113 protein-coding genes and 2 pseudogenes (1 of these 115 cut by a window edge) are annotated in these 115,343 nt (G+C 46.1%); 89 read left to right on the top strand and 26 right to left on the bottom strand.

Annotated elements, in window-relative coordinates:
* From J2Z28_RS02075 to J2Z28_RS01915, 34 genes and pseudogenes are all read left to right on the top strand, one after another.
* Positions 1-24 carry the 3' end of a hypothetical protein gene (locus tag J2Z28_RS02075; RefSeq protein WP_211080990.1) on the top strand. Its footprint begins 237 nt before the window's first position, so 24 of the gene's 261 nt are visible here — the last part of the coding sequence; its start codon lies off the left edge, out of view; its stop codon occupies positions 22-24.
* Positions 21-194, top strand: a complete 174-nt coding sequence (locus J2Z28_RS02070) for a hypothetical protein (RefSeq protein ID WP_211080989.1) — start codon at positions 21-23, stop codon at positions 192-194. The genes J2Z28_RS02075 and J2Z28_RS02070 overlap by 4 nt, the downstream gene beginning before the upstream one ends.
* Before the next feature lie 144 nt (positions 195-338).
* Positions 339-746 (top strand): YopX family protein, encoded by a 408-nt coding sequence (locus J2Z28_RS02065; RefSeq protein WP_211080988.1) that lies wholly within the window; start codon positions 339-341, stop codon positions 744-746.
* On the top strand, positions 743-1,051 hold the full coding sequence (locus tag J2Z28_RS02060) for a hypothetical protein (protein WP_211080987.1): 309 nt from the start codon (positions 743-745) through the stop codon (positions 1,049-1,051). Before J2Z28_RS02065 ends, J2Z28_RS02060 begins: the two co-directional genes overlap by 4 nt.
* Positions 1,041-1,238, top strand: coding sequence for a hypothetical protein (locus tag J2Z28_RS02055; protein ID WP_211080986.1), 198 nt, complete (start codon positions 1,041-1,043; stop codon positions 1,236-1,238). Before J2Z28_RS02060 ends, J2Z28_RS02055 begins: the two co-directional genes overlap by 11 nt.
* Before the next feature lie 4 nt (positions 1,239-1,242).
* Positions 1,243-2,073 carry a hypothetical protein gene (locus J2Z28_RS02050; protein WP_211080985.1) on the top strand — a complete coding sequence of 277 codons (831 nt, stop codon included), beginning with the start codon at positions 1,243-1,245 and terminating at the stop codon, positions 2,071-2,073.
* The gene (locus J2Z28_RS02045) at positions 1,988-2,797 is read left to right on the top strand and encodes an ATP-binding protein (protein ID WP_211080984.1); all 810 of its coding nucleotides are present in this window, start codon (positions 1,988-1,990) and stop codon (positions 2,795-2,797) included. Before J2Z28_RS02050 ends, J2Z28_RS02045 begins: the two co-directional genes overlap by 86 nt.
* A 14-nt stretch (positions 2,798-2,811) precedes the next feature.
* On the top strand, positions 2,812-3,117 hold the full coding sequence (locus J2Z28_RS02040; protein ID WP_211080983.1) for a hypothetical protein: 306 nt from the start codon (positions 2,812-2,814) through the stop codon (positions 3,115-3,117).
* Positions 3,118-3,217: 100 nt separating this feature from the next.
* Positions 3,218-3,505 carry a hypothetical protein gene (locus tag J2Z28_RS02035; protein ID WP_211080982.1) on the top strand — a complete coding sequence of 96 codons (288 nt, stop codon included), beginning with the start codon at positions 3,218-3,220 and terminating at the stop codon, positions 3,503-3,505.
* On the top strand, positions 3,502-3,864 hold the full coding sequence (locus tag J2Z28_RS02030; protein WP_211080981.1) for a DUF1064 domain-containing protein: 363 nt from the start codon (positions 3,502-3,504) through the stop codon (positions 3,862-3,864). Before J2Z28_RS02035 ends, J2Z28_RS02030 begins: the two co-directional genes overlap by 4 nt.
* Complete coding sequence (locus J2Z28_RS02025) at positions 3,861-4,061, top strand: hypothetical protein (RefSeq protein WP_211080980.1); 201 nt, start codon at positions 3,861-3,863, stop codon at positions 4,059-4,061. Before J2Z28_RS02030 ends, J2Z28_RS02025 begins: the two co-directional genes overlap by 4 nt.
* A 137-nt stretch (positions 4,062-4,198) precedes the next feature.
* The gene (locus tag J2Z28_RS02020; RefSeq protein ID WP_211080979.1) at positions 4,199-5,230 is read left to right on the top strand and encodes a hypothetical protein; all 1,032 of its coding nucleotides are present in this window, start codon (positions 4,199-4,201) and stop codon (positions 5,228-5,230) included.
* The gene (locus J2Z28_RS02015) at positions 5,230-5,469 is read left to right on the top strand and encodes a hypothetical protein (protein WP_211080978.1); all 240 of its coding nucleotides are present in this window, start codon (positions 5,230-5,232) and stop codon (positions 5,467-5,469) included. The genes J2Z28_RS02020 and J2Z28_RS02015 overlap by 1 nt, the downstream gene beginning before the upstream one ends.
* A gap of 264 nt (positions 5,470-5,733) precedes the next feature.
* Positions 5,734-6,144 carry a sigma-70 family RNA polymerase sigma factor gene (locus J2Z28_RS02010; protein WP_211080977.1) on the top strand — a complete coding sequence of 137 codons (411 nt, stop codon included), beginning with the start codon at positions 5,734-5,736 and terminating at the stop codon, positions 6,142-6,144.
* 412 nt (positions 6,145-6,556) lie between these two features.
* A complete protein-coding gene (locus J2Z28_RS02005) occupies positions 6,557-7,009 on the top strand; it encodes a hypothetical protein (protein WP_211080976.1) in 453 nt (150 codons plus the stop codon).
* Between the two features lie 16 nt (positions 7,010-7,025).
* The gene (locus J2Z28_RS02000; RefSeq protein ID WP_211080975.1) at positions 7,026-7,490 is read left to right on the top strand and encodes a terminase small subunit; all 465 of its coding nucleotides are present in this window, start codon (positions 7,026-7,028) and stop codon (positions 7,488-7,490) included.
* Positions 7,396-8,328 (top strand): annotated as a pseudogene (locus tag J2Z28_RS31015) (terminase large subunit domain-containing protein); the annotation flags it as partial. The gene J2Z28_RS02000 and the pseudogene J2Z28_RS31015, both read left to right, overlap by 95 nt.
* A 90-nt stretch (positions 8,329-8,418) precedes the next feature.
* Positions 8,419-8,994, top strand: coding sequence for a phage terminase large subunit (gene terL, locus J2Z28_RS31010; protein WP_342357461.1), 576 nt, complete (start codon positions 8,419-8,421; stop codon positions 8,992-8,994).
* Positions 8,995-9,008: 14 nt separating this feature from the next.
* A complete protein-coding gene (locus J2Z28_RS01990; RefSeq protein WP_211080974.1) occupies positions 9,009-9,236 on the top strand; it encodes a hypothetical protein in 228 nt (75 codons plus the stop codon).
* On the top strand, positions 9,233-11,398 hold the full coding sequence (locus tag J2Z28_RS01985) for a portal protein (protein WP_211080973.1): 2,166 nt from the start codon (positions 9,233-9,235) through the stop codon (positions 11,396-11,398). Before J2Z28_RS01990 ends, J2Z28_RS01985 begins: the two co-directional genes overlap by 4 nt.
* 13 nt (positions 11,399-11,411) lie before the next feature.
* The gene (locus J2Z28_RS01980; protein WP_211080972.1) at positions 11,412-11,888 is read left to right on the top strand and encodes an HNH endonuclease; all 477 of its coding nucleotides are present in this window, start codon (positions 11,412-11,414) and stop codon (positions 11,886-11,888) included.
* 73 nt (positions 11,889-11,961) lie between these two features.
* On the top strand, positions 11,962-12,930 hold the full coding sequence (locus J2Z28_RS01975) for a hypothetical protein (RefSeq protein WP_211080971.1): 969 nt from the start codon (positions 11,962-11,964) through the stop codon (positions 12,928-12,930).
* A 17-nt stretch (positions 12,931-12,947) separates the two neighbouring features.
* The gene (locus J2Z28_RS01970) at positions 12,948-13,367 is read left to right on the top strand and encodes a hypothetical protein (RefSeq protein WP_211080970.1); all 420 of its coding nucleotides are present in this window, start codon (positions 12,948-12,950) and stop codon (positions 13,365-13,367) included.
* A gap of 20 nt (positions 13,368-13,387) precedes the next feature.
* A complete protein-coding gene (locus J2Z28_RS01965) occupies positions 13,388-14,350 on the top strand; it encodes a Mu-like prophage major head subunit gpT family protein (RefSeq protein ID WP_211080969.1) in 963 nt (320 codons plus the stop codon).
* 42 nt (positions 14,351-14,392) lie between these two features.
* The gene (locus tag J2Z28_RS01960; RefSeq protein ID WP_211080968.1) at positions 14,393-14,575 is read left to right on the top strand and encodes a hypothetical protein; all 183 of its coding nucleotides are present in this window, start codon (positions 14,393-14,395) and stop codon (positions 14,573-14,575) included.
* The gene (locus J2Z28_RS01955) at positions 14,487-14,903 is read left to right on the top strand and encodes a hypothetical protein (RefSeq protein ID WP_211080967.1); all 417 of its coding nucleotides are present in this window, start codon (positions 14,487-14,489) and stop codon (positions 14,901-14,903) included. The genes J2Z28_RS01960 and J2Z28_RS01955 overlap by 89 nt, the downstream gene beginning before the upstream one ends.
* 25 nt (positions 14,904-14,928) lie before the next feature.
* Positions 14,929-15,531 carry a phage adaptor protein gene (locus tag J2Z28_RS01950; RefSeq protein ID WP_211080966.1) on the top strand — a complete coding sequence of 201 codons (603 nt, stop codon included), beginning with the start codon at positions 14,929-14,931 and terminating at the stop codon, positions 15,529-15,531.
* Between the two features lie 3 nt (positions 15,532-15,534).
* Positions 15,535-17,811 carry a WD40 repeat domain-containing protein gene (locus J2Z28_RS01945; RefSeq protein WP_211080965.1) on the top strand — a complete coding sequence of 759 codons (2,277 nt, stop codon included), beginning with the start codon at positions 15,535-15,537 and terminating at the stop codon, positions 17,809-17,811.
* Between the two features lie 5 nt (positions 17,812-17,816).
* Complete coding sequence (locus J2Z28_RS01940; RefSeq protein ID WP_211080964.1) at positions 17,817-18,092, top strand: hypothetical protein; 276 nt, start codon at positions 17,817-17,819, stop codon at positions 18,090-18,092.
* Positions 18,092-18,235, top strand: a complete 144-nt coding sequence (locus J2Z28_RS01935; RefSeq protein ID WP_211080963.1) for a hypothetical protein — start codon at positions 18,092-18,094, stop codon at positions 18,233-18,235. The genes J2Z28_RS01940 and J2Z28_RS01935 overlap by 1 nt, the downstream gene beginning before the upstream one ends.
* Before the next feature lie 4 nt (positions 18,236-18,239).
* Positions 18,240-18,797 (top strand): phage adaptor protein, encoded by a 558-nt coding sequence (locus J2Z28_RS01930; RefSeq protein WP_211080962.1) that lies wholly within the window; start codon positions 18,240-18,242, stop codon positions 18,795-18,797.
* On the top strand, positions 18,794-20,191 hold the full coding sequence (locus J2Z28_RS01925; protein ID WP_211080961.1) for a hypothetical protein: 1,398 nt from the start codon (positions 18,794-18,796) through the stop codon (positions 20,189-20,191). Before J2Z28_RS01930 ends, J2Z28_RS01925 begins: the two co-directional genes overlap by 4 nt.
* Before the next feature lie 9 nt (positions 20,192-20,200).
* Positions 20,201-20,932: a hypothetical protein gene (locus J2Z28_RS01920; RefSeq protein WP_211080960.1), complete on the top strand. Its 732-nt coding sequence runs from the start codon at positions 20,201-20,203 to the stop codon at positions 20,930-20,932.
* A gap of 90 nt (positions 20,933-21,022) precedes the next feature.
* Positions 21,023-21,529: a hypothetical protein gene (locus tag J2Z28_RS01915; RefSeq protein WP_211080959.1), complete on the top strand. Its 507-nt coding sequence runs from the start codon at positions 21,023-21,025 to the stop codon at positions 21,527-21,529.
* A gap of 537 nt (positions 21,530-22,066) precedes the next feature.
* Here J2Z28_RS01915 and J2Z28_RS01910 read toward each other — a convergent pair.
* Entirely contained in the window at positions 22,067-22,501 is a 435-nt protein-coding gene (locus tag J2Z28_RS01910) for a helix-turn-helix domain-containing protein (RefSeq protein ID WP_211080958.1), read from the bottom strand.
* Positions 22,502-22,597: 96 nt separating this feature from the next.
* Here J2Z28_RS01910 and J2Z28_RS01905 point away from each other — a divergent pair, with 96 nt between their 5' ends.
* The 9 genes from J2Z28_RS01905 (at position 22,598) to J2Z28_RS01865 (ending at position 34,902) form a co-directional block, all read left to right on the top strand.
* Positions 22,598-22,810, top strand: coding sequence for a helix-turn-helix domain-containing protein (locus tag J2Z28_RS01905; protein ID WP_211080957.1), 213 nt, complete (start codon positions 22,598-22,600; stop codon positions 22,808-22,810).
* 63 nt (positions 22,811-22,873) lie between these two features.
* The gene (locus tag J2Z28_RS01900; protein WP_211080956.1) at positions 22,874-23,521 is read left to right on the top strand and encodes a BRO-N domain-containing protein; all 648 of its coding nucleotides are present in this window, start codon (positions 22,874-22,876) and stop codon (positions 23,519-23,521) included.
* A gap of 457 nt (positions 23,522-23,978) precedes the next feature.
* Entirely contained in the window at positions 23,979-24,137 is a 159-nt protein-coding gene (locus tag J2Z28_RS01895) for a hypothetical protein (RefSeq protein WP_211080955.1), read from the top strand.
* Between the two features lie 722 nt (positions 24,138-24,859).
* Entirely contained in the window at positions 24,860-26,650 is a 1,791-nt protein-coding gene (locus J2Z28_RS01890) for a hypothetical protein (protein WP_211080954.1), read from the top strand.
* Complete coding sequence (locus J2Z28_RS31725) at positions 26,602-27,045, top strand: aggregation-promoting factor C-terminal-like domain-containing protein (protein WP_211081039.1); 444 nt, start codon at positions 26,602-26,604, stop codon at positions 27,043-27,045. Before J2Z28_RS01890 ends, J2Z28_RS31725 begins: the two co-directional genes overlap by 49 nt.
* A 12-nt stretch (positions 27,046-27,057) precedes the next feature.
* Positions 27,058-31,131 (top strand): LPD38 domain-containing protein, encoded by a 4,074-nt coding sequence (locus J2Z28_RS01880; protein ID WP_211080953.1) that lies wholly within the window; start codon positions 27,058-27,060, stop codon positions 31,129-31,131.
* Between the two features lie 230 nt (positions 31,132-31,361).
* Positions 31,362-32,606 carry an N-acetylmuramoyl-L-alanine amidase gene (locus J2Z28_RS01875; protein WP_211080952.1) on the top strand — a complete coding sequence of 415 codons (1,245 nt, stop codon included), beginning with the start codon at positions 31,362-31,364 and terminating at the stop codon, positions 32,604-32,606.
* Between the two features lie 12 nt (positions 32,607-32,618).
* The gene (locus J2Z28_RS01870; RefSeq protein ID WP_211080951.1) at positions 32,619-32,990 is read left to right on the top strand and encodes a phage holin, LLH family; all 372 of its coding nucleotides are present in this window, start codon (positions 32,619-32,621) and stop codon (positions 32,988-32,990) included.
* Positions 32,991-33,231: 241 nt separating this feature from the next.
* On the top strand, positions 33,232-34,902 hold the full coding sequence (locus J2Z28_RS01865; protein WP_211080950.1) for an RICIN domain-containing protein: 1,671 nt from the start codon (positions 33,232-33,234) through the stop codon (positions 34,900-34,902).
* Positions 34,903-35,031: 129 nt separating this feature from the next.
* Here J2Z28_RS01865 and solA read toward each other — a convergent pair whose 3' ends face one another.
* A complete protein-coding gene (solA, locus tag J2Z28_RS01860) occupies positions 35,032-36,165 on the bottom strand; it encodes an N-methyl-L-tryptophan oxidase (protein WP_211081038.1) in 1,134 nt (377 codons plus the stop codon).
* A 131-nt stretch (positions 36,166-36,296) separates the two neighbouring features.
* Here solA and J2Z28_RS01855 point away from each other — a divergent pair, with 131 nt between their 5' ends.
* The 6 genes from J2Z28_RS01855 (at position 36,297) to J2Z28_RS01830 (ending at position 40,935) form a co-directional block, all read left to right on the top strand.
* Positions 36,297-36,854: a GNAT family N-acetyltransferase gene (locus J2Z28_RS01855; RefSeq protein ID WP_211080949.1), complete on the top strand. Its 558-nt coding sequence runs from the start codon at positions 36,297-36,299 to the stop codon at positions 36,852-36,854.
* Between the two features lie 110 nt (positions 36,855-36,964).
* Positions 36,965-37,720 (top strand): exodeoxyribonuclease III, encoded by a 756-nt coding sequence (locus tag J2Z28_RS01850; protein WP_211080948.1) that lies wholly within the window; start codon positions 36,965-36,967, stop codon positions 37,718-37,720.
* Positions 37,721-37,953: 233 nt separating this feature from the next.
* A complete protein-coding gene (locus tag J2Z28_RS01845) occupies positions 37,954-38,937 on the top strand; it encodes an alpha/beta hydrolase (RefSeq protein ID WP_211080947.1) in 984 nt (327 codons plus the stop codon).
* 50 nt (positions 38,938-38,987) lie between these two features.
* A complete protein-coding gene (locus tag J2Z28_RS01840) occupies positions 38,988-39,134 on the top strand; it encodes a hypothetical protein (protein ID WP_211080946.1) in 147 nt (48 codons plus the stop codon).
* A gap of 32 nt (positions 39,135-39,166) precedes the next feature.
* Positions 39,167-39,745, top strand: coding sequence for a hypothetical protein (locus J2Z28_RS01835; protein ID WP_211080945.1), 579 nt, complete (start codon positions 39,167-39,169; stop codon positions 39,743-39,745).
* A gap of 212 nt (positions 39,746-39,957) precedes the next feature.
* Positions 39,958-40,935, top strand: a complete 978-nt coding sequence (locus J2Z28_RS01830) for a diaminopimelate dehydrogenase (protein ID WP_017687032.1) — start codon at positions 39,958-39,960, stop codon at positions 40,933-40,935.
* Between the two features lie 158 nt (positions 40,936-41,093).
* Here the strand turns inward: J2Z28_RS01830 and J2Z28_RS01825 are convergent, their stop codons facing one another.
* Positions 41,094-41,948, bottom strand: coding sequence for a pentapeptide repeat-containing protein (locus tag J2Z28_RS01825; RefSeq protein ID WP_211080944.1), 855 nt, complete (start codon positions 41,946-41,948; stop codon positions 41,094-41,096).
* 155 nt (positions 41,949-42,103) lie between these two features.
* Entirely contained in the window at positions 42,104-43,489 is a 1,386-nt protein-coding gene (gdhA, locus tag J2Z28_RS01820) for an NADP-specific glutamate dehydrogenase (protein ID WP_211080943.1), read from the bottom strand.
* Between the two features lie 388 nt (positions 43,490-43,877).
* On the opposite strand from gdhA, the gene J2Z28_RS01815 reads away from it, so the two are divergent.
* From J2Z28_RS01815 to J2Z28_RS01795, 5 genes are all read left to right on the top strand, one after another.
* Positions 43,878-44,351, top strand: a complete 474-nt coding sequence (locus J2Z28_RS01815; RefSeq protein WP_051449595.1) for a GreA/GreB family elongation factor — start codon at positions 43,878-43,880, stop codon at positions 44,349-44,351.
* Positions 44,341-44,847 carry a cation:proton antiporter regulatory subunit gene (locus tag J2Z28_RS01810; RefSeq protein ID WP_244988039.1) on the top strand — a complete coding sequence of 169 codons (507 nt, stop codon included), beginning with the start codon at positions 44,341-44,343 and terminating at the stop codon, positions 44,845-44,847. The genes J2Z28_RS01815 and J2Z28_RS01810 overlap by 11 nt, the downstream gene beginning before the upstream one ends.
* Positions 44,848-44,850: 3 nt before the next feature.
* Complete coding sequence (locus J2Z28_RS01805; protein ID WP_017687037.1) at positions 44,851-46,056, top strand: cation:proton antiporter; 1,206 nt, start codon at positions 44,851-44,853, stop codon at positions 46,054-46,056.
* 339 nt (positions 46,057-46,395) lie between these two features.
* On the top strand, positions 46,396-47,112 hold the full coding sequence (exlX, locus tag J2Z28_RS01800; RefSeq protein ID WP_036668609.1) for an expansin ExlX: 717 nt from the start codon (positions 46,396-46,398) through the stop codon (positions 47,110-47,112).
* A 109-nt stretch (positions 47,113-47,221) separates the two neighbouring features.
* Positions 47,222-48,169: an alpha/beta hydrolase gene (locus J2Z28_RS01795; RefSeq protein ID WP_211080942.1), complete on the top strand. Its 948-nt coding sequence runs from the start codon at positions 47,222-47,224 to the stop codon at positions 48,167-48,169.
* Between the two features lie 65 nt (positions 48,170-48,234).
* Here J2Z28_RS01795 and J2Z28_RS01790 read toward each other — a convergent pair whose 3' ends face one another.
* Positions 48,235-49,113, bottom strand: coding sequence for a PhzF family phenazine biosynthesis protein (locus J2Z28_RS01790; protein ID WP_211080941.1), 879 nt, complete (start codon positions 49,111-49,113; stop codon positions 48,235-48,237).
* Between the two features lie 194 nt (positions 49,114-49,307).
* On the opposite strand from J2Z28_RS01790, the gene J2Z28_RS01785 reads away from it, so the two are divergent.
* Positions 49,308-50,234 (top strand): NADP-dependent oxidoreductase, encoded by a 927-nt coding sequence (locus J2Z28_RS01785; RefSeq protein ID WP_211080940.1) that lies wholly within the window; start codon positions 49,308-49,310, stop codon positions 50,232-50,234.
* On the opposite strand, the gene J2Z28_RS01780 is transcribed toward J2Z28_RS01785, so the two are convergent.
* Positions 50,218-50,853, bottom strand: coding sequence for a type 1 glutamine amidotransferase family protein (locus tag J2Z28_RS01780; RefSeq protein ID WP_211081036.1), 636 nt, complete (start codon positions 50,851-50,853; stop codon positions 50,218-50,220). The two genes, J2Z28_RS01785 and J2Z28_RS01780, sit on opposite strands and share 17 nt — an antisense overlap.
* A gap of 200 nt (positions 50,854-51,053) precedes the next feature.
* Between J2Z28_RS01780 and J2Z28_RS01775 the strand changes: the two genes are divergently transcribed.
* On the top strand, positions 51,054-51,791 hold the full coding sequence (locus J2Z28_RS01775; RefSeq protein ID WP_211080939.1) for a cyclase family protein: 738 nt from the start codon (positions 51,054-51,056) through the stop codon (positions 51,789-51,791).
* 388 nt (positions 51,792-52,179) lie between these two features.
* Complete coding sequence (gene pyrH, locus J2Z28_RS01770; protein ID WP_036617332.1) at positions 52,180-52,917, top strand: UMP kinase; 738 nt, start codon at positions 52,180-52,182, stop codon at positions 52,915-52,917.
* 444 nt (positions 52,918-53,361) lie between these two features.
* Here pyrH and J2Z28_RS01765 read toward each other — a convergent pair whose 3' ends face one another.
* Complete coding sequence (locus tag J2Z28_RS01765; RefSeq protein ID WP_026080945.1) at positions 53,362-53,562, bottom strand: hypothetical protein; 201 nt, start codon at positions 53,560-53,562, stop codon at positions 53,362-53,364.
* Positions 53,563-54,208: 646 nt separating this feature from the next.
* Here J2Z28_RS01765 and J2Z28_RS01760 point away from each other — a divergent pair.
* Together J2Z28_RS01760 and J2Z28_RS01755 are read left to right on the top strand one after the other, a co-directional pair.
* A complete protein-coding gene (locus J2Z28_RS01760; RefSeq protein ID WP_211080938.1) occupies positions 54,209-55,216 on the top strand; it encodes an ROK family protein in 1,008 nt (335 codons plus the stop codon).
* Between the two features lie 58 nt (positions 55,217-55,274).
* Positions 55,275-55,919: a sugar O-acetyltransferase gene (locus tag J2Z28_RS01755; protein ID WP_244988038.1), complete on the top strand. Its 645-nt coding sequence runs from the start codon at positions 55,275-55,277 to the stop codon at positions 55,917-55,919.
* A gap of 60 nt (positions 55,920-55,979) precedes the next feature.
* On the opposite strand, the gene J2Z28_RS01750 is transcribed toward J2Z28_RS01755, so the two are convergent.
* From J2Z28_RS01750 to J2Z28_RS01740, 3 genes are all read right to left on the bottom strand, one after another.
* A complete protein-coding gene (locus tag J2Z28_RS01750) occupies positions 55,980-57,800 on the bottom strand; it encodes an ABC transporter substrate-binding protein (protein WP_211080937.1) in 1,821 nt (606 codons plus the stop codon).
* Between the two features lie 73 nt (positions 57,801-57,873).
* Positions 57,874-59,385, bottom strand: a complete 1,512-nt coding sequence (locus tag J2Z28_RS01745; protein ID WP_211080936.1) for an ABC transporter permease — start codon at positions 59,383-59,385, stop codon at positions 57,874-57,876.
* Between the two features lie 34 nt (positions 59,386-59,419).
* A complete protein-coding gene (locus tag J2Z28_RS01740; RefSeq protein ID WP_244988037.1) occupies positions 59,420-60,862 on the bottom strand; it encodes an ABC transporter permease in 1,443 nt (480 codons plus the stop codon).
* 150 nt (positions 60,863-61,012) lie between these two features.
* On the opposite strand from J2Z28_RS01740, the gene J2Z28_RS01735 reads away from it, so the two are divergent.
* Positions 61,013-62,764, top strand: a complete 1,752-nt coding sequence (locus J2Z28_RS01735; protein ID WP_244988058.1) for an ABC transporter ATP-binding protein — start codon at positions 61,013-61,015, stop codon at positions 62,762-62,764.
* 116 nt (positions 62,765-62,880) lie between these two features.
* Here the strand turns inward: J2Z28_RS01735 and J2Z28_RS01730 are convergent, their stop codons facing one another.
* The 3 genes and pseudogenes from J2Z28_RS01730 to J2Z28_RS01720 all read right to left on the bottom strand — a co-directional run bounded on the left by J2Z28_RS01730 (position 62,881) and on the right by J2Z28_RS01720 (position 65,620).
* On the bottom strand, positions 62,881-63,660 hold the full coding sequence (locus J2Z28_RS01730; RefSeq protein WP_211080934.1) for a hypothetical protein: 780 nt from the start codon (positions 63,658-63,660) through the stop codon (positions 62,881-62,883).
* Between the two features lie 107 nt (positions 63,661-63,767).
* Positions 63,768-64,529: a LuxR C-terminal-related transcriptional regulator gene (locus tag J2Z28_RS01725; protein ID WP_211080933.1), complete on the bottom strand. Its 762-nt coding sequence runs from the start codon at positions 64,527-64,529 to the stop codon at positions 63,768-63,770.
* Between the two features lie 26 nt (positions 64,530-64,555).
* A pseudogene (locus J2Z28_RS01720) lies at positions 64,556-65,620 on the bottom strand (suppressor of fused domain protein).
* 596 nt (positions 65,621-66,216) lie between these two features.
* On the opposite strand from J2Z28_RS01720, the gene J2Z28_RS01715 reads away from it, so the two are divergent.
* From J2Z28_RS01715 to J2Z28_RS01700, 4 genes are all read left to right on the top strand, one after another.
* The gene (locus tag J2Z28_RS01715) at positions 66,217-67,674 is read left to right on the top strand and encodes a glycoside hydrolase family 1 protein (protein ID WP_211080932.1); all 1,458 of its coding nucleotides are present in this window, start codon (positions 66,217-66,219) and stop codon (positions 67,672-67,674) included.
* Positions 67,675-67,868: 194 nt separating this feature from the next.
* On the top strand, positions 67,869-69,293 hold the full coding sequence (locus tag J2Z28_RS01710; RefSeq protein WP_415841476.1) for a glycoside hydrolase family 1 protein: 1,425 nt from the start codon (positions 67,869-67,871) through the stop codon (positions 69,291-69,293).
* A 233-nt stretch (positions 69,294-69,526) separates the two neighbouring features.
* Entirely contained in the window at positions 69,527-70,378 is an 852-nt protein-coding gene (gene licT / locus J2Z28_RS01705) for a BglG family transcription antiterminator LicT (RefSeq protein WP_211080931.1), read from the top strand.
* Between the two features lie 128 nt (positions 70,379-70,506).
* Entirely contained in the window at positions 70,507-72,417 is a 1,911-nt protein-coding gene (locus J2Z28_RS01700) for a beta-glucoside-specific PTS transporter subunit IIABC (protein WP_211080930.1), read from the top strand.
* 71 nt (positions 72,418-72,488) lie between these two features.
* Here J2Z28_RS01700 and J2Z28_RS01695 read toward each other — a convergent pair whose 3' ends face one another.
* A complete protein-coding gene (locus tag J2Z28_RS01695; protein ID WP_211080929.1) occupies positions 72,489-73,391 on the bottom strand; it encodes a LysR family transcriptional regulator in 903 nt (300 codons plus the stop codon).
* A 184-nt stretch (positions 73,392-73,575) separates the two neighbouring features.
* Between J2Z28_RS01695 and J2Z28_RS01690 the strand changes: the two genes are divergently transcribed.
* On the top strand, positions 73,576-74,163 hold the full coding sequence (locus J2Z28_RS01690) for an ankyrin repeat domain-containing protein (protein WP_211080928.1): 588 nt from the start codon (positions 73,576-73,578) through the stop codon (positions 74,161-74,163).
* 50 nt (positions 74,164-74,213) lie between these two features.
* A complete protein-coding gene (locus J2Z28_RS01685; RefSeq protein WP_244988035.1) occupies positions 74,214-75,557 on the top strand; it encodes a uracil/xanthine transporter in 1,344 nt (447 codons plus the stop codon).
* 82 nt (positions 75,558-75,639) lie between these two features.
* Here J2Z28_RS01685 and J2Z28_RS01680 read toward each other — a convergent pair whose 3' ends face one another.
* Entirely contained in the window at positions 75,640-76,017 is a 378-nt protein-coding gene (locus J2Z28_RS01680; protein ID WP_211080927.1) for a PilZ domain-containing protein, read from the bottom strand.
* A 188-nt stretch (positions 76,018-76,205) separates the two neighbouring features.
* Between J2Z28_RS01680 and J2Z28_RS01675 the strand changes: the two genes are divergently transcribed.
* The 7 genes from J2Z28_RS01675 (at position 76,206) to J2Z28_RS01645 (ending at position 80,622) form a co-directional block, all read left to right on the top strand.
* Positions 76,206-76,673: a DUF6386 family protein gene (locus tag J2Z28_RS01675; protein WP_211080926.1), complete on the top strand. Its 468-nt coding sequence runs from the start codon at positions 76,206-76,208 to the stop codon at positions 76,671-76,673.
* A 28-nt stretch (positions 76,674-76,701) separates the two neighbouring features.
* Positions 76,702-77,382 (top strand): hypothetical protein, encoded by a 681-nt coding sequence (locus tag J2Z28_RS01670; RefSeq protein WP_211080925.1) that lies wholly within the window; start codon positions 76,702-76,704, stop codon positions 77,380-77,382.
* A 28-nt stretch (positions 77,383-77,410) separates the two neighbouring features.
* Entirely contained in the window at positions 77,411-78,058 is a 648-nt protein-coding gene (locus J2Z28_RS01665) for an SMI1/KNR4 family protein (RefSeq protein WP_211080924.1), read from the top strand.
* Positions 78,059-78,072: 14 nt separating this feature from the next.
* A complete protein-coding gene (locus J2Z28_RS01660) occupies positions 78,073-78,399 on the top strand; it encodes a hypothetical protein (RefSeq protein ID WP_211080923.1) in 327 nt (108 codons plus the stop codon).
* A 36-nt stretch (positions 78,400-78,435) separates the two neighbouring features.
* Positions 78,436-78,768, top strand: coding sequence for a hypothetical protein (locus J2Z28_RS01655; protein WP_211080922.1), 333 nt, complete (start codon positions 78,436-78,438; stop codon positions 78,766-78,768).
* A 191-nt stretch (positions 78,769-78,959) separates the two neighbouring features.
* Positions 78,960-79,490 carry a sigma-70 family RNA polymerase sigma factor gene (locus tag J2Z28_RS01650; protein ID WP_211081031.1) on the top strand — a complete coding sequence of 177 codons (531 nt, stop codon included), beginning with the start codon at positions 78,960-78,962 and terminating at the stop codon, positions 79,488-79,490.
* On the top strand, positions 79,480-80,622 hold the full coding sequence (locus tag J2Z28_RS01645; RefSeq protein WP_211080921.1) for a DUF4179 domain-containing protein: 1,143 nt from the start codon (positions 79,480-79,482) through the stop codon (positions 80,620-80,622). The genes J2Z28_RS01650 and J2Z28_RS01645 overlap by 11 nt, the downstream gene beginning before the upstream one ends.
* 123 nt (positions 80,623-80,745) lie before the next feature.
* Here the strand turns inward: J2Z28_RS01645 and J2Z28_RS01640 are convergent, their stop codons facing one another.
* Positions 80,746-82,731: a beta-galactosidase gene (locus J2Z28_RS01640; RefSeq protein ID WP_211080920.1), complete on the bottom strand. Its 1,986-nt coding sequence runs from the start codon at positions 82,729-82,731 to the stop codon at positions 80,746-80,748.
* 114 nt (positions 82,732-82,845) lie between these two features.
* Between J2Z28_RS01640 and J2Z28_RS01635 the strand changes: the two genes are divergently transcribed.
* The 4 genes from J2Z28_RS01635 (at position 82,846) to J2Z28_RS01620 (ending at position 88,208) form a co-directional block, all read left to right on the top strand.
* Positions 82,846-83,688: an AraC family transcriptional regulator gene (locus J2Z28_RS01635; RefSeq protein WP_211080919.1), complete on the top strand. Its 843-nt coding sequence runs from the start codon at positions 82,846-82,848 to the stop codon at positions 83,686-83,688.
* Between the two features lie 289 nt (positions 83,689-83,977).
* Positions 83,978-85,021 (top strand): pectate lyase family protein, encoded by a 1,044-nt coding sequence (locus J2Z28_RS01630; protein WP_091013596.1) that lies wholly within the window; start codon positions 83,978-83,980, stop codon positions 85,019-85,021.
* A 302-nt stretch (positions 85,022-85,323) separates the two neighbouring features.
* A complete protein-coding gene (locus tag J2Z28_RS01625; protein ID WP_211080918.1) occupies positions 85,324-86,802 on the top strand; it encodes a methyl-accepting chemotaxis protein in 1,479 nt (492 codons plus the stop codon).
* A gap of 182 nt (positions 86,803-86,984) precedes the next feature.
* On the top strand, positions 86,985-88,208 hold the full coding sequence (locus J2Z28_RS01620; protein WP_211080917.1) for a GNAT family N-acetyltransferase: 1,224 nt from the start codon (positions 86,985-86,987) through the stop codon (positions 88,206-88,208).
* A 120-nt stretch (positions 88,209-88,328) separates the two neighbouring features.
* On the opposite strand, the gene J2Z28_RS01615 is transcribed toward J2Z28_RS01620, so the two are convergent.
* Together J2Z28_RS01615 and J2Z28_RS01610 are read right to left on the bottom strand one after the other, a co-directional pair.
* Positions 88,329-88,694 carry a VOC family protein gene (locus J2Z28_RS01615; RefSeq protein WP_211080916.1) on the bottom strand — a complete coding sequence of 122 codons (366 nt, stop codon included), beginning with the start codon at positions 88,692-88,694 and terminating at the stop codon, positions 88,329-88,331.
* A gap of 164 nt (positions 88,695-88,858) precedes the next feature.
* Positions 88,859-90,511: an alkaline phosphatase gene (locus J2Z28_RS01610; RefSeq protein ID WP_244988034.1), complete on the bottom strand. Its 1,653-nt coding sequence runs from the start codon at positions 90,509-90,511 to the stop codon at positions 88,859-88,861.
* 655 nt (positions 90,512-91,166) lie between these two features.
* On the opposite strand from J2Z28_RS01610, the gene J2Z28_RS01605 reads away from it, so the two are divergent.
* Positions 91,167-93,410: a carboxylesterase/lipase family protein gene (locus tag J2Z28_RS01605; RefSeq protein ID WP_211080915.1), complete on the top strand. Its 2,244-nt coding sequence runs from the start codon at positions 91,167-91,169 to the stop codon at positions 93,408-93,410.
* 146 nt (positions 93,411-93,556) lie between these two features.
* Positions 93,557-93,769 carry a hypothetical protein gene (locus tag J2Z28_RS01600; protein ID WP_036617403.1) on the top strand — a complete coding sequence of 71 codons (213 nt, stop codon included), beginning with the start codon at positions 93,557-93,559 and terminating at the stop codon, positions 93,767-93,769.
* A gap of 133 nt (positions 93,770-93,902) precedes the next feature.
* Here the strand turns inward: J2Z28_RS01600 and J2Z28_RS01595 are convergent, their stop codons facing one another.
* Positions 93,903-95,489 carry a choice-of-anchor I domain-containing protein gene (locus J2Z28_RS01595; protein ID WP_211080914.1) on the bottom strand — a complete coding sequence of 529 codons (1,587 nt, stop codon included), beginning with the start codon at positions 95,487-95,489 and terminating at the stop codon, positions 93,903-93,905.
* Between the two features lie 321 nt (positions 95,490-95,810).
* On the opposite strand from J2Z28_RS01595, the gene J2Z28_RS01590 reads away from it, so the two are divergent.
* The 4 genes from J2Z28_RS01590 (at position 95,811) to J2Z28_RS31620 (ending at position 98,670) form a co-directional block, all read left to right on the top strand.
* On the top strand, positions 95,811-96,770 hold the full coding sequence (locus J2Z28_RS01590) for a helix-turn-helix transcriptional regulator (protein ID WP_211080913.1): 960 nt from the start codon (positions 95,811-95,813) through the stop codon (positions 96,768-96,770).
* Positions 96,771-97,085: 315 nt separating this feature from the next.
* The gene (locus J2Z28_RS01585; protein WP_211080912.1) at positions 97,086-98,288 is read left to right on the top strand and encodes an MFS transporter; all 1,203 of its coding nucleotides are present in this window, start codon (positions 97,086-97,088) and stop codon (positions 98,286-98,288) included.
* Between the two features lie 123 nt (positions 98,289-98,411).
* Positions 98,412-98,582 (top strand): hypothetical protein, encoded by a 171-nt coding sequence (locus J2Z28_RS01580; RefSeq protein ID WP_017687080.1) that lies wholly within the window; start codon positions 98,412-98,414, stop codon positions 98,580-98,582.
* A 19-nt stretch (positions 98,583-98,601) separates the two neighbouring features.
* A complete protein-coding gene (locus tag J2Z28_RS31620) occupies positions 98,602-98,670 on the top strand; it encodes a hypothetical protein (RefSeq protein ID WP_342357460.1) in 69 nt (22 codons plus the stop codon).
* 80 nt (positions 98,671-98,750) lie between these two features.
* Here the strand turns inward: J2Z28_RS31620 and J2Z28_RS01575 are convergent, their stop codons facing one another.
* Genes J2Z28_RS01575 through J2Z28_RS01565 form a run of 3 tightly spaced genes read right to left on the bottom strand, consistent with a single transcriptional unit; the run spans position 98,751 to position 100,694 of the window.
* A complete protein-coding gene (locus J2Z28_RS01575) occupies positions 98,751-99,398 on the bottom strand; it encodes an Imm50 family immunity protein (protein WP_211080911.1) in 648 nt (215 codons plus the stop codon).
* 53 nt (positions 99,399-99,451) lie between these two features.
* Entirely contained in the window at positions 99,452-100,009 is a 558-nt protein-coding gene (locus tag J2Z28_RS01570; RefSeq protein WP_127550095.1) for a DUF1697 domain-containing protein, read from the bottom strand.
* A gap of 34 nt (positions 100,010-100,043) precedes the next feature.
* Positions 100,044-100,694 (bottom strand): hypothetical protein, encoded by a 651-nt coding sequence (locus J2Z28_RS01565; protein WP_211080910.1) that lies wholly within the window; start codon positions 100,692-100,694, stop codon positions 100,044-100,046.
* Between the two features lie 336 nt (positions 100,695-101,030).
* Here J2Z28_RS01565 and J2Z28_RS01560 point away from each other — a divergent pair, with 336 nt between their 5' ends.
* The 3 genes from J2Z28_RS01560 to J2Z28_RS01550 all read left to right on the top strand — a co-directional run bounded on the left by J2Z28_RS01560 (position 101,031) and on the right by J2Z28_RS01550 (position 104,657).
* Positions 101,031-102,665, top strand: a complete 1,635-nt coding sequence (locus J2Z28_RS01560) for a DUF1593 domain-containing protein (RefSeq protein ID WP_211080909.1) — start codon at positions 101,031-101,033, stop codon at positions 102,663-102,665.
* 176 nt (positions 102,666-102,841) lie between these two features.
* Entirely contained in the window at positions 102,842-103,648 is an 807-nt protein-coding gene (locus J2Z28_RS01555; RefSeq protein WP_211080908.1) for an alpha/beta fold hydrolase, read from the top strand.
* Positions 103,649-103,673: 25 nt separating this feature from the next.
* A complete protein-coding gene (locus tag J2Z28_RS01550; RefSeq protein ID WP_211080907.1) occupies positions 103,674-104,657 on the top strand; it encodes a sensor domain-containing diguanylate cyclase in 984 nt (327 codons plus the stop codon).
* Between the two features lie 128 nt (positions 104,658-104,785).
* On the opposite strand, the gene J2Z28_RS01545 is transcribed toward J2Z28_RS01550, so the two are convergent.
* A complete protein-coding gene (locus tag J2Z28_RS01545; RefSeq protein ID WP_211080906.1) occupies positions 104,786-106,273 on the bottom strand; it encodes a right-handed parallel beta-helix repeat-containing protein in 1,488 nt (495 codons plus the stop codon).
* Between the two features lie 102 nt (positions 106,274-106,375).
* On the opposite strand from J2Z28_RS01545, the gene J2Z28_RS01540 reads away from it, so the two are divergent.
* Positions 106,376-107,032, top strand: a complete 657-nt coding sequence (locus J2Z28_RS01540; RefSeq protein WP_211080905.1) for a DUF2625 domain-containing protein — start codon at positions 106,376-106,378, stop codon at positions 107,030-107,032.
* 156 nt (positions 107,033-107,188) lie between these two features.
* Here the strand turns inward: J2Z28_RS01540 and J2Z28_RS01535 are convergent, their stop codons facing one another.
* The gene (locus tag J2Z28_RS01535; RefSeq protein ID WP_211080904.1) at positions 107,189-108,529 is read right to left on the bottom strand and encodes an MFS transporter; all 1,341 of its coding nucleotides are present in this window, start codon (positions 108,527-108,529) and stop codon (positions 107,189-107,191) included.
* 261 nt (positions 108,530-108,790) lie between these two features.
* On the opposite strand from J2Z28_RS01535, the gene J2Z28_RS31615 reads away from it, so the two are divergent.
* Entirely contained in the window at positions 108,791-109,006 is a 216-nt protein-coding gene (locus tag J2Z28_RS31615; protein ID WP_342357453.1) for a VOC family protein, read from the top strand.
* 604 nt (positions 109,007-109,610) lie between these two features.
* On the opposite strand, the gene J2Z28_RS01530 is transcribed toward J2Z28_RS31615, so the two are convergent.
* Complete coding sequence (locus tag J2Z28_RS01530) at positions 109,611-110,441, bottom strand: hypothetical protein (protein WP_211080903.1); 831 nt, start codon at positions 110,439-110,441, stop codon at positions 109,611-109,613.
* A gap of 373 nt (positions 110,442-110,814) precedes the next feature.
* The gene (locus J2Z28_RS01525; protein WP_211080902.1) at positions 110,815-113,466 is read right to left on the bottom strand and encodes a cation-translocating P-type ATPase; all 2,652 of its coding nucleotides are present in this window, start codon (positions 113,464-113,466) and stop codon (positions 110,815-110,817) included.
* A 309-nt stretch (positions 113,467-113,775) separates the two neighbouring features.
* On the opposite strand from J2Z28_RS01525, the gene hcp reads away from it, so the two are divergent.
* Complete coding sequence (hcp, locus tag J2Z28_RS01520) at positions 113,776-115,068, top strand: hydroxylamine reductase (RefSeq protein WP_062835656.1); 1,293 nt, start codon at positions 113,776-113,778, stop codon at positions 115,066-115,068.
* Positions 115,069-115,343 lie beyond the last annotated feature (275 nt).

Below are 115,343 nucleotides of genomic sequence, written 5' to 3'. Positions count from 1 at the left end.
CAAGAGGAAGGAGCGGAACAATGAACAGACAACAAATCGAGGACAAGACAAGCGAATGGTTATCAGCGCTTAGCGATATGAAAGCACATGGCGTCATCTCATCAGTACAATATGATGCACAGCAACGGAACGTTAAGGCATGGTGGTATGACCGTAAAACTGAGCTTGAGGAAGGAGCGGATAAGCATGGGTAAAATGTGCCACGGAATTTGCACATCACAATTGGACGATCATTGCGGAATGTACATGGACGGCGAAGAATGCCCAGCATGCAAATTGGTATGGGAAGCAGCACATAAAGAAAACGAGCGTATCAACCTACCTGGGGAGGAAGAAGCATGAGAGAGATCAAATATCGCGGCAGGGGCATAAACGGTGAGTGGCATTACGGACTTCTTACGGAGCTCAAGAGAAATTACATGAGGATCGAAAAAGGACACTACATTTCCAACAGCTCAGGCTTGCCGTTTGCTTACCACGTACGTCCAGAGACGGTTGGGCAGTACACCGGACTAAAGGACAAGAACAGAAAAGAAGCCTATCACAAAGACATTGTTGAATTCGAGGGATTTCTATACAGCATCGAATGGGATGAAAAGCGAACAGGATTCTACTTGGCAGACTTGGTGTACTTGGACGATCCAGACAGTGAAGAACATAAGATAGGTTCCTGCATAAGCGAGTCGTTGATTCGTGGCAATCCGTTTGAACACCCACACTTACTAGAGGGTAGGGATGAAACATGAACATCAAAAACTTTAACAAATTACGGGTCGAATCAGCGGATTATTGCTTTATGGATATATCAATGATTGGGGCGGACAGCCGAGAAGGAAGCATGGCAACTGCCTACATGATGAAGTCCAACATAAACTGGATAAAACATAAGGTAGAAGTACGGAAGAAGGATAATATGATTACACTAATCACCTATCATTATGGAGATTCAGAAATCCCTGAATACTGGCGCGATGCAGAAGTTCTATTCTCGTGGGAACAGGGAGAGGGTAGGGAGTCTATACCCAAGGAGGATACAAAGGATGGCATCTAACAACGTATACCTGCGATCACAGTTGTTGTTCTGGGACGACGAATTAGCCCGAGCGGTAGCGGATCTGCACCATGCAGAACAGTACGATGACCGCGGAGCAGTTGAGTGGCACGAGGAACGGGTACGGTGGGCGAAGATGAAGATAAATGATATACGGGACAACTTGGGAAGTAAAAAAGGAGCGTGAGCACATGGCAGTATACCGACAGATACAAGTCTCCTTCTGGCAGGACCCGTTTGTTATCAGCCTGACACCAGAGGAGAAATACTTCTACCTGTACCTCATGACCAACTCAAAAACGACCCAATGCGGCATATATGAGCTGCCAAAAAGGATCGTTGAGTTTGAGACAGGTTACCACCGAGAGACAGTGGACAAGCTTCTGGAGCGTTTCGTGCAGTACGGCAAGGTACTCTATAACGATCATACACAAGAAATCATGTTGGTCAACTGGTTGAAGTACAACTCTATCAAAAGTCCGAAGGTTCGGATGTGTGTCGAGAAAGAGTTGCAATCCATTAAAAACACCGAATATTTATACCGCTTCGGAAGACTATGCAAGGACTATGGATACCCTATCCCTACCCTATCCATAGACTTGGGGGAAGAAGAAGAAGAAGAAGAAGAAAAAGAAGAAGAAAAAGAAGAAGAAGAAACAGGGCGATTTTCGGCCGCCACGACTGATGAATCTATTATGGGAACTTATACAAAAGTATTTGGTGGATTAAACATGAACGGACTCATATCTGAATTTGTCATAAACCTGAAAAAGAAGAACTACGACGAGTCCTTTATAACGGAATTGATGTTGGAAACAGGCGAAAGCAGTTCGCAACCCAACTTGAAACTCATGCAAGCTATCGCTGATCGCTGGATCAAAGAAGGAATATATAGTCGCCGGCAGTCGAAAGAACAAAAAGAACGGAGGGTAAGCCATGCAGAGTCTCAAAGACGCTTTGAAAAAGGAATTCAACCTGGAGGAAATTCGGCAGAGAGCGAGTTCGCTTTCCTCGATCGCTAAAACAGAGCAGGAACCTGAGAAATATCGTTGTGACAAATGCAAAGATATGGGCGGCCGCATCCAGCGTGTTGCCCTGAGTGATAAACCATTTGATTACATGGACAAGTGGGAAGATTGCACCTGCATCAGAGAGCGGATGATTGAACGGCTGATGGGATCAAGCAAAATCACTGAAGAATTCCAGCAGAAGACATTCGATAACTTCGAAGAAGAAGGGCGGCCGGAGCTCATTAAGCTTGCGTATCAGAAAGCCGGAGCATACGCCAAGAATTTCTTCGACATTCGCAGCACGCGGAAGAACAGCCTAGCTCTATTGGGGCGGCCGGGCAGTGGGAAGACACATTTGTCCATGGCCGTGTGCAATTACCTGTTAAAAAAGGGAGTTGGCGTCCACTACTTTCCTTGGGTCGAAGGTTTCAACGAGATCAAGGACAATCTCGACACGCTGGACACACGCATCCGGCAACTACAGCAGGCCGAGGTGTTATTCATCGACGACATGTACAAGGGACGCCAGAAACCGACTGACTTCCAAGCAGAGCAGAGTTTCGCAATCGTCAATTATCGCTATCTGAACAATCTGCCCATGCTGATCAGCTCGGAACGGACCATATCGGGCATATGTGAGATCGACGAGGCGCTGGGTAGTCGGATTAACGAGATGTGCCGGGACTACAAAGTGGTGATAAAGGGTGGAATTGAGCTGAATTATAGATTGCAGTAGAGGGGATGGTTAAGGTGCTCTCAGTGGACGACGAATTTTTAAACAAGGAGACATGGTTGGATGTGGGATTTGGCGAGGTTGTGATGACAGTGCACTATCACAGAGGGTTACCACTGAAGCGAACGTACACCAACGGATTATCTGACCAGGATGATGAGTGTACGAAAGTTAAAGACCTTGAAGATGTGTTCAGCAATCAATTCAGAAAAGCAAAGAGAGTGACTTTATTCTTCAATGCTCCACTATGGGATGCGCTTTATGAATGGGAACACGAAAAGGGCGAATGGATTTTGAAAGCGAACGGGAGAGGGTTTGCGTGAAACAACCAATCGACGACTACGACCTGATGGATATGGACTTTGAAGAATTTATGCGCAGGGGCCGAGAGGCCTTTGCAGACGACACTGAGGAGGAAGCGGCATGAAAAAGAAGCATTGGGCATCCGGCGGACAGATCAAGGAGCAGAAGCCAAAGAAACCGAAGGCTGAAAAAGCATACAAAAATTACGTGAGCATACGGAGATCAGAATCAAGGACAGATCGGTTGATGGAAAGCCTGGACGTACCACTTACACCAGAGCAGTCCAACCGGATCATCGAACTGGCGGACTACGGCTGGCTACGGTCAGACATCGCCAAGGAAGTAGGCATACCCAAGACAAGGGTTAACCATGAGTTGTTCAAACGGAGAGGAGGTGGTGCAGCTTGAGGGGCAACAAGTACGGCGCCAAGAAGACAGTCAAGGACGGAATCACCTTCGACAGCATGATGGAGGCAGAGCGGTACCGGATGCTGATGCTTCTGGAGCGTGGCGGCGTGATCAGTGAGTTGACCCTGCAACCAGTATTTCAACTGGTAGAACCATTCACCAAGATGGGCAAGAAGAAACGCGGCATCAAGTACACAGCCGATTTCATGTACAAGCAGGACGGCCAGACGATCGTAGAAGACGTGAAGGGATTTGCAGCACGGGACTTTTCGTTGAGACGGACATTGTTCGATATGAGGAACCCGGAGCTGATCCTGAAACTCGTGACCAAGAAGAACGGAAGGTGGGAAGAGAAGTGAGTAAGATTGGTCGGTACGTACACGTAGGAGACGGATGGGTGCTCCTCGACGAATCTGGGGCGTGTAGAGGTCGATTACTAGAGTTGGACAGACAAATACTAGGATCAACTCAAAAACGTCTCTATGAGCCAACAGGGTGGTTTAAACTCGATGGCTGGAAAGTGACTAAACCGGAAGCGAGATCAGAAATTGCATGATCGAAAAAGTCAAATGTGACATGATGCAGATAAACCACAAAATATTGTGTAAAACGGCGTAAAAAGTACTTTATAACCACAAAATGTGCTATAATAAGATATATCATTATTACTATCGGAAAACGGGGTGTATGTAGGTGGAAAAGCAAGAACGTATTGAACAATTACGGTATGAGTTGAGCATTGAAAAACAACGTGGGGCTATGGCGGATGCGGGTAAGATCGTAGATATCGAGGAAGAAATTGCATACTTGGAACTGGAACGTGTGGAAGAGAGTCAACAACAGGTCGCCTACATCATGGACAATATGGATCTGGACGGCGTGACCATGCGTGACATGTTTAAAAACGACACACCGGAATCAGCGGAATCATCTTATCAAGTGGTACGTATCGTGGTGCAGAACACATTGTTGCAGCGGGACGAGCACTGGATGGTTCAGATTAAAGATTTACAGGAACGACTTGCAGCAGAAACAGCCGCGAAAGATGTGGCACAGGCAAAAGCGGATGAAGCAGGCGAAGCAAACGCCAAATTGGTGACAGAATTGCGTGATGTGAGATCTGAATTGCTGGACGTAGAAAGCAAACGCGATGCAGCTGTTGCACAACTGGAAGAAGTTAAGGCTGAGGTGAGACAGAAAGAAAGTCACATCGACGATCTGCGCCAACAAATTGCAGTGGGTGCGGTACAAGCGACTAAGGTCATTGACGTTGGTGACGCTATGGCAGCATGGAAAGAGCAGAAGAAACGTGAGGAAGAATCCAAACCAGCCATCTATGATGTTGAGTGGGCAGATGACAAGCGTTCCACATACACGGCGAAACTAGCCGCAACTGACGAAGTGATCACCTTCAACTACCTCGAAAAAGGGAAGTACCGGGAGGTGAGCGCCGAAGAGGCGCCGCAATTTCGAATCAGCGAAGAACCCCAACGTGTTGATGAGGATCTGGCACAATCTGCAAGTGTGGAAGAAAGCGGCGAACTAACGCCTCCCTGGGGCTATCCCGAAGATGACACGGCGGAAATCACAACCGACGGACTGGCTGAAGAGCAGCTGGCAGGAAGTAGTGCTGAGGAAACAGAGGGAACAGTTACGAGAGCAGAATTTGAGGAACTCAAAAGACGCGTAGAAGCTTTGGAAGTGCCGCAAGCGGAGGTGGCGTGATGCTAAGATTTCGGAAGAAGCCAGTGGTTATCGGGGCTGTGCAGTGGTCTGGAGATAACATCGGAGAAATATCGGATATGGAACTAAACTATGAATTGAGAGACGGGAAGATACTAATTCCTACGCTTGAAGGCACAATGGCAGCGGATTTAGGCGATTGGATCATACGTGGTGTTGATGGAGAGTTCTACCCGTGTAAGCCGCATATATTCAACCAAACGTATGAACGAGTGATATGATATACCACCGCAAAGCAGAAACCGTGAGGGCGATCCAGATAACGGATTGCTCTCCGGCAACTGTGGCAAGGGTGAAGGAGTTCACAGGCGGTAGAGTGAGGAACGGGCTGTTTGAGTTTAGAGAGGATATGCCGTACCTCAGTGTCGTTGTAGATAATCATTATTTCAGGGTATTGGAAGGCAAGTGGTTGGTACACTCGCCTGAAAAGGGATGGAGAGTATACCGGCACAGTGAGTTTGAAAAAGAGTATGAGGAGGGAGAACATGGACAACAATCAGTTGACGGAACTGTTGAAGGATTATAGATCTTACAAGTTTGCGGTACAGAATTTGATTGAGGTGGAAGCAAACCGATGGTCAAGTATATACGACGAACGAGCCTACGGCAATCTGGATGGGTGGGACAAGTCTAGATACAGCCGAATCGTTAATCTGATCGATGGAGCAGTCAATGAGGTATTGAGCGATGATCAACGGATGGTCATTATGCGCAAGTATCTAGACCGCAATACAATGGACTTGGTAGAAATCTCTAAAGCTGTCCATATTCACCGAACAACAGTAGGCCGTTGGCACACAGAAGCTATACGCCGATTGTCTGTTGCTCTAGCACCCTTGAGTTATAAAGATCGTGAGATCAGCAATATTGATTTTATGTTTAACCAACCAGCATAAATGCATCATCTGTGCATCATTCATGCAACATAATTCGCACACATATGCATCACGATATTTAGTATGATACTAGCATAAGGAACATCTGATAAGCGCCGATAGCTGTATGCGCAGTCGTCGTTTACAACGTTCCTTCCTTGCATGCCAAAACTAAGATGTGGTGGCGGAATAGGTAGACGCATGAGTCGATAAGGTTTGCGAATTGTGGGATAGCCAAAAGACCACGAGGATCGTAAGATAGCAAACCATGCAAGGTGCAAATCCTTGCCCACATCAACAACAAATACGAGAGAGTGACGGTCAAGCGCCGTTGCTCTTTTTGTTTTTGCCGCAGGCCATCGAGTCCGACCGAATCACCCAGCGACAGCGGGGGCCGTATAGGGTTGGGTCATTAAGAGGAGGGATAACACATATGAAACTCCATAAAGACGGAACAGTAGAGGGTACACCACAGGAGATAGCGGAGTACAACGGGTTAGCAGTAAGTGGTGATATAACCACAGAGGATCTTGATCGTTCACTTGCTGGCGCGTTGGATACACTGAACCGCCGTGCGATAGAAGCGCCAAGTAAACAACAGCGTGATGCGATTATACGAGAGGCAGATGAGTTGCGAAACAGGATGAAGTCTCTGGAAGAAAAATCTGCAATAGAAGGCGTGTATAAAGAGATTGGTGAGATCAAGCAAGGCCAACCAGTAGCAAACTTGAGAGCTTACCTCACCAAAGACTTAGTGAGCGAACTTAAGGGGCGTACTGGTGTAGAAGTGCATGGTATGGGCAAAGAAGTAGAGTTCTCGTTGATATCTGGATCACTCAGACACGACAGAAAAGGCAAGGCAACAGTTTTGATCATTCAGGAGTAGAGAGGAGGTTGACACCATGGCAGACTTGAGACCACAAATGATGCTGTTTGTGACGGAATATCTGCAGAACGGAAACAACGCAACACAGGCCGCCATTGCGGCAGGATACAGTGAGAAGACAGCGTCAAGTCAAGGCAGTAGGCTGTTAAAGTCTGTTGAGGTTCAACAATATCTTAACAAAACTGAACAGAATCTTAACAAGGACTTGCGGATGATGTTCGCTGAGGATGCTGTCAAGGCGTACAATGTGATGCTCGAGATCATGCAGAGTCCGAACGCAATGGACAAGGACAGGCTGGTTGCGGCAAGGGATTTGCTGGATCGTGCAGGGTATAAACCGATTGATCGAGTACAGGCAGATGTACAAGGCGAGGTGAACCATCAACATGAGTACATTGTCGAGCAAACCATCTCAACAGACCCAGAAAGCGCCGAGCTTCTTAAACAACTCTGGAAGCGACAAACCAGTACCGCTCAGTAGGCAGTTTGAAATCCTGGCCAAGCATGACTTTAGCTTTTTCATGGACTTCGACAGTGATGGACGTGATGCAGACGGTAAGCACCTGGACGTACTGGACAGAGCGTTGATGGATGTATCAGAGGGGAAGATCAAGCGTCTGATCGTCACGATGCCACCACGGCACGGTAAGTCAGAGCGGGTGAGCAAGAAGTTTCCTGCATGGCATATAGGTAAATATCCGAACGACGAGATCATATTGGCTTCATACGCGTTGTCGCTAAGCCGGGATAATAACCGGATTGCGCGAGACACGTTCATGGACCGATCGGGTCTATTTGGCGTTTCCATCTCTGGTGCAAGACAATCCGCAGAGTCATGGGGTATTGAAGGACATCGTGGCGGCGTGAATGCAGCTGGTGTGGGTGGTCCTATCACAGGGAAGGGTGCACGTATCGCAATCATTGATGACCCAATCAAGAACGCTGAGTAAGCCAACAGTGAGGTTGTACGCGACAGTCTATGGAGTTGGTACACATCAACACTGTACACGCGGTTAACGCCAGACGGACGTATTATCGTGGTTATGACACGCTGGCATGAAGACGACTTGGTAGGGCGGTTATTGAAGAAGGAAGCCGATGAGGTTAAGCAAGGAACACATAAGGGCGAGCGTTGGACGGTGATCAACTTCCCGGCAGTAGCTGAGGACGATGATTATCTGGGTCGTAAACCTGGGGAGGCGCTCTGGCCTGAGTTTGGCTTCAACGTGCAGCGTCTGGACCAGATCAAGTCCGACGTTGGCTCGTATGTATTCAGTGCCTTGTATCAGCAAAGGCCATCAGCAGCAGGAGGTACGATATTCCAGCGTAAACATTTCCGTTACTTCAAGTTTGAGCAGATCCACAACGTGCAGTATGTGGTGCTCTCAGACGGACGTAGGTTCACAGCAATGCAATGCTGGATGTTCCAAACCGTGGATACAGCGAACAGCGAAAAGACGATCAATGACTACTTTGCTGTTTCAACGTTCATGGTGACGCCTGACAATGACATCTTGATCCGTGACGTGTACCGCACGCATATTGAAGGTCCAGAGCAAAAGACGCTGATGAAGCAGATGGAGCATCGGTACAAGCCGAAGTTTCAGGCGATTGAGGATAAGACGTTCGGCACCAACTTGATACAGGAGTGCAAGCGTGATGGGATGACCATCCTGCCTGTGAAGGTAGACAAGGACAAGGTTACTCGGGCGTTGCCGATTGCTGCACGTTATGAGTTGGGCAAGGTGTACCACCGAGAGGATGGTGATTGGTTAGATGACTTCGAGGCGGAGCTAATGAGCTTCCCGAAAGGCAAGAATGACGACCAAGTCGATACGGTGTCCATGGCTGGTGAGATCGTACACACGGTCAGTGGACAACAAGAGGTAGCATGGGGCGCCAATCCCGAGTCTATTACAGGCAAGCGAGTGGACTTTGATACAGAGGAAGAATACGACGACGAGGTTAAGCCGTCATTCTGGTGAGGTGAGGTGAGGAAATGGAATACGTACTATTAGCGGTGGTTCTGGGGACCAACGTTTTTTTGTATTTGCAGCACCGTGACAAAGACAAGATCATCAAGGATCTGACCAATCGCCTGACAGCCCGTAACGCTGGTGAGTATGCGATGTACAACAACCAGCAGAAGCCAGCAGAACCGCTGGAGACGCGAAGCCCGATGAGTTGGCATGACGATCCGAACGTGCTGGAGGTTGATGACAAATGAGCACGCTGAACAAGATCAAAAAGGGATTTCAGGGATTGTTCACTGAAAATGGCGCTGAGAAGGACTCGATGAACCCGAATACACCGGAGGAACAAAAGATATACGACACGGTGTACCAGGACTATCAAGTGTTCAAGCAGGAACGACAACAGATGGACGACATCTGGCGTAAGGAGCAACGTTTCTACATGGGCGACCATTGGAAGGGATTACGCTCAGATGCGGTGTCTAAGCTTCGTCCGGATGCGGTGGAGAACATCACCTTCTCACAGATCGAGTCTATTGTCGGCAAGCTGACTGGATGGATGCCTTACCCGAACTTCACGGCTCAGGAAGAGGGAGACGAGGAAAAAGCCCGGGACTTGAACGACTTCATGCCGTTTGAGCTGCGACAGATCAAGTTTAAGCAGAAACACACCCGAGCTGTCCGACGCATGGTCATTCATGGCCCGTTAATATACAAAACTGTCTTTGACCCAACGGTCGAAGGTGGGCGTGGGATGAACCGGTACGAAGGGCGAAACGACATCATTCCAGTTGATTTCGGTACATTCTTCCCGGACCCACGCATTAAAGACTTCATTTACCTCCAGAAGATGGGCGGCATCATCATCAATGTGCCCAAGCCACTGGAGTACTTTAAAGAGCGCTGGCCTAAGCAAGGCAAGAAGGTTCAGCCTGATATTGGCACGCTTGAAACTGATGTGTTCAACATTGACTCAGACGATGGCAACCTGAGCACAGACGCCACACGGCAGCAGATGTCCGGACTCATTGAGTACTGGTATCGTGGACTGCCCAAACAGGTGAGTGCAGAGGATAAGAAGCTGTTCCGCGAAATGGCTGAAGAGAAACTGATGGAAGGTGTTGACCCATCCGAGTATCTGGCAAAGGCTGATGGAAAGATGGAGGGCGTACATTGCATCTACATCACCACATCAGGCGTATTCTTGGAGCACAAGGCGTATGTGTTCGATCACGGTCAATATCCATTCGTAGCCCGTACATTGTACCCATCAGAAGGCAATCCATGGGGCAAGGGCTTCATGCGGGATATGATTAAGCCGCAGATCATGAAGAACAAGTACGCTGAGATTTCAGTCGAGACCATGGCGAAGCAGGGTAACGCAGCCATCATGTATGAGGAAGGTTCAATATCCAAGCCGCGTACGTGGGCTGAACAACGTTCTATGCCGGGTGCAATGCTTCCGGTGGCTACTGGTCGTATGAGCAGTGTGAAGGAGCTGGAAGGCGTCAACGTGCCAAGTACAGTTTTCAACATGCTGAACTACTATGACGAGATGCTGCAGAAGATCCCAGGGCAGTTCGACAGTGCCAATGGGCAGGCAAACAGCAACGTCACCAGTGGTGCACAGGCCAAGGCGCTTATGGCAGCGGCGGGAACACGACTTAATACCGTATCTGACTTGATACAGGACGCGCTAGAAGAGGTGTTCAGCCAGTATGTGGAGTTGATAGCCCAGTTCTATACCACTGAGCGTATCGCCCGTGTGACAGGCCGTACAGTGAAAATGAGTAGGGATAGCATGATATCCAGCGTGCCATCAGATTACATGCCGCCAGACCCAATGGTTGAGGAGATGGGTGCAGGAGACATGCAGCCGCCTGATCCAATGCAAGGCATGGAAATGATGGGTCAGATGGACCCAATGAGCATGATGCCTGAGCCTGTTGAGGTCCAAGAGGAGTTTGTACCGGAGTTCGACATATTAGTGCAGATCGGAGTAGACAAGCCGCAAGACCGGGAGTATTGGTTGCAACTGGCTTTCAACCTACTTCAGACGATGGACCCGATCACTCAGCAGCCAATGATTGATGCCGAGGCTGTCCGGTACGTCATCACCACAGGGCGCATGGAGCCGATGGACGTCATCAAGCGCCGTATTGAAGAAGAGTCAGGCAAGCAACAGCAGTTCATGCAGGCTCAGAAACAAGCACAGGAGGCACAAGCTCAGGTACAGCAGTTGAGCCAAGAGAACCAATCCATGCAACAGACACTACAGCAGTTTAATGGTGAGCAGATGGAGCGTGAACAGCGTGACCGTGAATTTGAGCAAGGTTTGAAACAACAGAAGATGAATCTGGAAGGCGCTAAAGTTGCCCAACAACTGATGCAACCAGGAAGAACAGGCCAAGGGTGAGGGGTGATAATGAATGAAAAACAGTTTTGAAATAAGGGGAACTGAAACTGCGGTTTTCTTATCATCTCGAGAAGGCCTCATTGAATCTGTTATCACTACTAAATCATTGGAGGTATTAAACAACTTCCAAGGAACGTTTAGGGCGGTTTGGAATGAGAATACAAAATCGTACTACGCGATGGGGTATGAACGTGTCTATGGTAAAAAGATTAACATTATGATGCATCGGTACATTGTTTCCTGTACAGATGACTTGGTTGTAGATCATGTGAATCACAACACGTTGGATAATAGAATAGAAAATTTACGTGTTGTAAATCAATCGCAAAATATGCTTAATTTCGACCCGGCAAAACGCAGAACAATTACAGGGATTAGTTGGTACGAGGATAAGAAAAAGTGGAGAGTAAGAATACAAGGAAAACATATTGGATACTTTTCTGAACTCCATGAAGCAGAGAAAAAAGCACTTGAACTTCATATTGTTTGAATCAGGCCCGTTGCAGAGCAGCGCGGGCCTTTTATATCTGCCGCCACCCATAGCGGATTAGGAGGAACTAAGCATGGAAGACATCGACAACATCGCCACCCATAGCGAGACCGTCACAGAACCAGAAACAGCCCACCCACAGGCTGACGATCAACAACAAGCAATGCGTGATGCGTATGAAGCTTTCAACTTACCGTATGGAGACGACGATGACCCAGATCCGGACGATGATCAACACGAGGATGACGCTCCACCCACAGAGCAGGCACTCGAAGCTGACGAACAACCGAAGGGCATCACAGTCAAATACAACGGTCAAGACGTATTCATCCCAGACGAAGAAGTGGCAGTACATGCACGTAAGGGACTGAATTACGAGAAGGTAGAAGGTCGAGCGAAGCAATATGAAACAGCTCTGGATCGCCTTGCAAAACAGCAGGGATATAAAGACCACGCTGATCTATTGGAGAACATCGACCAGATTGAATCCGCAGCACAGCAGAGACAGAAGGACCAATTCGACGAACTGAAGCTAAGTATGCGGGAAGAAGCCATGAATGCAGGCATTGACCCAGATGTGCTTGATCAGTACCTCGATAACCACCCGCTATTACAACAAGCGCGTGAGGTCCTTCAAAGCAAGGAGACAGAGCAGTCCACACGCCAACAGGAGCAGAAACAACAGCAACTGGTGCAAGGCTGGCAGGATCTGTTCAAGAAGTACCCGGAACTGGCACAGGAAGTCACGGAAGATGGAGCCGCAGCACCTTGGCTTACCCAAGAGATGCATGCGCGCATTGAACGTGGTTATGACCCGATTGATGCTTATGAGTTGGTACACCGCGATAAACTGAGCGCCACAGAGCGTAAACGCGCAGAACAGACGGTGTTGAAGAACCAACGCCTGAACAAACGGGCACAGGTGGAGACGCAAGCAGCTGGAACACTGGAACCAAGCGCGCCAGCAGAGTTAACTGGTGCATTCGCATTATTCGGACTGGATCCAAAGAATGCTCAAAAATACGCAAAAAACTTTGAATAAACAGGAGGCGTTAAGCCATGGCACAAGGATTCAAATATGTATACAACGATTACGGTAATGACCCCACTCGTATCACAGAGTTTCTGATGACCAACGATGAAGCTGGTTTTGCTGGTGAGGCTGTGAAGTTGGTGGCAGGACGCTGGACAAAAGCTGGTGCGACTGATCCGATTGCCGGATTCTTGACCGCAAATGTAGAAGCAGGCACGGACAAGGAGACTGAGGTTATCTTGGCTCGAGAGGGTGACTGGTATGACGCACCATACAGCGGAACAGCAGCAGGCGGATTCACACCAGGAGCAGCCGGAATTGCATTGGCAGCTGATGGATTGTCTGCAAACTCGGCCACCGTAACAGGCGGTCCTTTGTCTGTAATGGCGATTAACACAAATAAAAAGACAGCACGGTTCAAAGTTAAGAACCGCCAGTTGTCGTAATCGAGAGGGGAGCATAACACATGCAAACAAAACTTCAATGGGACGCACGAGTCCTCGAACCGATTTTCAAGGAGCTTTACTCGCTCGAAACCAAGGATAAAAAAGACTATATTCCGCTGATGTATAACGTTAGTAACTCCGATAAAGACCGCGAATCGTATGAAGGTGTTGGCGCTGAGGGCCTTATGGAAGAATGGGGCCACTCGAACAACCAAGTCTTCTATGAGGACGTTGAAGAGTTATGGCAAAAGGTTATTCGTAACCGCAAGTTCTCTGATGGTCGTATCATTGAACGCGACTTTATTGATGACTTGAAACTTACGGAGATCAAGACACGTATCATGGGTCTGGCTGATGCAGTGTATAAAACACAGCAATTACAGGCAGTAGAATTCCTGAACAACGCATTTGTTACACAGGGTCCGAACTTCCGTGGTCGTATTGAGCGTTATACATTACCTGATGGTAAAGCTTTGTGTGCTGCAGATCACCCATATAGCCCGCAAAATAGCACAGACGTACAATCTAATCTTGGTGACAAACCATTGAATTTGGATTCTTGGGATGAAACAGCCGTACTCATGCAAGAATGGAAAGACGATCGAGGAAATCCGTTGGCTGTAATTCCTGATACTGTGATTGTTGCACCGTACAATGCGCGTGCCGCGTTCAAGATTGCAGGTCTACCAGATGCGGATCTGCCGAAGTACGAGCCAGGCAGCAACCATTTTGACGCGAACATGTACATGGGTAACATCAAAGTCATCGTCAATCCGTATATCAACCCAGCACAACGTAAGAACTGGTTTGCCGTTGACTCAGCGCGGATGAAACGCTTCAACCACTGGCAGTGGAGACGTAAACCGGAGAATGGTTCGATCACTGACTTTGATACAGAAGTAGCTAAACACAAAGTTGTAGGACGTTGGGGTTATGGTCAAACCAACTATTCCTTCCTCTTTGGACATAACGTACAAGACTAAGAGGGCGCATATTGCCCCTCTTTTTCTTTTGGAGGTAATCACATGTTTCGTGATGAACTGGACGCACTCAATGCGATCTATAAAGAACAGCAGCGAACCAACGAACTGCTGGAAAAATTGATTGGAGGGAACACAGATGCCACTGAATCACAGCAGACAGCCGGACTTCTTACAGATCATCCCCGCAGCCGAAGCGCCAAGCCTGCCCGAAAAGCGGGAGCCTAACTACACAGTCTTCGTAGATGCCAACGGTGGGCCTATCGACATTGGTGGAGGCGGTGGAGGTACCATCACATCAAACAGCATCACCGATGCCACAGCTACAGGTAAAAGCGTACTGACAGCCGCTAACCAAGCCGCAGCCAGGACTGCCCTTGGTGCTGGCACATCGAACTTAGCTATCGGCACCACAGCTTCCACAGCCGCAGCAGGCAACCACGTACATCCTGCAACAACAATTACAGCCACAGCGATTGCGCCGGGCACAGCAACGAACGTACAAGCTATCCTCGCTGAACTGGCGGCCCGTATCACAGCTTTAGAGAACGCGTAAGGTAAATATGAAGGAGTGGTGAGAAATGCTCTTAAAAGACGTTGTGGAGGAGATTACGGAGAAGTCGCCTAATTTCCTCTCTCCCGCTTCCATTGTTCGCAAGGTGTCGCAAGTGCGTGACAGGCTTGTCCGTAACTTCGGATCGGCTCAACAGCAATCGAACGTCATCTGTACTGCAATCGACTTGGTGAAGGATAAGGCGCTCTATGTGCTTCCGTGTCCTCCGGGTAGTGTTGTAGACGTAGATGTGAAGATGGAATCCTTCCACAACGATAACGATGGCTGGAGACGCATTCCGTTGCGGCAATTCAATGAGAGGCTAAAGGAGAAACCGTATTACTATTTTTCCGGTGATCGTATCGGTATCGTGCCCAACCCGGAGGTAGACACTCCAGAGGGTATCAAAATATTCCATGCTGAAGTACTACGGGAACTGGCTTTAGCGGACATGGATGGCCCTACTGGATTTGATCCGGACTTTGACATGGTACTCGTATACGGTGTGCTGAAAGAAATCACCAGCGGGAAAGAGTCGGAGGAATTCGATTATAAGTACCGTCAGGTGTTGAACGAATATGAAACAGCAAACAACGGGTACGAACGGTATTCCGTTACAGAGAGGTGGTAAGGCATGAGTAGATTCCCATGGCGGAATACAAGTGAAGATATCACGGCAGAAGCCCAGTCACAGTGGGAAACGCCAGCTGGTGCGCAGGAAAAGGCAAATGCAGCAGAACAAGCTGCAAAAGATTACTCTGATGTAAACTTGAACGCACATATTGGCACTGGTGGTGCAGCTCATGCCATTGTGGTTGCTGGTGGCGCGGCTGGATTCATGACTGGTGCAGATAAAACTAAACTTGATGGTGTGGCTCCAGGAGCAAACAATTATATTCACCCTGCTACACATCCACCATCCATTATCGCTCAGGACTCGGGCAACCGGTTCGTGACAGACGCTGAAAAAGCGGATTGGAATAGCAAAGCCACCGGAGCCTTGGCGACACCATCAACGGATGGACTTATGGCAGCAGCGGACAAGGGGAAACTGGACGGGGTACAGGCAGGCGCTGAAGCTAACCAGAACGCTTTCGCCGGAGTAAACAATGTACTGGCTACAAACAAAACAGACACGTTGCAGTTCACTGGCGGAACAGGGATCACCATTACGACGAACCCAGCAAACAAACAGGTGACCGTCACAGCAACAGGGTCTGCGACACCAGGTGCGCATGCTTCTTCACACATCACAGGTGGTACAGACGTTATTCCTAACGCAGTAACCAATGGCAACGCTGGTTTGATGAGTGGCGCGGATGCTCAGTTTGTACGGATTGAAGGTGAAACGAAGGCAGGAGCGCAGAACAAAGCGGATGCGGCGCTGATATCGGCAAATGAATATACGGATGGTGTTACAGCAGAGGTTAGCGCTGAGGTAAATCAAGCTTTGGCAAACGCCACTGCGAACTACATCCGTCAACCAGGATACGCCGCAACATCGGGAACATCATCGGCTTATGTAGTGACACTAGATCCTGTTCCAACAACATTGCCTGATGGGTTTGGGATCACAATTGTGCCGCATATAACAAATGCTGCTGGGCCGACATTGAATATTAACGGTTTAGGTGCGACGCCGCTTAAAAAACAGGATGGCACAGCCTATGCTGCTGGTGATCTGCTTATAGGAAAGCCATACACGTTCCGCAAAGTAGGGACGGATTTTTTAGCAGATAGTGGTGGAGGGGAGGTGGACATTAACGGGCAGCTACAGCAGTCGGTTGTATATGCTGAAGCAATTGCTGCAAACGATCCTATCTATTTGCAATCCGCGGTAGGGGATGCCGTTGACATTGTTCCAGATAAACCCACATCTGCACCAAGAGCTGTTGCATACTCAACAGATGGTGTTTATATGGTTGCTGTACAAAATTCAAGCCCATATATCAATATTTATAAACTTTCAGGCGGAGTGTACACAAAACTGACTAATCCCACAACGTTACCTACGGGTGATTCCTATGGCGTTTCATTTAGCGTGGACGGCACCTACTTAGCTGTTGCACACTCAACGTCACCTTATGTAACAATATACAAGCGTTCAGGGGATACATTCACCAAATTGGCTAACCCATCCAGTTTGCCAACAGGCAATGCAAGAAAGGTGGCGTTTAGTCAAAGCGGTACATATATGGCAGTCGCTCACTTTACAACTCCGTATGTGACCATTTACAAGCGTTCAGGAGATACGTTTACCAAGTTAGCTGACCCATCTGTGTTGCCTGCAGCTTCTGGATATTCCGTTGTTTTTAGTCCTGATGACTCTAAACTAATCGTAGGGCACACTAACGGATCGTTTATTACAATCTACAGTCGCTCAGGTGATGTATTTACGAAAATTAGCGACCCAGGTTCATTGCCAGCATCAGTTGCAACATCTAGTGCTTTTCGTCAAGACGGAAAATACTTAGCACTATCATTTCAGGCCTCTCCTTATTTTATGGTCTATAAAGTTGCGGGAGATGTATTTACTAAAATTAGCGATCCAACCACCTTGCCGCCGGGCTCTGTTGAAACAATATCTTATAGCCGAGACGGCAGTATACTTGCAGTTGCTCATGTTGGCAGTCCGTATATATCTTTTTATCGACAAACGGATGATGTATTGGATAAAATTCTGAATCCTACTACTCTGCCAACTGGGAATGGATTGTGCGTGGCGTTTTCAACAAGCAATATTGCTGTTACTTATACAGCAACGCCTTATATCACAATATACGATTTTAAACTGAAGGCGTATAAGAGCACCAATGCAATTGCTGATGTAAGGCAAGTAGCATCATTGGGATATGCTTTGTCTGCAGGTGTGGCAAACGATTCTAAAGATGCAATCTTAATATGGAGGTAGATACCATGAAATTTTACTTTCAACTGGATTCGGACAATATCATCCGTGATGCCATAACGTACCCGCACGAAGGATACACAGAGGTTGAGTTGGACATGACCCACCTTCCTGCTGGCATAAACGCAGGGTATTACCGCTGGAATGGGACAACATTCGAGATTGACGAATCGTTGAAACCAAAAGACCCCAATGATGTAACACAAGCTATTGAGGAGCTACAGAGAAACCAACAGCTCATGCAACAAGCCATTGACGACCTTGTTATGGGAGGAATGCTGTAATGGGAGCGTATATGGGTCAACGTATCATCGACAAGGCGTATACTTACGACTATGTGTTATCACGCAGGCCAGACCTGAAACCCGGCATTGACACTTATCTGATTGCTGAGGGATACGAACACCTGATTACAGAAGAGGTGTGAACCCATGAACTTATCTGATATCATTTCAGAAGCAAATATGCTGGTGCCCAACGATGTTCCTGTGGCCGACAAAGTCATCTGGCTGAACGCGATCAATCAGGACTTCTTCAATGTGGTCAAGATTCCAAAGGTTGCGCAGTTTGATTGTGTGGCTGGACAGACCGACTACCCACTGCCAGCGGACGTAAGGCAGAAGAATATTGACATGGTGCTGATCGGCCCATCGCAGTACCGCAGTATGGACCGCGAAGACATAACACCGTACCAGAACGCATTTGCATACGACGACACAACCAAAACCATATCGATTTACCCAGCCCCTTATGCTGATCTAAGAGGCTTTTTGCGTTACCATCGAATCGCCACAACAACGTTCCTGTCTACCGCACTCACAGTGTCACCGGATGCGCCCGAGGAGTATCACTGGACGTTTATCCCTGCACTGGCGGCAATGCTTGCAAACAGCCAGGACGACAGCGTGAAGGCATCGAACTACGAGAACCAGTACAAGGCAGCGTGGAATGTGGCGGCGCAGAATTATCAAGCGGGTGCAAGTCAATGAGGCCCGTACAATATAAGACGTCTCAGAATCAGCCACTGGAAGGTATGATGCAGCCGATCCCGATTCGAGAGTTTCGTGGACTGAACACGTTTGATCCGTACTCCATTGAAGACACGTACTTCACTGAGATGCAGAACCTGACAACCGATGACTACCCGGCGATCTCCACAAGGCCGGGTTACGCCATGCAAGGCGTGTTCGGTACCCGTGTTTTGGGCATGGGCGTATGGCGTGGTCAAGAGCTGCATGTCGTGTTCAATGATGGGACATGGAGGAGGTTAATAGGAAACGCTTGGACAACACTTGCCAGTGGCCTGAACACCTCGGCCGAATGGTCATTCACCAACTTTGACGGTAACCTGGGTGGCGTAAATCTAATCGGGTGCAATGGCGTAGATTCGATGCGTAAGTACAACGGCTCTACGGTGTCTGTATTGAGTGGCGCACCGTCGAATGGTAAATACATCACCACGTACCAAAACAGGCTATGGTGCGCCGTAGGGAACGAGCTATGGTCATCTGCGTTGGATCAACCGGAGAACTGGAACGCATTCGCAGGTAACCAGCAGGACAGTTACCGAAAAACGATTGAGTCATCGCACGGTGAGGACATCAACATGCTGTCCGGTAGCCTGTACCGCTTGACCATCGGCATGCCATCATCCATTCATTTGCTTATGGGTGGTCAGCCATCTGACTTCAACAGCCGCGTGGTTACCGACGACGAAGGTGTAGCCAACAATAACGCAGTCACCGCACGTGAAGGTGCACTACGTTTCATGCATAAGTCGGGTATCTACGAATACTCAGCTGCTGCATTGCCGGACAAAGGGTTCAGCGAGGCAATCAAAACATTCTATCCCAATGTCAGCACAGCAAGTGCGTCAGGATCAGACGGGATACGGTTATACTTCAGCACACAAAGCGGAGAAACGCTGGTGTATGATCCGCGCATTGGAACATGGACACGCTGGGTTACACCAGTACCCACTTGCTATGCATCCATCGGACAAGACTTGTACATCGGTACAGCTACGGGTCAAGTGCTGAAGCTGGGTGGCACGGTGGATATCGCAAGCCCAATTGCATGGAAAGCCGTGACCAAACCGTTCACCAATCAATCCATTGCACAGCGGCAACGATGGTTGAAGATGTGGATCATTGCGGAAATGTCCGTTGGTAGTGTGCTGAACATCAGCCTATCCAATCAAAAGTCAGGAGAAAGCTGGGACTTGGTCAGTACGATCACTTCATCGTCTGCGGTATCACAACGGATCATTATACCAGTCCGAAAGTTTGTGTTGGAGAATACAGTCCGGATCAAGCTGGAGGGTACGGGTTACATTCGACTGCACGAGATCACACGTCAGGTGCGGCAACTACCGCTCTATTAAGGAGGTACTATGGGAATTCAAGATGTAGCACCAGCATTCCGAAACCCTCCAACGTTTCAGGATTTTGGGGGAGTGAACGCTTATCTGAAAGACAACATCAACAAAATCGCACGTAGCCTACAGGATATCGATTTCATGATCAACGGTACGCTGGACGTGAACAACATCCGAGCTGAGGGGATCGAGGCGCGTAATATTAAGGCGGAGTCGATCACCACCGAGAAGTTGCAAGCCGGATCAATCACGACAGAGAAGATCCAAGCAGGCGCAGTGGTAGCCGACAAGATCGATGTTGGTGAGCTATCAGCCATCAGCGCGAACCTGGGGCATATCGTAGCTGGGTTGATTGAGTCTGTTGAGATATTCGGAAGTTATATTGCGACGAGACGTAACGCCTTCCCGCGTTGTGAGATGAGCGCTACAGGGAATGTGTTCGCTGCCTATACCGATAGTAATAACTTTATCGCTGTAAACCCGAATTACGCAGGTGTGCCGTCTCTTGACTTCAAGTTGAACGGAGCTGATAGATTAAAGATAAATGTATCTTCCGGCGTACCTGAGATAACGAGTCTAGGAAGTATGGATGTAATGTCTAATGGAGGAGATATAAGAATGTCTCCAACAGGATCAGTTACATTTGATAGCTGGGACAAACTATACAGCATTGGTATAGGCCGCACGCTTGGAGACGAATTAAGAGAAATCTTCGACCGGATCGAAGCGTTAGAGGAAGGAAGTTAACCGGCCCAAAGTTGGGCTCGTTAGATTTTACATTAACGGTCCGCGAAAGCTGTGGTATATTGGTGAAAAATGGTATAAGGGAGATTTGACATGAAAAAATATATTGCTGGATTCCTTGCAGGTGCCGTATTCGTCCTTTCCGCCACAGCTTTTGCAGATGATATTAAGTCATTGGTAGGCAAAAAGATTCAGGGAGAAGCAGCCGTGGAGCTTAATGGACAGGCTTTGGATACTGCAATCATCGTTGATGGCAAAAGCTACGCGCCAGTTCGTGCGATTGGTGAAGCTGCTGGTTATGACGTGAGCATGCAGAACAAGAAGATTATCCTGGACGAGAAGGTGTCTGCGACCACTCCTGGAAAGGGGCAGAGCGTGGAAGAACAAAAGGCAAAGATTGAGGAACGTATTAAGTCTAATAATGAGGCAAGAAAAGTTTACGAAGACAAAATTGTGTACAACGAAAAGATTATTGAAGGGTTAACCACCCAAGCTGAAAAAGAATTTTATCTCGCGGCAATCGAAAGCTACAAATCGAACATTAAAACTTTGGATGAAGGAAACGCGAAACTCGAAGCTCAACTGGCTGCGTTGAAATAATTTTTTGAAACCACTGAACAAACGTAGAATCTTGGGTTACAGTATGTTGAGAGGTACAAAGATAAATTTTTCAGTGATTTGATTTTATCCAAATACTCGTTGGTGGTACACTGCATAATGAATTGAGAAGAGGACCCCTCAGTTTGAGGAGTCCTTTTGTATTAGAAAATCAAATTAGACGTTTAAAATCCTGAATCTCTGGAAATACATTTTAGTATAGAAACAGAATACTGGGGTGCCGATAGAGTCCGTTTTTACATCCATCCGATGTCCGGTTCAAACGTAGGGTCGGAAAGTTTGAGAAAAATCTTCAAATCTTCGAATCCTTTTCCCTTGCGGATTCCTGGCTTGAGGGGTTGCTAAAGCACGCTGTGTCCCACTTTACAAACACAATATGTTGGGTTAGTGTGATTTATGAAGTTAGAAAATCCCAATATGTAGACATGGGAAAGAAGGGTGTAACAAATGCATACACCCTTTAATCAGTATTTTATTCAGCTTTAGCTGGTTTTAAAAAAAAGTATTGACAATACTTTTCTAATTTTCATCTTTCCAAAATGGTCTTTCTATTCCATACCAGGGAACTTGTTGAATCAGATTCTTCAATATAATCTTAGAATCCTCAAGTTTCTTAGCATACATGTTGAGGTTTTTCTGATATTGAGCAAGTGCGACTTGATCGTTTGTGTTTGCAATCATTTCTTGGGCGAACTCAACACTATTCTTATATAGCTCTATATCTTCCTTTACCCGTTTTATTTTTCTGGTGTCGTCAGTCACACCAAGCAGGAAATCTAACGATTCTCCCAAAAGTTCTGGCAGCTTGGCAAGAGTCTCAAGATTTGGTTCTCTTTGTCCATTTTCAATCTTACCGTAACCTTGAGGCGACATCCCTACCATATCGGCCATATCTTTTTGAACGAAACCATACATTTCTCTTAACCATTTTAGGCGTGCGGAAAAAATATCCAAAATAATTCCTCCAAGTTATTGACTATGAAACATAATGGATATATATTATTCATATAGTATCCGAAAAGGGTACTTTGAAAGGATGTGATAAACAGAATGGCTACTCCAAAAACTAAGCTTGAAATGATCCGCAGACAGATGTTCCTCAGTCAGAAGGAAGTTGCTGAACAGTTGGACATGAGTTCGGTGAACTACTCCAAGATAGAGCGTGGAGAGCGTAGGCTTACGGTTGATGTTGCCAAGCAGTTGGTTCAGGTATTCAACCTAAACTACATCGATGACCTGCTGGACGATGCAAAGGCAAGCTGATTAAACTATCCATTTTGTTTCATTGTATCAAATGTAAATCATGAATTACAAGGAGGATTTGCGATGAATATTCGTGTAGAGAGTTGGATGGGGAATGACATTCGTTTTGTAGAGATGACAACAGACGATTGGTGGGCAGTTGCTAAAGACGTAGCCAAAGCACTCGGTTATTCTATTGCGCCTCACATGGTAAGGTTGATTGATACAGACGAGAAGGATGCTATCCACTTAACGGATAGCATAGGCAGAAGACAAAGAATGACTGTGATCTCGGAGACTGGAATATATGAAGCGATCTTTAACAGCGAAAGACAGGAGGCTAGGGAATTCAAGAAGTGGGTCAAATCATTGCTCAAACAATTGCGAAAGAATTCTGGATTGGAAGGATTCCAAATATTCCGCACCCTTGATAAGGATCATCAAAAAGAGGCGATGAAAAGGTTGTGTGATAACCTTAGAGATCCCAAGGTTCCGAATTTTGCCAAAGCAAACACAATCACAAACAAAGCGGTATCTACAAAGTTCGGTCATCCAAAACTAATCAAAAAAGAACAAATGACTCCTGAAATGTTGATCGCAAGACAAGAAATTTTGGATGATACAGTAAACTTGATGACAATGGCAGATAAGTTCAGACTTGATTTCTCCATTTCACAGACCATTTACGGTAAGTATTTGGGCGATGAACAGCGAAATCGTGAAGCTAATTGATTAATTGGATAACAATTTGTGAAAAAGCATTATTTTTAATTATTTTAGTTATCATTATATTTATTGTCTGAAAACTTTGTAGTGACAGCTTCCTGTGATACGATAAATTTGTTCACTGGAGTAGGCGGAATAATTATTAAAAAAAATTGCCACGAAAGTATTACCGCATATTATTGAACCTGTGCTACCATGTATATAACATGAGAGGAGGAACTACGTTGAAATGCATCTCAGAAAAATAAAAAGAGCCGCTTATAAAAGCGACTCGGCTGTGTTGTCACCTATCGACCGCCAAGAAGTTAGGTGACGAAAAATCAAGGGTGTTGCCAAAGTGTACGTTGCATTTTATGTTAGAGCATGAAATGCAACGCATTACATTTTGTCTTGTTGACTATAGTCAACGTTAGTATAACACACACTTTGTATATGCAACACCCTCCAAAAGTGAGGAGAAAGCATGAAAAAAATGGTCTTCACCATGAACGAAGAGAACATTTTCGAAGTTTTAGGAGTTACAAACTCCGAAGGATTAAACAAGCTTCGTGAAAAATTATCTCCTCATGATGTATCTTTAACGGACTTTATTTCTACTATTGATAAGATGATAACAATCTAATTTACATGTACTTCGCATAATGAGAGGACTCCTAATGGGGTCCTTTTTAGTTAGATTCAAAAATGATTAATAAGTACTATCTGTACTTTTAAGTTAGTGCCAAGGTAGGATGCGTTTAGAAGGAGAATTCGCTGTATTTATAAATACGATAAGTATTAAGTCACATTTTATCTGAAGTCGCAATGGTAAATGGTAATTAACTGGAGGATTGTCGAAAAAACTTTAAACCTTAATACAAAACGCAAAATAAAAAGTCCGACAGAATTTGAGTGAAATTTATATCATGTGTTACAGTAGATTTTGAGAGGAGGAAATAACTTGAAAAGTAATTTAGAAAAATGAAAAAAGCCGCTAAAAAAATAGCGACTCTGGTGCGTTACACCTTTCGTCCGCCAAGAAGATAAGGTGTAACATGCTACAAAATTGCGCAACACACTACAAGAGGGTGTTATTTACAAGCATAGTATAGCATAATAACTATATTAGTTAACACCCCGCTCGGGGGAAACAAATGGAAAGAATCACCTTCACCATGACTCAAGAGAGCATATGTGAAGTGTTGGGAGTAACCAACTGGGAGGGTTTGGACAAACTCCTTGACCGTTTATCCCCGCATGACGTAACGCTCGAGGACTTCATATCTACTATTAATAACTTAATCAAGGTTTAACCTAAGGGTGCCCACACGGGTACCCTTTTCTATTACCCAAAGGAGGTGCAACATGGCTTACGAGACAACAGGAACTGTAGTGAAGAAGAAAGATCCTTTTGCTGGCACTGGTGGTGTAACGTCAGCTATTCCAAGCGTCACAGGTACCGTTACAACAAGCAAGTCGCCCATGGCACAAGCTGCCGCAAACGTTAAATCAAACCCTGCTCTCGGTAATGGTGGTGTCAACTATGCCACAGCCAACACAGCAGGGCGACAAGGGATCGCATCGAATCAGGCGCAGATCAAGAACAATGATGCATTCCGTCAGAGTGAAATAGCTCGAACATTGGCAACGATCACGAACCGACAGCAACAGGGGCTGGAGACTGGCGCACAGACGAAGTATCTCAACACGAACCTTGGTTACCAAAGCCCGATGGCACAGGCAGCAGCCAACGTGCAGGCAAGTGGGGTGAAGCCACCTGAGAATCATGCGGTACCGGGTAGTCGTACCGAAGCCACGCTTGGCAAGATCGACAACTTTATAAATAACCAATCACAGTTCCAGTTCAACAGACCTGATGCCTTCTCATATGACCAAAACACTGACCCTGCATACCAAGCGCAGTTGGCTGAAGCGAAAAAGAACGTCATGAACCAGCAGGCGGACACGAATGCAGGGTTACGGGCAACAGGCCAAGGAAAATCTTCCTGGAGCGAAACGGTAGCAAATAACCTTGGCAACAGCGCCATGGAGAGCATCTCCAATAACCTCGTACCACAGCTGATGCAACAGGCGTACCAGCGTTATAACGATGATGCGAATCGGGATCTACAGGTACAGCAAATGAATTATGGTGTGGGTCAGGACGCGATTGGAAACCTCACAAACCAATACGGGCTACAAAATCAGGAGTACTTCCAGAATCCGTTGCAGGAAGCGCAGGTTACTGGAAACTACCTTCCGACTGAAGCGCGAGATGCAATCAATAACCTTCTTAGTCTCAAGGAACAGGCAGAGACGAAAGGGATTACGGCAGAGGATCGATCGGCGCTAAGTAAACAAGCTGACTTTATTCGTAACCAATTGACGGGTATGGGCATAGACGCAAGTCAATATGGTGCTAATGTAAGTCGTTCTACTGCTGCACAAGCTAATCCAGGTATTCGCACATTAGCTGGGCAACAGGTGGATCTGGGCAACAAACAGGCAAATTTAGCCGCAGCTGGCATGTATATGGATGCATCAGGACGTATCATCACACCGCAGAACGATTGGACAGGACTTGCACGTCAGGCGGCTAATCCAAATGCACCACTTAGTCTGGCGGGACAGAACCAAGCATTCAACCAACAACAGGTAGGCGTTGACAATGCATTCCGCGCAGAACAATTTGCATACGCCAAAGCTCGTGATGCAGTGGCAGATAGCCAATGGGGAGCGCAGTTCCAACAAAACGCAGATCAATTCGGCATGAACTACGCAATGGATGAGTTAAAACGTCAGGATGAAAATGCTTATCGCAATGCTATGACGGCGATCAGTCAGGATGAGAACAGTCGTGCTTGGCTGGGACTTGGCAACACGCAACCGGCTGAGTATAGCGGCATGAATGCTAATCAAGTATTGAGTGCATTACAGTCACAATACATCGATCCGACCACAGAGAAATATGCCGCACCGAAAGATTCAACAACCCGAGAACAGATTTATCAGCAAGTCGCTGGATACGGTTTGCCACAGGGGCAAGATGACCAAGTTATGCTGTCCATGGGGCTGACCACGAAAGAGATACAAGAGTTTGATAAGAAATACATCACAACACCAACTCCAACAGGGGCAAACACTGCGGGAAAGTAGCCAGCCCCACATCCAACGGGACTGGTGGGGCGCTAAGTTACAATAATTACTACAAAGCGACCAAGGATGCAGCAGCAAACCCTAATAATTACGCCACGGCCAGCAGTGCAGTAAGTAGTGCACTTAAAGCTGCAGGTAAGCCTGATAGCTGGCTGCAACCTACCCTGGAGTTGGTTGCTCGTGAATCTAGCTTTAACTCGAATGCTAAGAATCCCAAATCTTCTGCAGCGGGGTTATTTCAGTTCCTGGACATGACTCGCAAGAATTACGGTGGCAACTCAGTGAATTGGAATGATCCCTACCAACAAGCTGTTGCGGGCATTAAGTATATAGAAAGTCGTTACGGAGATCCGGTCAAAGCTTTACAACATTGGGATAAAAAGAAATGGTACTAAGGAGGTAGACGCATGGCGACAAGGCTTGAACAATTTTCAGAGGAGCAGCGCAAAAAGGCGCTACAGATTCGGGAATCCGCGCTTAATGGTACGTTAAACCAGAATCAACCAAAAACATATGTCAATCCACGTACAGAAGCTGTTAACAGGTACATTGCCAACCAGAGATCCATGTCTGAATTGAAGTCAACCTTGCCGCCTGCGCTTACTCAACCCGGTTCAGACATTTACATGAATTCGACGTTGGGCAGATCACTTGCAGGTAATCCGCAGGCAATCAATACGTACCAGCAAGCAACAGGCGTTAATCCATCGCCTATCCCGCCACAGCCGAGTCAGTATGAAATAAACAAACAGAAGATAGCAGACAGTGCGTCCAAGAGCAGATTCGCCAACTTTGTATCACCGTTCTCTAACCTGATGAATGATCTCACCTACGGTAATCCCGTGGGTGGTTTCGTTACTCGGGCAGTTGGTACAGGCGGCGGCATGCTGCTTGGTGGTCCGTCAATGGCTCCTGGATCTACAGGCAATGCTACAGCGGATAGAGTGGCCGATATCACAGGTATTGCCGGCGGTGTGCTTGGCGCAGGATTTAATCCATCGGGCGGTGGCAACTTGATCACCGCTCCATGGAAAGCGGCCAACGGATTGATGGCAACACGTGCCGGGAACAGCCTGACGAACGTGGTCGGTGGTGGTATAGGCAAGGTGCTGCCACGCATTAGCCCGAACACCGCAAACAGAGTGGCAGAAACGGCTATCCGTGGCGCTGGTACGGGTGCTGTGAGCAATACAGCTATGGGGTTGATTCAGGGACAAAACAGCAACCAACAGGTACTCACAAACGCTGCTCTCGGTGCTGGTCTGGGCGGAGCTGGTGACTTGCTCATTGCAGGAGCTGGCGCAGGTATCCGGTCGTTACTTTCCAAATCCAAAGGAGCGCGTCTACCGGAAACAACGGGCCAGCCGTTAAGCGAACCAGCTACTCCATCACAGAGATTGGACATCAACGATCCGCCTGTGAGTGCCGCTCAGCGTACACCTGATACATTACCAGCTCAGATGGATGTACCAACACCCGCAGCACGGCAAGCATCCGTTGTGCCTGACACAGTGACACCACAGCAACAACCGATCAAGCCAGTTGATACTGCAACGAATATCAGCCCACAGACGGTGAATCCAAGGACTGAAGCGGTACGCAGGTTCCAGTCAAGCCAACAAGCACCTGCTGCTCCGGACGACTTCCTTAAATCCCGTCCAGGACGTGAAACTTCTGCTCCGATCACACCCGAACCAACACCAACATTGAACCGTGTAGAGCAAGAAGCGGCGCAAGTGGTGGATGCTGTGCAAAAATCACGTGTACGTGACCGTGTGTATGACATGCTGGATTCAGCCGAAAAAGCGGCTCGTGAACGTATCGCCAAGCGCAGGGGTAACCTCAACTCCAATCCACTGCCAGAGTGGGGCGACTACGCCATTATCGGCGCTGCCAAGATGGGTAAAGGGACGATCAAGTTCAGCGACTGGACAGAGGAAATGGTCAAGGATCTGGGCGAACAGTTCCGACCGAGTGCAGAGAAAGTATATCAGCAAGCCAAGGAAGAATTGCGGAGACAGGAACGACTTGCCACCAAAGAAGGCCAGGCGGCAAAGGCGTTTAATGAAAGTGGTACAGGCAATGCGGAGACTTTCAGCGGTAAAGTAAGCAGAGGTAGCCGCAAGAAGAAGACCACATCATTCGAGAAAAAATGGGAACGGGTGCGTACTCAGTTTGTAGATGAGACTGCACCGCTTGAAGGGCTGGAGAAGCGTGTTACAGGCAAGGTGGACAGCGCAGAGAATAGTATCTATAAGATGGCTCGTATGTTTAAGGGGACCCCGGAGAAAGCCAACCAAGTGGTCAAGGATAAACTAGCACCGATCATTAACCAAGCTGAGAAAGCGGGTTACTCTGCTGATGAACTGGGTGACTATGCAGTTGCTGTGCACGCTCGTGATATCAACGCGGCAGAAATGAAATCAGGATTCACCAATGCAGAGATTGCAGCGGTAATCCGGAAGTACGAAAACACCGAACTGGAAGCAGCTCGGCAAGGATTAGTGCAGCTGAACAAAGATATGATGAAGGAACTGGTAGACAGCGGCGTGGTGAGCCAGCAACTTGCTGATGTGCTTGCTGATCGCTGGAAGAACTACATCCCAATGTTCCGGGCTTTTGATGAAACAGCGGAGGGATTCGGTGGCAGTTTGTCACAGGCTCTAGCAAACGTGGCCAGTCCGATCAAGACGCTGAAAGGCTCGGAAAGAAACGTAGATGATCCATTGATTAATATGGTGAAGAACATCTTCCAGAGCACGAATGCAGCTGAACGGAATAAGGTAGCTTCTCAGTTGAAACGCCTGTCTGACATCGATACAGAAGCGAACTTCATCCGGCGTTTGGACCCGGACGAGAAGGTTGGCAGTAAAAACGTGGTCAACGTTAGGGTGAACGGGGAGAACGTTAAGTATGAGGTGGAGCCAGAGGTGTACCGGGCTATGCTTAATCTTGACAAGGAGTCTTCCAACATGCTAATAAACTTCCTGTCCAAGCCAGCAAACTTGCTTCGGTCAGGTGCAACATTGACCCCGGAATTCTCTCTACGTAACCCAATGCGGGACGTTCTACAAGCATTTGTAACAAGTCAAAGTGGATTTACACCATTGGATTTCGTGGCAGGACTTGCACAGACAATCAAGAAAGGCGACCTGTACAAAGGCTGGATTAATGATCTGGGAGGGTACGGAAATGTACTATCAATGGATCGAAACGTCCATAAAAAAGCGCTTGAGTCGGTATTGAAGGAGAAACCAAGCAAGAAATTTGTAAATGTTTTATCGGGTAAATCCTTGATCAATGTGTTGCGTTCAATTACTGATACTACCGAAGCTGCCACAAAGGTTGGTGAGTACCGGGCAGCCCTCCGCAAAGGAACGAGTCCTCAGGAAGCTGCGTATCGATCGCGAGATTTGATGGACTTTGCTCGTGCTGGAGCAAGCGTGCGACAATGGAATAAAGTAACGGCGTTCTTGAATGCGAATATACAAGGTAAGGCTAAATTAATTAGATCAATTAAAGAAAATCCGTTTGGCACAATTACGCGGATGTTTGTAGCTACCACTTTACCTACTATAGCTATTTTCGAAGCCAATAGACGTTTTTCAAGCGAAACACAGAAACAAACCATTTCCGATGCTCCAGACTGGATGAAAGATACATTCTGGTTGATATCTATACCTGGTACAGATATGGTTGCACGTATTCCTAAGCCTTTTGATATCGCCCCATTATTTGCTAATCTACCTGAACGAGTTCTTCAAAAGTATGCTGAAAATGATCCGGATGCCTTGGATGGCTTTTTTAGAAGAACATTAAGTGATTCTGCAATCCCTATTCAAATAACAGGCCTTCTACCATTTATGGAAGGTGTAGCAAACTATTCTTCCTTTAGAGAAGGACCAATCATACCTCAACGTGAGCAAGGATTAGCCTACAAAGATCAATACGACCCTGTTCGGACGACTGAGGTAGCAAAATTGTTGGCAGGCCTAGTGTCGGATGTGACAGGAGGAAAGGGTCCGATGAAAAACTTCTCCTCACCACGGATCATGGACAACACAATTCAGGGACTAACAGCTGGACTCGGAACATACGCAACGTCGGCTATCGATACCATCCTCAAAGGCGTCGGCGCTGTTGACCGTCCGGCAAGCCCAGAGAAACGCCTTGAACAGAAGCCGTTTGCAAAAGCGTTCTTGGTCGATCCGTTGCAATCTACAAAAGGCACAGATAAGCTCTACACCCGTAAGGATAAGCTATCCAAAGAGAAAGCATCAGCCAAACTGAACGGCACTACGTTTGATAAGGCGCTTGAGCTTAAACAACTGGAGAATGCAGCAGACATGATGAGCAAGATCAACAAGCAGATCCGGACCATCGAGGGTGATGTAAATCTGACCGCCAAACAGAAGCGTGATCAGATTGAACCTCTGCTTACACAACGTAATGAAATATCGCGAAACACTATGCAAAAGTAGTTTATTCCCGTGTTAGATGTGGTAAAATAGAGGTACACCACGTAACAGCATACACCCGTTAGGACCCAGGGAAAGCATCCCGGGTCCTTTTACTATTTGAGGTGAAAATATGATCGAAATGGATGAGGACGAGTATCAGGAGTCGGTCGTATCAGATGACACCCTGCACCTCGTATCAATATTCTGTGGACCAGAAGTAAGAGATAAACTGCTCTATCGGAGAGTGGACGATGCTATACGACTTCATAATCGACACCATGCACACCTTGTTCAAGAACGGCCTGACCCTAAGCTCATTGGGTGCGGTCGTTTTTTTGATCCTAAAACAGCGAAAAATGAAGGCTCAGCTGCGGAAGTTCCTGCCTTGGATGTTCCAGGATGACAACGAAATCAAGGCGTACATGGCGAACCAAATCGTCATTATGCGTAATCAGGAGATCATTATGAGAGGAATGGGATTGGAGCCATGGACTGCGACTATTTCAAGCGAAAAACCGCAAGCTACAGCGAGTCTATCAAGCAGATTCTACTTATCATCCTGGGCGATTACTACTTATGCCCAGCTTGCAAACAAATACACCATACGGAGGTACTCAAAGATGGCGAAAAAACGAATAGTCATTGACGCTGGACACGGCAATCAAGACCCGGGAGCGATCGGGCCAACAGGGAAGAAAGAGAAAGACTTCAACTTGACCATGGCAATTAAACTGGATGCATTGTTGAAAGGTAATCCGAACCTGCAAGTGAGCCTGACACGCCGTACTGACGTGTTCTTGGAACTCAAGGAGCGCGTAAGTGTAGCCAACAAGATGCCAGCAGATCTGTTTATCTCCATTCATGCGAACGCTGCGTCATCTTCTGCCAACGGTACGGAGACATTCTATAACCGCACCACAAGCGCGCCACTGGCCGGAGTAATTCAGCGTCACATGCTGGCAGCAACAGGCTTCAAGGATCGCGGCGCACGGTATGGCAACTTTGCAGTGATCCGTGACACCAAGATGGACGCGGTCCTGCTGGAGGTTGGGTTCATTAGCAATCCAGAGGAAGAAAAGAAACTGTTTCAAGACGACTTCCAGAACCGTGTTGCACTGGCAGTTGCTCAAGGGATCTGCGAATACCTGGGCGTGCCGTTCGATGTTCAGGCCCCTACGGTACCAGGACAGGAACCAGTTAAAGTCACACCGTACCCAGAAATGAGCGTTACCGTTCATACGGCTGCCGGTTCGACGTACACCGGATACAACGTCAAAGGTACAACATGGGTACCATCCAGACCGATCGGTGAGTTGATTGGTGGTCGCATCGGATATACCAAAGGGAAAGTAACAATCAACGGTGAAGCGGTAGAGACCATGAACATCGATGGGGTGGGATATGTGACAGCCCGTGACCTGACAAAGCTGTTGGACGCACGCATCTTCTGGGATAAGACGACACCAAGCAGAGTAGAAATATACCCTAAAAATTAAGGAGTGAGTGACATGGAAGACATTATGGTAAATGCCAAGCCTTATATTGATACGATCGTAAATGCTCTGTTTGGATTGGTGGCGATTGTAATCATCGGCGCTATTAATGTAATTAAAGTTAAAGCGAAGGCGTACTACGAGGCGAAAACAACGACTGAGGACCGCGATAAGCTGCACAAAATTGGTGCTGAAGCATTCGCATGGGCTGAGACAATCTACAAAACATATGAAGGTGATCGAAAGCTGAGCGAGGCGTACACTTATGCGAGTGAGAAACTTGCGTCGCTGGGCATCTCCGTTACTGGTGACGAGATCCGAGCATCCATTGAAAAAGCATATATCGACTACAAAGCTAAAAAGGCTGGTGGAAAGATTGCCAGCTAAGAGGAGAGGCCCTGCTATTGCGGCAGGGTCTTTTTTTGTTTGAGTAACGTCGGGGTAACGGCAGGGTAACATAATCAGTTAACCAAAGTTTTGATAATGATATACATGATACAATTCAAAGGCGTAGAAAACCCTTGATGGCACCTGATTGTTGATACTTTGTGAATAACATAAATTAACATGATAAACATAGTACAGATGTAACGTGTAATGGGGGACATCCCTCGCTTGGTGGGGCAAAGTGGTTGGAGAATACTCCAATCGGGATGAGTATGTGGAGAAAATGTTCAACGCAAATACCGGACTTGGGCTGAATATCCTGCGGTACAACATTGGAGGCGGGGATAATCCATCATCCAATATCCTCGAATATCGTAAAGCCGTTCCTGGTTACCAGCCTTCTCCTGGTGTGTATGACTGGAATGCAGATGCAAACCAACGATATATGCTGCAAGCTGCCAAAGCTCAAGGTGTGAATGTCATCGAAGCTTTTGCGAATTCCGCACCTTACTGGATGACGATCAGTGGTAATGTGTCCGGTTCGGCCAATGGTGGTAACAACCTCAAGCCCGATTACTACGATGATTTTGCCGATTACTTAACCGAGGTTGTGAAGCATTTTCGGGATAACTGGGGGATCACATTTGATAGTGTAACTCCGCTGAATGAACCAATCTCGACATGGTGGAAGCAGGGCAATGACCAGGAGGGCATGCACTTTGACCGGGCGGATCAGAACACGATTCTGAGTCAGGTACAAGCTTCGTTGAATGCAAAGGGCCTGTCCACAAAGCTGAGCGCACCAGAAGAATACAGTATCGATGATACCAATGTGTCGTTCAACAGCTATAGCAATGCGGTTAAATCAGCGATCACTCAGATCAACACCCATACGTATGGCGGAAGCAATCGTACTGCTTTGCGTAACACAGCGACGTCTGCGGGCAAACATCTGTGGACCTCTGAATATGGAGACGGGGATGCAAGCGGACTTACGATGTCACGGACCATCCTCAAGGATGTTCGCAATATGGGCGCAAGTGGATGGGTGTATTGGCAAGCCGTGGATAGTGCAGAAGGATGGGGATTTTTCAAGAACGTGTTGAACAATACGCAAACGACCAGTTACACCGTGAACCAAAAATATTATGTCATGGGCAATTACAGTAAATTTATTCGTCCTGGATACAAGATTATCGGCATGAGTGATGCCAATACCCTTGCAGCTTATGATGCAGCTTCCGGCAAAGTTGTGCTGGTAACAACCAATTCGGAGTCGACGGATACAACGGTAACCTATGATCTCAGTCGTTTTACTAACACAGGCACATCTGCTCAAGTATATCGGACCTCTTCAACGGAGAAGTTGCAGCAACTGACCAATATTTCGGTGCAAAACAAAACCTTTACCGCTACGGCCAAGGCCAACTCCGTAACAACCTACGTCATTTCCGGTGCAACTTACAATGGCGGTACAGGATATGAAGCCGGGGCCATCTACAAATTAATCAACCGCAACAGTGGACTTGCACTCGATGTTAACGGTGCTTCTTCTACGGGTGGGGCAACAATCATTCAGTGGAATGATAATGGAGCAGCCAATCAGCAGTGGAAGCTGGAGTCTACAGGCAACGGATATTACAACATTCGCAATGTAGGCAGTGGGCTTTTGCTGGATGTGAATTCGGGTTCCACACAAGGCGGAGCCGCTCTGATTCAGTGGCAGGATAACGGGGGCAACAATCAGCAATGGCTGCCCATTGATGTGGGAGGATATGTGGTACTTGCGAATCGAAACAGTGGCCTGACGGTTGACATCAATCAAGGTTCTCTAACCGCAGGTGCCTCCACGATTCAGTGGGCCGACAATGGCGGTGCCAATCAGCAATGGAGCCTAGTCAAAGTTAATTAGTGTGAGTGGGCATGAATTAACGCTCTTACGTGTCCTTCTTTCTTGGAGGTGCAGTGTTCTAAGCAACACCGCACCCTCTAAGAAAGTAGCTATTTTAGACATACATATATTCATCCACCCAGCTGGTACTTAACGAAAACGGGATAGGGTGAACCTGCTAATATCCTGATCCGTGTGCCCCGTTTGCACCAAGTCGGATAGAATCTGCCCAATGGCACTTGCAAACTTGAAGCCATGACCGGAGAAACCGCCTGCGAGCCACACACGTTCATGGGCAGGGTGTCGGTCGATAATAAAATCTTCATCCGAAGTGAATTCATACTTGCACACACTACCACGTTTCAATTCTCCAGCTGCCTGAGGCATATGAAGTTCGAGCAGCCTGCGCAGATCCCCCTCGTCCGTTTCTTCCGTACCAAATGGAGCCATTGTACTTCCTGGTGTCCACACCTGGCCCGTATCATGACGACCCATCTTCAGACCTGATCCGCCGATGCTTGGAAATCCATAATATGTACCTTCTTTTCCTGCCAGTGTAAAACCGGGGAAGTGTGCCTCGCCGTACAAAGCTTGTGGTGCATCAAACCATCCAACCGTTTTACGCACTGCCTGAATGGGGAGATCCACGAAAGGTTTTAATGTCTGAAACCAGGCGCCAGCGCTCAGGATGATTTGATTTGCATGGTATGTCTCACCACCTGAAGTCTGAACTGCGACGGAATGTGGTCCGTATTCGATATGCTCCACCCGTGTGTGTGTTAACAAGGTGGCACCGTGAGTCTCGCCTGCCTTGCGGAAGGCACGAATACAGGGTTCACTATACAGATAACCCGCATCAGGCTCATACATGCCCTCGTAATGTTCAGGTATTGTAATACCTGGCCAGCGTTTCATCACCTCGGCTGCGTGCAACGTTTCATACCGAATGCCTGCATCATCTGCATGGCTCAATCGGTTGTGGAAGGAATGAATCCCCGGATCAACCACATTTATTACACCGGAAGGAACAAACAGTTGGTCTCCGGTCGTTTCCTCCAGCTCGTGCCATAACTTCTGTGCAAGTAATGCCATGGCAATATAGTCAGGCCCACCACTGTACACATGGCGCATCAGTCTGCTATCCCCGTGATGACTTCCTTCCGTATGCGGAGGATCAAAGGCATCGATTAATAAAATTTTGCATCCACTGCGCGATAGATAATAACCTGCACTCATACCCATGGAGCCGGCTCCAACGATAATAACGTCATATGATTGTGTGATAATAGCACGTCCTCTCCTATGTATCCTTTTCTACAGTAATGCCTTAATAGAACATATTAATAGTAAAAGCTTGATGAAGGCAAGTGTAGTAAAATGGACTTCTACAATGAATGTTGCAAAGGAGACCTCGCATGAGTGAGCAATTTAGGTTTGATCTATTTCCATTAATTCAGACAGAACGATTCATCCTCCGGTCAGCTGAGGCTGGAGACAGCCATGATCTGCTCGCGTTATATTCCGATGAAGCTGTGGTTCAATATATGCCATTCACTCCCTTTGAATCCGTGGAGGATGCACAGAGTGAGATGAATTGGTATACGAAGATTTTCAAGGAATACACGGGTTTACGCTGGATGATTGAAGACCGTGAAACTCGTAAAGTGATCGGAACCTGTGGGTTCCTGAACTATGAAGATGTACATAACCGTGCAGAGATTGGATACGATTTGCGTTCCTCTTTCTGGGGCCGCGGTGTTATGACTGAAGTGGCCCATGCTGTGTTACATTTTGGATTCACATGCATGCAGCTTAACAAGATCGAAGCAAAGGTTGAACCAGAGAACGAGGCGTCAATTCGCCTGTTACATAAACTTAATTTTCAACAGGAAGGTGTACTGCGGCAGCATGAGTTTGAGAAAGGCAGATATATTGACCTTGCGGTGTTCTCTAAGTTACGAAGCGAAATATAGGCAAGCTAGCCCCATAAGGATTTCAATGACTCCATCTCATTCCAGAGCCGTAAGGCTTGTCCCTCTGAATGAGCCCATGCTATATTGGAGAGATGTGAGGAGATGAGGATATGAAGCTGGTGTCCTGGAATGTGAATGGCTTAAGGGCATGTGTGACCAAAGGATTCATGGATTATTATCAGGAGAGTCAGGCAGATATCTTCTGCCTTCAGGAGACCAAATTACAAGCCGGACAGATTGAGATGGACCTGGGGGAAGATGTTTATCAATATTGGAATTATGCGATCAAAAAAGGTTATTCCGGTACGGCTGTATTTAGCCGAATCAAACCTTTATCCGTTCGTTACGGGATGGAGGAGGACAGCGAGCCGGAAGGCCGGATGATTACACTGGAGTATGATGAGTTTTATCTGGTGAACGTCTATACCCCTAATGCGAAGCGGGATCTGACCCGGCTGCCTTATCGTCTGGAATGGGAGGATCGATTCCGGGGGTACATTCTGCAATTGGAGCAGACTAAACCGGTTATCGTCTGTGGTGACCTGAATGTGGCTCATGAGGAGATTGACCTGAAGAATCCGAAGCCCAATCTGGGCAATTCCGGATTTACCCTTGAAGAGCGTGGCAAGATGACTGATTTGCTTGCTTCCGGGTATGTAGACAGCTTCCGTCATCTGTATCCGAATCGTACGGATGTATACAGCTGGTGGTCTTATATGCCGAAGGTTAGAGAACGGAACGTGGGCTGGCGCATTGATTATTTTCTCGTATCCAATCAATTGGCACCTAAGGTGGCAGATGCGCATATCGACTGCCACGTGATGGGCAGTGATCATTGCCCGGTGGGTCTTACGTTACAACTATAGGTAAGGATCATCGTGAGATAGATTGAGGTAAGAGTTTTAGAATACAAGTATAGATCAACTGCAAGTTTCCTGAATGGGAGATTTGCAGTTTTTTTTGCGTCACAGGTAGGGGAGGGACACTGGACTTTGGTTGGGGAAAGAACTGGACTCGGGATTGTTTCAATCCCGCTATTTCTTGGGTACGATTGAAGCATACATATATAGATGAACCTTTGGGGTAAGGGGTAGAGAAGATGAAGAAGGGGTTACGGAGAGGGTTAAAAGTGCTGGGAGGCATCATGCTTGCCACAGGACTTTTGCTGCTGGCAGGTACAGCGTATGAAGCGTATCAATCCACGCAGGATATGAAGTCCTATCCCCCGCCAGGCAAGTATTATGAAGTGAGTGGTCGCAACATGCACCTCTACACTGCTGGCAAAGGAGAGGTAACCGTGGTGTTTGCCTCAGGCTGGGGTACACCCAATCCGTATGTGGATTTCAGTCCGCTATATGACAAGTTGAAATCACAGGTGAAAATTGCGGTATATGATCGGTTCGGGTATGGATACAGCGACTATACGGATGACCCTCGTGATGTGGATACCATCTCGGAAGAGATCCACCAATTGCTGCGAACATCCGGTCAACGTCCACCTTACATCATGGTCGGTCACTCCCTGGGTGCGCTGGAGACACTGCGGTTTGCGCAAAGGTATCCTGATGAAGTGGCTGGCATGGTCATGATCGATGGCGGAAGCCCGGAGTATTACAGTCGTACGGATCTGAATACACCGGAATGGATGATGGATGGGTCCCGTTTTCTGGTGAAAACAGGCATCGCACGAACATTGCTGCAATCGGATCGCATGATGGCATCTCTGGTCATTGACCCAAGTCTGGTAACGGAACCGATGAAAAAGGCCGTCACGATATCCACGCTGAGACATGCGTACAATGACAATGTCATGGAAGAGGTTCGGAATTCCAGAACAAATGCAGCGTGTGTGCTTGAGAACAAAACGAAGTTTGGCTTTCCGCTGACGATCCTGACAACCGGTTCGGAGGAGTCGGATGAGGACAGTCATGCATGGCAGGACGACCAAGCGAATTTTGCTTCATGGTCAAGACACGGAACACAGCTGACGGTTCCACAAGCGACACACAGTATCCACAACAGTCAACCGGATATTGTCGCCGCCGAGATTATGAAATTAGTGACACCGTCCAGTGACCTATGAGTAACATGATTCCACAAACACATGATGAACAGGATGAGGAGGAGGGATGGATGAAAAAGTTTAAAGTAATCACCCGCTTCCTGTCCATTCTTGTAGCCAGTTGTCTATTGTCTCTAAGTGTATTATGTGTATCTGTGATATGGGTTAAGAATAACGTTCATGCGGTGCCTGTGATCCAGCCGTTTGAACGAGATTAGCACATAAAATGAAGAAGAAGGAGTGGTAACAGATGGTGAAGAGAAGGAAATATGTATTGGCCTGTGCCGCACTGGCGATGATGGTGGCCTTGAGTGCTTGCAGCAGCGCGGCAGACGAACCGAGTGATACGGAGAAGGTGGACACTGAAGTTTCCTCCGGAACTGGTGAACAAGCGACTAATGAAGGCGCAAGCGAAGCAACAACAAGTGAAGTGACCGAAACGGAAGGTACGACTGCACCAACCGACTCGGATTCAGATCGTGGTGAGGAAGCGACTGCTGGAACCAATGAGTTGCCGGAGAACTTGCCAAGTGATTTCCCGTTGCCGGAAGATGCTACGATTCGTTTAGCCAATTCTGGTGAGAATGAAGGCAAGCAATCGGCCATGGTGATTTTCTCCACTGAACAAGATATGAAAACCGTATCCCAGCTGTATAAAGATTACTTCAACGCCAAAAAGTTGACGGATGCAGGTCAGACGATCGATGACAAAAATATTATCATTCAGGGAACCGATCCAGAAACGCAGGATGTCTGGTCCTTGATTGGAGGAACATTGGCGGGACAGGAAGGCGTCATTGAACTGACGTTGACCTGGACAGAATCATAAGCAGAAGATAAGGGCTATTTTTCTTTCCTGCTTTTTTTCTTCCTAAAATAACGAATGAACGCCATAATACCTTGCATACGGAGCCGCATTATTGCTGCACCGCTGCAAGGTATTTTTATTTCGAACTGGAAACCTGACAGGTTACATGTTATGTTATATCATTATAAACAGAGTAATAGACAACTATAGAAGAAGACAGGAGAGGATTGAACATGATTAGAGTGGGTATTGTTGGTTACGGTAACTTGGGTAAAGGTGTAGAGAAAGCTATTTCCCAGAACGAGGATATGGAACTGATTGCTGTGTTTACACGTCGTAATCCGGAGCAGATGGTCGCTGAAAGCACAGAAGTACGTTTTGAGCATATCTCTGCAGCGGAGCAATACATAGGCAAGGTTGATGTTATGATCCTCTGTGGTGGTTCTGCAACCGACCTTCCAGAGCAGACACCAGCCATCGCCAAGTTGTTCAATACGGTAGATAGCTTCGATACACATGCGAAAATTCCTGAATTCTACAAAGAAGTTAATGCTGCGGCAGAGCAAGGCGGTCACGTAAGTGTCATTTCCACAGGTTGGGACCCAGGCTTGTTCTCCATGAACCGTCTGCTTGCACAGTCCATTCTGCCAGAAGGAAAAGAGTACACGTTCTGGGGCAAAGGTGTGAGCCAAGGCCACTCGGATGCTATTCGTCGTGTTCCAGGCGTTAAGGCGGGTGTACAGTATACTGTACCTGTTGAAGAGGTAATCAACCGGATTCGTGCAGGGGAGACACCAGAGCTGTCTACACGCGAGAAACATCTGCGTCAATGTTATGTGGTAGCAGAAGATGGTGCTAATCAGGATGAGATCCGTGAGACGATTGTGTCGATGCCAAACTATTTTGCAGATTACGATACAACTGTAACGTTCATTAGCGAAGAAGAATTGAAATCCGAGCATGAAGGTATGCCGCATGGTGGATTTGTAATTCGCAGTGGGGTTACAGGTGCTGGTCAAAAGCAAATTATTGAATTTGGTCTGAAACTCGACAGCAATCCTGAATTTACAGCAAGCGTACTTGTGGCGTATGCAAGAGCCGCACAACGCTTGAGCGTGGAAGGACATAAGGGAGCGAAAACGGTATTTGATATTCCGCTCGGTCACTTGTCTCCAAAATCGGCTGAAGATCTCCGCCGCGACTTGTTATAATTCTGATTCGTTCCAGTGATTTTATAGAAACAGCTCGTCCTTGGATGTATAGGACGAGCTGTTTTTTTGCTGTTGCTGTATACGATTCATACATTCATATGAATTGGCAGGTACTATCCTGCTTGTATCCCTGTTCGTGCTCTTGCGGAAATGGCACCCTACACCCAGTGTGAGGGAATGTTAAGATGATCCGGCAACTTGGTATTCACATTACCTTTGGCTGCATTAATCTGGGATTGCGTCAGGAAGATGCCACCTCTCAGGTCTGCATCGCCCAGATCCGTATCCCGCAAGTCCGCGCCAATCCAATCCGCATTTCGTGTATCTGCATTTCGGAGATCGGCTGCGATCATTAAAGCCCCTCGGAAGCTTGCGCCCCGCAGGTCAGCCCCTTTTAAATTGGCACCAAAAAAGTCACTTCCGGTACGTTTTTTACTATTCTTCGACTTCCCTTGTCCATGAGCGGTGGGTGGCACATTCGCGCGTACCATCTCACTTGCCTGGACCAAGAGTTGATTCACACTGGACCGATAATTGGCGATGTCCAGACGGAGAAGGGCCGCAGGCTCCAGATTGCTCAAGCGCTCAACCTCCTCATATAACTCACCAAATGCCGAGTGAAGGGATGACGTCTCCGGTCTCATCATCATTTCCTTCATATAACTGAGCAACTCGTGAAGTTGTCGCAAAGCAGGCAGACAATCGAACATCTCGTTTGCAGACTCTGGATGATCACGCCAATCTTTGCCCGCGTAGGTCACTTGGGACAGCTTCTGTCCAGCTCCGAAACAGTCGTATACCGTGCAACCTTTGAACCCTTTCTGCCGAAGCTGGGTATGGATACCGCAGCGATTGTCCGTGCGCAGATTGGGACAGGGTGTGCCGCTGGCTTTATCAAAAGCAAAGTCAGATGACTTGCCATAGGGCAAGGCAACACAGCACAGGCCAAAACATTGCTCACAGTCTGCGCTAAGATGAGGACTCGCAGTGCTGGCAAATGGTTGGTTAGACAATGTAAACACTTCCTTATAATAGTACAAATAGATGGAATTACGTCAGTACCACTTTACCATTGCATTGCGATTAGAGCAATTGAAGACAAGGAAAAAAGGGCAGTTACCCAAATGGAGGGGAACGCCCTTTGATCGTGGAGAATCACGTATTTAAATTAAACTACACCTTGAGCAATCATGGAATCCGCTACCTTGAGGAAACCGGCGATATTCGCTCCGGCTACGAGGTTGCCTTCACAGCCATACTCTTCAGCAGCTTCTACACAGCTGGTGTAGATGTTCTTCATGATGTCATGCAGCTTGGCGTCTACTTCTTCAAATGACCAGGACAACCGCATGCTGTTCTGTGACATTTCAAGAGCAGACACGGCTACACCTCCGGCATTAGCCGCTTTGGCTGGACCGAACAGCACGCCTGCACCGTGGAAGACGTCAATGGCAGCCAGGGTGGAAGGCATATTCGCCCCTTCGCCAATGGCCTTCACGCCACCTTTGATTAGAAGGGCCGCAGCTTCTTCATCGATCTCATTTTGCGTTGCACATGGAAGAGCAATATCACAAGGGATGGACCAGATGCCTTCACAGCCTTCGGTATATGTAGCATGCGGGTGTTCTTTGATGTATTCGCTGATGCGAAGACGATCAACCTCTTTCAGACGTTTCACAGTATCCAGGTTGATTCCTTGTGGATCGTGTATGTAGCCACCTGAGTCACTACACGCCACGACTGTAGCTCCAAGCTCCTGTGCCTTCTGAATGGCATAGATGGACACATTACCAGAGCCAGAGACAACGACTGTGCTGTCTTGGAAGCTGAGTCCCTTGGATTGCAGCATCTCCTTCACGAAATACACACAGCCGAAGCCAGTTGCTTCCTTACGTGCCAAGCTTCCTCCGTACAGCAGTCCTTTACCTGTCAATACGCCTGCCTCATGCCCGCCATGGATACGTTTGTATTGGCCGAACATGTAACCGATTTCCCTTGCGCCTACACCAATGTCACCTGCCGGTACATCCGTATCGGAACCGATATATTTGTACAGCTCTGTCATGAAGCTTTGCGTGAAACGCATGACTTCCAGATCCGATTTTCCTTTGGGATCAAAGTCAGAACCGCCTTTACCACCGCCAATAGGCAGTCCGGTCAAAGCATTTTTGAAGATCTGTTCGAAGCCGAGGAACTTAATGATACCCGAGTATACGGAAGGGTGGAAGCGAAGTCCGCCTTTGTAAGGACCGATGGCACTGTTGAACTGCACCCGGAATCCACGGTTAACCTGAACTTTACCTTGATCATCTACCCATGGAACACGGAATGTGATTACACGTTCGGGTTCGACAAGCTGTTCCAGCAGACTATGGTTCCTGTATTTAGGGTGCGCTTCAATAACAGGAATAAGGGAATCCAGAATTTCTTTGACAGCCTGATGGAACTCGTCTTCGTGCGGATTTCTGGCGACAACCGACTCGTAAACGGAATGAACATATTCTGCGGCAGTAACTTGAACGGACTCTGTAGTTTCTTTTGTTATCGTGGACACTTTTTCGATGCACTCCTTTATTGTGTTAAAGTCTGTAGAGGCTTATTTGCATAAATTGAATAAAAGTTTGTAGTTAAATATACAGGAAAGCAAATAAAAATACGAGATGAAAATTCATAAAATGTTTTTTATGCAGTAATTAAAATGTTCTATGGATCTACCATATGATGTGAAGAATTAAGTTATTAAATGGAAGATATGACCACAAATGATAATAAAAAAGCAAGTTAGACGAATATACTGGATTAAAATATTAGTTTTGGTAAGATGGTAAGAAGGTCTCGTATTCCGGGATCTTTTTAAAATATAAAGGAGGAAAACAAGATGATGAAGAGAAACATGCCAATCAACATGGAGAACAAGGCTTGTATAGGGGGGGAAATCTACTATGAACCATAGGACCTCCCGCCATAATTGCAGAGAGAAGCTGGTGAGCCAGCTATTTACATTCGGTGAAGAGAAAAGAACATTTCTCGACGACTATTTCGACGCGCGTGATCCAGAGCGGATACAATTGGAAAAACAATTGTCCGCATATACAGAGTATGTGGAAAAACTGCTCCTGGGTCCTGATGAAGATCTGGACTCAGCTGTATTGATCGGCAGTCATATTGATTTTGAATATCTCGATTTTCATACGTCAGATTCGTTCATGATTGTCATGCCAGAGGATACCAATCCTGATGAGGGTCGTATTTCCTTCCTCTCTCCAGTAGGGAGTCAATTACTGCTTGGCAGTAAAGGGGAAGTTAGGTCTGTTCATACACCATCAGGTTCCATGAGAATCCGCATTACGGGGATCGAGCTGAGGAGCGAAACCTTGAACGAGCCGGCGCTAGGGGGTGCAGATCATGCACTTTAAAGAGACGGACTTACCAGGGATTGGACGTAAATACTGGCTGCATACCCGTAGTGGTGAGCATTTGGTCATAGTGATTCATAACGACGAGCGACGTGACCTGTTCCATATGGAGTCAGGGGATACACCTGAAGAGGTGGGTGATATGGTATCTCTTGTCACCCTGGACGATGATGAAGCCCGGGCGGTAGCCGCTATTGTTGGTGGTATGACCTATAAACCGAAGTTTCAGGATGAGCGTGAAGTGATGCTTGAAGGGCTGTTAATCGAATGGCTACGGATTGAGCCTCACGCCGCAAGCGTAGGCATGACGATTGGTGAACTGGATATCCGTCAGGCCACGGGCGCCGTTATTCTCGCTGTTGTGACCAAGGATAAGGAGAAGCATTTTAATCCAGGTCCGGATTATGCTTTTACCGCTGGAGCTACAATTGTAGTTGCCGGTGAACGGAATCAGATCAAGCAGCTCAAACTATTGTTGACTAATGGACGGACTTAGCCTATGGATATGCTCATATTCGAAGTGGGAATTGCCGTTGCGCTGATTACACTTACGGGGCTGATATCTTCACGATTACGATTTTCGGTCATTCCTTTTTATATCCTGATTGGTATGGCTGTTGGACCACATGCACCACAGATCGGCATAGTGGATTTACGTTTTATCGAAAGTTCGACCTTTATTGAATTTATGGGCAGGCTTGGCATTTTGTTTCTGCTATTTTATCTGGGTTTGGAGTTCTCGGTCTCCCGGTTATTAAAGTCTGGCAAAGCCATTCTGACCGGGGGCATGTTCTATGTGGGCCTGAATTTTGTCTCTGGATTGCTGTTGGGGTGGTTCATGGATCTGCCCCTTCAGGAGACACTTGTTGTCTGCGGGATCATGACCAGCTCTTCTACAGCCATTGTAGCTAAAGTGCTCGTTGATCTGAAACGCACGGCAAACCCTGAAACAGAGATTATTATGGGCATGATCATGTTCGATGACTTGTTCATCGCGATTCATATCTCTATCCTGACCGGGCTTGTGCTCAGCGGGGCAACTTCATTCTTAAGTGTTCTGTTAGTATCGCTGTCTGCCCTGCTGTTTATTGTGCTGTTCCTGATTATTGGCAGGAAAAGCATCAAATATATTGATAAGGCACTGAATATTAAGTCATCAGAGTTGTTCCTGCTTACCGTCATGACGCTGCTCTTCCTGGTGGCTGGTTTCTCGGAGACACTGCATGTAGCGGAAGCTATTGGAGCGTTGATGATGGGGCTTGTATTGGGCGAATCAAGACATGTGAGTCGGATTGAACATCAGATCATGCCTTTCAAAGATTTTTTTGGTGCAATTTTCTTCTTCAGTTTTGGCCTGACCATTGAGCCGGCTTCACTTGGCGGAGCTGTTGGGATGACGATTATTGCCGTTATTCTGACGATTGCCAGTAACTATGGTGCAGGTATGATCGCTGGCAGATTGGCTGGAATGAGCCCTAAGGCCTCGTTGAATGTGGGCTTTACCCTGGTCTCCCGGGGCGAATTCTCCATTATCATGGCGAACATCGGCAAGGCCGGAGGGCTGATGGCATCCATCCAATCGTTTGCCGTGTTGTATGTGTTAATTCTGGCTGTGCTGGGGCCTATCCTGACGAAAGAATCTCCGCGGATCTATGCTCAGTATGCGCGGCTAAGGAAGCGGATGAAACGAAGGGAAACGGGTTGAGTCAAACGCTGGCTGTCCTTGGACAGTCCGGGTATTCTGACCGTAGTGTTTAATAGGCGTCACACCATGTGGAGAGAGAAATTACTCCGGGGTGTGGCGTTTTTTTTATTACTGGGAACCCATTCAATTCAGCCTTGTTATTATACCTATTTCACCAAATTATGGTATGTATCCATATCTTGTGCGTGGTCGTGAATGTTCAATTCCACGGGCAGGACTATAGTTGTGATTTGGTAGAGAGGGATTGAAAATAAGAAGTTATTATGTAAAATAATGTTATATTCAAATCTAGCAGTTGAACGCACTATGTACACGAGAACGGACGAGGAGGAATAGCTCATGAACAAGAAAAGTAGATTTCAACGGTTAAAATGGGCCGGTACAGGGATGTTGCTCAGTCTCGTATTATTTGCTCTACCTGCATCTGCTGCATGGAATGATACATATCAGGGTTACGCGACGTATACGGGCTCAGGTTACTCGGGAGGTGCAGTGTTGCTTGATCCCATCCCGGCGGACATGAAGATTACTGCACTTAATCCGTTCCAACTCAATTATAACGGTGTCAAAGCCGCTTTAGCGGGAGCCTATCTCGAGGTGCAGGGTCCTAAAGGCAAAACAACCGTCTATGTAACAGACCTCTATCCAGAAGGCGCCAGTGGAGCGCTGGATCTCTCACCGAATGCCTTTAACCTGATCGGTGACCCAAAGGCAGGCAAAATCGATATCAGCTGGAAAGTGGTCAAAGCTCCAATTCAAGGCAACGTCTCTTATCGGATCAAGGAAGGCAGCAGTCAGTGGTGGGCAGCCATTCAGGTTCGTAATCATAAATATCCGGTGCTGAAGTTCGAAGTGAAACAGAAGGATGGTACGTGGCTCAATCTTGAAAAGCAAGACTATAATCATTTCCTCGGAACTGGACTGGGCAAAGAAAAACTAAACGTTCGTATTACCGATATTCGCGGTCAGGTATTAAATGACACGATCCCGGCTCTGCCTAATGATGGGTCAGGTGGTGCATATATTGTACCGGGCAATGTGCAGTTCCCCGATTGACAGATATACGAAGGTGTTATAAAAAGAAGTATGGTCATAGACGTATTCTTAACGAAAAGTCGTACACTGTACGGCTTTTTTTGTATACGAAAAGAGGAGAATGTAACGTATGAAAAAAAGTTTGCCTTCATATCAGACAACACATCCCTATTGGAAACAGTATCAGGGCTTTTTCCCGGAAGAAGTGAGGTTAGAGGAGCATACAGCTCCTGAGGAAGAATGGTGGGAGTCCAATGGGGTTCATCTGCATATTGATCGCTTGCCTGCGCCGGAGTCTTCAATCAAAATTCTGTTCATTCATGGTGCGGGAGGCAATGGCAGGTTGCTCGCTCCGTATGCCCGCATGTTGCAGCGACATGGATACGAGGTGGTATCACCAGATCTTCCGCCATATGGGTTAAGTTACGCAATGTCTGGTACACGTATTAACTACGAACTTTGGATAGAGCTACTTGTGTCAATCATCGAACGGGAATACAAAAAAGATGGCAAGCCAATCGTTGTATTGGGAAGTAGCATCGGAGGTATGCTTGCCTATCACACCAGTGCACGCAGCAAGCGTGTTAAGGGTTTGATCGCAACTACATTTGTAGACACGAGTAATCCGGAAATGCGTGACCAGCTTGCGCCGAATCGTCTGGTAAGCCGGGCGGGAAAACGGATGATGGATCTGTTCCCAGGTCTGCTGGATCATGTACGTATTTCGGTCAAACAGGTATCCCGAATGCAACTGATTACCAATAACAAGGACTTAACCGGGCTTATTATGAATGATCCACAAGCGGCAGCTACACGTATTCCGTTGGAATTATTAAGAACATTCCTTAATAAAAAACCGGAGGTAAGCCCGGAACAGTTCAACCAGTGTCCGGTCCTGTTGGTTCACCCTGAACTGGACCCCATGACACCGATCAGGTTCAGCCAATCTTTTTTTGATCGTCTGGTGGTGGACAAGGAATGTGTGATCTTGGAAGGGGCAGGCCATTTTCCTATAGAGCAGCCTGGGCTGGACCAGTTGGAGGTAGCGGTACTACGATTTTTACAACAAATTCAATGATTTAAGGTCATGATATTGCTTCAAGTACATAATTCTCATATTCGTAGTACGGACAACACCTCCCATTAAGGGAGGTGTATTTGAATGTTTTCGATATGAATTGCACTACCGCCAACCTGAATCTGTGTGATTTCATTAGAGCTGTCCAAAGTTAATCTGGCTCGGATCTCAGAGGGGCGGTTCATGGTATACCCTTGTCTGATCGTGTACGTGTGAAGATGAGGATCTGTAAGCTGGTTGTACTGGGATAAATAACAGAGCATGGCACCATTGGATGTGCCCGTCGCGCTCTCTTCCGGTATATCATAAAGCGGTGCAAAATTACGGCATTCTGCCAGAACGTCCTCAGCATCTGATTCGAGTGTAAACACATGATAACCTACGGCATGATGAGCCTTGCTTATTTCAGTGATACGCTGGAAGTCAGGATCGATTTTGGTCAGAACATCAACATCTTTAACGGCTATCATGATATCGGGTAGCCCGGTAGACACAATCTGCACAGGTAGCTCGGAATGCAAATCCTCCATAGAAATACGTAACGAATCGGCAATCTGCTGTCGATCCACGATCTCCCCAAACTCCGGTAACGTCTGAGACAGATAGACTTCTCCATTGACTTCGATATCAACTTTAAGAATTCCGGCCAGTGTCTCCAATGTATATGTACCAACATTAACGAGCTGTTGTGTCTTCATTAGATAAAATAAAGCAATTGTGGCATGTCCACATAGATCGACTTCATCACTTGGGGTGAAATAACGCACTTTGAAATCAGCCTGATCCGACGGCATGACAAACGCAGTCTCTGAAAAACCAACTTGTCTGGCAATCTCCTGCATCTGGGATTCAGACAGATGCGTTGCTTGTAAAACAACACCTGCGGGGTTTCCGCCTTGAGCCTTGTCCGAAAATGCATGTAATGTATTTACTTCTACTTCCATCGTGTTACCTCGCTTGTTCAGTTATTGGGTTAAGATTTAACGTAATCGATAATCGACATTATATCACGATTGTTGAACGGGTATGTGAATCCCGGATTGCTGTGAATTTTGAATGAATAGGTCAAGTGATCGCTGGGAAAGGGTAATGATGGAGGAGAGCATAACGATAATCAATGGAAAGGTTGGGATCTATAATGAAAGCAATTGTGATTGAGGAATTTGGTGGAGCAGAACAATTGAAGGAACAGGAAGTAGCCAAGCCAACATGTGGAGTGAATCAGGTATTAATCCGAACGCATGCCACGTCGGTGAATCCGGTAGACTTCAAAATCAGACAAGGTGATATGAAAGAAGCAGCGGAGAATTTCCCGTTAATTCTGGGCGGCGATGTTGCGGGTATTGTGGCTGAAGCAGGCTCAAATGTCACGAGGTTCAGAGAAGGTGATCGGGTATTTGCGCGTCCGCGTCAATTCGGAACCTATGCAGAATATGTTGCTGTTGATGCAGACATTATTGCCCGTATACCGGAGAACTTGAGCTTCGAGGAAGCGGCAGCGATCCCGCTGGCTGCGATGACGGCATGGCAGGCACTTGTGGATCACGGACGTTTAGGCAAAGGGCAGAAGGTACTCATTCATGCTGGTGCAGGTGGTGTGGGAACGTATGCTATTCAGATCGCCAAGTCCCTCGGCGCTGAAGTGGCTTCCACGGCAAGTGAATCAAACGAAGCGTTGCTTCGTTCGTTGGGTGTGGATCATTTTATCAACTATAAAAAAGAAGATTTCTCGGAGATTCTCTCCGGTTATGATGTTGTGCTGGACACCATGGGCGGTGATATTCAGCGCGATAGCTTCAAGGTGTTAAAGTCTGGCGGGCATCTGGTATCCTTAGTGGAACAACCGGATGAGAAGCTTGCCAAAGAGGCCGGAGTAACGGCCAACGTCTTCATGATGGAGCCCAAAGGGGATCAACTGGATCAGCTGGCTGAACTGGCTGCAGAAGGCAAGCTCAAATCGATTATTGATGGAACGTACCCGCTAACTCAACAGGGAGTACGGGAAGCACATGAGAAGAGTGAAACCCATCATACCCGCGGGAAACTGGTTATTCAGGTGCAATAGAATTCATTAACTCGTAGAAGTATTTAGACTCATGAGTCTGATACAGATTGTACCAGGCCTGTAATGTTTCTGGTGCAAAGACATTCAACAGCTTCAACACATGCATCGTAAATTCTAACGGAGCTATTCCAGATGCAGTAACTAGATTTCCATCGGTTACTGCAGGCTCCGTTACATAATATGTTTCTCCAGTATAATCTGGGCATATCATCTTCAGGTATTCTAAATCATTGCTTGTATGTTGTCTGGAATCCAGTATCCCTATTTTTGCAAGTGCAGCTGTGGCACCGCAAATCGCCGCAATAACCGTACCCTCTTCTATAGAGGCAGCAACTTTTTTCAATAAGGGATCATGGATGGTGTCCATCCAGGTGTTTCCCCCTGGAAGAATGATGACATCGTCACCTTTCAATGTACATTCATCAATAGAAATATGAGGAAGGATGTTCAATCCTCCCATGGTAGTTACCGGATGTTTATCCACGCCTACGGTTACGACCTGTAAAGGCTGGATCTCTTTCCTGAAATACCTTCCCGAGTTCAATTCAGCAGTTAGATATCCTACCTCCCAGTCTGCCATCGTATCAAATACATATAGATATACGTTCTTCGTTTGCATCATACATGCTCCTTTTGTTTTCATGATTGAATGGATTACTCTTGTATTATAAATTAACTTCACTGACATCTACGGTCAGTGAAGTTTTTAAATTTGAAAATTAACAGCCCTAAGAACCAATATATGGATTGCTCCCCAATTGTAGTTGAATAAGATATAATAGGAGAAATTTATTCCATTTTGTGCATGAGGTGATTAGGATGTCCAACGAACTCATTCAAGCCATTCAATTGTTAAAAGAAAAGAAATGGGTGGATCTGACCCATACGTTTGGTCCAGGCTCTCCACATTTTTCAGCTTTTGAGGCAGCACAATTCGATACACTGTTTGATCACGATCAAGGTTTCTTTGCCCAGAGCTTCAAGTTCCCGGGTCAATACGGGACACATCTTGATGCGCCGATCCACTTCGTTCGGGATACCCGGTATCTGGATGAGCTGGGCTTGAAAGAGCTTGTATTGCCACTTGTGGTCATTGACCAGTCCGCCGAAGTAGAGAACAATCCGGACTTTACGCTGGATGTGGAGCATATTCTTGAATTTGAGAGAGAGCATGGCGTGATTGAAGCTGGAAGCTTTGTAGCCTTACGTACCGATTGGAGCAAACGCTGGCCTAACCATGAAGCATTTGATAACAAGGATGCGGAGGGTAACAGTCATGCACCCGGATGGTCGGTTCGTGCGCTCATGTTTTTATTTGAGGAGAGAAAAGTACAAGCCATTGGTCACGAAACCTTTGACACGGATTCTGCCGTGGATTATCAGATGAATGGAGCACTTCTGGCAGAATATTATGTACTCGCCCAGGATACATATCAAGTTGAGCTGTTAACAAACCTGGATCAAGTGCCGGCTAAAGGCGCTGTTATTTTCAATATTGTACCCAAAGCGGAGAAAGCTTCTGGTTTTCCAGTCCGGTCTTTTGCCATTTTGCCGTAAAACGGGGTAGATCAAAAGCTGAAATAGATAAATCAGGCACAGAACTCAGAATGATACTCAAGTAGACAGCCAGCTAAATAGTCGGCTTTTTTTCAGTTAAGCTAACGGGCAGGTTGGTGGCAAGGTAGCTCTTTGATACGGCTCATCGTAAATCATTCTATAACTTATTGAAATTTCTTGCAGATTTAATATTGACGGTAATTGCAATTTAGCCTCACGTAATGTAAAATTACTTAGCGGAAAAACATGGAAGGAGTGGGGGTATGAGGTGGAAAAGTAAGACTGATATTCAGTCGACTTGTGTAATTTCATATTTCCATATTTCCATTCCATTAGGACACTAAAGCATTTATTGCTTTAGTGTTTTTATTTTATGGGGGTGTATTAATTGTCAAGGTATAAAAGAGTTCTCGTTAAGCTAAGTGGTGGAGCAGTAGCCGGAAACTCTGAATTTGGTTTTGAACCGGAAAGATTGGACCAAATCGCTGATGAAATTATGTCAATAGTAAACTTAGGAGTTGAAGTATCATTAGTTATTGGTGGGGGTAATATTTTTCGAGGTAATATGGCGGAAAGCTGGGGGATAGAAAGGGCAGAAGCTGACAACATTGGAACACTTGCGACTGTAGTAAATAGTTTAATGCTTCGTGGAGTTCTTAAAGCCAAGACCAAAAAGGAAGTACGGGTAATGACCGCTATACCTATTACTTCAGTTGCAGAACCATACATCCGTCTAAAAGCAATTCACCACCTAGAAAAAGGCTATATTGTAATTTTTGCTGGAGGGAACGGTCAACCTTACGTTACAACAGACTATCCTTCAGTACAAAGAGCCATCGAGGTTAATTGTGACGCTTTATTAGTTGCAAAGCAAGGTGTTGATGGTGTTCTTAATGCAGACCCTAAATTTGATAAAAATGCAAAGAAATTTCGTTCGCTTCATTACAACGACGTTTTAGAACACAACTTAAAGGTAATGGACCAATCAGCTTTCATTTTGGCAAGAGACTACAATTTGCCAATGCATGTGTTTAACTTCGATAAACCAGGTTCGATGAAAGAAATCTGTGAGGGTAAGAATAATGGTACGATAATTAGTGGCGAATCAATTTTAGAGTTGGAATGAAGTATGTTACAAATACTACTCTTCCTTGATTTAGCGGAACGATAGTTCCACAAAAGAGAAGTTCTATTCAAGATCCCACTCGGCCATGGAGTGGGATTTTGTTTATGTTGATATGTATATCTTGTGATCAAAAGATACTTTATGTTTTGATTCATTACTGTGATCCGTATCATAGGTAGAAGTACAGAACATGACGCTAACGGGAAACGTTAGTTCATAAAAGCATGGGGCAGACTGCAGGCTGGCAGGCTGATCTTTTTTGATTTAGCTAACTGGCAACAGGTAAGTAAACTTATCAGGAACCAAGCCTAGCTAGGGTTTGATTTATTAGAAGCATAAATGTGTGTTTTGGCAAACTTATGGTTTAAGTCATAACTAACAAAGTCTAAATGATTCACATATGTAAATAGCAAGGGAGGCGTATTCCGCCTCCTTTTTATGTTGTTACTTTTGATCCGAGTGAGGATCTTGATTAAATCTTTGAGAGATTTTTTTCTCAGTTTTCTTACGCCGTATCCAGCGCTTGAGTATGCCTTCTTCTTTGCGTTCTTGCAGCGTTTCCTTCAAACCTTGAATCATAAATTCCGATCTTCGTCTGTCATCCCGACTAATCTCGCGTAATTCCTTAATAAATTTGTCGTCCATATCTGCCTCTCGCTTATTCAGGATAATCTCATTATACCGAACGTACGTTCTTTTATCAAGTTTTTCCATTACGAATGATTTTCGAGATCCATATAGTGAAAAGAAGCACAGGAACAATACGTGGCATGTGTGAGAATGGTATTAGAGGGTTGGAGCATAATCCTCCAAGTATGAGGTTGAAAAACGCGAGGACTTTATTGCCTGATGTACAGCGAATCTATTCGAAATAAACTGAGGGAATAGGATAAGTCATATTGACAAAGAACTATTATCCTCGCATACTTACGTAATATACTTTATAAAGTATATTTATTAAATAGAGGAATAGTCACATGTGATAAGTATCGCAAAATCATAATCCGCATGAAACAGGGAGGTAAGTATGGATGGTCTACGTTATTATGGCAGTTATAATTTGGGCAGGTACCTATGCAAGTATGGCCTTGTCAAATCAGCCGATGGAAGTGAAACCTGTGAAATCGATGGATGATTTGTTTGAGTGAACAAAGTAGCTCTGCCGATTTCGATCCATTGCCAGCACGATGGAACTCATGTGTTCGAGTAAGGCATTATGTTATGATATGGTGTGAATGACATCCATACCATTGCTTTGGCTCAATTGAACCAGAGTAGAAACGAGAGGGTTATGAAAAAAGCCAACGCTACAATGATGAAATACATCAATTTGAATAATGTGCGTGAAGTCATGCAGCAGATTGAGACGGCGACCAAACCGCAATTAGCTTTATTAACCAATCTTAGTGTTGTTACCATTAATGCGCTGATTCAGGAATTATGTGATGGCGGAGAGTTGTTCCAGGATAAAGTGGTTCCCTCTAACGGCGGTCGTCCTGCTCAGGCATATCGATATAATTATAACTTCAAGCTTGCTTTGGTTCTTTACATCAAAGAGATGAAAGGCCAGGAGTTGATTTCGGCGACGGTCATGAATCTGGAGAATAAGGTTGTGTTGAAGGAAGAGCGCATCTTGCCTGCTTTTGATAAACAGCATATGCTGCAACTTATCGCGCGTTTCGTTACGGAATATCCCTCTATTGATATGATCGGCATCGGTATTCCGGGGCAAGCCGTGGATGGGGACATCACGGTGAGCAGTCATGAAGAGCTTATACATTCACATCTGATACGGGAGATCGAAAGCGAGTTTCAATTGAACGTTCTCGTGGAGAATGATGTGAATGCAGCGATTAGCGGATACTGTACACAGCATGCGGATATGAAGGAACGGAGTGTAGCGGGAATTTATTTTCCGAACCGATACCCGCCGGGTATGGGCATGATGTTGAATGGACAGATGATCCGTGGGAAAAACGGGATGTTTGGTGAGATCAAGTATCTTCCTTATTCACCTGATTGGCACCGTGACATGAGCAAAGATGATTTTGTAGTGAACGTATGTCACATCTTGCAAACGATTAATGCCGTCGTTGCCCCGCACCAGATTGTCATTTATCAGGAACGGGTGGAGAGAGAAGAGCTGGATATGGCGTGGAAACAATACGGGAAGGATCACCCCATGCCGTCGTTGCCTGAGATCGTACATCAGGATTCGTTCCAACATGATTTTGATGCTGGGTTACGAGGAATGGTGCTTCAGGCGTTGAAGTCAGGCATTCTATCAGAAGCCTTATAACCCACAGTTCATGTCTGTGGCTTTTATTTTATAAGCTAACCCTTGTAGAGGAGGATTCATGATGCGTGAAGAAGAGAGAATCATGAAAGGCGTGTTGTTCAGTCCAAGTGATCCCGAATTAAAGATCATCAAAAGGCGGGCCCATAATCTCAGTCAGCGTTACAGTCAGACCTTTGAAGAACAGACTGAGGAAAGGAATCAGATACTACAACAGTTACTGGGGCAGATCGGTGAAGGTGGATTCATGCAAGGCCCCATCTTCTTTCATTATGGTGTCCATACCCGGATAGGCGAGTCTTTCTTCGGTAATTACAATCTGACGATACAAGATGACGCGCAAGTGACGATCGGGGACTATACCAGTTTTGGACCCAACGTTACGATTGTTACCCCCATTCATCCCATGATTGCCAGCGAGCGGAGACAGATGGTGGACCAGAACGGTGATGTGAAGTCGCTATGTTATGCCAAACCGGTCACGATTGGTAACGATGTATGGATCTCGGCAAACGTCACAGTGTGCGGGGGCGTAACGATTGGAGACGGTTGTGTGATTGGAGCAGGTAGCGTGGTGAATCGTGATATTCCACCGCATTCTTTTGCAGCAGGCGTACCGTGCAAAGTTATTCGCAAAATTACTGATGCGGACAGCATGCGAAACTACCCCGATGTTCTGGCAGATTGCCGTGTGCTGGAAGAATAAAAAAGGTTGCCATCAGGATCAAATAGATGATCCTGGTGACAACCTTTTTTTGTTATACGTTTACTTGGAGGCGTTGTATTTACTCAAGAATTCTTTTACTTTTGCAGGATCAGCTTTCAATTCATTCCCGGTCTGAACGAGCGGGCTTACTGTAGAGTATGCTTTGAGTTTGTTGTTCTTGTAGAAACTCAAAATCTCATCCTGATTAATGGAGTACAGCACGGCTTTTCTCAGGTCACTGCTCTTGGCAACTTCACGATTGGCCGTATTGAACAACAGATAGGAGACAGCGTTACTTGGCAAACTTTGCAGTTTCAGTTTGCTGTCATTTTCGATGATGTCATACTTGGTTTCAGGTACACCGTAGTATAAGTGAATTTCACTGCTGCGAAGAGCAGAGAGGGCGCTGTCTGCATCCGCGATGAATCGGACGTTAACCTGAGCAATTTTTGGCTCATCTTCCGTGCCTTTACGGTAAGCCGGATTTTTTAAGAATACACCTTCATAGTCATTTTTATAAGACAAAATATAAGGTCCGCTAGTATAAAGGGTGTTATTGTATGCTGCGCCTTCAGTCACGGTGTTCTGATCACCGTAAGGAATATCTTTGTTGACGTCAAAGGAAGCTACATCATATGTGTTGATGCTCTCCACCTGTTTTTTGGACACGATACCCGCAGATTGGTGAGCCAGATAGTTCAGTACTTGCGGGAAAGGTTCAGTTGTTGTCAGTTTAACGACCTGATATTTACCTGCGCTATTATCTGCTTTGGTTTTGTCCGTCACGAGTTCTGTAATTTTGCTACCCAATCCTTGTTCCAATGCTTCGAGGATTGTGCCGTTACCGCTGGATTGTTTAATGGATTGTAATGCACTCAGATCCGTTACAACCTCAGCTTCTTTGATGTGTTCATGCAGACTGTACGTCCGGTGATCTGGAACGGAATCTTTATTTTTAGCACGATCCATGGAGAAGATCACATCATCTGCACCGACACGTTCTCCTGTATCTACGGCTTTTTTGTTATCAATCTTCGCAAAGTTGATATCGTCTCTGAGAATGAAGTAGTAGTCCGAATTACCTTCAGCAATACTAAAGTTATGGGACAGTGATCCATCTGCTGTCAGCTGATCGTCATCCGTCAAGTTAACGAGACGTACATACATATTGGTGTTCAACTGGTTGATGGAGCCGTCGTTTCCTTTGATTGGATCAAGGGAAGTCAGTACGGATGCACTTTGCGTCAGAATCAACGGATCTTTGGCATTTTTGGAGCTGTCCTTGAACTCAATCGGTTCCCAAGCCATGGCGCGGGATTTGGAGAGACGAACGGTGTCGACATTCAGAATGTCTTGGTTCACAGCCTGACTTTTCAGGGAAATGTACAAAGGAGCGATATACGCCTGATCCGTTACCAAGCGATCTTCCAATTGTTTGTACGTGTCTTTGTACTCATCTGGAGTTTGAGTAGCTGCCTGATCGATGAGTTTATCAAGTTCCCCATCGGCAAGGATACTGTAATCTCCACCTGTTTTGAAAAGGGAACGCACCGCATAATCGGGATTTCCCGTTACCGTTGTCCAGCTGGACAAGGCAATGTCATAATTCCCTGCATCCTGCTGGGATTTGAAGCTGCCGTAATCCGGCTGCAGGTTCAGCTTCACATTGAAGCCGTTTTTAGTAAGCTGGTCGCGTACAATGTTTACATCATTTTCGGAAGAACTCATGGCGAGCAGTTCAATGTCAGCCGGTTTTTGTGCAGTTTCAGTTGTGTCTGCTGGTGCGGTCTCCGCCTGGGATTCGGTTTTCGTTTTTACACTGCAACCAGAAATCACAATGACGAGAATTAATAGCAATGAGATCAGTGTACGTTTTTTCATGGGATTACCCTCCATATCTTGAATGTGTGATGTGTGATTTCTTTTTTCTATATCATTCATTTCAACAACTCATTTAGGCCTTCTCCAGCTTGGGATCAAGCGCATCACGCAGACCGTCACCGAGAAAGTTAAACGAAAGAACCAGCAGAATAATAGCCAAACCTGGATAAATCGCCAGATAAGAGTGGGTCTCCAGGTATGTACTGCCGAGCTTCAGAATGTTACCCCATTCCGGAATATGCGGCTCCACGCCGAGTCCCAGATAACTCAAACTGCTGGTAGCGATAACCGCTCCACCAATCGTGAGTGTGGACTTGATAATCATGGGCGCAAGGGAGTTGGGAATAATGTGTTTGAAAATAATCGTACGATTGTTGTACCCCAGTGCACGTGCAGCTTCCACAAATTCAAAAGTAGATACATAGAGCACACTGGCTCTCATGGTACGGGCGTAAGTTGGGATCGAACCCAGACTCAGCGCCAGAATGAGATTGATCGTATTGGCTCCAAACGCTGCAATAATGGCAATGGCGAGCAGAATTCCCGGAATCGCATAGAGAATATCGAGCAGCCGCATGATGATGTTATCCGTATGCCTTCCGTAGAAACCGGAGAATGCTCCGAGGACTCCACCGATCAACACAGGAATGATGGTCGACATGCAACCTACGATCAAGGAGATCCGGGCACCAAATACAATCCGGGAAAATAAACATCGTCCGAAGTCGTCCGTTCCCAAGGGATACGCAAGGGAAGGGGGTTGAAGCAGAGCCGAGTAGTTATTTTCCACAGCCATGCTGTAATCAAAAGTAAAGAAGCTGCAGATCGATATCGAGAACAGAAAAATGATAAAAAACAAACCGGACATGGCAGTCATATTTGGAGCAAGTCGCTCCCACAGATCATTCCAGAAGTTTGATTTTTGTTTCCCCTGTCTGCGAATTCGTCCAATAATGGAAATGCCGAGTAATAGGGCAAATACATTACCTGTGATTGAGGTCAGAATCAGTACTACACTGACACCGATCATCCAGCGAGGGAGGATAGAGGTCGCGTTATATCGGGATACGATAATCAGTACGACCAGGTCGATGACCAGAATAAATATGAGCACCGCCATGGCTGGCAGAAAGTTGTCAGCCACATAGGGTTTGAAAACATTTAACGCGGATACACCGATGACGAACAGCTGGGTTAACAGCATATACACCGCAAAGGTATACTCCACATTCCTGGCTTTTCGAATCAGATGAAAGGCTGCCGTTACGATAAATATATTGCCTGAAATGATAGCAAACAGTTGAACCCAAGCTAACCTGCGAGTTAAAACAGAGACCGTACCCGTACGGATCAAGTCTTTTCGAATCCGAAGGGTGATGACACTTTGGACCAGTGTGAAGAATACATAGATCCCAAGTATCGTTAGCAGAAATGGTTTGAACGTCTGTCCACTCCAGTCATAACTGTTGAACAGCAGCAAGGCAGTCAAGAGAAGGGACGTGATCCAGGCGAAGCTCGCCTGACTGTATTCTCGAGAAGACTTAAGCCGGAAACGCATTTCTTGTGTTAAGGACGAGTTTGTCATAATACACCTGCTTTAAGAGGTAGTTCAACACACTTTAATATTGTTTCATCTTGGAGCGCACTCTTGGATCAATAAAAGCGTACAGCAGATCAACCGCTACATTGATAATGGAGATCGTAATTGCTGTGTAGATTACTCCGCCCATGATACTCGGAATATCGGGGATGAATTGTTTATCCACAATATAGCTACCGAGACCACTGATATTAAACACTTTCTCCGTCACTGCTGCCCCGCCAAGCATGGCCCCGAATTGAAGTCCAACCACAGTAACGATTGGAATCAATGCATTACGTACAGCGTGTTTCAGCATGACCTGACGTTCGCTTAACCCCTTGGCGCGGGCGGTCATCACATAATCCTCATGAATGACTTCCAGTGTAGAAGACCGGGTCATCCGTGCCACCGCAGCCGTGAGTCCCGTGCCCAGCACAATGGTTGGCATAATGATCGACAGCCAGTTCTGCGGGTTGAAGGTGGCGGGAAGCCACTGTAATTTGATCGAAAAGTTCAGAATGAAAATAAGTCCTTGCCAGAAATTCGGGATCGATAATCCAATCAGAGCGATAAACATAAACGTATAATCGAACCATGAATTAGGCTTAATCGCTGAGATGATACCGATGGGTAATGCAATGACGAGTGCTAAGAGCAGGGAGATGACCGCCAGCGTCAATGTAATTGGAAACTTTCTTGCAATCGTTGCTGTCACGTCTTCATTTCCTGCAAAAGACTTGCCAAGATCGAAGAGAGCAACTCCCTTAATATTGTTCCAAAGCTGTGTAAGATAAGGCTGATCCAAGCCATACACCTGATTGAATGCTGCAATCTGTTCCTGCGTTGCTGTCTCTCCGAGAATGTTAGCTGCCGGGTTGAACGGAGACAGATACAAAATCGTAAATACGAGTGTGGCTACGCCCAGAACGACAAATACCGTCATCAGTATTCTTTCAAATATGTACTTTAGATAAGGATTTCCATACAAAAAGAGGATGCCATACATCAGACAGCCAGGAATAATCGATATCGCGAAAAACCACGGTTTGTCGATAAGGGTGTGGAATGTATCGGCCATCGTAAGACGTTGACTTCCCTGTTCCAGAAGTATGCGAGAAGTCCGCTCCTTCAACTCTTTCTGAACCGTTCCTTCCAACCATTCCTCGGTCTGACGTCTGAATTCTTCCTCACTTGCCTGCTGCTGGAAAAAACGATGTTTGCGTCGCAGCTGTTCTTCGACTTCCAACTTCAGCTTGTTCCGATAGGAAGAAGCGAGCAGTTCTTGCTCAGCCGTCTGCCTGGCAGCTACCCAGCCGTCATTTTTTCGATTCGAACGCCATATTAGAAACACGACCAGATTGATCGGTAATCCAAGAATGAACAGAACATATCGGTAGGAAGGATGAAGCAGCATTTTGCCATAAATAAAACTTAAATTGTGCACCAACCGCGTGAGTCTGCTGCCTTCTGCAAGATTCAAACCAAGCGTGCCTCCTTTCATTCAGGTTTAAATTGCATTATTCCGATTGATATAGTATATATTATTTAGGGTCTAAACAATTGTCAAGGAATTAAATGGTATACATATGAGATGAGTAAATGGGAAAAACGGATGAGAGCTGGTGATGATATGGAACCTTTATTGAAAGTTAATGATCTATCGGTCTCTTTTCATTCTGGAGAGAGTGAGTTTCAGGCAGTGCGAGAAGTAAGTTTTGAAGTGCGAAAAGGCGAGACACTGGGCATTGTAGGAGAATCGGGCAGTGGAAAGAGTGTAACAGCACGTTCCATTATGAGGTTGCTGGCATCGCCGCCTTCACAGATGAAAAATGGAGAGATTCTATTTAAAGGGGTCGACCTGGCCAATAAAACGCAGAAAGAGATGGAGAGCATTCGTGGGCGTGATATTGGTATGATCTTTCAGGACCCGATGAGTTCTCTTAATCCGACTATTAAAGTGGGTAAACAGATCTCCGAAAGTCTGATCAAACACCAGAAGGTGTCCAAAAGGGAAGCCAAGAAACAGGCGATTGCCATGATGGAGCGGGTGGGGATAACTCGTAGTGAAATACGCTACAACCAGTATCCACACGAATTCTCCGGAGGGATGCGTCAGCGGGTCATGATTGGTATTGCACTTGCTTGTCGTCCTGAATTGCTCATTGCCGATGAGCCGACAACCGCACTGGACGTTACCATTCAGGCACAGATTCTTAATTTGATGAAAGATATGCAGGACCAACTGGGCACATCGATTATCCTGATCACGCATGATTTGGGCGTAGTAGCAGGCATGTGTGATCGGGTTGTTGTTATGAAAGAAGGACAGATTGTGGAAACCGGGACTACAACAGAGATTTTTGCTAATCCCAAACACCCGTATACGATTAGACTTCTGAATGCATTACCACGTTTGGATCAGAAGAAAAAGCCAAAACCGGTATCGTTGGTCCCGAGAGATCTGGAAGACGATCAGCCGTTGCTTGAGGTGAAATCACTCAGACAACATTTTAATCTGGGGAAAGGCAATACCTTAAAGGCCGTGAATGATATTAGCTTCCATATTCGTCAAGGAGAGACGCTTGGCGTTGTAGGGGAATCCGGTAGCGGAAAATCAACCACGGGGCGTGCGATTCTGCGACTGCATGAGCCAACAGGTGGAGATGTCCTGTTTAAAGGAGTCCCGCTCAATCGCTTGTCAGCTTCGGAGATGAAAACGATGCGCAGACATATGCAGATTATTTTCCAAGACCCCTATGCTTCTCTGAATCCCAAAATGAGAATTATGGATATCATTGGAGAAGCGCTGGATATCCATCAACTTGCAGGCAATGCCGCTCAGCGGGAGAAGCGGGTAGAGGAACTGCTGGAGATGGTAGGTCTTGATCCCACCCATGCGCAGCGTTATCCACATGAATTCTCAGGTGGTCAGAGACAGCGGATCGGTATTGCGCGAGCTCTGGCTGTGGAGCCGGAATTCATCGTATGTGATGAACCGTTGTCTGCTCTGGATGTGTCGATACAGGCTCAGATCGTACAATTACTTGAAGAGTTGCAGCAGCGACTCGGCTTGACGTATCTCTTCATCGCGCATGACTTGTCCATGGTGAAACATATCAGTGACCGAGTGGCGGTGATGTATAATGGGAAAATTGTGGAGCTGGCGGAAAGTGAAGAACTCTATTCCAACCCGCAACATGCCTATACCAAGGCATTGCTATCTGCTATTCCTGTGCCTGACCCAGCGGTAGAAGCGAAGAAAAAGAGACATGTTGTCAAAGAAACAACAAGAGAAAATGTTGAAGTAGAGGACCGTTATAATCTGGAACATTCCAAGTGGGTAGAAGTCACGGAAGGGCACTGGGTAGCCATATCTAGTTAGATAGTGCAACATATAGTCTGTTTCAACGACAAAAGAACCCCGACGATGATCTCCTCAGATCGTTATCGGGGTTGAGTTATATGTTCTTCATTTAATGGCAGTAATTCGAAATTCAATTATTTGAATTGAACTGATTTCTTGATGGTATCAATCTCCGCTTTGGTCTTATCATCCATGTAAGTGAAGATGAAGTTGAAAGCATACCCTTCAATAATCGTACTATAGTATTCCTGAGTAATGGTCGAACCGTCACCTGCATCCATCGTAATTTGCATCAGATCCATCTCTTTACCACCGATGGTTTCCGTTGTGAATTCCTTATAATCGTAAGGGAACTGGCTATCCACCATGAATTTTTTGGTTGCTTCCAGGTAGTCTTTACCTGTACGAATACCTTGCAACAAGCTTACTTTCTCAGCAATGGCCATAGCGGAAGGGCCAACTTGACCTCCATCCAATGGATACTTTGAAGCCATAAGCAGATTCAATGTTTTCGTCTGAGACAGTTCAATTTGTTTTTTCTTCGTTTCATCATCACCAGCAATCGCTTCGGATGAAGCACTTGTCAGCTCATTCATGCCTGCAGCATCCTGGAACTCCCAAGCTTCCGGGAACTTCAGAGATACGCCAAAGTAGTCATTGGTATAAGAACCTTTTTCTGTAGTCCCCAGCTCCACGTCTTGGGAATTATCAGTTTCCTTGGACTCTTCGCTTGCTGGTTCTGTGTTTTCTGTCTCTTCCGTATTTGCTGTTTCGGAATTAGTACCAGTCGTTGTTTCTTTCGCGGCAGGCTCTTCTGTTGTAGTTGTGTTATCTGCCTTGTCACCGCAAGCGGCTGCAACCAGCATAATCATAATGAGCATGGCGAATAAAGATGCTTTCTTTGGAATTGTCATATTACCCTCCTGAAATGTGTGTGTTTTCTCTCTCTACATCTTGCTTGGTTCTTAAATTGTAGCACAAACGTTCCCATTTACTACCTATAGGAATCTATAGGGGTCTTCTATACATAAGACATTCGGCTAGCAATTGAAACAGCTTCTGTGCTGGATTGCACACCTAATTTGTTGAAAATCACTTTTTTGTGATGATTCACGGTGCATTCCTTGATCTTTAATTTCAAAGCAATGGCTTTTACCGTGAGGCCTCCGGCTATCATCTCCAGAATGGTTAACTGACGCTCGGTGAACTCCACCGCCGGTTTGTTGCACACTTCAGCAGTCTGTTGACTCTGATAACAGTTATGCATGTACGCTGGAATTAGCTTGGCAATGGCAATCAGTTCACCTTGCATATCTGCATTAATGGTGGACACATCCAGATAACCGACATGTTGCGATCCCATGAACAGAGGTGCGGCGTAACAATGCCAGCTTTGAAAATAAGGACTTTCATGCTGCTCGGGCAGCAGCACTACAGGCTCGTTGCTGTCCATCGTTACAGATATGGCGTTAACTCCACAGCTCTGTGCAGTGAAGAACATGCCTGGACGAATGGGGGAATCTTCTACTACAGCTTTAAGATCTGAACTGTAATTCATCGAGAGGAGCACACCGTTGGTATCTGCGAGTAGAAAAAGATAAGTTCCCGTTAAATTCTCTTGGATAACCGAGATACTGTTCTGGAATGCATGAATCAGGAAATGATTGATTTTACGAAGCCTATCCAGACTGGATTTTGGTAAATAGTCGAACGGAGCCGTTCCTGCTGCATGCGAGCAAGTCGGAGACTCTTCGTGTCGTGAGGCAAATGTAATGGCAGGCATGTTGTTTCCTCCTTGCTGCACAGTTCTCATCCAATCGTTTGAATGACGTGTCCTTCTTGGTCCTTAATCTCTGTTCTAACAATCTGAACGATAATATGATCCAATGAAGTTATCTCGAATGTCCCTTCAACCGGACGAAGGTTCTATGCCAGCTCATTAACAATTTGTTTGTTCACCGTCAGGGTAACTTGTCTGTCCGATTCCAATATGGCTGGCTGTTCACCTGCTTCGAAGAGAATATTAGTATCCGGTCCGATCAAGGATAGAGAGGCACCTTTCGAAATTCGGCTACGAAGGATGGTGCCAACTAATACGGCTTGTTTGGCTCCAAGCTGAAGTTTGGCCGGAACCGATTTTTGCAGCAATCTTTTGCGAGGGGACTCCCAACCCAGTTGTTGTATGAATAAAAACGCTGTGCTGGACCCGTCCTGTTCCATTCCATCCTCAACCGCTTGTATAACCGAAGGGATATCTGCGTACGAATTTCTCATCAGATCCGTCACATATTTGGGCATGAACATGGAGGAGGCAGACAGGAAGCCGCGAGCATTCCAGCTTTGAATCATTTCCAGTTCCCGACCTGTAATGCCAACCATCTGAATAAATTGCACTGAACCATTAGGCGTAGAGATCGCGGGTAGGTCCGGATCTTCAATAAACGAGAGAGCAGTCAGCAAAGTGTCGGACTCCAGACAGATGGGGCCATTGGCGTCCATGTAATCTCCTGGCTGAAAGATATTTCCGCTGTTGAACACGTAACGTCCTACATTCTGTAGCAGATTCAGCGCCCAGGCTGGCGGATCAGTCTCTGCTTCACTGCGTGTAAGACGAAAGGTGATCTCAAAACCATACCCGCTCTTGGATGCATCCTGCATCTCTTTTTCATATAATTCAGAGAAACCATAGGTAACAAAATGCCAGTGAGGCATAGGGTTATCGACAGCATAAACGCTAATGCCATCGAGTGGATCGGGACCTCCGAGAATATACGGAAGGGCAGTGCCGTAGTGTTTTGGCTCTTGTTCCCCATACAATTCACGCATGGATTGATCAATCGCATTCCAACCAGATGTGTTTTCTTCCTGCGTCATTATTGAATCCTCCTTGACTGTTCTTTCCCCCGAAAAACATTTAAAATTAAGTCTACCTGTTACAGAAACGGATTCAAGCGGCTTAAGGATGAATTGTGTCAGATAGGACTTCGGTGTTATTAATTTCAATCCAGGGAGTGAAATTACATGAGTATGAAAGGTATCTATTTAAAGTGGGGGAGTACGCTTTTGAATGTATGGCGAAAGATATCCCGGTTTTAGGGGACCAAAGTCCCGCTGTTTACCTGGAAACGGAGGAAGGAGCGCAGGCATTAAGGGCAGCGATTATGCGTATGCCACGTTAATTTTTTCGATGGTGAGAGTGTGTGAACGATCATATGATCTAGTGAAGTTGATTTTGCAAAATAGATATGTTACGCTTACATTACAAGAGCAAACACAACAGAATATGCAATAACATCTTTTGATGGATTGTAACTGTGAAGACAGGCAAAACCTAAACTGATGGTGAAATGAAAGCTCCTTTTTTTGGTGCTATTTTACCTTGAGTTTAGGTTTTTCTTGTTTTCTGCTCTAAATCACACCATTTTTTACCTGGAAAAACCAAAATAAATTTCGAAAAGAGGTTTTTGTTCATGACCACGGCAAAAAAAGGATTCCCCGAAAACTTCCTATGGGGCGGCGCTACAGCTGCCAATCAATTGGAGGGTGCATTCGATAAGGACGGCAAAGGCCTCTCCACAGCGGACATGATCGCTCATGTTCCCAAAGAGAAGCGTACAGGCGGACATGCTATGGAAATTTCCTCTTCCCGAATCGAAGAGATCCTCTCCGGCAAATTTGAAGAACGTTTCCCGAAACGTTTTGGTATCGATTTCTACCATCACTTTAGAGAAGATATTGCATTGTTCGCTGAAATGGGCTTCAAAGTATTCCGTTTGTCCATTCACTGGGCACGTATTTTCCCGAACGGTTATGATCAAGAGCCGAATGAAGCAGGCTTGAAATTCTATGATGAAGTATTCGACGAATTGTTGAAATATGGCATCGAGCCGCTCGTTACATTGTCTCACTATGAGACACCGCTTGGCTTGACGCAAAAATATAACGGCTGGGCTGGCCGTGAAGTAATCCAGCACTATGTTCGGTATGCAGAAACGGTGTTCAACCGTTATAAAAATAAAGTGAAATACTGGCTGACGTTTAATGAAATTAACGTCATGCTGTTCAGCCCGTACACTGGCGGAGGCATTCTGATCGATAAAGTGGACAACAAACTGCAAACAACATATCAAGCGCTGCATCACCAATTTGTAGCAAGTGCATTGGTAACGAAGCTTGCTCACGAGATTATGCCTGGTTCCCAAGTGGGTTGTATGCTTGCTCGTATGGAAACTTATGCAGCAACATGTAATCCGGTAGATGTTCGTCTGGCTCAACACGAGAATCAGATTAACCTGTTCTTCACGGACATGCATGCTCGTGGTAAATACCCGAACTACATGGCTCGTTATTTTGAAGAAAACGACATCGTGATCCAAAAAGAAGCAGGCGATGACGAGATCTTGCTGAACAATACTGTTGATTTCATCTCCTTCAGTTACTACATGTCCGTAACTAAATCTGCATCCGCAGACAAGGAAGAAACAACAGGTAACCTGACTGGCGGCGTGAAAAACCCTTATCTGGAAGCGTCCGACTGGGGCTGGGAGATCGATCCGATCGGTCTGCGCGTAACGCTGAACAACTTCTGGGATCGTTACCAGAAACCATTGTTCATCGTAGAAAATGGTCTGGGTGCATATGACCGTGTTGAAGAAGACGGTTCTATTCATGACTCCTATCGTGTGGATTACCTGAAAAAACACATCGAACAAATGAAAGAAGCCATCAAAGACGGCGTGGACCTGATCGGATTCACAGCCTGGGGCCCGATTGACCTTGTGAGCATGTCCACTTCCGAAATGTCCAAACGTTATGGTTTCATCTACGTGGATCTGGATGACGAAGGTAACGGAACACTCAAACGTTCCAAGAAAGATTCATTCGACTGGTACAAAAACGTAATCTCCAGCAATGGTGAGCAACTGTAGTTCTCTCGTTTTCAGGATTGTTACCGCATAAAAAGCGGGCAAAACCTAACACGAAAGTTGGCATGGAAGGAATCTGATGTTCCTCCTAACGGCCCTTTTAGTTGGAGATTGTCCGCTTTTTCCTGTCTGCAAAGGATAGAGTAATACATTTAGACAAAGAATGAAAATACGTTAATTAGAGAGGAATGATTGACATGACAACACTATTTCCGAAGGACTTCCTATGGGGCGGCGCTGTAGCAGCCAACCAACTTGAAGGAGCTTATAATACAGATGGTAAAGGCCTATCTGTTCAAGATGTAATGCCACACGGGATTACAACGCCTAGAACGGAAGCACCTACAGAAGATAACTTGAAACTGATCGGAATTGACTTTTATAACCGTTATAAAGAGGATGTTAAACTGTTTGCTGAAATGGGCTTCAAAGTGTTCCGTACATCCATCGCGTGGTCCCGTATCTTCCCTAAAGGCGATGAATTGGAGCCAAACGAGAAAGGTCTGCAATTCTATGATGACCTGTTCGATGAGTGTCACAAATACGGTATTGAACCACTCGTAACGATCTCTCACTATGAGACACCGCTGCATCTGTCCAAAACGTATGATGGCTGGGTTAACCGTAAAATGATCGAGTTCTACGAGCGTTATGTAACAGTGCTGTTTAACCGTTTCAAAGGCAAAGTGAAATACTGGCTGACATTCAATGAGATTAACTCCATCCTGGAGGAACCATTCATGAGCGGCGGCATCTATACGCCAAAAGCAGAACTGTCCAAACAGGATCTGTACCAAGCGATCCATCATGAATTGGTAGCTAGTGCCTTGGCTGTAAAACTGGGTCATGAAATTATGCCTGAAGCCAAAATCGGCTGTATGGTACTGAGCATGCCTACGTATCCGTTGACTCCGAACCCGGATGATGTGGTTGCAGCTATGCATGCGGAACAGCGCAATGATATCTTTGCTGATATCCATGCACGTGGTTATTATCCAAAATACATTAATCGTTATTTCAAAGCGAATAATATCAATATTAAGTTTGAAGACGGCGATGCTGAAATTCTGAAGCATACCGTAGACTTTATCTCGTTCAGTTATTATGTAAGTATCTGTGAGACTGGTGATCCCGAGAAACGTATCGAAGGAAAAGGAAACCTGTTCGCAGGTGTGCAAAACCCTTATCTGAAAGCGAGTGAGTGGGGCTGGCAGATCGATCCGCAAGGACTGCGCGTAACCTTGAACAAATACTGGGACCGTTATCAAAAACCATTGTTTATTGTCGAAAATGGTCTGGGCGCAGTCGATGAGCTGATTACGGACGAAAATGGCAATAAAACGGTGAACGATGATTACCGTATTCAATACTTGAATGACCATCTGGTACAGGTTGGCGAAGCTCTTGAGGATGGCGTAGAAGTGATGGGTTATACGTCATGGGGCTGTATTGACCTAGTAAGTGCTTCAACAGCAGAGATGAAGAAACGTTATGGTTTCATCTATGTAGACCGCAACAATGACGGTTCAGGAACATTGGATCGTTACAAGAAAAAATCATTCCATTGGTACAAGGAAGTTATTAGTACAAATGGCGCGAGTCTTAAGAATGACAACGAGTAAATACTAGTTCTATAAGCATAGTTGTGCAAGCACCTTCTGATGTCACATTAACGCACATTAACCGCTTTCACAAAAACATTGTCATATGGATAATTATATGGTAAGATGGGCCTAAGGCTAATGAATACTGGATTGTTACTGTTCAATCAGGCAAAACCAGAAGCGGGGCATATTTCGTGACCTGCTTTGGTTTTGCCTTTTACTACTTTGACGGTGCAAGGTGATGTGAAGAAATGAAAATTGAGAAGGTGCTGAACAACAACGTAGTTACCGTAATTGATCCGGGAGGAAACGAACTGGTCGTTATGGGACGTGGAATTGCCTTCAAAAAGCATACTGGTGAATCGATTGACGAGAGTCTCGTCGAAAAAATATTCTCGCTTGAAAGTAAGGAAGTATCACAGAAACTTAAAACACTTCTGTCTGATATCTCGGTTGAATATGTCGAGTGCTCGGATGAGATTATCCGTTATGCCGAGACGGTATTAGGTGAGAAGCTGCATGAAAGCATCTACATTTCACTGACGGATCATATTCATTTTGCCATTGATCGACATCGTCAAGGATTGCAGATCCGTAACGCATTGTTCTGGGAGATCAAGCGCATGTACCGGAAGGAATATGCCATTGGACTCAAGGCGCTACAGATTATTGAGGAAACGTTAGGTGTCCTGCTTCCCGAAGACGAATGCGCATTCATTGCAATGCATCTGGTTAATGCCCAGATGAACGGTGAGATGAGGGAAACGATCAGTATTACGAACATTGTTAAGGACATACTTAACATCGTAAGACGTAGCTTTGTGATTGAACTTGATGAAGATTCATTGAGTTATTATCGATTTTTAACTCATCTGAAGTTCTTTGCCCAGCGTGTGTTGCAAGGAACGGCGATTGAAGATAAAGAAGAAGATAATCCGCTTCATGACTTGGTGAGCAAGCAGTATCCGGAAGCACATGCATGTGCAGTAAGGATCAGTGACTATACGCGTAAGATCTATAATCGGGTGTTGTCCAAGGAAGAAATACTGTATCTGACCATTCATATTGAACGAATTGTCAGAAATGAACAAACAATTGAATAAAGTTGGGATTGTTACTGCTAAAAAGGCAAAACCTAAACGTTGAATAATGATAAGCTTTTCTGCTTTGTCATTATTCAGTGTTTAGGTTTTTTTTTAACCTTCATTACACATAAAAGGAGCAAAACACAATGGATAAACAACAATTGTCCAAGGATATTTTGAAGCTTGTTGGTGGCGAAGAGAATATCGATCAAGTCACACACTGTATGACAAGACTCAGATTTAACCTGAATGACAACCAAAAAGCGGACAAAGCGACGCTGAAAAATACACCAGGCGTTATGGGCGTGATGGAGAACGGTGGACAGTTCCAGGTTATCATCGGTAACGATGTGCCTATCGTGTATAACGCACTCGTTGGCAACATGTCGAAATCACCAAACGCAGATAATGCAACCTCAAGCGCTTCAACTGGGGAGAAGAAAAAGAGAAATCCAATAAGTGCATTGTTCGACTTCATCTCAGGTATGTTTACACCAATTCTGCCTGCGATTACGGGTGCAGGTATGATCAAAGGGATCGTGGCCATCCTTGTCGCAGTTGGATGGTTGTCCGATACCAGCTCGACCTACATCATTTTGTCTGCAATCGGTGACGGTGCGTTCTACTTCCTGCCAATCATTCTGGCGATTAGTGCTGCACGTAAGTTGGGCAGTAATATGTATATTGCTGCGGCGCTTGCTGCGGGCATTATGCACCCGACCATTACAGCATTGCTGGCCGATGGTCACAACTCATCCTTCATGGGGATTACAGTCATAGCGGCAACGTATTCTTCTACAGTTATTCCGATTGTTCTGGCCGTTTGGATTGCTTCATATGTAGAGAAAGCCGTTGATCGTGTTATACATGCTTCACTTAAGTTACTCATTGTTCCAACAGTTACCTTGTTAATTATGGTTCCACTGACGTTGATGACCGTTGGACCACTCGGTACCGTTCTTGGTAATGGTTTGTCTGGTGGTATCTCATGGTTGTTCGACAACATGTCCATCTTCGCAAGTATCTTGATTGGTGGTACGATGTCACTGCTGATCATTACAGGTATGCACTATGCATTGTTGCCAATCGTTGTAGGTTCAATGACAACACTGGGTTACGACTTTATTATTCCACTGATGTTTGCAGCTAACTTGGCACAAGGTGGTGCAGCATTTGGTGTAGGTCTCAGATCGAGAAATAGCAAAACCAAATCCCTAGCCTATTCCACGGGTCTTACGGCTATTATGGGGATCACGGAACCAGCGATGTACGGTATCAACATGAAGTTCAAAAAACCATTTATCGCAGCTCTCAGCGGGGGCGCTATTGCTGGTGCATTCATGGGAATCTTCAATGTTAAATCGTATGTTATTACAGGACTTGCAGGTCTGCCGAGTATTGCGGCATTTGTCAGTCCAGCAATTAGCACATTGATTTATGCTTTGGTTGGTGGTTTGATTGCCATCGTAGCGGCAGCGATCATTACGTATATCTTGGGCTTCCAAGAAGAAAATGCATCGGAGCCAGTAGCTGCACCAGCAGCTGAGCCGGCAACACCAGCAGCAACAACTTCTGCTGCTGTAACTGAAGAAGCAAAAGCACAAGATGAGCAAGTATTCAGCCCGATCACAGGTGAAGTTAAACCGCTGAGCGAAGTGCCAGACCCTGCGTTCTCTGAAGAGATTATGGGTAAAGGATTCGCGATTCAACCATCTGAAGGTCGCGTCGTATCTCCGATCAACGGAACCGTGTTCTCGTTATCGAAGAGTGGACATGCCATTGGTCTGGTAAGTGATACAGGCGCAGAGATGTTGATTCATATCGGGATTGATACCGTGAAGCTGAAAGGTCAGTTCTTCTCTCCTAAAGTTCAAGCAGGTGCGAAGGTTGCCGTAGGTGATGTACTGATGGAGTTTGACCGGGAAGAGATCGAAAAAGCCGGTTACACAACGATCACACCAGTCATTATTACAAACATGCATCAGTATGAGTCGATTGAGTCTGCTGGTCGCACTACGATCAAAGAAAAAGACTTGTTGTTCACAGCTAAAGCTTAACCATAAAAATGAAACAGCAGCTTCACCGGAATGTAATCCGGTAAAGCTGCTGTTTTTTTGCTTATAGCCTTTTACATGGGAAGCATACCCTGGACCAGTTGCACAAAGTGTTGTGCAGGCTTGGACAGATAACGGTTCTGCAGCCACACCAGCGCCGAGCCAACCGTGGAATGCTGATCCTGGATGCGATATACGTGGAATGGGTGCTCGGGATATAGCTGTAGTACCGTGTGAGGCACGATGGAACTGGCGAAGCCGAGTCGGACCAGCTCGAGCAACATATTAATGTCTGAGCACTCACCCATGATGGAGGGGGTAACCTGATGCTCCCGGAACTTGCCCAGAATCAACTCGAACATGCCGAGTCCCTCTGTACTTGGAAGCAGTAGAGGGATACCTGTAAGCTGCTCAAAATAAGTCCCCATCTCCACTCCTGGTCCCATCTCTGTCGGACTATCAAGCGGTGTTGAAGAAATATAGAAGAGTCGCTCCTGTGGCAGATGCAGCACCTCATAACGTTCAGTCTGGACAGGCATGCGTACACAGGCAAGTTCAACTTTGCCATCTTCCAGCAATCGGCATAATTGCGCAGATTCATTTTGTTGAATTTTATAGGTAACCTGTGGGTGGGTGGTGCGAAACTGTTGCAGTGCTTGAGGGATCAGGCGATCCGATATGGTATTGATGCCGATGGCGAGTTTGCCCCGTATGCCGTGACGGAAACTTTGCATCTCCATTACAGCTTCCTCCATATATTTGGTCAATGTAACGGCATAATCATAGAAGCTGCGACCCGCCTGCGTTAGCTCCATCATGCGCCCTTTGCGTTCAAATAGAATCACACCAAGCTCTTCTTCCATTAACTTAAGCTGCTGGCTTAAGGGTGGCTGAGCCATGTGAAGTCTTCGGGCTGCTGCTGTAATCTGTTTCTCCTCAGCAATGGCAATGAAATAGCGACATTGTTTGATATCCAAGTGGTTGTTCTCCTTCGCCTGCAATGTATATGTAATTCGTATGGAAAGGCAACAAAACATGTATTTTTAATATACTACGATCTTATGTTACCATACATTAGATTTGCATACCTGACTAACAGGGTTTGGTTTCTATATGAATATTACTGCATGAGAAAGACCTTGAATTGGAGGAAAAAACAACGTGGTTAGAACAATACATGATGCTGCTCAAGCGGGCCATACCGATGAGGTCATTCGATTTATCACACAACAGGGTAGCCGGTTGAATGAACGGGATGCATTGGGGCGGACACCTCTGCTGGCTGCGGTGCACGGTAACAAGATAGACACGGCAAGGATGTTAGTGGACGCCGGAGCGGACATTAATCTTCAGGATGCACGATTGGACAACCTGCTGTTATACGCGAGTGCTGAGGGTATGTATGACATGGTTGAATTGGCGATTACAGCAGGTGCAGATACGAGGTTAACGAATCGTTTTGGCGGCACAGCCCTTATCCCAGCAGCGGATCGGGGCCATGTAGACATTGTGGAGCTTCTGCTGACACGCAGTGATGTGGATGTGAACCATATCAACAACCTGGGGTGGACAGCCTTGCTGGAAGCGGTCATTTTGGGAGATGGTGGGCCGCGTCACCAACAGATTGTTGCCTTGCTTTTGCAATATGGTGCAGATCCAAAGATCGCGGATCGGGACGGGATTACACCGCTTGCACATGCGCGCAAGAATCAATATACCGAAATGGAACGACTATTAACCCAAGTCTGAAGCGACTTATACATTTATGATACAGAACAGTGAAAGGATATTCCTAACGAATGAACAGACATCTAGAGCAGTTTTCACAAAAGAATATGAAGGACGTATCTTCACTGATTTTGGCGGGCATACAGTGGTTTTTCTTCCTGTTTACCAATACCGTTGTTGTTCCGTTATCGATTGGACATAATTTTCATCTGTCCCCGGATGCGATCGCTGCCTCCATGCAGCACGCATTTATCCTTACCGGAGCAGTGTGTATTCTTCAAGCCTTATTTGGTCATCGATATGCGATTATGGATGGTCCGTCAGGGTTATGGTGGGGATTGACGCTAAGTTTGACGGTATCTGCTTCATCGGCCGGTATGAGTCTGGAGCGTATTGGCGGTGGGTTGGCTGCAGGTTTTCTGTTAGCAGGACTAACGATGATGATTCTGGGCTGGCTGGGGGCAGCGCAAGTGTTGCAAAAGCTGTTCACACCTATGGTGAAGAGTGCCATGCTATTTCTGATGACGATTCAACTGACCATGAACTTTTTCAAAGGCATGATTGGATATACGGAGTTTGGCCGCTTCGATCTGCCTGTTGCCGCATTATCCGTTGTCATTGCATTTCTTGTGGCATGGATTCAATTGAAGGGCAGGGGGAAACTGGGGAACTACGCAATCTTGATTGGGATTGTGGCAGGCTGGATCGCGTATAGTCTATTGTTCCCTGGACAGCATAGCGGACAGCCGAATCAGACAACAACAGGCCTAACGCTGTTTCCATGGGGAGCACCCAGATGGGAACCGGGCATTGTCATTACTGCTTTCTTCGTAGGGCTGGTGAACATGACGAATTCGATCACCACATTAAGCACAGTTGAGAAACTATACCGGACAGAAACAACAAGCCGTCAGTATAGGCATTCCTATGCACTAACGGGTCTGTTCACGATGTTGTCAGCCTGTGTAGGTGTGCTGCCCTTTGGTTTATTTGCATCATCGATCGGGTTCCTGGAGAGTACTCGCATTCTGCGTCGTGCTGCCTTGATTATTGGAGCGGGGATGTTATGTGTGATAGGTCTTACACCTTCAGTGACAGCATTTTTTGCACAAATACCACCTAGCGTCGGCAGTGCTGTTCTGTTCGTGGCTTATCTTCAGATGTTCGGCACGGCACTTAGAACGCTTGAAGGTACGACGTTTAATTCTAAAACGATCTATCGTGTAGCGCTGCCGGTCCTCACGGGAGTTGCTGTCATGAATATTCCTGCTGAGGCCTTTCAAACCTTGCCCATGTATCTTATTCCGATCATAAGCAACGGTCTCGTCATTGGGGTATTGGTCTCACTCGTTCTCGAAAAAACCGTGAACTGGTCCAAAATGGAACAACCAGTGACAGTTAGTAAAGCAGCTTAAAGAGTTTCATCTTGCGACAGTCCAATTTGATTGGGCTGTTTTTTTGTTGTTCTTTTTGTTATCAGGTTATATGGCTAGTTCACTATTTCACGATGATTTTACCTTGTCCTGCAAGCATTCGCATCTCTCGGGAGAGACGGTCCTGGTTCCTATCCTGCATTTCGAGTTGAACACCATAATGCCATGAGGTATTTTTTTCTTGACCCCAGCGGAGAGTGCCTTCCATATATAGAGGGTCTTCAAAGAGCAGCATATTCATTCCAATCCGAATATCGTTATTCTCTACAGGAAGGGACAGCGGAAATGACAGCTGACAGCCGGATCGACTGATATCGCAGAGTTCGGCCTGAATGGGTTTGGCTGGTGCGTTAACCCCGTTGATGCTGAGAATATAGATCTCAAAGTGGATCGGTTCCTTCAATGTGTAGCGAAAGGGTTCTTTTCTATTGTTAATTGACATGGCTTGGCTTCCTCCATCAGGTTCAAAAAAAGTCAGTTATGCTTATATCGACCATTTGGAGCGAGAAATGAAGAGTTGCGCAAGCAGAGATGGTCCATGGGTTCCTTTTACACGTGTACCAGGCTTGATATAATGATGGAATATATTTCTGAGGTCAGACCTGGATCAGGCAGAAGGGACGGGCGAATATGAGAGGAACATTTCAAATGGTTACAGATACGGCAACATTGTGCCTGTATGATCTGGCAGCGTTAAAACATCGGCTTGAGGATACTTCGGACTGGTGGTCCATTCCAGTGGATGAGCTGGCTGAGGTGAATGCAGGGCATTGTCTGTTCTTGAATCTGGGTGCGGATGGAGTGTATGAGGTGGAATGGAGCCTGGAGGATGTAGAGGAGGATTCAGATCCAGATCACGCAGCGGAACGGGAAAAGGTGTATCATCTGCAAGTTCCGTCTGGGCACGTCTATCTGGGAGCGGCGGATGATGTCACTGGCGGTGAATTGGAGCCGGATGAGACGTGTGAAGGGGTTCTGTTCCAGTTAAAGCCCGGAAATTATGCGTGTATCATCTCCAGAGAAGCCAGTCGGATCACCATTGTCATGACACCAAGTAATCAGGGAAATAACATGCTGGATGATTTAATCCGGATATAGTGTACATATACGAACAGGAGGGATTCATATGCAGGATTGGAACGAGATAACGATGATGAATGCAGATGCCCTGCGTAAACAAATGAGAATGCTCGCTGCTTTGGATATCATCTTTTCAGAGGAAAAATGGTTACGCGTACATCATTATGAAGCTGAACTTCAGCCAGGTGTGGCATGGGGAAGCATCAATAACGGCGCAGGTGATCATCTGCATGTATTGTTTACGAACTCAGGCACGTTGATCAAAGGATTCGATCATGAGTCACCCTTGAGCCCACATGCTCGTGAGGACGGCGAAATCTATCCGGGCATGTACGATGAAGTACCAGAGGTCTTGATGGCAGTTCTGCGAGATCAGGAGGAAACATTGGATCTGGAGGATGTGACCTTTTGCCTATGGCAGGAAGGGAACGACTTGCCATGGAAGGTTGGTAACTGGATTCAGCTGGCGATGGCCGAGGAAGACAAAGCGGACGCCAGAGGTGGCGCAGAATTTTTACTGGGATATTTGGAGAAGAACCCGGTAGATTACGTTGATTGGGCCAAAGGGTACTATGACTTGCCGGATCTGCCGTTGGAAGCCGTAGCTGAAGTATATGAAGGAAAACCGGTGACCGTCAGCCTGATTAAGCAGTTGTGTCCTGAGCGAGATGTGGCAGCCACACTGGGTGAGTTGCAGCAACGCGGGTACGCCGTCGAACAAACGTAACAGAGTAAAGAAGGGAGGTAGGGAAGCCATGTACAAAGTGCAACTGGAACGTATGCGTGAAAAGTTGATCACTCTCCGAAGTCTGGACCCGGATTTGGAGCTGTTTGGTGCAGAAAACCATGAATATGAAATGGCGTCTGTGTGGACCCAGAAGGATATTACGCAATTTGAACAGAAATGGCGAATTGAGTTGCCGGAGGACTATAAGGTATGGCTTCTTCATATGGGAACAGGTGGTGCAGGGCCTTATTATGGTCTGGAAAACCCGGATGACGGCGTATACGCCGTTCTGGGTTATGACGATGAGCTGAACGCGGTCTCGGCCCCTTTCCAATTCACGGAAGCATGGAACTGGAACTATGACTGGTTCGATGACAGCAAGGAAGAAGAGGAATGGGAAGCGCTGGAACATGAATATTTTGATCCAAAATGGTCGGCAGGCATGCTGCGCATCAGTGATTTTGGTTGTGGCATCTCCATGAATCTGGTTGTTAAGGGAGCCTCCTACGGAGAGATCTGGGTTGATGACCGGGCTAACCGCAATGGAATCTATCCTGATCAGTATTGGGGCAATACGAATCGATTACATTTTCTGGACTGGTATGAGTTGTGGTTGGATCGTTCAATCCATCAAATGCATGAACAAAAGCAACAATCTGGAGCGAACGAAGTCTGAAGGAGGTTGTACATATGGGCTGGGAATATGGGATTAGAACAACGGAGCCTGCGATTTTACCTGAAGTTGTGAAGTGTCTGGCAAGTTCATTAAAATTTACCGAAGTGTATAGTTTGGAACACCAAGCCAACGGCTTTGTATTGAAACGTGAAGATCCTTCCTGGCCTAGAGCACTTGAAGTGTGGATAGAAAAGGCTTCCGGGTTAGAAGAGATTGTGGATGGGGATTCGTATATCTACTGTTTGTTTCATATCTGGGGTGAAGAGGCGCGGAGCTGGATGCATCAGATGGAGCAAGAAACCAGGCGGGTTGATGGTGGTTTAATCTGGTTTGAACTCTGATCGGTAGAAGATTTGCCTGAAACAGGAGGAACATATATGGCTAAAAAATCAAAGAGAACAATTCCTGCGCTCATATATCAATATCAAGGTCCGCAGCGGAATGTGGGTTTTGTTTTATCCCCTTTATACATAGAAGAATCGGTTGAAGTAGAGATGGAAGCTGACCCACGAACTGGAGAAGAGATGAAGGCTCTTGATCCCTGCTGGGAGAATCCGATTACGAAGGATGTGTGGGTGGGGATTTTATCAGAGCTGGATCAACAGGCGGTTGCAGAGCCAGAATTACGGATTTTTTTGAATCGGTTCACCACTTGGGTGAGAAATCATCTGCAATTGGCCGACGGGATCGAAGTCACCGGCAATTTGTAAGTTAGTTGATCTTGGATTGTTCATTCGTGTACGTAATTCAGTATATCGGCGGCCGAATTGTTATGTAATCAAGCTCCCTCATGATGATGGCGGAGCTTTTTTTGATGAATAAAAACCGTTTGCTTCACTCACCCGTCTTATACCACAGAAAGAGAGAGAAGGAGGGATGCGGGGTGGAAACAAAAGCAGAGATGAACCAGAGGATTTATGTACAGACCGAAGACGAGACGGCATTTGTGCAATCCATTATGGAACATCAAGATACGCTCATTTCTATTGCCTACAGTTACCTGCGTAACCGGCAAGATGCGCTGGAAGCGGTACAGGAGATGACATGCCGTGCTTGGATCAAACGTCGTACGCTGAACAATGAGAAGGCGTTCAAGTCGTGGATCATTCGGATTCTGATCTATGTCTGCATCGATGAACAGAGGCGCCGCAAGCGGGCAACACCTCTGGCGAAGGAGGATCTGGAGGACAGCATTCCGGCGTCTTGGATGATTAGCGTTGATGATAATCGAATAGCTATTGAATCTCTTTTGCAAAAGGTGAAACCAAAATATCGCCATGTATTATTGCTGAAATATTATAACGACATGACGCTGACAGATATTGCCTCGATCCTCGGCAAACCGGAAGGGACGATCAAGACCTGGCAGCACAAGGGGCTCCAGCAGTTGCGCAAGTTGATGAAGAATAGGAGGGATTGGCATGACCACTAACCCGGAGGAGAAAGCACTTCTTGCAGACGCATATCAGGTGAAAAGAGAGAAACAGCACTGGAATCCGGCGGACACGACTGCGGCAATTCAACGCGGTCTCGCGATGGCTAGAACAAAACGATCAGGTAGGACCGTTCGTATCAAATGGATCACGGCAGTGCTGGTCACGGTCCTGGCTGCAGGTTGGTTTCTTATGGGTCCGATTGGAAACTATGGGCAACAACCGGCAACATATACTGAGCCTGTAACCGATTGGGGAGTACTAGAGCCCTTTCGTGGCCTGTTAACTTCGGATATGGACCGTGCCACGATTACTTCAACGCTCAATCATGGTTATGTGCAACTCGTGGATCGGACGGTTACATCTGGAATATATAAGTTAACCGTGAATGCAGTTATGGCAGATGAGAACAGGATAACTGTATTGTATACCGCCAGAACGGATGCTTCGCAAGAGATGTATTCAACTGTAAATATGAAGATGACGGACGCTTCGACAGGGCACTTGCTTGACAATGGCAGTGCAGGAGGTATTCATTTTTCGAAGGATAAGCATACCATTTATGGCCGGAATACAATTGAGCGAAGTCGAAATAAACCGCTGCCTGAGCAAGTAAATATTCAGTTTCAGCTTTCCTCTGTTGTTCCTGGCGTCGTAAAATATTCGGAAAACGGGGAAAAGGAACGGAAATATCAATTTTCCAAAAAAATGAATCTTTCTTTTGCGCTGAATCCCAAATTTTCTATCCCAAAAACGGAAATCATCAACGTTAATTGTACTTTTACCGTTGGGGGTTATGAAGTTATGTTGTCAGAAGTGGAATTATCACCGCTTGTTACTCGGGTTAGATTTGTTTTTGAGCCGGAGCAAGAGATCGATTACAAAATGAAGTTGTTGATCAGTGAGGTCGTTCAGCCTCTCGAGATTGTAACTACCACTAAAAACGGGAAACAGACCAATTTATCCATGGTAAGCGGGAGTGAAGCGGAAGATGGAATGATATATTCTTTCAGCAGCAATCTATTGGACAATCCAGAGTCAATGGTATTAAAACTTCGTGGTAAACCAGATAAGGTCTATGATGATTTGCAGGAAGCCAAGAATGATGAACTGGAAATCAAAATCAAATAAGATGAACTAACTGGCAATACTCTTAATCAGATTAGGTGGATGTTAGTGAAAGCAGAGAAGGGATGTCCCTCAAGGTCGTAAGCCTTGTGAGACATCCCTTCTTAAATATGAAAATGGCGGATCTTATACAGTTAAAATATCTACTCCCAGAGTTGGAAGAGTCAACTTCTGATCCAACTTCTCGCTGGTCAACAAGCTGCGATAAGGAACGTCCAGCGTAATCTCTCGTTGCTCATTCGTCAAATTGATCAGAAACAGGAAGTTTTGCTCCCCCTTCGTTCGAATCGACAGCTCGACACCTTCCTGCAACTGGATTTTGGGCGCCAAATCCTTTTCCTTCAATATGCCTTCAAACAACTGATAGAAATACGATGGCTCCGGCCAAGTGCCGACATAATACACTTCACCTTCACCAAACTTATTGACAGTAACCGCCGGTACACCCTCGTAAAAGTCGTTGTCATACCAGGCGATCGGCTCTGCACCTCGCAGTTCCAGTAGATCACACCATTGCTTCGCAGCGAAAGTCTTGCCCTCCGCGTTCCGTATCCGATGCTCACTGTTGCCGATGGCATCATATTCACATACGACAACACCCGCCGCTTTACCCAGTAGCCCCGGCAGAGGCAGCATCTCACATACATTCCTCATGTTCTTCACGCCAGTCCGATTGGTAAGGACAACCGTACCACCCTTGGCTGCGAATCGCTCCAGCCGCTGTGCTACTTCTTCACTTAACAGGAAGAGGGAAGGGACAATGACCAGCTTGTACCCATCGAGCTCCTCAGTCCAGTTGATAACGTCTGTACCGACGCCCATTTTCAGAAATGCCTTATGCATAGAGGAAAGGTTGTCTATATAGTGCATTCCCCCTTCCGCCTGCGGCTGAAGGGAAAGCGCTGTGTGCTGATCATGCGAATGCAGAATAGCAACCTGGGTAACAATGGTTGAGTCGGCGAGCATTTCTCCTAACCGGTTCACCTCGCGAGTAAGCTCTGCAAACTCCCTGAACCTGCGTCCAGGAACATTGCTGTGGTCGATCAGCCCATGCCAGAACTGTTCCGCTCCGACGGTTGCACTCCGCCAGCGGAAATGGACGACCATATCCGCACCGCGGGCGATTGTCTGCCAGGAGCGAGCTCGGATCAGTCCAGGATACGGGGTGCGCTGAATAGGCATCCAGGCGCCCTGCGCTCCGCTGAGCTGTTCCATTACCCAGAAATTCCGGCGTTTGATGCCGCGAACCAAGTCCAGCGTAAGCGCTCCGTTCCTCGGAAACCGATCTCCATAATCGCGATACAGCTCATTCGGATAATAATCAACAGAGACGAAGTCCAATTCGTTGTGCATATCATAATAGTCCAGGCTATTCGGATACTGCCACATGTTATGCGTCACGAATTGGCCTGGACAGTTCCGGCGTAAAATCTCAAGCTGCCATCCCAGCAGATAGCCTACGCTGTCAGAACAAAATCGCTTGTACTCCAGAAGATAGGAAGGATTCATCGGTTTGCTGGCACCGAGTGGCGTTGTTACCTCAGCCCAGCTGCTGTACTCACCACTCCAGACGACCGTACCCCACTCCCGGTTCAACTCCTCCAGATTGGAATAACGCTTTTGCAGCCAAGCGACAAACGAACGATTACATGTATCACAATGGCATTCCTGGTAGTGCATCTCGTTATCGATTTGCCAGCCAATAACGGCGGGATGCTTACCGTAGCGCTGTGATATCGCTTCCACAAATTTGGAGCCCAGCATTCTCAAGGAAGGGCTGTTGTTGCAACGATGTCCACGCACACCTGGCCGAATGATGTGGCGTTGTTCATCCATGGGCAGCACATCCGGATAACGGGTTGTCATCCAGTTTGGCGGGGTATTGGTGGGGGTGCATAACACAATTTCCATACCACGCGAAGCGAATACTTCTATGGCCGCATCCAGCCATTCAAACTGATAATTACCCTCAGTCGGTTCCATTCGGCTCCAGGCGAACTCCGCCATTCGCACAACTGCAACCCCTGTCTGTTGCATAAGTATGGCATCTTTCTCCCATAACTCCGGGGTCCATTGCTCTGGATAATAATCAATTCCGATCTTAATTGTCATCCTGTGATCTCCTTTATTTATCAATATATTGCGATTATATGTTATATTAATTCGAGTGAATATCTTAAATAATTAATATGATATAACAATATTAAGATCAGGAGAGTTAGTCGTATGCCTCATCCCAATCGTAATTTTCCGGTGTTATCTGCCCGAGACAAGCTGCTCCCTTTTTATTTACTTGGCATCGGCCTGCATCATGAACAGGAGCATATCCGCCGAGACCAAGGCATTGAGGATTATCAGTGGATACAATGCCGCAACGGTGTGGGTAAGCTCAAGCTAAGTGAGACGGAACATATCGTCAAGCCAGGTATGGGCATGCTGTTATTCCCTGGACAGAAGCACGAATACTATGCGCTATCCGACAGTTGGGAAGTCGACTGGATCATTTTCGATGGCAACGGGTCAGTAAACTTGTTTAAAACCGTGGGCATTGTCAACACATGCGTATACACACTTGCACAACCTGAATACCTTCTATCCCGAATGCGGGAGCTGCTGCAAGCTGCCTTAACACCACAAGAGCAGACATTAAGCAATTACGCCTGCTCCGCCATTCTCTATACCTTATTGACAGAGATTATTCAACGCGTATCTGTTGAGGGCAGCGATACGGTCGGGCAGCAGTATGAGCGATTAAAACCGGTTCTGGACTATATTGAACAGCATTATGCTGAAGAGATCACTTTGCCAACGCTGGCTGGATTGATCTGTGTCACACCAGAATATTTCTGTCATTTGTTTAAGAAGACGACAGGTATTCGTCCCATTAGCTATGTTAATCAGGTAAGAGTCAACAAGAGCAAGGAACTGCTGCTCGACAATGTGCAGCGCGGGATGGAGGATATTGCTCGTCAAGTTGGCTTCGAATCGACCAGCTATTATGGAGCCATCTTCAAGAAGCTGGAACGAATTACACCTGGCTCCTTCCGCCGCAGCTATCAGAAGTCGTAACATATTATTATCCGCAAGCGATGTGTTTTTGTCAGAGGCTTTAGGAACTGATCCAAGGGTGGATCAGTTCCAAGTTGGATCACATAGTACTCGTTAATAGAGCCGCTAATTAGCGGCTCTATTTTGTGTGAAAGAATGGCCTGGTTTTACGTTTTTTCACTATATCTGATCTGCTGTTGCATAAAAATGATAATTGTTGTCTTTTTGCAATTTTTGTATTGTCACAGCCAAAGTTACACGATATAATCGAGTTGTCTTTGAGGATAATATTATAAAGGATGGTGAAATTTTGAAGAAATTTTCGATGCTTTTACTCGCTGTAACTCTATTGTTGTTAACTGTCTCCACAGCCCCGTCTACATATGGTGCGGCCAGTTATCCAAACACAGGTACGAATGGGTTGACTGGTTTTGCAGGCAGTGCCAAGAATGAAAATGGTGTATCCAAGTCAGCTACGACAGGTGGCAAGAACGGTCAGGTGGTTTATGTTAGTAATCTCAATGACTTGAGAACACATATGGCGGGCTCTACAGCCAAGATTGTCGTTGTTGAACAGAATATTTCTTCCTCCACGCTGCAAAAGGTTGAATTTGGAGCGAACAAGACCCTTGTAGGTTCCTTTGGCAAACATACATTAACGAATATTCATTTCAGATCCACAAGCAGTTCAAGCAATGTGATATTTCAGAATCTGACTTTTGAACACGCTTCCAATATTAATGCCAATGATGATATCCAGATGTATATCACTTCAGGTTCCAATTACTGGATTGATCATGTGACGTTTGCTGGTCACAGCTACAGCTCTGGCGGTAGTGATCTGGACAAACTTCTGTATATTGGTGATCGCGCCGACTATATTACGATTAGCAATTCCAAATTTGCGAACCATAAGTATGGCGTCATCCTCGGTCATCCGAATGATGGTAACAGCAGTTACAATGGAGTACCTCATGTGACGATGTCCAATAATTACTTCGAAAATTTATATGTACGTGGTCCTGGACTTTTAAGATATGGTTACTTCCATCTCAAAAACAACTATGCAAACAACTTTAACCAGGCCATCACAATTGGTGAAAAAGCACGGATTTATTCCGAAAACAACTACTTTGGTGCTGGCGCTGAAAAGGGTGGCATCCTGGATGACAAAGGAAAAGGTGAGTTCACGGATAGCGGCAGTACACCAGCGCTTAATAGTCCGACTTCTCCTAAAACAAACTGGAGACCAAGTTCCAATTATAGTTATCAGGTAGAGAGTGCCAGTTACGCGCGTGAGTTCGTCACCAAGTATGCAGGTTCCTCCAATACGACACTTGTATTCGGAAAGTAAGAGCTGCTGCACATCCTTTCACGACCCAAAAGGCCTGTCTTGTACGTCATAACGTATAAGACAGACCTTTTTTGTTTATAAAATGATATGCTTACATATCATTTTATATTTCATATTCATTTTAAATGTTGAATACCGATATACATAAAGTAGCGCTGATTTCATACTTGTGAAGTTAATATGTACTATGTTAAGGCGCTGCGTATTTGCGATTTGCACATAAGCAGGACCAAAGACTACTAGATGTAGTACAGAAAGGCCCTACAACTTACATTTAACCTACATAAAAGGACGGGGTATGCATGGATCGTATGGACGAAATTATTTGGAAAAGGAACAAATTAATTGGTATCATTTTGTGGATTATTATTGCCATTGGTATGGGGCTTGCCTTTACGATGCCGAAGTTACTTGTGTCCAATGGAGTAGCTCTAGTCTTTGTAGTTTGGATTACATACGCTAATGCGAAAAAGAAACATATTCATCTCATTCCATGGCTGATTACCGTATTACTGACAATATGTGGCGTCTATGTCGGTTGGGGAACGGTCAATTTTGCGTTAAGTTTGGTTATAACCGCAGTTCTACTGTTATTTCCTAACAAGAAATTTTTTGTGGTTGGATTTTCGGTATTACTAGTCAACAGTGTTCTGCAGTTATTTGTTATGAATACCGTTGACTCCGTTGAGCTAATAGGTAATATCGTTAATGTGGGACTATTCGCTCTCACGGGGGCCATTCTGATGCTGGTCTCCCAGCTGAATCAAAGGCTCTTCCATGAAAGTGAAGTACGTCAGAATGAGGTGGAGCATTCTAAGCAAAGAGTGGAAACCATGCTGGAGCGTGTGAAGGAATCGGTCGAAGGTTTATCTCGTTATACGGATCAATTGAAGGAAAAAGTGAATGCGACCGGCTCTATCACCAATGAGGTGACGCTTGGGTTCAGTGAGGTTGCAAAAGGTGTTGAGTTCCAGGCGACCAGTGTGGCCGAGATCTCGGAATCCTTATCTGTATCGGATCAGCATATCAAGGACGTTGCGTCGTATTCCCAGCAGATGAAAGAGTTGTCCGCAAGTATGGCAACGAGCACGCAAACTGGAAGCACACAGATGGACCAGCTAAACACCCAGATGCAAGATCTATATGAAACGATCAATACAACTGCAAATGACATGCGAAAGTTCAACGAGGAAAGTGAATCCATGACGCTTATGCTGAACAGCATAGCGGATATTGCGAGTCAGACCAACCTGCTCGCGCTTAATGCAGCCATTGAAGCCGCTCGTGCGGGTGAGCATGGACGTGGGTTTGCTGTTGTATCAGAGGAAGTTCGCAAGTTGGCAGAGAACTCGGGTCAGTCCGCAAGTGATATCGGAACCATCCTGTCTCGACTAAAAGGACAGACGCAGGCACTGACAGATCGATTCGAACGTATTCGTCTATCGTTACAACAAGGAAGAGATAGCGTCCATACAGCAGAGGAAGTATTCCGTACGATCAACAGCAACTCTCAGCATGTGTTGAATCAAGCGACAGATATCGAGACTAGTTCGGCTACAATGAAGAAATCTTCCACCAGAGTTGTGAATGAAGTTTCCGAGATTTCGAGTGTAACGGAGCAATCCAGTGCAGCGACAGAAGAGATTCTGGCGAGCATGGAAGAACAACGTAACCTGACACAGAAGATGGTAGAGAGCTTTGGAGAATTGGAGCAACTGATTGTAGACCTGAATGAGTTAGTCTCGGATCATCAGGCTTCTTCCGTTGAGAATAAACTTTAATATTAATAGTTGAGGGCCTGTCGGTACGTATTTAGCGTACTAGACGGGCTTTTTTCATCTGGAATACAGCTTGATGCCGACATTTTTTTCCTATACAGTGTGTTGTGTAGAGTATGAAGAGCGTAGAACGAAACTGTAAATGGTAGTTCAAAGAAGATGTTACCTCATGGGGGAGTAAAAGGTTGAAGAATAAAGGAATGAAAGACAGCTCGGCCTACGATGACCGTACATATGAGCATAGGAATGATAATCGCGCTGCACGCGTGCGTCTTTATGATCAGCATTCGTTCAAAGGCATGGACTGGCCCGATACGGAGGATGGCAGATATGCCAGAGCTTATCTGGAACCTATGATGCTGGACGGGACCCAAAGCTTTATGTCCAACGTGGAAACAACATTGTTGCTCGCCCGGATTGATGATCTCGTTATACCGCTGACGGTGAATGATACAGAGTATGATAATGCTTACGTTTGTTCGCCATATACGCATTATGTGAGTTATGCCAAGCAGGAATTGACCATGTTGCAGAAGCCTGTGTTGGAAAAAGGTCTTTCTGTGCTGCTCAGTCTAATAGGTTGGGGAATGAAGCAATCGCAGATCAACAAAGTTGTGCATGTGAACAACTGGTTGTTCTCCACCAATCTGTATCCAGCCATGTCAGGTGAACAGGCGGCTTGTTTGCTTGCAGCGGTACGAGAGCGATACCCTGAACATGTCATTGTATTTCGCTCCTTGTGTCAGGGACTTCATCCCGATCTGACGGCGAGGCTAACGGAAGTGGGGTGTCGACTGATTCCCAGCCGACAAATCTACCTGTACCAAGCGCATGATCCGAATTTTGGCAACTCGAAGTCACGCTGGCTGTTGAAGCGGGATTATGAATTATTGGGCAAGCATGGATACGAATTCGTTTCCGAATCAGATATGACGGATGCAGATATTCCGCGAATTGTGGAATTGTACAAGCTGTTATACCTTGAAAAGTACTCCTATCACAATCCGCAATTTACCGAGCGGTTCATTGCTGCTGCGATGGCATCAGGAACACTCAGACTCTATGGACTGCGAAAGGAGGGGCGCCTGAACGCGGTGATGGGTTATTTCTGTCGAAATGGAATCATGACAACCCCGCTGTTTGGTTACGATACGGCGGTGTCTCAGTCCGTCGGACTATACCGCATGTTATCAGCTTGTCTAATCGCACAGGCTCGCGAGAATGGCCATCTGTTACATGAGAGCGCCGGGGCTGCGCAGTTCAAACGCAATCGCGGTGCTGTGGCGGATTTTGAGTATTCGGCTGTGTATGAGCGCCACCTTCCGTGGGGCAGACGCTGGTGCTGGTTGCTGCTTGATCGGTTGTTGAATCGCGTAGGTGTGCGGCTGATGCGCCGCATGAAGCTGTAAACAGACACATAAACGTGTTTACGCTACCCGATGAGAGGTGTGAGCTTGCATCTGGTTTGACTGCACACTTGCACACCCAACTGGTCATCGTGATACGCACATTTGTGCGCAGTTGCCTAATTAGACATGCTCTGCGAGTTGTACCTCGAAGCCGTCAGGATCTGTAATGTAAATAAACCGCAGATGCGGATTGGGCTGGATGGGGCCGCGCACAATCGGAATATTCAGTTGTGCCAGTCGTTCCATGGCTTCATCCAGCGAGTTCACCTCATAACCGATCGACACGCCGGCCTCTTGTTTAAGAATGGATTCACTGCCCTCAATCAGTTCCAGCTTGGCTTCATTCTCCATGCCCAGCATGGCAATCTGCCGTCCACGGCTTTCGAATCTGCGCTGAATTGGAAGTCCAAGTATGTCGTGGTAGAATCCAAGCGAAGCTTCCAAATTACTGACCCTCAGCGTGATCCAGTTTAATTTGATCAACATGGGTGAATCTCTCCTTTTTCTTGCATGATATGTATTTTTGTTACGTTCATTATACGATAGGCGCTAGCAGGAACCTACTCTTTAATAATAAACAATAAAATAGCTGCCGAAATATTCGGCAGCCAGATGGTGTAATCTCCTTGTGGTTCCGTAGCTCTAACGAATCATTGAATCAGATCAACGGCCGTTTGTGGAACAAAGGCTTCTACACCGTTGTAAACAATTACACCTTCCAATGCTGTCTTTTTGCCGTTTACCAGTGCAATATTTTTGTAGATTTGCAGTTCCAGTTTGGTGTTGCCTTTTGTTACGAGGATCTTCGGATTTTTGACGTCCGTCAGGTCCAGTTTGTACGTCGCGCCTTTGGCTGTAAATGCCTGTTTGGCAGGTACAAACAATTGTTTGCTCACGCTGTCGAGATCCAAATCCAGTACTCGTGCCATATATTTGGCGACATCCGTGTTATCAATCACACCGAATGGACGGTCATTGTTCGGAGCATACGTGTACAGCACAACATCTCCACCTGTATGACCACCGGTTGTCCAGCCGATCCCTGCACGTTTGCTAATCATTGGACCGATTGCATAGTTAAGACTGCCCGGCTCGGCCGCTTTAATGGTGGCAATCTCCTCGGAAGTAAGATCGATAATGCCATAATATTGTTTCATCACTGCGTTGATGTTTGTGCGCTTGGCATTCAGCTTCGCTTCAACGCCCTCGCCTGTCAGTTTGGCCTTTTTCAAAGGTCCGATAAATGTGGACAACGGCTCTTTGTCATAAGTGCCGGAAGTTGCGTTGTTACCAATGGTGAGTCCACCATTACCATGGTCCGTAACAGCCACAACGGCAGTCTCTCCATCCGCTTTAGCAAAATCCATGGCTACTTTTACGGCATCGTCAAAAGCCAGTACGTCACTGATAATACCAATCGGATCGTTGGCGTGAGCTGCCCAGTCCACTTTACTGCCTTCGACCATGAGGAAGAAGCCATCTTTGTCTTTGGACAGTACTTCAATGGCTTTGGATGTCATCTCGGCAAGGCTTGGCTGCTTCGCAGGATCACGGTCCATATTATAAGCCATGCCTGCGGGTGCAAACATACCCCACAGTTTGTTCGAATCGGATGCTTTCATTGCAGCTGGTGTAGTGACGTAATCGTAACCCAGTGCTTTGATGGAAGAAATGAGATTCTCGCCGTCTTTACGTCCGGCTGGCTCAAGATATTTGCTACCTCCACCCAATACAACATCCATGCCATTGTAGACTTGTTGTTTGCTGAGTGCATCATAGTTTTTACGGTCCGGATAGTGAGAGGAAAAGTCCGCTGGTGTGGCGTGCATAATCTCGGATGTAGCGATAATGCCAGTTGCTTTACCCGCCAGTTTGGAAGCTTCCAGCACAGAAGCGATCGGTTTTCTTTCGTCTCCAGGCGCAATAGCCTTTTGCCCAGGCATGGTAGCCTTGTCCGGCAGTACACCAACAAATCCGGTATGAGATTTATAACCTGTTGCAAAAGCAGTTCCGGCAGGAGCTGAGTCGGCAATCGGCGCATCGGCGGAGTGTGTCCGAACCATGCCGCTTGCCATGGAGTCCAGTGTCAAGGATGAGCCCTTATACCAACGAGCCAGAGCGGTAGCATCGTTGGCCATACCGTCAGGAATCAGAATAATCACATTTTTAATCGGTGATGCAGATGTTGTTGAGGTGGTATCTTCCACAGCCCACGCTGCACTGCTTCCTCCGAGTGTAGCCGTAACAATTGTTGTCACCGCGAGCATCATTTTGGCTGCACGGACATTAAACCGGTTTAACATGAATGCATCCTCCTAAAATATATGTATAGTTGGTATCCCAAACCAAGTGTATACAACAATTGCTAAACTAACGTATGAAATGGGTTAACTATATGTAAAATTTACGATTAGTGAAGGGTGCTGGAATACCGGTAAACTGGACAAAGTGAGGAGTTGACGAATTAAGAGACAGTTCAAAGATCATATAGTGACGATTAAAAAAAGATATTGCGAACGCTTACATTATGTGCTAACATCACCATAACAACAGGATTGTAACCGTGTTCAGGGCAATACCTGTGTCAGTTCATTCGTTGGTTGTTTGTTCATCAAACGATTGATTGCGTTTACATTTTAATATGGAATGAACCTCATTCCTCAGGGTTGTTACTGATTGCAGGCAAAACCTGAATTGAGGGCAGTAGACCACGCTAAAGCGATGTCTGTTTGCCTTCGGTTCAGGTTTTTTTTATATAAAAAAATGCCTGATGGCATGACCGCAAGCGCCGTAGCAGTTATTTCGAGCAGAAAGGAGCGCAGCAGATTTAATTTATCATAAATAGAGATATAGACTCATCCAGACATTGGAATACTGATTCTTAGTTACGCATCTCAAATGGACATTCCAATGGACTTATCCCATCACACACTATTCGACAGCGAGGAGATTTATGACATGAAAACCATTAAACGTTCGATTGCTGTAGCAACAATTCTGGGGTTATGTGTATCCGCTCTACCAGCTTATGCAGCAGGCAATACAGGACCTTCTTTTTCTGCAGCGATGGACAAGCTGATCCAATCCGAGCTTATTCGCGGCAGTGGTCAAGGTATTAATGCAGCTTATCTGAACAAAAAGGCTACACGCATTCAGGCCGCAGTACTTTACTTGCGTTTGTCCGGATTGGAGAAAGAAGCACTCGCTTATCAGGGATCGGAAACGTATGACGATGCGGCTCAGGCAGGCAAAGTATTACAACCGGTCGTTGGTTACTTGAAGCAGCATCCTTATGTGTCTGAGATCGTAACAGGAACGGACAAGTTTGAACCTAATGCACCACTTACAGCGGAAGGTTATGCCGAAATGATGCTGAAGGTGCTTGGATATGAAGCAGGTACGGATTATGAGCAGGGATCGGCTTCCACCTATGCGGCTGGGAAAGGAATCATGGCGCTTCAAGGGAAGGGAGCGAGTCAACTTACCAACCGCCTGATGGCAGAGGCAACCGCACAGGCTTTGCAGATACAGCTCAAGAATGGCAGTGGAACCTTGGAGCAGAGTTGGTTGAAACATAAAGAAGCTGGGGCGTTCCAACCTCATACGGTGCAACAGACCAAGTATGGCGCGATTGATGGCAAAACCTATGAGCAATATGGCACGCTCGGCTGGCTTGGTGTTCCTTACGCGGCACCTCCGGTAGGGGAACTGCGCTGGAAAGCCCCGCAAGAACCAGAAGCATGGACAGGAACCAGATCGGCTAAGGAATTTGCAGCGAACAGCTTGCAGATCTCCGGCAAGACTACAGCAGGAAGCGAGGATTCGCTGTATCTCAATATCTGGCGTCCCGACACAACCAGTTCGAAACTTCCGGTTATGGTGTTCCTGCACGGCGGCGGGAATATGACCGGATCAGGTAAAGATTTTCAAGGTGAACAGCTTGCACGGAGCACCAACAGCATTATCATCTCAGTGAATTACCGTTTGGGAGCCCTTGGATTCTTCGAGAATGCAGCACTGAAAACAGGCAATGCCCTGGATGACTCAGGTAACTATGGTCTGCTTGACGCATTCCGTGCATTGGAGTGGGTACAGGATAATATCGAAGGTTTTGGCGGAGATACAGGCAATGTTACATTGGCCGGACAATCTGCTGGTGCACGTGATGTACTGGCAACGCTGATCTCTCCACTTAGCAAAGGATTGTATCAAAAAGCAGTTGCTTTCAGCGGAGGATTGACGACAGCATCACCGGAAGAAGGCGAGCAAAAATCCGAGGATGTACTTGTGAAGCTACTCGTGCAAGAGGGGAAAGCGGCTAATGCAGAAGAAGCAAAAGCATGGATTGGCAAGCAATCTCAGGCACAGCTGGAGAGCTATCTGCGTGAACTGCCTGCGGACAAGCTGGTCACAGCGTTTGGTGCAACCGCAATCCGTATGGACCCATTCCCGCATCTGTTCCGTGATGGCACAGTGATTCCAAAAGAAGGATTTGACGCCATCAATAATGGCAATTACACGAAAGTCCCTGTATTGCTGGGCAGCCTGGAAACGGAGTTCTCCGGATTTGCCTTCGGTGATCCAAACTTCTCTCCATCGATTACGGATGAGACTCTGTTTACTGATAAAACCAAGTCGGAACAATATGCTGCTGCGTTGAAATACGGTAGCGAAGCTTATGCAGGCTTTAATGCAGAGCGTGTAGCGGAGCAATTGACGAGTGAAGCAGGTCAGCCACCGGTATATGCGTATCGTTTTGCATGGGGCACACAACCTGGAGTCATCTCTGAGCGTTTGCTCACGTTACTGGGTGCACCACATGGTGCGGATATGGACTTCTATACAGGACACGCAGACGGAATTGCTGCCTACTTCCCTGATGGGTACTTTAGCGATACAAACAAACCAGGACGTGATCAGTTGTCCGCCGCGATGGCAGCATATCTGAAGCAGTTCCTGTACACAGGCAATCCAGGTACGGGTGGATCACCTGATCTAGCGGCATGGACACCTTGGACGAAAGATGCTCAAGCCCCAATCATGCGTCTGGATGCTAGCAATACAACGGCAGAGATTGGCATGTCCACACAATATAATCAAGGCAAAGACGCCGTTATGGCAAAGATGAAAAAAGAATTGCCTGAAGAAACGTATAAACTGTTGACGGAAAAAGTGTTCGCAGGTCGTTTCTTCTGGGAATAAGGATCACCGGATAGGATGGTATATATAAATAAATTGAAAGCCAAGGGAGCATGCTCTCTTGGCTTTTTATACTGTTCGTTATGCTTAATTATGGTATTGTTGTAAATATAAATTAATAAGATATGGGAAAGGGGAAAACGTACATTATGGATGGAGTTAGTAATTTTGGTATTGCAGGTATTATAACGCTATTAATTTTCTTTATTATGATTGGTCTTGTATTATATCTGGTTTTCTATCTTGGGATGAAGAGGTCTGGCGTCAAAGAGGAAGTATCCGCATTAAGGATGGAAGTACGAGTGTTACAAGAGGAAGTAGAGCGGAACAGACGGGAATTGGAAAATATGAAGCGTCGATAACCTTGCAGCATTATATGTGGGTACGTGGAATAGCGCGACAATAGTATGAGAGGATAGGGGCTTTTCGCCCCCACCTACTCAATACAACGTGACACCGCTAAGTTCAGCCTTTACATACCAATAATACTCGGATCTATTTCTTGGAAAAAAAACTAAGCGTTCCGGTGCTTTCATCTGCACTCACAAACAGGCTACGTCCATTTACCCGATGAATTCCCTCTGGTGATTCTCCGGCTGTAGGAATCAGACCCAGGTAGTCCGGATTGACTGGATCAGCAAGATCAAAGAACAAAATGGCATCTGCCCGTTCAGAAGCTACGGCTGCATACGTAGTGCCGTCTACAGTAGCAACGGTCAGGTTCTCGACTTCGCTGCCTTTGTTGGGACTGCGATCATCCGGATACAAGCCGACCATAGCTGTTGCCTCGTCAATGAGATTCTGACTATCGTACATCCGCTGGCCTTGCAGATCCCAGACAGCGATATTACGTCCGCCTGCTTTTACACCATCCTCAAATTCATTCTTGCCCAAATCCCCTTCATTGGCTGTCAGCAGGTATTTACCATCTGCCGAGAAAGCAATCCCATCCGGTTCATAACGAGCGGTTATCGTCTCTTTAAACTGAACGATACCATCATCTTTCAGATCCGCTTGATGTGAAGTGGTACCCAGAGCGAAGATTGAGCTGATTTTTTTTGTCTCCAGATCTACGATGGCAACGACATTGTTTTCCTGTAACGTGATGGCTGCTGTTTTACTATCTGGACTAATGGCAACATACTCTGGTTGTGGATCATGCGGATAGATGGCGCCTTCTACATTGTCCAGAGAGACCGGTAAGTTGGTGATCTCACCATCCAATACGTTCCCGCCAGCAAAAGATACAACCATAATGCTACCCGGACGTTTGGTGTTGGCATAGTCAATTTCATCCGCAGCTTTATTCAGCTCTTCATCCTCTATGGCGATCACCGCATGCAGACCGTCAGGTGACAGTGCAATGGAGTCAGGACCAATGCCGAGTTCATACGTTTTGACGGTTTTGTAAGTTGTCAGATCCACAATGGCAAGCAATCCTTTGTTTGCTTCACTGTCTGTATCCCCTGTACGAATAACAGCAAGACCGTATTTGCCATCTTTGGACACGGTTACGCTTGTGACTTCAGCTTTGGCGGAGAGGTCCTGGAAGCTGACTGTCTTTAATACGTTGATGTTTTTCAAGTCAGCAATGTCCAGTACGGAAATGCTGCCATTGTCTGCTTCGGTTACAAGCAGGCGCTGTCCATCTGGCGTAGAGGCTGATATTTCTGCTTTTCCACCAGGCATCTGAAACGATGCGGTCTGTTCAAAACCGGTTTTATTTTGTTTCAGGATCAGTTGATCCGTAATTAATTTTAGCGTTTGTGGAGATACATACGTTGTACCTTTGGTGATGTAGCTTTTACTGTCCAAAGGAGTTTTCACACCGTTGATGGTGGCTGATGACGTTCCTATAGGAAGTTGTACTTTAGTATCTGCGATCTGGATATCAACACTGCGACTGCTTCCGTTCCATGTGACCGTACCCTGCATATTTTGGATGGCTGTACGCAGTACGACATGATCGTTGGCGGGTTTAGTTGCGTCAGCGGCATCAATCGTGGATGTGTAGCTGGTTGCTCCTGCGGTAAGAATGGCAGTCATCGACAGAACGGCGAGCCATTGATTTCTCTTTTTCAATGTTCCAGATCCCCTTTATCGTTTCGTGTGTGATGGTGTGTACAATTGTTTTAGTATAGGGAGCTAATGTTAAGAAGAGGTAAGAGAAGTCTGCGATTTGTGTAAAAGGTTAGATAAGGGATATTTTTTCAAATTGGATATGTAAGTTAGCGTATAAAATGATGTTGCCACATGAAGAAAAAAGCAGACGTGAACCTTCATATATATAGGACTGGTCGAACGGGCGAAAATACGCTAGAATTATAATTGAGAATCATTATCAATTAATTCGGGCTTTCTTTACTGACAAGTCTGATCAAGATATAGGCGAGGTGAATACCCATGCGCACGGAAGATGCATTAGGCGTAGTATATCAGTATTACCTGACCCAGGAACCTTACAGTCAGCAAGATGAACACACGTATCTGCTCTCTCCCAAGGCGGGTAGCGGTAAGGTCAAAAGAGTGACAACATACAGTGGCATTGAGATTTTATATTCCCAGGTTGAATATCATCAGCCTTATCCTACGTATTTTGCGTCCGAGACACCCATTGTAGAATTGCAATTTGCCTTATCAGGAGAACGACATGTGGATATATCCGGTCAGGATTATTCATTATCGATAGGGCAAGGGGCCCTTATTTTTATGCATGATTTCGAAGCGTGGTTCCATCCTCCGGCAAGGGAGCTGTATACGTCCTTTTCGCTGGGGATTCCGGTTTCTCTGTTCAATTATGCTGCGGCGCAACTGGGCAGTTTTAAGCCGATTGCGTTTAATCAGGTGTTAGGGCGAAAAGTGTTTAAGCCAATTGTATTTCAACTGGATAACCGGATACGAACGATGATCGACAGTTTGATTGTAGAATTAAACAACAGTTATCGATCATCCTTAATGATGGAAGCGACAGCCTTGGAGATCTTGAATCGATTTATGATCCAATTGTTTGATCTGGCGCCGATTCCTGCGGGATTCTCCAGAGAGGACATCCGGAAGTTACATACGGCACGGGAGATTATGGAGGCCTGTATGGTAGATCCTCCATCTTTGCTAGCATTGTCCAGACAAGTAGGTCTTAACGATTTTAAATTAAAAAAAGGATTCAAGGCACTTTTCGGAAGCACGGTCTTCGAATATTTGCGTCAGGTTCGTCTCGACAACGCCATGAAGTTGCTGCGCAATCAGAATAACAACGTCACCGAGGCCGCGATTGCGGTCGGTTACAGCAATGTCAGCGCCTTTTCGCAGCAATTTTATCGCAAATTCGGCGTGAAGCCTTCCGAGATGAAAAAGATTTATTAAATAAGATGAACAGAAACATTACACGAGAACGAAGAGTACAGAACCAGTCTGGAGAAGCGGAGCGTTCGCCTTTATCACCGGATTTCTCCCTTTAATAGAAGGGAATCGGGGAAATCCGGTGATAACAGCGATCGGAAGATGGTACTGTAATCGTAGTGGTCTGGTGTAAAGTTTTAAGGGTTGATCTTATTTAAAATAAGATTAATAATCCGGCTTGCCGTGATATGTTCCGTATAGAGGCAGTGGGGATTCTCTCAGCCTTGTATACTCCAGGTACAGTGGGTACTGTACTGAAATATAGAGGAGTGTATGAGCATGAACCGAATCAGAGGAAGTATTTTTTTTAGCGTATTTGCAGCCATGTTGGGTCTGATGCTAATTGCACCCATTATGCCGCCACTTATTCGCGAGTTGGGCATGAAAGAAAGTCATTCCGGTCTTATTATCTCGCTTGGGTCCATTATGATGGCTGTCATGGCTCCGGTATGGGGCAGATGGAGTGATATAAGAGGAAGAAAACCCATCATATTGATTGGATTCATAGGTATGTCTGTGAGCTGTGCATTATTTGCACTGGCATTGTACGGGGGATTAAATGCATGGATCGGAGGGGGGCTACTGTTAACCCTTCTGATTGTGACGCGCAGTCTGATTGGCATGTTTATTCCTGCCGTACTTTCTTCTGCCCAGGCCTATATGGGTGATGTGACAGAAGGGGAAGAGCGGGGAAGCGGGATGGCGATTATCAGTGCTGCGAATGGACTTGGCCTTGTATTTGGACCTGCGATTGCAGGAGCTTTTACCCTTATCGGTCTGCTCTGGCCGCTTTATTTTGGCATTTTTATAGCGATAGCTGCGTTTATTATTGCCTTGTTGTTAATCCCGTCAGCGAAACCGATCATTCAGGTAAAACCGCCTAAAGTCAACCCGTTCCAACGTGGTTTACGAATGTACCTTGCTGCCGGCTTGGTCACGATGATGGGTATCATGACACTACAGGTTGTCGGGGGATTTTATTTTCAGGATCAACTGGCTCTATCCTCAGCGGCGACGGCTCAAATGGTTTCGTTTGGACTCATGTTCTCTGGAGCAGCGATGTTGATCATGCAGGTCATTCAGATGAAATGGTTGAAATGGCAGCCACGCCCAATGATTTTGCTCGGGTCCCTTTTCCTGATCGCAAGCATGATCCTGTTTTTGGTCTTTAATGTGTTATCCATGTATTATTTCTCGTTTTTCCTGTTTGGCATGGGTTCGGGTCTGATGATGCCGGGGTTCATGGCCGGTGCTTCGCTGGCAGTTAGCAAAGAACAGCAGGGAGGTGCAGCGGGATTGGTAGCAGCGATTCAGGGGATATCCGCCGTCATTACGCCTTTACTTACAACGACACTTTATCAGGTGGACAAACATGTTCCATTTATGCTCGTAGCTGTTCTGGTTGTCTTGCTGGCAATCATGATGATGGGAATGCGGAAGAATGAATCCAATACTGTAATGGACCCCATTCATTCGTTATAGTCAGACAAAGTCAGAAGATCAAATAAGGTCAAAACAAAAGAAAATAGGATCTATTTTAAAATAGTGAACCATGATGAAAGAAAATCGTTTTTTTCACTAACCACACAAAAGGAGCTGATTTTCATGTTTGATCTGATTCCGTTTCGTAAACGAAATGAAGACCCGTTCGGACACATGTTGAAATCCTTCAATGACATGGTTGAGAACTCATTCCTCTCCCCTTTTGGAACTGGCTCCCAGCCATTCCGGACCGACATTCGTGAGGAAGAAGACAAATATTCGGTAGCACATTAAGGCCAAATTGGAAGAAGGTGTGCTGAAGCTCGAGATTCCAAAACGTCCTGGTGATGATCAATCTCGCAGACGCATTCAAATTGACTAAACCAGATGCAAAATGTGTAGCTGAAGAAGTTGAGCTATCCCTTCATGTTATCCCATGAAGGGATTTTTTACATAACCGGGTTAATGGAATTGAATATGAATTGTGCTGCATAGGAATGTAGCGGAGAAGCCGGATACGGCATCCAAGTTAACACGGATCTGATCGGCTGCATAAGTGAAACTTAGCTGTAAACAAACGTTAGATGCCTCCACAGTGGAGAACATCTCTTGCTGAATATGTTCAAAATGGAAGTGCACCTGCTGTTCCCATTCCTGATCAGCATTATGCGTTAGCACAAGAGAGAGGGATTGTATATTTTGGACTGTTTCCAGCTGCACATCCGTAATTTCGTCATAATGGAAGGGAGGGAAATAGCCCAGAGTTTCGATTACATGTTGCGCTCCGAGAATGGAAGCCAAAGGAGAAAATTCACGTTCCAACCTCCGAATATCCATTAACTGTGCCTCGTACTGAGGACTTGTATAGAGCAGTAGAGAGTCTGGTTCGCATTCCACGACTGTTCCGATAAAAGCAGCCCAGTTCGCGGTACCTTCCTCACCAACGGTAACAAGCAGTTGATCTTGAGCAAGCAAGTCGATTGCCCTATTGGTATGGAATTTCACTCGAAAACCTTGTCCCTGTATCTGCCAGGGAGTCTGGGGTGCATACCAGAATGGTTCCCGCTCTACGGATCGGACGCTGACGTTTAATGTCCATGCTCTGTTCATTAGACTACCTCCAATTGCCACAAGCTGCGTGGCATCATCTCCACCTGTCTGTATTATTTCTCTGCTGCTGCTTGCATCAGGGCATAAATCTTACGTGTGGTATTCACATTTCTAACCGTCATATAAGCATAGACTTTGGAACCCACAAGCTTGTTCATGCCACTTTTGGATGCATCTTCTCTGCTGACTGAATATAAAATCGCTCCGGGAACATAGATCAGTGTACCAATTTCCGGTTTGATGGGCAGTTGGTCCAGCACGGAGGGCTCATTGATCTCATCCCAGAGGAACATCACATCACTTTTGGCTGTGTCATCATTAACCCATTCTTCTGGCAGCGCCTGAATAACACTTTGGATTTCATCCATATTCCGCACCATTACCCTGATCTGTAAGCCAAAATCGGCGGCGATGGCCTGTTCTAACACATGGGATATCTCCACATTCGCATTGGCACGTTCCTGATGATCGGCAAAAATAATATTGCCAGAATTGATGTAAGTAACGACATCCAGCATGCCTGCTTGTTCAAACGTTTCTTTCAGCTGCTTCATATTAATTTTATTGTTCCCGCCTACATTAATGCCTCGTAGCAAAGCCACATAGATCATATGGGCGCCCCTCCAATTCCTTTAATTCACCGTTTTAACAAAAGGACAGATACTCGAACAGATGAGCGGTATACTCTTCTCCCAACAGATCTTGCAATAAAGGTTCCACTTGTTCCAGATACTCGGGCTTGGTTTCATAAGTTTCTTCATCTTTTACTTCTCCGGCATAGGTGCGCGCCGCCTCAATCAGGATGGCTAGTGCACTGCAAAAGTCTGACAGCGAATCAGCAACACGGTTTGGTTCTCCACCTGTAAAAGCGGCATATACGGGAGAGTTTGGTGCTTCCACATCTACAATTAACGGATCATCGTTAAAGTTTGCGATGACAACGTGATTTTTTGGCCAGGTGGAGGACTCCTCATAAGGTTCATTCATGCCAATCCAGCGGAATCCCAGTTGCTGACGAAGCAGATGTTCAGGTGCGACAAAGGAAATAAGTGCGGCATCACCGATTTCGACGGCGGCATTTTTCATTTTGAGTGTACCTTCCGCATCCGCATCCATCATTTCATAATGACTGTACAGATACTGAAGTTCTGGAGAAAGAGGTATTCGTGTATCCACTTCCGGCTGGTGATGTTGTTCGCGGGGACGCAGATCATGATTTTTGAAAAGTCCATAAGCTTCATTATATAAATCCTGCTGTTCCACCAAACGGCTCAAGGCCGCATCCAGTTGTTGCATGATGTCTGAGTCCTCCTAATAACATTGATATAATAACAGGCCGATTCGTTTGATTCTTGGCTATAAGCATTATACTATATCAAAGATAAATTCAAAAAAACATTTGAATACGTTTACATTCATGAGTGGACATGATATACTTTCACTCAAATAAGGATTGTTACTGCTTCGGGCAGGCAAAACCTGAACATCACTATGCGTGGACTTTGTTCCATTCATAATGTTGTTCGGGTTTTTTTGCATTCTACGGTCCATATTAAGGATAGAAAAAACAGAGGACGTACTTATTTCCAACCCAACACTAACATCACGCTGTACAGAAGAAAGGGGAGCATTATGAACAAGAGAAAATGGTTAAACGGTTTTGCCGCAGGTTGTCTCAGTATCATCCTGGTGATTAGTGGGTGCGCATCCAAAGCGCCACAAACCGTAAGTGACACACCGAATCAGCCGACAGAACAGACAGAGAATGAAACCCAGGAACCTGCAAACAACCAAGCTGCCAAAGGCAGAACAGTGATTACAACCGACGGTGAAGTGGATGATATGAACTCCGTCATTCGTTTCCTCTTATATTCGAATGAAATGGACCTTGCCGGAATTGTACTGACCAGCTCGGTGTATCATTATGCTGGAGACGAGGAAGCGGGGATCAAACCCTTCCGCTGGACAGGCACACAGTGGGTGTACGATATGATCGATGCCTATGGCGAGATCTACCCGAACTTGTCCAAACATGCGGAAGGCTATCCGAAGCCGGAACAGCTTCGAGCGATGACCAAGATCGGTAATATTTCCGATAAAGGGGAGATGGAGAAGGAAACCGAAGGTTCCGAATTCCTCGAAACTCTTTTCCTCGACGATGATTCCCGAGACCTGATTGTTCAGACATGGGGCGGCACCAATACGACAGCCCGAGCGCTGAAATCGATTGAGGAACAGTACAAGGATACGGCTGAGTGGGATGCGATTCGCAAAAAAGTCAGTGACAAACTGGTCCTCTACATCATCCTCGATCAGGATGACAGTTACAACGAATACATTGCGAAGAATTGGCCGGATATCCACATTCTCAACGACCAATCGAACTTCTGGCATTTTGCCTATGCATGGAAGATGCATGCCGAAGAAGTGAACAGTAAGCTTCATGGCGACTGGATGGTCAAGAATATCCTGAACGGACATGGCAAGCTGATGGATATGTATGCATCGATGGGTGATGGCAAAATGATCGAGGGCGAACTGGCCGAAGAACAACGGGGAAGCGCTGAATATCTGAAGAACAATCCGCAATATGACAAGTACGATTTTATATCCGAGGGTGATTCTCCTTCCTTCTTTTATCTGATCGATAATGGGCTGCGCAGTATGGAAGACCCTTCCTACGGTGGTTGGGGTGGACGTTTTGGGGTTGTGAACGACAAACTGTTTAGAAACAATGTGCTTGATTACGATCCATATACCAAACGGTATGAAGCCGAATATTCTCTGATGAGATGGTTTGACGATATTCAGGATGATTTTGCAGCACGTGCAGATTGGGCAGTTGCAGACACTTACGAAGGTGCCAACCATAATCCGTCTTTAACGATTAAGGAAGGGCTGGATCTGAGTGTTAGTCCTGGGGAGGAAGTTACTCTTCACGCGGAAGGCACAGACCCGGATGGAGATCAACTGACGTATACGTGGTGGAGATATTTCGAAGCGGACACGTATGAGGATTCCAAAGTAGAACAGAACAAAGTTCAGCCGGAAATGGCGGGTGATCTGCAGCTTGGATTGCATCGTGAACTTGCCAAGGATGAGCAGGTGGATACGATAAAATTGCAGGGCAGTGACACCGAAGCGGTGACATTTACTGTTCCTGACGATGCCAAATCGGGTGATACCCTTCATATCGTTGCCGAAGTACAGGATGATGGAGAGCATCAGTTGAAGCATTATCAACGTATGATCCTAACTGTGAAATAAAGAAATAGAGGGGCTGTCCCAAAAGTCATCAACATGGCTGGTGGGACGCCCCTCTTATTTATTTTTTTGGGGTGAGAGAAGTTATTAATAATTTTTAATTCATATCCCAACATTTTCCGGTATAATAATCAGATAAAATGATTCAAGTGAATACTACCTCGGAGAGGTGATATGCAATGACGGTTGATATACTTGTAAGAAATAATGTTAAGGTACTTGGCTCGGGTAGCCAAACGATTGTATTTGCTCATGGTTTTGGATGCGATCAGGATATGTGGCGTTACATTATTCCAGGTTTTATGGAGAACTACCGAGTGGTGTTGTTTGATTATGTTGGATCTGGCGAATCTCAAATTAACTATTATGATGCTATCAAATATAACAACCTTCAAGGATACGCCCAGGATGTGCTGGAAGTTATGGAAGCGCTCGAACTAAAGGACACCATATTTGTCGGGCATTCCGTCAGTAGTATGATTGGTATGCTGGCATCAATTCAGAACCCCAAATATTTCAAAAAAATTATAATGTTAGGGCCCTCCCCACGTTACGTGAATGATCTGCCGAATTATTATGGAGGTTTCGATCGGAATGATATCGATGAATTACTTGAGATGATGCAGATGAATTTTATTGGGTGGGCGAGTTATCTGGCACCCATTGTGATGAACAATCCGGAACGGAAAGAGCTGACGGAAGAGTTGGAGAAAAGCTTCTGCTCCAGAGATCCGCATATTGCGAGACAATTTGCCGAAGTGACGTTTTTATCTGACTGTCGTATTGATCTGGAGCAGGCAACTGTGCCAACATTGATTCTTCAGTGCTCGGATGACAGCATTGCCCCGGTAGAAGTAGGGGATTATCTACACGCTCATCTGAAGAATAGCAGGTTGCAACAGATGACGGCCAAGGGACATTATCCGCATCTAAGTCAACCGGAAGAAACCATCCGAATGATTAAGGATTATTTAACGAGCGCATAAAACGCGGAAGAAAGGCAGTTATTCCATGGATATACAATTAGATCTGGCTCCCTGTGGATACTTCTCTATCTCTGATTCGGGCGTCGTACAGTCGATTAATCAAACTATGCTTACGATGCTTGGATATGAACGCGATGAGCTCATAGGGCAACATATTGAATCCACCATGTCGGTGAGCAACAAGGTGTTTTTCCATACGTATTTCTATCCCTACATCCAGTTATATGGACATGTGGACGAGATGTACTTCACGTTCCGTACCCGTGATCAGAAGGCTGTTCCTGTTCTGCTTAACGGTGTTCGTCAGACACGTAACGGGGAAAGCGTGGTAGATTGTGTCGTTGTAGTCATGCGTAAGCGAATCGAACATGAGAAGGATATTTTGCATACCAAAACGAAGCTACAGGAGCTGTATCAAGCGACGCAAGAAGCGAACAAAGAGCTTGAACGACTGCATGAGGAATATAAAATTAAAGAGCAGGCGTTAATCAAAGTGAATGATCAGTTGGAGACACTGGCCTCCACCGACTTGTTGACAGGATTGAAGAACCGCAGGTTTTTCCAGGAAAAAATGCTTGAAAGTTTAATGATGTTCCAGGAGAAACAACGTTATTTCTCCCTGCTCGTTGTGGACATTGACCATTTCAAAAGCATTAATGATACGTACGGACATCCGATCGGAGATCTGGTGCTCGGTAATCTGGCAGGGCTGCTGCAAACGGTATCGCGAAGTACGGATGTGGTTGCACGTTACGGTGGGGAGGAATTTGTTGTCATTCTTCCAGATTGTGAAGAGGAGCAGGCGATCGGTATTGCAGAACGATATCGTTCACAGGTTGCTTCAGCCGACTGGGGTGAATATAACATTACTGTGAGTATCGGTGCGGCCACTGTAGTAGAGGAAGATACGGAAAAGTCTTTGTTCCAAAGAGCGGACAACGCCCTGTATGCCTCCAAAACCGGAGGACGAAACCGGGTGACACATGCAGCCCAGATGGTAAGAAGTTAAGAATTGGTTTGCATCAAAAGAAAGCAAAAAGGAGCCTGTGCATTATGGGAAATGATCTCACATGCACAGGCTCCTTTTATTTGCGTGAAACAGATTGACTAAGTTGAGATGACAGACTCAGGGTTAATCTATCGCGGAGCAAGGTAACCATACGCCTTAGCCGGAGAGTTCGCCTGAGGACGAAAATCTTCGCTCGGTTCATCCATAAATGCCGGGTTCACATATATGGAGTGTGCGTCATTGCCAGATCCCTTGATGTAGGCAGCGATGCCGTAGTAGGGTTTATTTTTCCAAACCCACAGGGCATCTTCCTGCTCACCTGGTGAGTAATAGACATTATGGTCAAACACATTGCCGGTATTGCTAGTATATTCGTTGTATATCAGTACTTCCGAGCTGCCCGATACGAGAATGTTACGCATGAACGTATTGTTCTTTGTCCGTGACTGCATGAATAACTGTCCATTGCCTGCATTCAGGGTATCATTTCCTACAAGTGTATTGTACATAATTTTGCTATCCTCGGTAGCTCCTCGTTCCTCGTCATAACCTCCCATGGCAATACCCGTCAATCTGTTGGAATAAATCAGGTTATCACGCACGGTAATGTTGCTGGTTGAACGTCCGGCATGCTCTGAGGCAATCTCAATTCCGATGTCGCTCCGGTATACCCGGTTCTGGTCGATGATATGATCTTTCCCGCCATCTACATAGATGCCGCCCGCCGAGTTGGTATCATTGGGCAGGTCTTTACCGTAGGAGGGGTTGTTATTGGACGTAATATCGTATACTTCGTTGCCTCGTACAATGCCGTTCCGAGCCTGATCGTACGTGTCGTCCTCGGACGTACCCTCGTACCCGATCAGATCAATACCAATATTATCGGAATCATGGATGATATTGTCCTGTATGGCAAAGGTATCAACATTACCGTTGACTGCGAGTGACTCGCTTGAACCAAGTGTAAGATCATACAATTCATTATCCTTGATGATGATATCGCGTAAAGCTTGAGGGTGCTCTGTGCCATATATGGCAATACCGTGGGCATCCCTGCCCCGTAAATCGGGGCCTTCAGGAGTTGCGTAACTAGCGATCGCGTGTATGGTGTTGCCTAACAGTTGAATATGCTCACCAGCTCCGTGGACATAGATCCCGGTTGGAACTTGGCCCCCAAGTGTGGTTGTGAAATTACGAATTTCGAGATTCTGAATCGTGATATAACTGGCATTTTCAATTTCAATTAACCCTTCAATGCCCCGGACAGATAAACCTTTACCATCAATGATAACCTGCTCCTGAGGATAACTTGAAAATAGGGTTGGATTAGCGGAAGAATTACCGCTTTTGGTGATTTTGACTTTCTGATGATAGACACCTTCACGCAAATAGATCGTGCTTCCTGGCGAAGCGTGGTCGGCTGCGTGCTGCAACGTTTTCCAAGGAGATTGAATGGTTCCTTTATTCGAGTCGTTTCCTTGGGGTGATATGTAATGGATGACCTGGGGATCAGACTTTTGAACAGAAACGGGTTCCTTCATGGCAGATGTATGATTCTGACAACCGGATACAAGCACCATCAGAATCGGAATCATAAGTATAACTACGCGAATCAAATCGTTTCCCCCTTGAATTTAGCTTTGAAGATAGATTATAGCAGATTTGAACGGGTTAATAACCCATGATATGCTCTTATAAAATCAGCGAGGAGACTGCTCATGAATACATTAACGATAGCTGAATTAGTAGATCGGGAGAATCACGCATGGGAAGAACTCAAGGAACTCCTGGATAGTGGGCAAAATACATATGTGTATGTTCCAGCAAAACAAGAGGTTGGAGAGGATACCCTCTATCGTCTGCAAATAAGCACCAAATCCTATTTGGGGGCTGTTGCTTATGAGACAGAAGGTATTGTACTGGACCATGGCTGGATCACGCTGCTTGGTGCGGGTGGTGACAGTACATCGGGGAGTCTCACCAGTTGGAATGGTGTGAGTGAGCAACCTTGGGTAGATGTGCTGGAAGGTATGATGGTCGTTGCATATGATGCGGCAGGCGGTTTCTTCGGACTGGATACAGGCAAGTATGGCCGCACGGGACACATATATTATTTTGCACCGGATACACTCGAATGGGAATCGACAGAACTGGCATATTCAGGTTTCATCAACTGGCTGGCGAATGGCGATCTGGAGCAGTTCTATCAGACCTTTCGCTGGAAAGACTGGCAAGAGGATATGTCTCAGCTCCAGACAGGACAAGTATTCGCGTATTATCCACCACTTTGGACGCAGGAAGGTGACGGCGAGAGCAGCAGTAAAGCCCCAATTAGCATAATGGAGGCCTGGAAGTTCGCACTGGACGGAAAATAGTTAGCATGCTGCTGTAGGATGAATTCAGAAAAGTAACCGGTAAGTTCAAGTTCATTGAGTGATCCACTTTTAAAAAAAACGGCATTTCTGTTCCAAACTAAAAAAGGCTCGCGCTTGGCGCGGGCCTTTTTGGTTCTGAACTTTAAACATCAATTATCAATTGTCCAATGTAACAGGTTTAATGCTTGAGTGTGAAGCTCTGCTATGCCAGATGGTCAGCCCGAGTGAAACAACACAGATGAGCAACAGACAAGCATACACTACATGATAAGCTTCCTCGACCGAGACTCCCGGAATGCTGTGTAGCAGCAGCCCACACACGGCTACAGACACCGAACCACCGAAGAATTGGATCAATTGTAACATCCCCATACCTGAACCAATCTGGGCTTTGGGAAGCACACGTGACGCTTCATTATTCAAGGAAGCCATAGATGCTGAGAGTGCCGGTGAGAAAAAGAGATAACCACTGGTAATGATCAAGGCGGACTGATCAAGTCCGAGCATGAATAGGGCAAGTACAGCTGCGAGCAGAATGTGTCCGATGATCATAAATCGCATATTGCCATAACGGTCGATCCACCGTCCAACGAAACGGGTGCAAAATGCTGCAACAATAGCTCCAGGAGCAATCAGCAAACCAATGGCGAGCGAAGAGCGTCCATATAAATCAGCGAGCACAAGCGGCATCAAAAACAGATTTCCCAGATTCACCACCAGCACGCAGAATCCGATAAGGATTAACCGGGTGTATCCTGGCGTTCGGAATACTTGTGGATTCACAAACGGAAGACTCACTTTCCGAATATACAGGAGGTGTACAATAAGTGAAATAACGCCAATGGCAAACCATAACCAGGATTGCTGGGTGATCGCGACGAGAAGTGTAGTGGCATTAATGACGGTTAATATGGCACCAATAACATCGAATGGCTGATCTGTTTTGACGGATTCACGTGGGAGAAAATAAAGCAATACAGGCAGGGCGAGCAGGACAAGCACGGTAATGCCAAAAAGTCCGTTCCAACCCCAGTACTCGCTAATGAGTCCGCCGACAATGGGGCCAAGTCCAAAAGCCATGGCGCTACCTGATGAGATCAGCGCGATGGCAGCTCCGCGTCGTTCCACCGGGATGTAACGACTTGCAATGACGAGACCCAGCCCGGCCATAACTCCTGCACCCGCAGATTGCAGAATGCGTGTCAGTAACAAGATCGCGAAGTTATGCGCGAACAACCCCAGCAATGAAGATAACCCCAAGATCAGAAGCCCGACTGTTAACAGTTTGCGTACCGGGATACGGTCTGACAATCGACTGTAAATCACCGTCGACAGAGCGTAACCAATCGAATAACTTGAGATGACCCAAGACCCCAGGTCCGAGGTAATCTGTAGATCTTGAATAATGACTGGCAAAGAAACATTGAACATGGTGGTATTCATCACAACGATGAACAAGCAGCACGTCCAGAGTGGCATGACAATTTTATCTTTCACGGTACCATTCCTGTCTTGGGTATGAATATGAAGTCGGATAGAGCTTTGATGAAAATGTGATGAAAAGCAATATATCATTTTACACCCCATTTCATCATATGGCAATAATGTCATACTGTATATTACGCAGTATAAGTGAAATTTAAGAGACGTAGAATCGGAATTTATAGACTAGTTCCCTGAAATTGGGTAAAATGGTGGTTGGAATAAATAAGTTTGAATACATAACTGGATTTGATTATATTTTAAGGAGTTTACAGTATGAATCATTTATTATTAATGTCCCACAGCGTATTTCCGACTCTGGATATGAAGCGAACGGCGCAGTTTTATGAAGAAAAGATGGGCTTTCGGGTGGTCGAATATCTTGATGCCACGGAACCTCATATCTGCCTGTATCGTGATCTTACCGAGATTATTTTAACCCATCGATATCCTCGATCACAAACTCCTTGTTATTATAGTCTGTATGATTGAGGACACGTACGATTTTCACATCTGCGTTGATCAATTCCTGCTGAAGCTCTTCCTGGTTCTGGGTAATAAAATATGCATCATATCCATAGCCATATAATTCTCTGTTGGGTATAACTTTCTGTCCATTGCGATGGACGCTGGATCGCTTTTGGCATCAAACAGGGGTAATTAGATACAGTTAGAAAGCGGATTTATTTAATGCTAATGATGCTCAAATTGATATCGGAGTATGTGAGGGAGTTATCTATATGGTAGAAGGAATTTTTTTGCTGTTTGCCCAGATCGGTTTAATTATTGGAGTTGCGTTAATAGCATCCGGATTAACAAAGGGTTCAAAAGGGAAAGAAAAGTTTAAATGGTCGGCGACATTTCCCACGGTATCCTGGGGATTATGTATCCTTAATTTGCGCTTGGCGGTAGTCATTTGCTGAGAAGACCGGCGCAGCTGCACATCGATACGGATAAGGCCGCACGTGCTAGTTCCGGATTCAGTACCGGTGCAGTATGACCATAATTTAGATTCAAATCTCTACAATTAGAAAACGGCGCTTATCTTAAAGATAAACGCCGTTTTTCTATGAAAATATGAAAATGGTTACATATATTAGTGCACCTTCGCAGCAATATAAGCAGTAGAGCTATTATAAAAATTCTTATAAGTACCCAGATCCCAAGAGAAGGTACTTGGGTCTGAGATATTGGTGTTGATAGATGGTTGTTGTCCGTGTTTCTCAGACCATTTTCCCGTACTGTTCTGCAACATAAAGTGGAAGTCCACCACATCAATACCTACATCGACTTTGCCATTATTGTTGGCATCAATCCAGCCAACTCTATAAGCAATGCGGTGTTCTTCGTCTGTGACAGCAGCTGTTCTACTGGATAGAATTTTCCAACCAGCTTTAAAATACAGTCCATTCGTGTTTCCGTCTTTAACTACAAGGGCTGCTCCAACGCTCGAATTTGTAAAAAATCCTGTGTCATACACATTGGAAACCCCATCACCATCTCCCGGGTTCCAGAAGAAAGGTGCCTTTACCGAATATCCATAACAATTGACACCGCTTGAAGTGACTGCCGAATAAGGCCAAGCGTGACCGTAAGCTGACGCAAATGGCTGTACCATATCAATGTGTGGTGCCAGTTGTATGGTGATTTTCGGAGATACATCGGCATTAGGGTTATCCGGTAAAACAAGGTTTGTTAAGGCTTTGAGTTCCCCAACCGTAGTTTGGTTCCCTTCTTCATCAATAACAATTGTATTATCGCCTTGAAATTTTCCTGCTTTTGCTTTGGCTGTCCCTGACGTTTGAACTTCAGTGAACTTCTCCGTAGTGTACTGATCCGTAGTATCTGGCGAGGCCATAGCGACGGATGCCATACTCACATTAAATAGTAAAGTACAGGTAAGAGCGGCTTTGAAAATTTTCTTCACTTTAAAGATCGACTCCTTCTGTTGGAATAAACAAATAATAACATATAATTCCAATTAATTCCACATGTAGTGAATGAAAAAGAAGCCCAATCAGCTAATGAGAGGGCTACACCATTGGGAATTTTGACTGTCCTTCATCGTTCCTGGTTTCCGATCGTATCCTAGTTCCCGAATGGCAGCCGGTGCAGATGAGCATCTGTCCATCTGTTGATTGGTATATAGATATCAACTTAATGCTTAAATTTTTTGCGAAGATACCCTAGAAATCATCAGCATGGCTGAGAAGTGTACGCTTTGTCTGTGTAAAAAAAACTGTAAACAAACAGGCGCTCCGATAACGGGCGCCTGTTTGTGCATGTTATAACTGCAGATCTTACGCCACAGTAACTTGTTTACCGCGATTGCGAATCCACTTGATGACATCCATCAGTATGACGGCGACAAGAGCAAGTCCGCCTGCAATCAGGAACTCATTCCAGCCGAATGTATCCGGGATTGCGAATACACCGCGAACACCTGGAATCAGTGTGATTGCATAGAGACAGAGACACACTAGGATGGAACCAAGCACGAATTTATTGGTCGTGAAGCCCACCTGGAAGATGGTCTGTGTGTTGGAACGTGCTGCAAATGTTTGCAGACTGCGTGCCAGAATCAAGGTTGTGAAGGCCATCGCGACACTGATTTCCTCCGAGATGCCAAGTCCAATATATTGGGATACGATAACAGCCGCACCAATCAGGACACCACGCGTAATCACAGCCTGCAGAGTTCCACCTGCGAAGATGCCTTCGTTAATATCACGTGGCTTGCGTCGCATGACATCTGGCTCTGGCTTTTCGGTACCCAAGGCAATGGCAGGTAGGGAGTCGTTCACCAGATTGATGAATAGCAGCTGAAGGGCCGTAAATGGGTTAACCCAGCCGACGATCAAGGCAAACAAAATGGCGATAATGGCGCCGAGGTTACCGGCGAACAGGTATGCGATGGCTTTTTTGATATTATCAAATACCATCCGCCCGACACTGACAGCATTCACGATGGAGACAAAGTTATCATCCGTCAGAATCATGGCAGCCGCATCCTTGGCGACATCTGTTCCGCTACCCATCGCTACGCCGATATCGGCTTGTTTCAGCGCTGGTGCATCATTAACTCCATCTCCGGTCATGGCTGCAACCTTACCTTTGCGCTGCCACGCACGCACGATGCGGATCTTGTTCTCAGGTGATACTCTGGCGTATACCGAGATGTGTTCGAGTTGTTGATCCAGCTCTTCATCAGACATCTTGTCCAGTTCAGCTCCGGTAATGGCGAGGTCATCTGGTTCCGCAAGGCCGATATCCACACCGATGGCCTGAGCCGTCGTTTTGTGATCTCCGGTGATCATGATGGTGCGAATGCCCGCTTTTTTGGACTCTTCAATAGAACCGTATACCGCTTCACGTGGTGGGTCAATCATCGCTGTCAGACCAACAAGTGTCAGATCATGCTCGTCATCAATGGTGACCTGATTTTTATCATCGAATTTTTTGTACGCGTAGGCCAGCACACGGAAGGCACGTTTCGAGAAGGCCTCATTTTTTTCTTCAAACTGTGTGCGAATCTCGGGTGTGAGGGGCTGAACTTCACCGTTGATAAATACATGACTACAGCGACTAAACAGCACATCCGGGCCACCTTTGGTCAGCAAAGCCGTCTGTCCCTCGAAGGTATGCACCGTACTCATGAGCTTTCGATCCGAGTCAAAAGGAAGCTCAGCTTCACGCGGGAACTGGTCACGGATTTCATTGTAATCCTTGTTCACCCGGTTGCTGAAGGCAATTAGGGCCACTTCGGTTGGGTCACCCAGTTCCTTGCCTTCCTGGTTAATATTTGAATCATTGCAGAGCACTGCAATATGTAACAAACGTCGTTCCTCTTCCGACCACTGATCGGGATCATCCGGGAATTCGTCCTTGGTGCCATGGGGAATGTAATAATCCACGACAGTCATCTTATTCTGAGTTAGCGTTCCTGTTTTATCCGTACAGATGATACTTGCAGAGCCGAGCGCCTCAACGGCAGGCAGTCTGCGAATGATCGCATGTTGTTTGGCCATCTTATTTGTTCCGAGTGACAATACGATAGTCACAATGGAGGATAACGCCTCAGGAATGGCAGCAACCGCAACAGCTACGGCAAACATCAGTGCATTTACGATGGAAGGCCCTATATTCTCCGTACCTTCGGTCAACCATACACGACCGGCTTCAATGCCAAAGATGAGAATCGACAAGCCCAGGATGAAAAAGCCCAGTTTTTTGCTGAATGATTCCAACTTGCGCTGTAATGGGGTGTTCTTGGCTTCGGCATTTTCAATCAGTTCGGCAATTTTGCCGATTTCGGTTTTGAGAGCCGTACCTGTAATGACAAGCATGCCCCGTCCATATACGACCAGTGAGCCACTGAAGGCCATATTGCGACGATCTCCAATAGGCGCTTCATCCGGGATGGCATCGGCGTGTTTCTCCGCAGCTTCGGATTCTCCGGTCAGCATGCCTTCGTTGATTTTCAGACTTCCTGATCCCAGGATACGCCCGTCTGCCGGGACATAATCACCTGCATCCAGCATAACAATATCACCGGGAACGAGTTCCCTCGCTGGAATGGTTTTTTTCTGCCCGTCACGAATGACCTTGGCTTCGGGTGCAGACATTTGTTTCAGCGCGTCAAGCGAACTCTCGGCTTTTTTGGTCTGCACTACACTGATCACCGCGTTGAGCAAAATAACCAGGAATATGATCAATGATTCAATCAGGTGTCCAAGTACAACCTGTACCGCGGCTGCAATCAGCAGCACGATGACCATCGGATCTTTGAAATTTTCGAGGAACAATTTCCAGACGGGTGTTGCATCTTTACCTTTTAACTCGTTATATCCTTCCGTTTCAATTCTCTTGGCAGCTTCGGAGGTCGTGAGTCCCTTGGAGGAACTCTGTACATCCTGAAGGGTTTCCTCCGCACTGTGTCTGTAATGTTGCAATTGACCAGCTCCTTGAATATTAGATTTCTCTGTGTATTACCCTTACGGGCAAAATCTAGAATCGTTTCATTTTCGTATTTTTTTAAGATTATGGATTTATACGTTTTTAGCTGTACACAGTATTTTTCATAATGATTCGAGATATGCCTTTTTTTGAATGTTATTATTTCCAGTTTGGATGATAATCTGGAGAACCAAATATAGATGTTGAATCAGAAACTGTGTGCACCATCACACTAGCTCATATCAGAGTCTGTTACGCTATTACATAACGAACTGCGTTTAATCTAAGTTTGGAGGGGAAACCATATGTTTTGTTATCAATGCGAACAGACGCCGAGTGGTGGGTGTACCGTGGTAGGGGTATGCGGCAAAAACGAAACAATTGCAAGTTTGCAGGATACGATGATTTTTGCATTAAAAGGCATCGCTGCTTATGCGACACATGCACGCCAGTTGGGATATTCTGATCCTGAGGTGGATCGGATTACACATGAGGCATTATATATGACATTAACGAACTCGAATTTTAATGTACAGGAACATCTGGAGATGGCGATGAAGGTAGGTAATGCAGCAATCCGCATTATGGATGTGTTGGATCGTGCGCACACGGATCGCTTTGGTGTACCGCAACCGATTACGGTTAGCCAGAACCAGATTGAAGGACAGTGCATCGTGGTGACGGGACATAATCTGTATGCATTGGAGGAGTTGCTTCGTCAAACTGAAGGGAAAGGAATCAACATCTATACCCACTCGGAAATGTTGCCTGCGCACGGTTATCCGGCGTTGAAGAAATACGCCCATCTCAAGGGCAATATCGGCAAAGCCTGGTACGATCAGAGAAGACTTTTCGAACAATTCCCGGGTGCTATTCTCGCAACGACGAACTGTGTTATGCCGATCAAAGGCACATATGCAGACCGCTTTTTCTCCTACGAAGTGGCGGGTCTGGAGGGTGTTGCCAAAATTACAGAGGATGACTTCTCACCTCTAATTGAACGCGCATTGTCACTGCCTGCGGCTAATGTACAGTCCGAGCAAGTTTTAACGACAGGGTATCATCATGAGACCGTGATTGGGCTTGCGCCCGAGATTATTCAAGCGGTGAAAGACGGGCATATCCGTCGATTCTTCGTTATTGCTGGTTGTGATGCGCCAGGCAAAGGTGGCAACTACTATCGTGAACTTGCGACATCCTTGCCGAATGATACCGTAATTCTGACGACTTCCTGTGGTAAGTTCCGCTTCAACGATGTGGATTATGGTACGGTTGGAGACACGGGTATACCGCGTTATATCGATCTGGGTCAATGCAACAATTCCGGTTCTACGGTGAAAATTGCAATGGCTTTGGCGGATGCTTTTGGCTGTACCGTGAACGAGTTACCTGTCAGCATTGTGCTGTCCTGGTTTGAGCAAAAAGCAGTTGCGATCCTGCTTGGCCTGTTCAGCCTCGGCATTCAGGACATTCGAATTGGACCAAAGCCGCCTGAGTTCATATCGGAAGGTGTCTTGGATGTACTCGTGGATATGTTTGGTCTGAAGTTAATTACAACGGCAGAAGAAGATATGAACGCGATGTTGGCACTGTCATAGGATGAGGATGTATATTTACGTGCATCGCCATCTGATGACTGCGAATGTCGGATGTTAGTATGAAGAGTATGACTCATAAGTACAGATGGATAAGAGCCTACATAAGAGTAGGCTTTTTTGCTTTTTCGACTTTCATAGGTCCATATACCTTGTATAAATGAACATGAAATGTCAGGGAAATTAGTTTTTTTATCCTATTGAAGTTTTTTCATGGAAATGTGTATATAGATAGAGGCATATTAGATCATAACACATCACAAAACACGGGTTTACCG

Source organism: Paenibacillus xylanexedens (assembly GCF_017874615.1).
Classification (GTDB): Bacteria; Bacillota; Bacilli; order Paenibacillales; family Paenibacillaceae; genus Paenibacillus; species Paenibacillus xylanexedens.
Note: the sequence above shows the minus strand (reverse complement) of the source record. Positions and strands in the feature narration are given on the sequence as shown.

What these genes read in the sequence shown, in the direction of transcription:
- J2Z28_RS01870 (WP_211080951.1), top strand. Translation starts at nt 32,619, where the DNA reads ATGGAAGACATTATGGTAAATGCCAAGCCTTATATTGATACGATCGTA.
- J2Z28_RS01765 (WP_026080945.1), bottom strand. Translation starts at nt 53,562, where the DNA reads ATGGACGACAAATTTATTAAGGAATTACGCGAGATTAGTCGGGATGAC.
- J2Z28_RS01795 (WP_211080942.1), top strand. Translation starts at nt 47,222, where the DNA reads ATGAAAAAAAGTTTGCCTTCATATCAGACAACACATCCCTATTGGAAA.
- J2Z28_RS01835 (WP_211080945.1), top strand. Translation starts at nt 39,167, where the DNA reads ATGGTGAAGAGAAGGAAATATGTATTGGCCTGTGCCGCACTGGCGATG.
- J2Z28_RS01880 (WP_211080953.1), top strand. Translation starts at nt 27,058, where the DNA reads ATGGCGACAAGGCTTGAACAATTTTCAGAGGAGCAGCGCAAAAAGGCG.
- J2Z28_RS02055 (WP_211080986.1), top strand. Translation starts at nt 1,041, where the DNA reads ATGGCATCTAACAACGTATACCTGCGATCACAGTTGTTGTTCTGGGAC.
- J2Z28_RS01685 (WP_244988035.1), top strand. Translation starts at nt 74,214, where the DNA reads ATGAACAGACATCTAGAGCAGTTTTCACAAAAGAATATGAAGGACGTA.
- J2Z28_RS01855 (WP_211080949.1), top strand. Translation starts at nt 36,297, where the DNA reads ATGAGTGAGCAATTTAGGTTTGATCTATTTCCATTAATTCAGACAGAA.
- J2Z28_RS01635 (WP_211080919.1), top strand. Translation starts at nt 82,846, where the DNA reads ATGCCTCATCCCAATCGTAATTTTCCGGTGTTATCTGCCCGAGACAAG.
- J2Z28_RS01815 (WP_051449595.1), top strand. Translation starts at nt 43,878, where the DNA reads ATGAACCATAGGACCTCCCGCCATAATTGCAGAGAGAAGCTGGTGAGC.
- J2Z28_RS01645 (WP_211080921.1), top strand. Translation starts at nt 79,480, where the DNA reads ATGACCACTAACCCGGAGGAGAAAGCACTTCTTGCAGACGCATATCAG.
- hcp (WP_062835656.1), top strand. Translation starts at nt 113,776, where the DNA reads ATGTTTTGTTATCAATGCGAACAGACGCCGAGTGGTGGGTGTACCGTG.
- J2Z28_RS01750 (WP_211080937.1), bottom strand. Translation starts at nt 57,800, where the DNA reads ATGAAAAAACGTACACTGATCTCATTGCTATTAATTCTCGTCATTGTG.
- J2Z28_RS01670 (WP_211080925.1), top strand. Translation starts at nt 76,702, where the DNA reads ATGCAGGATTGGAACGAGATAACGATGATGAATGCAGATGCCCTGCGT.
- J2Z28_RS01875 (WP_211080952.1), top strand. Translation starts at nt 31,362, where the DNA reads ATGCTATACGACTTCATAATCGACACCATGCACACCTTGTTCAAGAAC.
- J2Z28_RS01985 (WP_211080973.1), top strand. Translation starts at nt 9,233, where the DNA reads ATGAGCACGCTGAACAAGATCAAAAAGGGATTTCAGGGATTGTTCACT.
- exlX (WP_036668609.1), top strand. Translation starts at nt 46,396, where the DNA reads ATGAACAAGAAAAGTAGATTTCAACGGTTAAAATGGGCCGGTACAGGG.
- J2Z28_RS01915 (WP_211080959.1), top strand. Translation starts at nt 21,023, where the DNA reads ATGAAAAAATATATTGCTGGATTCCTTGCAGGTGCCGTATTCGTCCTT.
- J2Z28_RS02045 (WP_211080984.1), top strand. Translation starts at nt 1,988, where the DNA reads ATGCAGAGTCTCAAAGACGCTTTGAAAAAGGAATTCAACCTGGAGGAA.
- J2Z28_RS01960 (WP_211080968.1), top strand. Translation starts at nt 14,393, where the DNA reads ATGTTTCGTGATGAACTGGACGCACTCAATGCGATCTATAAAGAACAG.
- J2Z28_RS01990 (WP_211080974.1), top strand. Translation starts at nt 9,009, where the DNA reads ATGGAATACGTACTATTAGCGGTGGTTCTGGGGACCAACGTTTTTTTG.
- J2Z28_RS01760 (WP_211080938.1), top strand. Translation starts at nt 54,209, where the DNA reads ATGAAAAAAGCCAACGCTACAATGATGAAATACATCAATTTGAATAAT.
- J2Z28_RS01565 (WP_211080910.1), bottom strand. Translation starts at nt 100,694, where the DNA reads ATGCAACAACTGGATGCGGCCTTGAGCCGTTTGGTGGAACAGCAGGAT.
- J2Z28_RS01965 (WP_211080969.1), top strand. Translation starts at nt 13,388, where the DNA reads ATGCAAACAAAACTTCAATGGGACGCACGAGTCCTCGAACCGATTTTC.
- J2Z28_RS01840 (WP_211080946.1), top strand. Translation starts at nt 38,988, where the DNA reads ATGAAAAAGTTTAAAGTAATCACCCGCTTCCTGTCCATTCTTGTAGCC.
- J2Z28_RS01975 (WP_211080971.1), top strand. Translation starts at nt 11,962, where the DNA reads ATGGAAGACATCGACAACATCGCCACCCATAGCGAGACCGTCACAGAA.
- J2Z28_RS01980 (WP_211080972.1), top strand. Translation starts at nt 11,412, where the DNA reads ATGAAAAACAGTTTTGAAATAAGGGGAACTGAAACTGCGGTTTTCTTA.
- J2Z28_RS01600 (WP_036617403.1), top strand. Translation starts at nt 93,557, where the DNA reads ATGGATGGAGTTAGTAATTTTGGTATTGCAGGTATTATAACGCTATTA.
- J2Z28_RS01615 (WP_211080916.1), bottom strand. Translation starts at nt 88,694, where the DNA reads ATGTTGATCAAATTAAACTGGATCACGCTGAGGGTCAGTAATTTGGAA.
- J2Z28_RS02005 (WP_211080976.1), top strand. Translation starts at nt 6,557, where the DNA reads ATGAAACTCCATAAAGACGGAACAGTAGAGGGTACACCACAGGAGATA.
- J2Z28_RS02060 (WP_211080987.1), top strand. Translation starts at nt 743, where the DNA reads ATGAACATCAAAAACTTTAACAAATTACGGGTCGAATCAGCGGATTAT.
- J2Z28_RS02000 (WP_211080975.1), top strand. Translation starts at nt 7,026, where the DNA reads ATGGCAGACTTGAGACCACAAATGATGCTGTTTGTGACGGAATATCTG.
- J2Z28_RS01920 (WP_211080960.1), top strand. Translation starts at nt 20,201, where the DNA reads ATGGGAATTCAAGATGTAGCACCAGCATTCCGAAACCCTCCAACGTTT.
- licT (WP_211080931.1), top strand. Translation starts at nt 69,527, where the DNA reads ATGAAAATTGAGAAGGTGCTGAACAACAACGTAGTTACCGTAATTGAT.
- J2Z28_RS01850 (WP_211080948.1), top strand. Translation starts at nt 36,965, where the DNA reads ATGAAGCTGGTGTCCTGGAATGTGAATGGCTTAAGGGCATGTGTGACC.
- J2Z28_RS01660 (WP_211080923.1), top strand. Translation starts at nt 78,073, where the DNA reads ATGGGCTGGGAATATGGGATTAGAACAACGGAGCCTGCGATTTTACCT.
- J2Z28_RS01830 (WP_017687032.1), top strand. Translation starts at nt 39,958, where the DNA reads ATGATTAGAGTGGGTATTGTTGGTTACGGTAACTTGGGTAAAGGTGTA.
- J2Z28_RS01745 (WP_211080936.1), bottom strand. Translation starts at nt 59,385, where the DNA reads ATGACAAACTCGTCCTTAACACAAGAAATGCGTTTCCGGCTTAAGTCT.
- J2Z28_RS01560 (WP_211080909.1), top strand. Translation starts at nt 101,031, where the DNA reads ATGAACAAGAGAAAATGGTTAAACGGTTTTGCCGCAGGTTGTCTCAGT.
- J2Z28_RS02015 (WP_211080978.1), top strand. Translation starts at nt 5,230, where the DNA reads ATGCTAAGATTTCGGAAGAAGCCAGTGGTTATCGGGGCTGTGCAGTGG.
- J2Z28_RS01775 (WP_211080939.1), top strand. Translation starts at nt 51,054, where the DNA reads ATGTCCAACGAACTCATTCAAGCCATTCAATTGTTAAAAGAAAAGAAA.
- J2Z28_RS02010 (WP_211080977.1), top strand. Translation starts at nt 5,734, where the DNA reads ATGGACAACAATCAGTTGACGGAACTGTTGAAGGATTATAGATCTTAC.
- J2Z28_RS01900 (WP_211080956.1), top strand. Translation starts at nt 22,874, where the DNA reads ATGAATATTCGTGTAGAGAGTTGGATGGGGAATGACATTCGTTTTGTA.
- J2Z28_RS02065 (WP_211080988.1), top strand. Translation starts at nt 339, where the DNA reads ATGAGAGAGATCAAATATCGCGGCAGGGGCATAAACGGTGAGTGGCAT.
- J2Z28_RS01905 (WP_211080957.1), top strand. Translation starts at nt 22,598, where the DNA reads ATGGCTACTCCAAAAACTAAGCTTGAAATGATCCGCAGACAGATGTTC.
- J2Z28_RS01540 (WP_211080905.1), top strand. Translation starts at nt 106,376, where the DNA reads ATGAATACATTAACGATAGCTGAATTAGTAGATCGGGAGAATCACGCA.
- J2Z28_RS02035 (WP_211080982.1), top strand. Translation starts at nt 3,218, where the DNA reads ATGAAAAAGAAGCATTGGGCATCCGGCGGACAGATCAAGGAGCAGAAG.
- J2Z28_RS01805 (WP_017687037.1), top strand. Translation starts at nt 44,851, where the DNA reads ATGGATATGCTCATATTCGAAGTGGGAATTGCCGTTGCGCTGATTACA.
- J2Z28_RS01700 (WP_211080930.1), top strand. Translation starts at nt 70,507, where the DNA reads ATGGATAAACAACAATTGTCCAAGGATATTTTGAAGCTTGTTGGTGGC.
- J2Z28_RS01715 (WP_211080932.1), top strand. Translation starts at nt 66,217, where the DNA reads ATGACCACGGCAAAAAAAGGATTCCCCGAAAACTTCCTATGGGGCGGC.
- J2Z28_RS01625 (WP_211080918.1), top strand. Translation starts at nt 85,324, where the DNA reads ATGGATCGTATGGACGAAATTATTTGGAAAAGGAACAAATTAATTGGT.
- J2Z28_RS01810 (WP_244988039.1), top strand. Translation starts at nt 44,341, where the DNA reads ATGCACTTTAAAGAGACGGACTTACCAGGGATTGGACGTAAATACTGG.
- J2Z28_RS01945 (WP_211080965.1), top strand. Translation starts at nt 15,535, where the DNA reads ATGAGTAGATTCCCATGGCGGAATACAAGTGAAGATATCACGGCAGAA.
- J2Z28_RS01790 (WP_211080941.1), bottom strand. Translation starts at nt 49,113, where the DNA reads ATGGAAGTAGAAGTAAATACATTACATGCATTTTCGGACAAGGCTCAA.
- J2Z28_RS01650 (WP_211081031.1), top strand. Translation starts at nt 78,960, where the DNA reads ATGAACCAGAGGATTTATGTACAGACCGAAGACGAGACGGCATTTGTG.
- J2Z28_RS02070 (WP_211080989.1), top strand. Translation starts at nt 21, where the DNA reads ATGAACAGACAACAAATCGAGGACAAGACAAGCGAATGGTTATCAGCG.
- J2Z28_RS01575 (WP_211080911.1), bottom strand. Translation starts at nt 99,398, where the DNA reads ATGAACAGAGCATGGACATTAAACGTCAGCGTCCGATCCGTAGAGCGG.
- J2Z28_RS01590 (WP_211080913.1), top strand. Translation starts at nt 95,811, where the DNA reads ATGCGCACGGAAGATGCATTAGGCGTAGTATATCAGTATTACCTGACC.
- J2Z28_RS01755 (WP_244988038.1), top strand. Translation starts at nt 55,275, where the DNA reads ATGATGCGTGAAGAAGAGAGAATCATGAAAGGCGTGTTGTTCAGTCCA.
- J2Z28_RS01680 (WP_211080927.1), bottom strand. Translation starts at nt 76,017, where the DNA reads ATGTCAATTAACAATAGAAAAGAACCCTTTCGCTACACATTGAAGGAA.
- J2Z28_RS01675 (WP_211080926.1), top strand. Translation starts at nt 76,206, where the DNA reads ATGAGAGGAACATTTCAAATGGTTACAGATACGGCAACATTGTGCCTG.
- J2Z28_RS01730 (WP_211080934.1), bottom strand. Translation starts at nt 63,660, where the DNA reads ATGACAATTCCAAAGAAAGCATCTTTATTCGCCATGCTCATTATGATT.
- J2Z28_RS01890 (WP_211080954.1), top strand. Translation starts at nt 24,860, where the DNA reads ATGGCTTACGAGACAACAGGAACTGTAGTGAAGAAGAAAGATCCTTTT.
- J2Z28_RS01780 (WP_211081036.1), bottom strand. Translation starts at nt 50,853, where the DNA reads ATGCAAACGAAGAACGTATATCTATATGTATTTGATACGATGGCAGAC.
- J2Z28_RS01955 (WP_211080967.1), top strand. Translation starts at nt 14,487, where the DNA reads ATGCCACTGAATCACAGCAGACAGCCGGACTTCTTACAGATCATCCCC.
- J2Z28_RS01655 (WP_211080922.1), top strand. Translation starts at nt 78,436, where the DNA reads ATGGCTAAAAAATCAAAGAGAACAATTCCTGCGCTCATATATCAATAT.
- J2Z28_RS01555 (WP_211080908.1), top strand. Translation starts at nt 102,842, where the DNA reads ATGACGGTTGATATACTTGTAAGAAATAATGTTAAGGTACTTGGCTCG.
- J2Z28_RS01550 (WP_211080907.1), top strand. Translation starts at nt 103,674, where the DNA reads ATGGATATACAATTAGATCTGGCTCCCTGTGGATACTTCTCTATCTCT.
- J2Z28_RS01970 (WP_211080970.1), top strand. Translation starts at nt 12,948, where the DNA reads ATGGCACAAGGATTCAAATATGTATACAACGATTACGGTAATGACCCC.
- J2Z28_RS01665 (WP_211080924.1), top strand. Translation starts at nt 77,411, where the DNA reads ATGTACAAAGTGCAACTGGAACGTATGCGTGAAAAGTTGATCACTCTC.
- J2Z28_RS01935 (WP_211080963.1), top strand. Translation starts at nt 18,092, where the DNA reads ATGGGAGCGTATATGGGTCAACGTATCATCGACAAGGCGTATACTTAC.
- J2Z28_RS01605 (WP_211080915.1), top strand. Translation starts at nt 91,167, where the DNA reads ATGAAAACCATTAAACGTTCGATTGCTGTAGCAACAATTCTGGGGTTA.
- J2Z28_RS01950 (WP_211080966.1), top strand. Translation starts at nt 14,929, where the DNA reads ATGCTCTTAAAAGACGTTGTGGAGGAGATTACGGAGAAGTCGCCTAAT.
- terL (WP_342357461.1), top strand. Translation starts at nt 8,419, where the DNA reads ATGCAATGCTGGATGTTCCAAACCGTGGATACAGCGAACAGCGAAAAG.
- J2Z28_RS01845 (WP_211080947.1), top strand. Translation starts at nt 37,954, where the DNA reads ATGAAGAAGGGGTTACGGAGAGGGTTAAAAGTGCTGGGAGGCATCATG.
- J2Z28_RS01925 (WP_211080961.1), top strand. Translation starts at nt 18,794, where the DNA reads ATGAGGCCCGTACAATATAAGACGTCTCAGAATCAGCCACTGGAAGGT.
- J2Z28_RS01895 (WP_211080955.1), top strand. Translation starts at nt 23,979, where the DNA reads ATGAAAAAAATGGTCTTCACCATGAACGAAGAGAACATTTTCGAAGTT.
- J2Z28_RS01585 (WP_211080912.1), top strand. Translation starts at nt 97,086, where the DNA reads ATGAACCGAATCAGAGGAAGTATTTTTTTTAGCGTATTTGCAGCCATG.
- J2Z28_RS31615 (WP_342357453.1), top strand. Translation starts at nt 108,791, where the DNA reads ATGAATCATTTATTATTAATGTCCCACAGCGTATTTCCGACTCTGGAT.
- J2Z28_RS01725 (WP_211080933.1), bottom strand. Translation starts at nt 64,529, where the DNA reads ATGCCTGCCATTACATTTGCCTCACGACACGAAGAGTCTCCGACTTGC.
- J2Z28_RS01610 (WP_244988034.1), bottom strand. Translation starts at nt 90,511, where the DNA reads ATGTTAAACCGGTTTAATGTCCGTGCAGCCAAAATGATGCTCGCGGTG.
- J2Z28_RS01785 (WP_211080940.1), top strand. Translation starts at nt 49,308, where the DNA reads ATGAAAGCAATTGTGATTGAGGAATTTGGTGGAGCAGAACAATTGAAG.
- J2Z28_RS01570 (WP_127550095.1), bottom strand. Translation starts at nt 100,009, where the DNA reads ATGATCTATGTGGCTTTGCTACGAGGCATTAATGTAGGCGGGAACAAT.
- J2Z28_RS01640 (WP_211080920.1), bottom strand. Translation starts at nt 82,731, where the DNA reads ATGACAATTAAGATCGGAATTGATTATTATCCAGAGCAATGGACCCCG.
- J2Z28_RS01710 (WP_415841476.1), top strand. Translation starts at nt 67,869, where the DNA reads ATGACAACACTATTTCCGAAGGACTTCCTATGGGGCGGCGCTGTAGCA.
- J2Z28_RS01580 (WP_017687080.1), top strand. Translation starts at nt 98,412, where the DNA reads ATGTTTGATCTGATTCCGTTTCGTAAACGAAATGAAGACCCGTTCGGA.
- J2Z28_RS02050 (WP_211080985.1), top strand. Translation starts at nt 1,243, where the DNA reads ATGGCAGTATACCGACAGATACAAGTCTCCTTCTGGCAGGACCCGTTT.
- J2Z28_RS01940 (WP_211080964.1), top strand. Translation starts at nt 17,817, where the DNA reads ATGAAATTTTACTTTCAACTGGATTCGGACAATATCATCCGTGATGCC.
- J2Z28_RS01735 (WP_244988058.1), top strand. Translation starts at nt 61,013, where the DNA reads ATGGAACCTTTATTGAAAGTTAATGATCTATCGGTCTCTTTTCATTCT.
- J2Z28_RS01930 (WP_211080962.1), top strand. Translation starts at nt 18,240, where the DNA reads ATGAACTTATCTGATATCATTTCAGAAGCAAATATGCTGGTGCCCAAC.